This window comes from Curtobacterium sp. NPDC087082, from assembly GCF_044745045.1.
Lineage (GTDB): Bacteria > Actinomycetota > Actinomycetes > Actinomycetales > Microbacteriaceae > Curtobacterium.
Genome location: NZ_JBIUZN010000006.1, coordinates 57,672 through 171,940 on the forward strand (window position 1 = coordinate 57,672; position 114,269 = coordinate 171,940).

Below are 114,269 nucleotides of genomic sequence, written 5' to 3' on the forward strand. Positions count from 1 at the left end.
GCTCGGCAAGACCGTGGTGTTCGTCACGCACGACATCGACGAGGCCTTCAAGCTCGGCGACCAGGTCGTCATCCTCAAGAAGGGCGGCGAGATCGCCCAGCTCGGCACCCCCGCCGAGATCCTCGCCGAGCCCGCCGACGACTTCGTCGCGAACTTCATCGGCGCCGGTCGCGGCCGCCGTGCGCTCCGCGTCGAGCAGACGCCGACGGGGCCGATCGTCGTCGACGGTGAAGGACGTGCCGCCGGTGTGCTCACCGGTCCGGTGCAGGTCGTGGACGCGGCCGAGGCAGTGCCCCAGGAGCAGCGGGGCGACGCGTGAACTGGGTCCTCGGCAACACGGACACGATCAGCGACAACCTGATCGCGCACGTCTGGCTGGCGATCCCGCCGATCGTCATCAGCTTCCTGCTGTCCGTCCCGATCGGCCTGCTCGTGTCGCGCCTGCGGAAGCGCAACGGGGTGGCCCGGGGGACGGCCTCGACGATCGTCGTCGTCGCGAGCCTCTTCTACACGATCCCGGCGCTGCCCCTCTTCCTGGTGCTGCCCGCGATCATCGGCACGAGCACCCTCGACCCGGTGAACGTCGTGATCGCGATGACCATCTTCGGCGTGGCCCTGATGGCCCGGTCCGCCGCCGACGCCATCGACGCGGTCGACCAGGACGTCGTGGGGGCGTCCGAGGCGCTCGGGTACTCGCCCGCGCAGCGGTTCTTCAAGGTGGAGCTGCCGCTCGCCGGTCCGGTCCTCCTCGCGGGTATCCGGGTGGTGTCGGTGTCCACGATCAGTCTCATCACGGTCGGCGCGCTCATCGGCGTGCCGAACCTCGGGTTCCTGCTCACCGACGGCCTCAAGCGCGGCATCAGCGCCGAGATCCTCACGGGCATCGTCCTGACCATCGTGCTCGCGCTCGTGTTCGACGCGCTGCTCGTGGCCGTGGGTCGGCTCGCGATGCCGTGGACACGGGGGAGCGGCCGCAACGCCCGTGCCGTCCGACGCCGCGCCGCTGACGACGTCCGAGCGAACGAGGTCTCCGCATGAACCTCTTCGCCCAGGGCATCGCCTGGATCTTCGACCCGGCGAACAACGTCGGGTCCGACGCCGTCGGCGTCCGGCTCTGGGAGCACGTGTGGATCACGTTGCTCACGGTCGCCATCGCCGTCGCGATCGCCGTGCCGGTCGGCCTGCTGATCGGGCACACCGGCAAGGGACGCTCGATCGCGGTGGGCGTCTCCGGCGGCATCCGCGCGCTGCCGACGCTCGGCGTCCTGACGCTGCTCGCACTCTCGATCGGCCTCGGACTCGGGGCGCCGCTCATCGCACTCGTCATCCTCGCGATCCCGTCGGTGCTCGCCGGCGCGTACTCCGGCGTCGAGGCGATCGACCGCGTCGTGATCGACGCCGCCAAGGCGCAGGGAATGACCGGGTGGCAGATCCTCGGCAAGGTCGAGATCCCGCTCGCCCTGCCGCTCATCGTCGGCGGCATCCGTGCCGCCGTGCTGCAGGTCGTCGCCACCGCGACCCTCGTCGGCTACATCAACGCCGGCGGACTCGGCGGCTACGCCTTCTCCGGCATCGCCAACTCGGACTACGCGGAGGTGCTCGGCGGTTCCCTCCTGGTGATCGCCCTCGCCATCGCGTTCGAGATCGTCTTCGCCGCGCTGCAGCGGCTCGCCGTCCCCGCGGGTGTCTCCGCCGGGTCGGCGCGTCTGTCGCGTCGGAGCACCCGCAGCTCAGCACCACGAGCATCAACCCCTGTGGAAGGAACCCACCCGTGATCACAGCAACGACCCGGCGTCTCGCCGCGACGATCGCCGTCGCGTCCGCGGCCGCCATCGCCCTCGCGGGCTGCTCGTCGAGCGACCCGCTCTCCTCCGGCTCCGGCGGTGGGGACTCCAAGACCATCGTCGTCGGCTCGCAGGCGTACCCGTCGAACGAGATCATCGCCGAGCTCTACGCGCAGGAGCTCGAGCACGAGGGCTTCACCGTCACCAAGAAGCTCAACATCGGTCAGCGCAAGGCGTACTGGCCCGAGGTCGCGAAGGGGAGCATCAACGTCTTCCCGGAGTACAACGGCAACCTGCTCAACTACCTCCTGCAGGAGGACGGCAAGTCCACCACGACCGAGACGACGACGGACGGCATCAACACCGCGCTGAAGTCGGCCCTGCCGTCGGACGTCAAGGCGCTGCCGTCGGCCGACGCCTCGGACGCCGACACCTACACGGTGACCCAGGCGACGGCGGACAAGTACGGCTTGAAGTCCATCGCCGACCTCTCGAAGATCGGCGGGACGATCTCGATCGCCGCCAACCCGGAGTTCGCCACCGCCGCCTACGGTCCGAAGGGCCTCAAGGAGAAGTACGGCATCACCGGCGAGGTCAACCAGCAGAACGACTCCGGCGGCCCGCTCACGATCAAGGCGATCCAGGACGGTGACTCGCAGGTCGCGGACATCTACTCCGCCAGCGCCTCGATCAAGACCGAGAAGCTCGTCACGCTCGAGGACCCGGAGCACCTCGTGCCGGCCAACAACGTGACCCCGATCGTGTCGAAGGACCTCGACTCGAAGGCCGCGGACGCCATCGAGAAGGTGAACAAGCTCCTCACGACCGACGCGCTCATCGAGCTCAACCGTCAGAACTCGGTCGACCAGAAGTCGGCGGCCTCGGTCGCCAAGGCGTTCCTGCAGGACAACGACCTGCTGTAGCACGCAACAAGCACTGAACGACAGGTGTCGGGCAACTGCCCGGCACCTGTCGTCGTTCCGGGATCAGGTACCCGCACCGTTGTTCCGCACGGTTGTGCCGTGCAATCCCGCTGCACATCCGTGCACTGAGGGTTCTACAACTTGTCGAACCATGTGTCCGCGAGGTAACGTGTTCGTGTCCCAACGGTTGTGACAGCAGAAGTTCCCCTCCACAGGAAGCAACTGACGTGCACCAACAGCGCGCGGCGAACCGGCTCGGAAACGCCGCATGAACGACATCCTCGATCCGCTCCTCCTGTCGCGGTGGCAGTTCGGTCTGACGACGATCTACCACTTCCTCTTCGTCCCGTTGACGATCGGCATGGCCGTCGTCGTGGCCGTGTTCCAGACGGCCTGGTACCGGACGGGGCGCGCGCACTACCTCCAGCTGACCCGGTTCTTCGGGCGCATCTTCCTCATCAACTTCGCGATGGGCGTCGTGACGGGGATCGTGCAGGAGTTCCAGTTCGGCATGAACTGGTCGAACTACTCCCGGTTCGTCGGTGACGTGTTCGGCGCCCCGCTCGCGCTCGAGGGCATCCTCGCGTTCTTCTTCGAGGCGGCGTTCATCGGCATCTGGATCTTCGGGTGGGACCGCCTGCCGAAGGGCCTGCACCTCGCGAGCATCTGGTGCGTCAGCGCCGGCACGATCATGTCGGCGTACTTCATCATCGCCGCGAACGCGTTCATGCAGCACCCGGTCGGCTTCTCCATGAACGAGGCCAAGGGGCGTGCGGAGCTCACGGACATCTGGGCCGTGCTCGGCAACAAGGTCGCGCTGGCCGCCTTCCCGCACACCCTGTTCGCGTGCTTCATGGTCGCCGCCGCGGTGATCATCTCGGTCGCCGCGTACCACCTGGCGCGCAACCAGAACCTCGAGACGATGATGCCGGCGCTGAAGTTCGGCATGTGGACGATGCTGGCCGCGGGGGCGCTCACGGTGCTCACCGGCGACCAGCTCGGCCTCACGATGGTCGACACCCAGCCGATGAAGATGGCCGCTGCCGAGGCGCTGTACAACACCGCCACCGGCAAGGACGCCTCGTTCTCGATCTTCACGCTCGGCACCCCGGACGGCGTGCACGAGCTGTTCTCGATCCGTGTGCCGTACCTGCTCTCGTTCCTGTCGACGCACACGTTCAACGGCACGGTCGAGGGCATCAACGACCTGCAGGCGCAGTACTCGCAGGTCTACGGCCCCGGCGACTACAAGCCGATCATCTGGGTGACCTACTGGTCGTTCCGCTGGATGATCGCGCTCGGTGTCGGCGCGGTGCTGGTCTCGCTCGTCGGGCTCTGGCTGACCCGCAAGGGCCGGTTCCCGACCCAGCGGTGGGTCTGGCGCATCGCCACCTGGACCGTCCCGCTGCCGATGGCCGCGATGATCGTCGGCTGGATCTTCACCGAGATGGGCCGCCAGCCGTGGCTCGTGTTCGGGTTGCTCAAGACGAGTGACGGCGTCTCGCCGAACGTCACCGGGGTCGAGGTCCTCATCTCGCTCATCGTCTTCACGCTCATCTACGGCTCCCTGGCGGTGGTCGAGTTCCGGCTCATCAAGAAGGTCGCGCAAGAGGGCCCCGCCGCCCCGGCGGAGGTCGACGAGGAGACCGGCGAGGTCAAGCACGAAGTGACGGTCTACTGATGGATCTCCCCGTTCTCTGGTTCGCGATCGTCGGCGTCTTCTTCGTCGGCTACTTCGTCCTCGACGGCTTCGACTTCGGGGTCGGCATGTCCCTGCCGTTCCTCGGCAAGGACGACACCGACCGTCGGGTCCTGATCAACACGATCGGCCCGGTGTGGGACCTCAACGAGACCTGGGTCATCGTCGCGGGCGCCTGCCTGTTCGCGGCGTTCCCCGAGTGGTACGCCACGATGTTCTCCGGGTTCTACCTGGCGCTCCTGCTCATCCTCGCCGCGCTCATCGCCCGCGGCGTCTCGTTCGAGTACCGGCACCAGAACAAGCACCTCGAGTGGAAGCGCCGGTTCGACCTCATGATCATCGTCGGCAGCGCGGTGCCGTCGTTCCTCTGGGGCGTCGCGTTCGGCAACGTGGTCCGGGGCATCCCGATGGACGCCGGCCACAACTACACCGGCACGGTGTTCGACCTGCTCAACCCCTTCGCGTTGCTCACCGGCGTGGCGACGCTGCTGGTGTTCTTCACGCACGGCGTCGTCTTCGTCGCGCTGAAGACCGAGGGTGAGATCCGTGCGCGTGCGAAGCGCCTCGCGACCCGGGCGGGCGTGCTGACGATCGTCGTCGGCGCAGCGTTCCTGGTCTGGATGGCCTTCGTGCGGTCCACCCCGACGTCGATCGTCCTGTCGGTCGTCGCCGCGCTCGCCCTGGTCCTCGCGGTGCTCTGCACCGCCTGGGGCAAGGAGGGCCGGGCGTTCACGCTCATGGCGGTCACCATCGCCGCGATCGTCCTGGCGATGTTCACCGCGATCTTCCCGGACGTCATGCCCGCGACGAACGACCCGGCGAACAGCCTGAACGTCTACAACGCCTCGAGCGGCTCGTACACGCTCACGGTGATGAGCTGGGTGGCACTGATCTTCGTGCCCCTCGTGTTCGCCTACCAGGCGTGGACGTACTGGATCTTCCGCAAGCGCGTGTCCCGGGCCCACGTGACCCAGGCCGCGCACTAGGCGGCGACGGTGAAGCCGCTCGACCCGCGCCTGCTGCGGCTGTCGCGGACGGCCCGTGGCTTCATCGTCGCGGCCGCCGGCACCGGTGTCCTCCGCACGCTCGCGACCATCGCGATCGCGTGGGGGATCGCCGCGGCGGTGACCCTCGGCGTGGACGCCGTCCGTGACGGCAGCGTCCCGGACGCGTTCACCCCGGCGCTCGCGCTCCTCGGCGCGGCGTTCGTCGTCCGGGCCGTGGCCGCCTGGGCCACCGACGACCTCGCCGCACGTGCAGCGGCGAAGGTGAAGAGCGAGCTGCGCGCGACCGTCCTGGCCCGGGCGGCCGAGCGCGGACCGTCGTGGCTCGCCGAGCGCTCGAGTGCGGCCTTCGCGACCACGCTCGGCCCCGGGCTCGACGCCCTCGACGCCTACTTCGGCCGGTACCTGCCGCAGCTGGCCCTCACCGCGATCGCCACGCCGATGCTCGTCGTCGCGATCGGGCTCGGCGACCTGACCAGCGGCCTGATCGTGCTCTGCGCCCTGCCCGTGATCCCGGTGTTCATGATCCTCATCGGCCTCGCGACGCAGGCGCTCCAGCGGAAGCAGTCGGACGCGCTCGCGAAGCTCGGCGGTGCCTTCACCGAGGCGGTCGAGGGGCTGGCGACGCTCAAGGTCTTCGGCCGTGCCCGGCGCCAGGTCGGACGCATCGGCACCGTCACCGACGAGTACCGCCGTGGCACCGTCGGGGTCCTGCGGCTGTCGTTCGTGAGCGGGTTCGCGCTCGAGCTCGCCGCGAGCCTGTCCGTCGCGCTCGTCGCGGTGTCGATCGGCATCCGACTCGTCGACGGCTCGCTCGGGCTCGGCGCCGCGATGTTCGTGCTCGTCCTCGCTCCGGAGGCCTTCGCCCCGATCCGCCAGGTCGGCGCCGACTTCCACGCGGCACAGGACGGCGTCGAGGCCTCGACCGCCGTGCTCGACGTCCTCGACGACACCACGGCGCCCGCGGCGCGTCCCGGAGCCGTCCCCGCCGCGGACCACCTGGTGCTGGACCGACTCACCGTGCGCCGTCCCGACGTCGTGATCGGTCCGCTCGACCTCCGCGCCCGACCGGGCACGATCGTCGTCCTGGCCGGCCCGAGCGGCTCCGGCAAGTCCAGTCTCATCGCCGCGGTCCGCGGAGCCCTGCCCCACGACGGCACGGTGACCGTCCCGGGTCCCGACGGCAGCACGGTCGCCGAGCGCACGACCTGGGCCGACCAGCGCCCACGACTCGTCCGCGGCACGATCGCCGAGAACGTCGCGCTCAGCGCGACCCCCGACGAGCCAGCGGTCCGCACCGCCCTGGGCGAGGCGGGGCTGGGACTCGACCCGCGCCTCCAGGTCGGTTCCGGTGGCAGCGGCCTGTCCGGCGGCCAGGCGCAGCGCGTCGCGGTGGCGCGCGCCCTGTACCGCGCGCGGCGGACGGGGACGCAGCTCGTGCTGCTCGACGAGCCGACCTCCGCGCTGGACGCCGACGCCGAGGCGCACGTCGTCCGCACGCTCCGCCGCCTCGCCGACGACGGGGCCGTCGTCGTGGTCGCGAGCCACCGGCCCGCGGTCGTCGCGGCGGCGGACGTCCGCGTCGACGTGCGGCCGGACGGCGCGGTCGCGGTCGCCCGAGTCGACGGGCGACCTGGTGACGCGGTCGCGGTCACCCGGGCGGACGGGGTGCGGGCATGACCCGGGAGGCGCGAGGGGCCCACGACGCCGGTTCCGGTCCGACGCGCCAGCGGCGGGGCGGCCGTGCCGGCGGGGACGCCTCCGTCCTGCGGCTCGCGATGCCGCACGGGGCCGGTTGGGCGAAGGCGGTCACGGCCGGTGCGCTCAGTGCGGTCTGCGCCGTGGCGCTCCTCGCCGCGAGCGGGTACCTCATCACGCGTGCGGCCGAGCACCCGCCGATCCTCTACCTGACGCTCGTGATGGTGGGTGTCCGCGCGTTCGCGCTCGGCCGTGCGGCGCTCCGGTACGTGGACCGCCTCGCCGGACACGACGCCTCGTTCCGGCAGCTCGCGGTCGTGCGCACCGAGATGTACCGCCGACTGTCGTCGATCGCTCCGGCGGGACTCGGCTCCACCGGTCGCGGCGACCTCCTCACGCGGCTCGTCACGGACACCGACCGGCTGCAGGACCTGCCCATCCGCGTCGTCGGTCCGCTCGTGTCCGCCGGCGTGGCCGCGCTGCTCTCCGTCGTCGCGGTCGCGTTCGTGTCGGTGCCGGCGGCGCTCGTGCTGCTCGTCGCCCTCGCCGTGGCCGCGCTGCTCGGGTCGGTCGTCACCCTCTCGATCGCACGGCGCTCCGACGAGCAGACGGCCGCGGAACGCGGGCACGTCGCCGACCTCGTGCTCGACACTGTGCGGACGCTCGACGTCTTCGCCGCCTACGGCACGCTCGACGAACGGCTCGACCACATCGCCCGGCTCGACGCCCGGGTGACCGCGGCCGTGCGGCGCCGGGGGACGATCGAGTCACTCGTCGGGGCCCTGGTCGGCCTCGTCGGTGGTGGCGCGGTCATCGGGATCCTGGCCGTCGGCGCCCCCGCGGTCGTCACCGGCGCGCTCGACGGACCGCTCTGGGCCCTCGCCGTGTTCGTGCCGCTCGCCCTGTTCGAGGTCGTCGGCGGGGTCCCGCTCGCGGTGCTGACGCTGCGCCGGGTCCGAGCCGCGGCCGACCGGGTGGAGCGGGTCGTCCCGGCGGAGGTGCCGGCCGGCATCGTCCCGGAGCCGGACGCGGACGCCGATCCCGCTTCGCTCGTGGTCGACGGGCCCGTCGCCGTCTCGCTGCGCGACGTGACGGTGCGCTGGCCCGGTGCCGCGGCGGCCGCCGTCGACCGGGTGTCGTTGGACCTCCGACCCGGCGAGGTCGTCGTGCTCGAGGGACCGAGCGGCGCGGGCAAGTCGACGCTCGTGGACGCGCTCGTCCGGTTCGTCGACCACGAGGGCTCGTACACGCTCGACGGGGTCGAGGCGAGGGACATGCACCCCGACGCCGTCCGCGCCCGCGTCGGGTTGATCGAGCAGGACCCGTTCGTGTTCGACCAGTCCGTGCGGCAGAACCTGCTGTTCGCCCGCGACACCGCGACCGACGAGGACCTGCTCGCCGTGCTCGACCGGGTCGGGCTCGGGTCGTGGGTGCAGCGACGCGGTGGACTCGACGCGGGCGTGGGGGAGCGCGGTGCCCTCGTGTCCGGCGGGCAGGCGCACCGGCTCGCGCTCGCCCGGGCGCTCCTGCACGCGTTCCCGGTGCTCGTGCTCGACGAGCCGACGGCCGACATCGACCCCGACCTCGGCGACACCGTGCTGCGCGACCTCGTCGGGGCCGCGCGGCAGGACGGCAGGACGGTCGTCATCGTGTCGCACGTGCCGGTGGAGGCGGACCTCGTCGACCGGACGCTGCGGATGCGCGACGGGCGGCTCGCGGCGGTGTGAGCCGAGCACCTGCCGGCGGTGGGTCGACTCCGGTGCGGTGATCCGTTCCTCCAGGCTTATATCCTTGATGACCGGAGCGCGTCCGACGGACGTGATCCGTGCCTCCAGACTGAATGAGAGTTCCGTGACCACCGAGCCGTACCCCGAGGACCCGAACGCCTACGACTTCCGTCGTCTGCAGGAGAAGTGGCAGCCGCGCTGGGGGGAGCTCGGGCTCTTCACGACCGACCTCGACGACACGCGTCCGCGGAAGTACATCCTCGAGATGTTCCCGTACCCGTCCGGCGACCTGCACATGGGGCACGCCGAGAACTGGGCGCTCGGCGACTTCGTGGCGCGGTACTGGCGGCAGCAGGGCTTCAACGTGCTGCACCCGATCGGCTGGGACTCGTTCGGGCTGCCGGCCGAGAACGCGGCGATCAAGCGCGGGGTCGACCCGAAGGACTGGACCTACGCGAACATCGAGCAGCAGAAGGCGTCGTTCAAGCGCTACGCGCCGTCGTTCGACTGGACCACCGAGATCCACACCTCGGACCCCGAGTACTACAAGTGGAACCAGTGGCTGTTCCTGAAGATGTACGAGAAGGGGCTGGCCTACCGCAAGGACAGCTGGGTCAACTGGGACCCGGTGGACCAGACCGTCCTCGCGAACGAGCAGGTGCTGCCGGACGGCACCTCGGACCGCTCCGGTGCCGTCGTGGTCAAGAAGAAGCTGACGCAGTGGTACTTCAAGATCACCGAGTACGCGGACCGGCTGCTCGACGACCTCAACCAGCTCGAGGGCCGGTGGCCGGCGAAGGTCATCGCGCAGCAGCGGAACTGGATCGGCCGCTCGGTCGGCGCGGACGTCGACTTCGTGATCGAGGGCCGCGACGAGCCCGTCACGGTGTTCACCACGCGTCCGGACACGATCCACGGGGTGACGTTCCTCGTGGTGGCGCCGGATTCTGACCTGGCTGCTGCGCTGGTGGCTGACGCATCCGTGTCGGACGACGTCCTGGCTGCGTTCGACGCATACCTCGTCGCCACGCAGAAGACCTCCGAGATCGACCGGCAGAACGCGGACCGCCCGAAGACCGGTGTGCCGCTCGGCCGTTCCGCGATCCACCCGCTGACGGGGGAGCGCCTGCCGATCTGGGCCGCCGACTACGTGCTGGCCGACTACGGTCACGGCGCGGTCATGGCCGTCCCGGCGCACGACCAGCGCGACCTCGACTTCGCGCGGGCGTTCGACCTGCCGGTGAAGGTCGTCGTCGACACGAACGCCGCGGTGACCGGGGCGATCCCGGTGATCCCCGAGGGTGCCTCGCTCGAGGACCTGCCCGCGCTCGACCCGGTGTCGACGGGTGAGGCCCTGACCGGCACCGGTCGGATGATCAACTCCGGCCCGCTCGACGGCATGTCCAAGCAGCACGCGATCACCGCGGCGATCTCCCTGCTCGAGGAGCGCGGCACCGGACGTGCCGCCAAGACCTACCGTCTTCGCGACTGGCTCATCTCGCGCCAGCGCTTCTGGGGCACCCCGATCCCGATCATCCACGGTGCCGACGGCACCGAGCACCCGGTGCCGATGGACCAGCTGCCCGTCCGGCTGCCCGACACCGAGGGGCTCGACCTCAAGCCGAAGGGCACCTCGCCGCTCGGTGGCGCGACCGACTGGGTGAACGTGCCGAACCCGGTGGACGGCACCCCCGCGCTCCGCGACACCGACACGATGGACACCTTCGTCGACTCGTCGTGGTACTTCCTGCGCTTCCTGGCGGCGAACGACGACACGCAGGCGTTCGACCCCGCCGTCGCGCGCAAGTGGGCCCCGGTCGACCAGTACATCGGCGGCATCGAGCACGCGATCCTGCACCTGCTGTACGCGCGCTTCGTGACCAAGGTGCTGTTCGACCTCGGCTACCTCGACTTCACCGAGCCGTTCTCGGCGCTGCTCAACCAGGGCATGGTGCTGTCCGGCGGCTCGAAGATGTCGAAGTCGAAGGGTGGCGTCTCGCTCGGTGACGAGCTCGACGCGAACGGTGTCGACGCGATCCGCCTGGTGATGGGCTTCGCCGGGCCTCCAGAGGACGACATCAACTGGGAGGACGTCTCCCCGTCCGCCTCGGCCCGCTTCCTCGCCCGTGCCTACCGGCTGGCGCTCGACGTCACGTCGTCGCCGGACGTCGTGTGGGCGGACGGCGACCGCGCCCTGCGGCAGGTCACGCACCGGTTCCTGGCCGATGCGCCGGGGATGATGGAGTCGTTCAAGTTCAACGTCGTGATCGCGCGGCTCATGGACCTGGTGAACGTCACCCGCAAGGCGATCGACAACGGTCCGGGCGCGGCTGACCCCGCCGTCCGCGAGGCCGTCGAGACCATCGCGCTCGGCCTGAGCGTCTTCGCGCCGTACACCGGCGAGGAGATGTGGGAGAAGCTGGGCTACGAGGCCACCGTCGCCACGTACGGCTGGCGGAAGGCCGACCCGACGCTGCTCGTGCAGGAGTCGCTGACCGCGGTCGTGCAGGTCAACGGCAAGGTGCGCGACTCGTTCGAGGTGTCGAAGTCGATCGAGCCGTCGGAGCTGGAGGCGCTCGCACGGGCGTCGGCGAACGTCCAGCGGTACATCGGGGACCGCGAGATCGTGAAGGTGATCGTGCGGGCGCCGAAGCTCGTGAACATCGCGATCAAGGGGTAGCGCGCCGTTCGTCCTCCACAGGTGGGGCTGGAGGACGGTCGTCCACCGATCGTCGTTGCGGGGTCCGGCCGGGTGGTCGGGCTCCGTAGCGTGCGGGCATGTCGTCTGGTGATGGTGGAGCCACGGAACCGTCCGGCGGGGCTGGGGCGGTTTCGGCGGGTGGGTCTGCGCGGTCGTGGGGCGCTGGGCTGGCGTTGTCGCCGCGGACGGCGGTCCTGCTGGCAGGGCTCGTCGTCCTGGTCGCCGGGGTCGTGGTGGCGGTCGGGTCGTGGTCGGGTTCGTCATCGTCATCGTCATCGTCTGCGGGCGGTGCGGGCGACGGTCCGCTGTCGGTGGCGGGCGCTCCGTCGGCGGTGCCGTCCCGTTCTCCGGGTGGGGGTTCTCCGTCCTCGTCGGCGACCCCGCTCGTGGTCGTGCACGTCGTCGGGGCGGTGGCACGTCCGGGCATCGTGACGCTGCCCGGGGGCAGCCGTGTGTCCGACGCGGTCGAGCGGTCCGGGAGCGCTCGTGACGACGCGGACCTGGCTCGGCTGAACCTCGCGCGGGTGCTGGTGGACGGCGAGCGGTTGTACGTGCCGAAGGTGGGGGAGACGGACATCCCGGCAGCGCTCGACGGCTCGAGCGGGAGCGGTGGCGGCGGTGCTGGAGCCGGGTCGGATGGTGCCGGTGGTGGTGCCGGGTCTGCCGTCGATGCCGTCGTCGACCTCAACACGGCCGATCAGACCCTGCTCGAGACCCTGCCCGGGATCGGGCCGTCGCTCGCGGGCCGGATCCTCGCGTGGCGCGACGAGCACGGACGGTTCGCCGCCGTCGAGGACCTGCTCGACGTCAGCGGCATCGGTGACGTCCGGTTCGCGGAGCTCCGCGACCGCGTGCGGGTCTGATCGGGGCCGGCGGTGGCGGTCGACCTCGCTCCAAGCGTGCGGGACCTGCGAGTGGCCGGTCCCGCGACGGCCGCGTGGGTGTGTGCGGCCGTGCTGGTCGGGGTACCGGGCAGCGCAGGGTGGTTCGGGCTCGTCGGCGCGGCCGTCGCGTGTGGCGGCATCGCGTGGCTGGTGGTGGGGTGTCAGCGGCGGGCTCTGGGCGTCGTGGGACTCGTGGTGGCGTCGGCCGCGTTCTGCACCACGGTGGCGGTCGCCGTGGTGGCCGGCGACGACCGGCGGAGCCCTGCCGTCCTCGACGGTGTCCGGACGGTCGCCGTGGAGATCGTGCTCGACCGGGACCTCGCGGCGGGTGACCGGTCGGTGCTCGGGACCCTGGTGACCGCGGAGGACGTCGACGGGCTGCGCGTGCCGGTTCGGGTCGTCCCCACGGCGCGCGGCGCGGGCGGGGCTGTCGCCGCGGGGAGTCGGGTACACGGGGTGGCGACGCTCGAAGCGGACGAGCCGGGGAGCACGACGTCGTTCGTGGTGTTCCTGCGCGGTGAGGTCCGGACCGAGCCGACGACGGGACTCCTCGCGGCCACCGATCGGGCACGCCGAGCGTTCGTGTCCGCGAGCGCGACCCTGCCGGAACCCGGAGCCTCGTTGTTGCGCGGTCTGGCGATCGGCGACCGGAGCGGACTCGACCCCGCGACCGAGGCCGCGATGGAGACCTCGGCGCTCACCCACCTGACCGCCGTGTCCGGCGCGAACTGCGCGGTGATCGTGGGACTCGTGGTCGTGCTGGGGCGGGCCGTCGGCCTCCCGCGAGCGGGTCGGGCGGTGGTGGCGATCGCGCTCCTGCTGGCGTTCGTCGTGCTGGTCCGTCCGGACCCCTCGATCGTGCGGGCGACCGTGATGGCGGTGGTCGTGCTCGTGGTGCACCTCACGGGACGTCCGGTGCGTGGGGTCCCGCTGATCGCCCTCGCCGTGGTCGGGATGCTCGTCGTCGACCCCTGGTACGCCCGGTCGTTCGCGTTCACCCTGTCGGTGCTCGCGACGAGTGGGATCGTGGTCCTCGGTCCGCCGCTGACGGCGCTGTTCGCACGACGGATGTGGACGCCGGTGGCGGCAGCGCTCGCGATCCCCGTCGCGGCGCAGCTCGCCTGCTGGCCGGTCACGATCCCGTTGTCGGCCACGTTCCCGACCTACGCGGTCCCGGCGAACCTGCTGACCGAGCCGCTCGCGCCGATCGTGACGGTGGTCGGGCTCGCCGCGTGCCTGACCGCGCCGCTGTGGCCGTGGGGCGGTTCGGTGCTCGCTGCGGTGGCGTGGGCACCCGCCAGCGCGATCGGAGGCGTCGCGCACGGAGCGGCTGCGCTCCCGTACGCCGCCGCGCCCTGGCCAGCCGGCGTGCTCGGGGTGGTCGGCGCTGCCGTCGTGAGCGCCTCGGTCGTGGTGGCGGTCCTCGCGCCCCGAGCGGTCCGCTTCCGCCTGCTCCTCGCCGCGTGCACGGTCGCAGCGGTCGGGATCGTGTCCGTCGCCGTGCCCCGACTCGTCGTGCCCGCGGGGCTGCCCGGCGACTGGGCCGTCGCCGCGTGCGACGTGGGACAGGGCGACGCGGTGCTCGTCCGCGGCGGGAGCGGCACCGCACTGGTGGACGTCGGCGACGATCCGGAGCGACTCAGCGCCTGCCTGGACCTCCTCGGCGTCGACCGGGTCGACCTGCTCGTGCTGACGCACTTCGACCGGGACCACGTCGGTGCGGTCGCGTCGGTCGCGGACCGTGTGACGACCGCGCTCGTCGGGCCGACGGGTCGGGCCGAGGACGAGCGCGTCCTCCGGTCACTCGTCGACGCGGGCATCGACGTCCGCACGGCCGACGACACGACGTCGGGCACGCTCGGGCCGCTCCGGTGGCAGGTGCTGTGGCCGCGGTCGGGTGCGCGGGACGCCGGCAACGACGCGAGTCTGGTCTTCCGCACGGAACCCGGGCCGGGCTGCACGTCGTGTGTCAGCGGGCTGTTCCTCGGAGACCTGGGGGAGACCGCGCAGCGACGGCTCCGCGGTGTCCTGGCGACCCAGGCCGACACCGGGGCGCAGGCCCTGCCCGGGACCACGATCGAGGTCGTGAAGGTGGCGCACCACGGTTCGGCCGACCAGGATCCGGTGCTCTACCGCGAGACCGCGGCCGCGGTGGGGCTCATCGGCGTCGGTGCGGACAACACGTACGGCCACCCGACCCGCTCGGCGCTGGACGTGCTCGAGGCGGCGGGCACCCGCGCGTACCGGACCGACCAGCAGGGGACCGTGGTCGTCGGACGGGAAGGACCCGACGCCCTCCGGGTGTGGACGGAGCGTTCGGCGTCAGCGGTCGCCCGTAGGATCGAGGCATGGCCGCCAAGAAGCCCGTCCGCGCCGCAGCGAAGATCGACCAGGTGCCCTGGTCGGGCATCCGCCCTGCGCCGGTGGTGCTCGTCACGGGGCCCGAGACCTTCCTCGCCGAGCGAGCGAGCAGCGTCCTGCGTGACCTGCTCCTGGGCGAGGACCCCGCGCTCGAGGTGCACGACCTCGAAGCCGACCAGTACGCTCCCGGCCTCCTCGCCACGCTCGCGAGTCCGTCCCTGTTCGGCGAGCCCCGGTTGGTCCGGGTCACCAACGTCGAGAAGTGCACCGACGCGTTCATCACCGAGACGATCTCGTACCTCGGTGCCCCGGCGGACGACGTCACGCTCGTGCTGCGCCACGGCGGGGGAGTGCGCGGCAAGAAGCTGCTCGACACGATCCGCAGCGGTGTCGGCGGGGGCGTCGAGGTGCAGTGCGACGAGCTCAAGCGCGAGACCGACCGGATCGACTTCGTCACGGCGGAGTTCCGCGCTGCCCGACGGAAGATCGCGCCCTCGGCGGTGCGCACCCTCGTCGCGGCGTTCGCGGACGACCTGGCCGAGCTCGCGGCCGCGTGCCGGCAGCTCCTCGCGGACGAGGCAGCCGAGATCACGGACAAGGTCGTCGACAAGTACTACGGCGGCCGTGTCGAGACGAACGCGTTCAAGGTCGCCGACATCGCACTCGCCGGCCGTTCGGCGCCGGCGATAGTCGAGTTGCGGCACGCGCTCTCCACGGGCGAGGCTCCGGTGCCGATCGTGGCGGCGTTCGCGTCGAAGATCCGCACGATGGCGAAGGTCAGTGCCTTCCGCGGGCCGAGCGGTCAGGCCGCCTCGGCACTCGGCATGGCGCCGTGGCAGGTGCAGCGGGCGCAGCGTGACGTCGCGGGGTGGAGCGAGTCCGGGCTCGCGAACGCGATCATCAGCATCGCCGAGGCCGACACCGCGGTGAAGGGTGGCTCGCGCGATGCGCACTACGCGCTCGAGGTCATGGTCCGCACCATTGCCCGGCGCGGCGAGGCGCGCTGAGGCGAGCCGCGCCTCCCGAACTGCGCACGCGACGCGAGTCGGAGGGCACCGCACGCTCGTTGCGACGTTCTGCGTGTCGATCGACGCGCAGCATGTCGAAACGCGCGTGTCACGCCGCCAGGCGCCGCGCGCCCGGCGCCGTGCGCCGCGCCCCATGCACGCGAACAGGCCCCGCACCGAACGGTGCGGGGCCTGTTCGACCAGAAGGGTCAGTGCGTCAGAGCGACGCGACCTTCTTCGCGATGGCCGACTTGCGGTTCGCGGCCTGGTTCTTGTGGATGACGCCCTTGCTCACGGCCTTGTCGAGCTTCTTCGACGCGAGGGTCAGGGCCGCGACGGCCTTGTCCTTGTCGCCGGCGACGACGGCTTCGTTCGTGTGACGGATGACCGTCTTGAGCTCCGAACGGTAGGCCTTGTTGCGCTCCTGGGCCTTGAGGTTGGTCTTGATGCGCTTCATCTGCGACTTGATGTTCGCCATGCGTGTTGCTCCTTGATCGTCTCTACGGGTGGTCGCGACCGCTGGGTAGAGGGGCCCTTGGTCGCATCGCGTTCCACCCGTGGGCGGGGAACGCGGAAGCCAGCCACCAACATTACCAGGCCGGAGCGTCTGGACCAAAGCACCGAAACGCCGAAACCGTGCCGCAACAACCGTTCGCTACCGTGACGAGCATGCCATCGCTCGCGCCCCGCATCGAGACCGTCCCCGCCTCCGGCATCCGCCGCGTGTTCGAGCAAGCCGCCCGCATGCAGGCCGAGCAGACGGACCAGGCGACCGGGACGGACATCGCGATGCTCGTCATCGGCGAACCCGACGTGCCCGTCGCGGCGCACATCGGCGAGGCCGCCCGGCGCGCCTGGACCGAGGACCGCACCGACTACACCCCGAACGGCGGCATCGCCCCGCTGCGGGAGGCCATCCGCGACAAGCTCCGCCGCGAGAACCGGATCGAGGTCGACGTCGAGCAGATCTGGATGACGATCGGCGCGACGCAGGCGCTCTTCCAGGCGATGACCCTCGTGCTGAGCCCCGGCGACGAGGTCCTCGTGCCGGACCCCGGCTACACGACCTTCACGATGAACGCCCACATCATCGGAGCGACCCCGGTGCCGTACCGGCTCGAGCCGCAGCACGGGTTCGAGCCCGACCTGCAGGCCCTCGAGGCGAGCATCACCGAGCGGACCCGGGCCCTCGTCGTGAACTCGCCGTCGAACCCGCTCGGCTCGGTGTTCGGCGAGCAGACCCTCCGCGACCTGCTCGCCCTGGCGAAGCGGCACGACCTCTGGGTGATCAGCGACGAGGTCTACGAGTACTTCACCTACGGCACCCGCCACGTCAGCCTGGCGAGCCTCGACGAGGACGACCGTGTCTTCACCGCCTTCTCGCTGAGCAAGACCTACGCGATGACGGGCGTCCGTGTCGGGTACCTCGTCACGCCGAAGGGACTCGGCCCGACGATGCGGACGACCCAGGAGGCGATGATCAGCTGCGTCGCCGAACCCGACCAGTGGGCGGCCCTCGCGGCGATCGTGGGGGACCACTCCGCCGTGCAGGACGCCCGCGAGCACTACCGCGCCAACCTCGGCGTCGCGAAGGAGGTGCTCGACGCCGCCGGCATCCACTACCTCGACCCGCGGGGCGCCTTCTACCTGTGGATCGACATGTCCCACGCCTCGCAGGGCGACGTCGCGGAGTGGGCGCTCGGGTTCCTCCAGCGGGAGCGGGTCGCCGTGGCGCCGGGGAGCGCGTTCGGGCGGACCGGCGAGGGCTGGATCCGCGTCTGCCTCGCGGCGACGCCCGCGGACCTGCGCCGCGGACTGGGTGCGCTGCCGGCGCCGGAGCACGCCGTGGTCTGACGGGACGTGCGCGCCGCCGCCGCGCGGACGTGGGACAATCGTTCGACCGTCCGACCCACCCCGAGGAACCGTGAGCCCACAAGCATCCGCGCCGCTCGAGCCCGCCTCGACCCCGGCCGACGCGATCCGCAACTTCTGCATCATCGCGCACATCGACCACGGCAAGTCCACGCTGGCCGACCGCATGCTGCAGATCACCGGCATCGTCGAGGACCGCGCCATGCGTGCGCAGTACCTCGACCGCATGGACATCGAGCGCGAGCGCGGCATCACGATCAAGTCCCAGGCGGTGCGCATGCCGTGGGAGCTCGACGGGCAGACGTACGCCCTCAACATGATCGACACGCCCGGTCACGTGGACTTCTCGTACGAGGTGTCCCGGTCGCTCGCGGCGTGCGAGGGAGCGATCCTCCTGGTCGACGCGGCGCAGGGCATCGAGGCCCAGACGCTCGCCAACCTCTACCTGGCGCTCGAGAACGACCTCGAGATCATCCCGGTCCTCAACAAGATCGACCTGCCGGCGGCCGAGCCGGAGAAGTACGCGGCCGAGCTCGCGCAGCTCATCGGCGGCTCGCCGAACGACGTCCTGCGCGTGTCCGGCAAGACCGGCGTGGGCGTCGCCGAGCTGCTCGACCGGGTCGTCGGCTCCGTGCCGGCCCCCGTGGGCGACGTGGACGCTCCGCCCCGCGCGATGATCTTCGACTCGGTCTACGACAGCTACCGCGGCGTCGTGACCTACGTGCGGATGGTGGACGGCACGATCCACCCGCGCGAGAAGGTCCAGATGATGTCGACCAAGTCGACGCACGAGATCCTCGAGATCGGGGTGTCCGCGCCCGAGCCGAAGCCGACGAAGGGCCTCTCCGTCGGCGAGGTCGGTTACCTCATCACCGGGGTGAAGGACGTCCGCCAGTCGAAGGTCGGCGACACGGTCACGACGGCGCAGAAGCCCGCGACCGAGGCGCTGGCCGGGTACACCGACCCGAAGCCGATGGTGTTCTCGGGCCTGTACCCGATCGACGGCTCGGACTACCCGGACCTCCGTGAGGCGCTCGACAAGCTCAAGCTGTCCGACGCCGCCCTCGTGTACGAGCCGGAGACGTCGGTGGCGCTCGGCTTCGGCTTCCGCTGCGGCTTCCTCGGCCTGCTCCACCTCGAGATCATCACCGAGCGCCTCAGCCGCGAGTTCGGGCTCGACCTCATCACCACGGCCCCGAGCGTGATCTACGAGGTCACGAACGAGGACAACACCGTGACCGAGGTCACGAACCCGTCCGAGTTCCCCGGCGGTCGCATCGTCGAGGTCCGCGAGCCGATGGTCCGTGCGGCCATCCTCGCGCCGAAGGACTACGTGGGCGCGATCATGGAGCTGTGCCAGTCGCGCCGCGGATCGCTGCTCGGCATGGAGTACCTCGGCGAGGACCGCGTCGAGATCCGGTACGAGATGCCCCTCGGCGAGATCGTCTTCGACTTCTTCGACCAGCTGAAGAGCAAGACCCAGGGCTACGCATCGCTCGACTACGAGCCCACGGGGGACCAGGCGGCCGACCTCGTGAAGGTCGACATCCTGCTCCAGGGCGAGCAGGTCGACGCGTTCAGCGCGATCGTGCACCGCGACAAGGCGTACGCCTACGGCACGCTGATGACCGAGCGCCTGCGCAAGCTCATCCCGCGCCAGCAGTTCGAGGTCCCGATCCAGGCCGCCATCGGCGCCCGGATCATCGCCCGCGAGAGCATCCGGGCGATGCGCAAGGACGTCCTCGCGAAGTGCTACGGCGGTGACATCACCCGCAAGCGCAAGCTCCTCGAGAAGCAGAAGGAGGGCAAGAAGCGCATGAAGATGGTGGGTCGCGTCGAGGTCCCGCAGGAAGCCTTCATCGCGGCGCTCTCCGGCGACGTCGAAGAGAAGAAGAAGTAGCGGAGCGCGTCAGACGCGGCGGGCGCGAGCCCGCAACGCTGCCAGGCCCAGTGCCGGGAGGCTCGCAGCGGCCAGTCCTGCGAGTGCGGTCCGCAGGATGACGAGTCCGGCAGCCGTGTCGTAGTCGGCCTGCGCCGCCGCGGCGAACCCGGCCACGACCGACCCGACCACCATCGCCAGCGTGCAGAACCCGAGCACGTAGGGCAGCCGGCGTGCCGAGTGTCGGCGCACCGCGAGCACGAGCGTCACCCCGAACAGGAGCACTCCCGCTCCGGCGCTGCATGCCCCGAACGCGGCGATGGCGTTCGCGGTGTCGAACACGTCGACGTCCCCCGGCGGCGTCGTGACGTACCGGGAGGGAGCGCCGAGGCCGGCCGTCGCCCACTCGACCGCGGCCCGTGCCGTCGCCGCCAGTCCGAACGCCGCGAGCGTCAGGACGGCGAACGCGGCCGTCGTGCGGTCGACGGACCGCGCGCGAGCGAGGGGGGAGCGGGGCACGCACCCACGATAGGGGCGTGTCGGACGGGTGGCGGGCCTCCAGTTCGGGGCGCGCGGAAAGCGGACCGCCGGTTGCGCACCCGAGGACGACTCGGTTCGATCCGGGGGACGAGTCCCCAGTACAGTGGGCCGCATGAGTACCCGCGGGAGCTACCGGACCGCCCTGACGTACGGAGCCGTGGGTGCGACCCAGGCGCCGGACCTCATGACGTACCCGCCGGAGGGGTTCGCCCCGTCCGAGTCGCGCTCCCGGATCGGCCACGGCGACCAGCGCTTCGAGACCGCGGTGACCCAGGCCCTGACCTGGCAGATCCAGGAGCGCAGCGGGATCCGCGTGCACGTCGAGGAACAGCCCGACGACGACGAGGTCCGCTACAACCCGGTGACCTTCGACGAGGACGGCGTGCCGATCGCCCCGGCCTCGATCGGGACGCCCCGGGTGGAGAAGTTCGCCCCGGACGGCACGCCGCTCGTGACGGCGGGGACGAGCGCGACGCTGACGATGCACGCGTTCGGCCAGACGGTGCAGGCACCGGTCCGGGTCGTGTCGATCATCGACGAGACCGACCGCAAGGGCTTCGCGTACGGCACGCTCGAGGGGCACCCGCTCTCGGGCGAGGAGTCCTTCGTCGTCGAGCGGACCCCGGACGGCTCGGTGTGGTTGCAGATCCGGCAGTTCTCGCAGCCGTCGAGCCGGAAGTGGCAGTTCGTGGCCCCGTTGCTCCGCCGCCAGCAGCGCGTGATGGCGCAGAAGTACCTCGAGGCGCTCCGCGGCGACTAGGTCTGCTCGGCTAGGAGCCCTCGCCGACCGGTCGGAGCGGCGGCAGCGCCGCGATGGCGTCCTCGATCAGCGACGCGTCGTCGACGCAGTTCCGGGCGATCGTCACGGCACCCGTGGCGCGGAGCGCGTCGACGTCGAACACCCCGGTCGCCACCGCGAGGAACGGGATCCCGACGGCCTCGGCCGCCTCGCCGTCCCGCGGGGTGTCCCCGACGATGACGGCCCGGGTGCCCGCGAGTGCCTCGGCAGCACGCGCGGTCACCCCGCTGCGCTCGACCTCGGCGTCCCCGAAGTACGAGTGCTCCCAGTCGAAGGCGTCCACGTCGAACCCGGCGCCCTGCAGCTTCACGCGGGCGCGGTAGGGGGAGTTGCCGGTCAGCAGGCCGTTGCGCCAGCCGAGCTCGGCGAACCGTCGGACGAGGGCGATCGCGCCCGGAGCCGGGCTCCGGTGGTCGCCGGACACGTGCCGTTCCTCGGTCAGGTCGTGCAGGTGGCGGCTCACGGTGGGGATGAGCGAGTCGTCCAGGTCGTGGGCCCGGACGTGCTCGGCGATGAGCCCGGCGTCGGTGCGGCCGTGCTGGTGTCCGACGCGGAGGACGAGGTCGCGACCCACCGCCCGCTCGAGCGCGAGGTGGTAGAGGTTGCCCGGCGAGGAGGCGTTCATCACGAGGGTGCCGTCGATGTCCCACAGCACCGTGGTGGGGACGGGGTGGTGCTCCATGTCTCCATCATGACGGACAATGGAGTCCATGCCGAGTGCTCTCCCGATCGCCGATCCCGCACCAGCGGACGGGCTGCTCTCGCCTGCGGCGTCCGCGGGTGACGTCCCGTTCGGCGTCTACGTGCACGTGCCGTTCTGCCGCGTGCGGTGCGGCTACTGCGACTTCAACACCTACACGGCGTCCGAGCTCCGCGGGGTCCGGCGGGACGACTACGCCGGCCACGCCGTGCAGGAGATCCGTTTCGCGGCGGACGTCCTCGACCGCTCCGGGGTCCCGCGGCGCCCGGTGTCGACGGTGTTCTTCGGCGGGGGCACGCCGACGATGCTGCCGGCGTCCGACCTCGTGATGATCCTGCGGGCGATCGACGAGACCTGGGGCATCCTGCCCGGGGCCGAGGTCACGACCGAGGCGAACCCGGACTCCGTCGACGAGTCGTCCCTGGCGACGCTGCGCGCCGGTGGGTTCACCCGTGTGAGCTACGGCATGCAGTCCGCGGTGCCGCACGTGCTCGCGACGCTCGACCGGACGCACGACCCCGAGCGCGTGCCGCTCGTCGTGGACGCCGCGAAGCAGCAGGGGCTCGACGTCTCGCTCGACCTCATCTACTCGACGCCGGGCGAGTCCCTCGACGACTGGCGCACATCGCTGGACGCGGCCCTGGCGTGTGCGCCCGACCACGTCTCGGCGTACTCGCTCATCGTCGAGGACGGCACCGCGATGGGCCGGATGGTCGCACGCGGCGAGCTGCCGGCGCCGGACGACGACCTCGCGGCGGACATGTACGAGTTGGCCGACCAGGTCCTCGGCGACGCCGGGTACTCCTGGTACGAGGTCTCGAACTGGTCCCGCGGCGACCACCACGCGAGCCGGCACAACCTGTCCTACTGGAAGGGCCACGACTGGTGGGGCGTCGGCCCGGGCGCGCACTCCGCGGTCGCCGGCACCCGCTGGTGGAACGTGAAGCACCCGGCCGCGTACGCGAACCGGGTGCTGCAGGGCGAGTCGCCCGCGGCCGGCCGCGAGACCCTCGACGACGAGACCCGGTACGTCGAGCGCGTGCTGCTCGCGGCGCGGGTCCGCGGTGAGCTGGCGACGAGCGAGCTGGGCCAGGAGGCACGGGGCCGCGTCGCCGGCCTCATCGCACGTGGTCTCGTGGACGGGTCGGCCGCGGTGCGGGGACGGATCGAGTTGACCCTGCGGGGTCGCCTGCTCGCGGACGCGGTGGTCCGCGAGCTGCTCGACTGAGCTACTGCTTGATGAACTCGATCGAGAGCGGGTAGCGGTAGAACTGCCCGCGGTTGGCGGCGACGGCGGCCATGATCCCGAAGATGATCGTCAGGATCCCGATCACCGGCAGGAGCACCGCGCCGATCAGCACGATGGTCAAGAGGCCCGCGGCGACGTAGGCGATCGCCATCGTGATGTGGAAGTTCAGCGCCACGCGCGTGTGCTCGCGGATGAAGCCGCCGCGATCACGCAGGACGAGGTAGGCCACGAGCGGCGCGACGAAGTTGAAGAAGATCCCGCCGATGTGCGTGAGCGTGGCCCAGAGGCGCTGGTCCTCGGGCGACATCGGCTGGGGCGGCTGGTACCCGCCCGGGAACTGGGGGCCACCGGGCTGCTGTCCGTAGGTCATGGCGGAAGCGTACTGGCAGGCGTGTGGAGAAGTCCCGGTCCGTCGGTGGTCGGGCGTAGGATCAGCAGTCGACACGTCCGAGTGCCAGATCGAGTGGAAGGGGTCCGGGTGGTCAGCGAACGCAGCCTCGAGGTCCTCAAGGCCATCGTGCGGGACTACGTCGCGTCACGCGAGCCGGTCGGTTCGAAGACGATCGTCGAGCGGCACGCCTTCGGGGTCAGCGCCGCCACGATCCGGAACGACATGGCCCAGCTCGAGGACGAGCAGCTCATCGCGGCACCGCACACCTCGTCCGGTCGCGTCCCCACCGACAAGGGGTACCGCGTCTTCGTCGACCACCTCGCCGGCGCGCGGCCCCTGTCCAGCGCCCAGCGGCACGCGATCGAGACGTTCCTCGGGGCGCCGAACGACCTCGACGAGGTCCTCGGCCGCACGGTCCGGCTGCTCAGCCAGCTCACGAACCAGGTCGCCCTCGTGCAGTACCCCTCGATGGTGCGCGCGCGTGTGCAGCACATCGAGCTCGTCCGCCTCGGCGACAACCGCCTGATGGTCGTGCTCATCACCGACACCGCCCGGGTCGAGCAGCGCGTCGTCGAGACCGACGTGGCGCTCGACGAGGGCTCGCTCACCGAACTCCGCACGGTGGTGAACGGCGCCAGCGTCGGGCTGCTGCTGCAGGACGTCTCGACGGCGCTCCGCGCGGTGCCGCAGCAGATCCGCCCCGACGCCCAACCGCTCGCCGGGGTCGTCGTCGCGACCCTCATCGAGCAGGTCGCCGCCAACCGGCAGGACCGCCTGGTGATGGCCGGTGCGGCGAACCTCGCCAAGAGCGAGCAGGACTTCTCGGGCGGGCTCTTCCCCGTGCTCGAGGCGATCGAGGAACAGGTGACCCTGCTCCGCCTGTTCGGTGAGATGCAGATCGACGACGGCGTCGCGGCTCGCATCGGCGTCGAGAACGCCGAGTACGGGCTCGACGCGACGAGCATCGTCGCCGGCGGGTACCTGGCCGGCGGCGAACTCGCCCGGCTCGGCGTGCTCGGGCCGACCCGGATGGACTACGGCACGAACATGGCCGCCGTGCGCGCCGTCGCACGGTACCTGTCCAAACTCCTGGGTGAACATTGACCAGGTGCCCACGCGCCTGAGCGAGCCGGTCCCGACGGGGCGACCCGCGCCTCCAGGCCCACCGACGACCACCAGAACCGCGGCGACCGCCGCACCCGACCGACCGAACCGAACCGACTGAGGGATACGTGGCAGACCACTACGACGTCCTCGGCGTCCAGAAGGACGCCTCCGATGCCGACATCAAGAAGGCGTACCGCCGTCTGGCGCGCGAACTGCACCCGGACGTGAACCCGAGCCCCGACGCGGCCGAGCGCTTCAAGGACGTGACGCACGCGTACGACGTGCTGAGCGATCCCGAGCAGCGCCGCCGGTACGACGCCGGGCCCCAGGCCGACAGCCCCTTCGGTGGCGGAGCCGGCGGGTTCAGCGACATCTTCGACGCGTTCTTCGGTGGCGGTGGCGCCGGCGGTCGTGGCAACGGCCCGCGCAGCCGTGCCGAGCGCGGACAGGACGCCCTGCTCCGCATCGACGTCGACCTCGACGAGGTCGTCTTCGGCACCCACAAGGACGTCGAGGTCGACACCGCGGTGCTGTGCGAGACGTGCGGCGGTTCCTGCTGCGCGCCGGGCACGAGCCCGCAGACGTGCGACATCTGCGGCGGCACCGGCCACATCCAGCGCCAGGTCCGCTCGCTCCTCGGCAACGTCGTGACGAGCGCGCCCTGCGGCACCTGCCGCGGGTACGGCACCGTCATCCCGAACCCGTGCCCGACGTGCCAGGGCCAGGGACGCGTCCGCGCCCGCCGCACGGTGCCGGTCGACGTCCCCGCCGGGGTCGACTCCGGGCTCCGCCTGCAGATGCCCGGCCAGGGCGAGGTCGGTCCGGCCGGTGGCCCCTCCGGTGACCTCTACCTCGAGATCCGGGTGCGCCACCACGACGTGTTCAGCCGCGACGGGGACGACCTGCTCGCCACGCTCGAGGTCGCGATGACCGACGCCGTGCTCGGGACGACCACGACGATCGACGGGCTCGACGGCCCGGTCGAGCTCGAGGTCCGTCCGGGTGTGCAGAGCGCCGACGTCCTCGTGATCAAGGACCGCGGCATCACGAAGCTCCGGGGCAACGGTCGCGGCGACCTCCGGGTCGGTGTGCAGGTCGTGACGCCGACGAAGCTCTCGCACAAGGAACGGCAGCTCGTCGAGCAGCTCGCGAAGTCGCACAAGGCCGCGAAGCCGCAGCTCGCCCGCTTCCAGCAGGGCATGTTCGGCAAGCTCCGCGACCGGTTCTTCAACTTCTGATGGCATCGCTCTACCTCGTCGGGTCGCTCGACGGCGTCACGGTCGGCGACACCGTCCCGCTCGACGGGGCGGAGGGACGCCACGCCGTCACGGTCGCCCGGGTCCGGGTGGGGGAGACGCTGCGCCTGTCCGACGGTCGTGGCACCGTCGTGACCGGGGCCGTGACCGCGCTCGGGCGGGACACGCTCTCGTTGGCGGTGTCCACGGTCGCCGTCGACGACGCACCCACACCGACGCTCACGCTCGTGCAGGCGCTCGCGAAGGGCGGCCGCGACGAGATGGCGGTGCAGGCGGCGACCGAGATCGGTGTCGACCGGATCGTGCCGTGGTCGGCGGCCCGCAGCGTCTCCCGCTGGGACGGCGCGAAGGTCGAGAAGGGCCGCGCACGCTGGACGGCGATCGCGCACGAGGCGTCGAAGCAGGCGATCCGTTCCCGGGTGCCCGTCGTCGACGCGCCGGTGACGACCGGGCAGCTCGCGGCTCCGGCTCCCGGTGCGGCCGACGGTGCTCGCGCCGTCCTCGTGCTGGACCCGGTCGGCGACGTCCGGCTCTCCGAGTGGGAACCGCCGAGCGACGTTGCCGAGATCGTGCTCGTCGTCGGACCCGAGGGCGGCATCGACGGCTCCGAGTTCGACCGGCTGGTGGCCGCCGGCGCCGTCCGGGTCCGCCTCGGCGACACGGTCCTCCGGACGTCCACCGCCGGCCCGGCCGCGCTCGCGGTCCTCCAGACGCGGCTCGGTCGCTGGTAGCGCCCGGATCGGGAAGGCGTGGCGTCGGTACCGCGTTCTACGATGGAGCCATGAGCACCAGCACGCCCAGCATCTTCTCCCGGATCATCGCGCGCGAGATCCCGGCGACCGTCGTCGCCGAGGACGACCGCGTGATCGCCATCGAGGACATCGCGCCGAAGGCACCCGTCCACGTGCTCGTCATCCCCAAGACCGAGCAGTACCGGAACGTCACCGAGCTCGCAGCCGGTGACCCGGACCTCCTCGCCCACCTGGTCGCCACCGCGCAGCGCATCGCCGACGAGCGCGCCGGCGGCCAGTACCGACTCGTCTTCAACACCGGCGAAGCCGCCGGTCAGACCGTGTTCCACGTGCACGCGCACGTACTCGCAGGTGAACTGCAGGAAGGCACCCTTGCCGGCTAACGAACCAGCACCCACCCCGGCCGACCCGACGGACGTGTCGGCCTCGATCCAGGTCGACGGCATCGCCATGGTGCAGCTGCTCGGCCCCCAGGACCGACTGCTCAAGACCGTCGAACGCCAGTACCCGGGCGTCCGCGTGCTCGTGCGTGGCAACGAGGTCACGCTGACCGGGCCCGACCGCGACGTCGCGCGCGCGCACGCCCTCGTCGACGAGCTCGTCGGCATGGTGAAGCGCGGACAGGACATCGGGCCGTCGGACATCCCCGTCTCCGCGAAGCTCCTCGACGAGGACCGCAAGCCGTCCGACACCTTCGGCACGCCGATCGTGTCGAGCCGCGGCAAGTCCGTGCGGCCGAAGACCGACGGGCAGCGGGCCTACGTCGACGCCATCGACGAGCACACGATCACGTTCGGCATCGGCCCCGCCGGTACCGGCAAGACGTACCTGGCGATGGCGAAGGCCGTCCAGGCGCTCCAGCGGCGCGAGGTCACCCGGATCATCCTGACGCGCCCCGCGGTCGAGGCCGGCGAGCGGCTCGGCTTCCTGCCGGGCACCCTCACCGACAAGATCGACCCGTACCTGCGCCCGCTCTACGACGCGCTCAACGAGATGATGGACCCCGAGCTGGTGCCGAAGCTCCTGGCCGCCGGCACGGTCGAGGTGGCCCCGCTGGCGTACATGCGCGGACGCACGCTGAACGACTCGTTCGTGGTCCTCGACGAGGCGCAGAACACGACGCCCGAGCAGATGAAGATGTTCCTGACGCGGCTCGGTTTCGGCTCGAAGATGGTCGTCACGGGTGACATCACCCAGGTCGACCTGCCGGGCAACCTGTCCGGGCTCCGGCTCGTCACGCGCATCCTCGGCGAGGTCGACGACATCTACTTCGCCCGCCTCGGCAGCGAGGACGTCGTCCGCCACACGCTCGTCGGACGGATCGTGGACGCCTACACCGTCTACGACGAGGAACGCCTCGCCGAGCAGTCCGGGTACCGCCCGGGCGGCCGGGGCAGCGCCGCCACGCCGAACCCCGCCGGTGCGAACCGCGCCGAACGACGGGGGCGTCCGCCGCAGGACCGCCAGCGCTCCCCGTACCCCCAGAACGACTCCCGAGGAGGGAACCGGTGAGCATCGAGCTCAACAACGAGTCCGGCGTCGAGGTCGACGAGGCAGCCATCCAGCGCCTCGCCGCCTTCGCGCTCGACGCGCTCCACGTCCACGCCGATGCGGAGCTCGCGATCGTGCTCGTCGACGAGGGCGCGATGGAGCAGCTGCACGTCCGGTGGATGGACGAACCCGGGCCGACCGACGTCCTGAGCTTCCCGATGGACGAACTCCGTCCGGGCACCGAGGACGAACCGACGCCCGCCGGGCTGCTCGGCGACATCGTGCTCTGCCCGCAGGTGGCCGAGGAACAGGCGAAGACCGCCGGGCACTCGAGCACCGACGAGATGCTCCTGCTGACCTGCCACGGCATCCTGCACCTGCTCGGGTTCGACCACGCCGAGCCGGACGAGAAGGCGGAGATGTTCGGGCTGCAGGGCGAGATCCTCACGGCCTTCGCCGCCCAGCGCCGCGGGCGGTGAGCTGATGCTGCTCGTCGTCGGCCTGCTGGCGGTGGCGTTCGTGCTGGTCGTCGTCGGTGGCCTGCTCGCCGCGTCCGACGCCGCGCTCTCCGTCCTGTCCCGCGCCGACCTCGACGAGATCGCGCGGGAGAGCAAACACCGCCGCGCCATCGAGGCGGTCGGCGACGACGTCGGGGCGCACGTCAACGCGCTCAACTTCTTCCGGGTGCTCGCCGAGACCGCCGCCGCCGTGCTCGTCACGATCGCGCTCGTGATGGTCTTCGACACGTGGTGGGTCGCGCTCATCGTGGCCGCCGCGATCATGACCGCGGTGTCGTTCGTGCTCGTCGGGTCCAGCCCGCGCAGCGTCGGTCGCGCGCACGCCGAACGGCTCATCGCGACGACGGGCGGGCTCGTCCGGGCCGTGCGCATCGTGCTCGGTCCGCTCGCCGGCCTGCTCGTGGCGATCGGCGACCGCGTCACGCCCGGGCGCGGGGGCAGTGCGTCGACGGTGTCGAGCGAGGAGCAGCTGCTGTCGCTCGTCGACGAGGCCACCGAGAGCAACGTCCTCGAGCAGGACGACCGCGAGCTCATCCACTCGGTCTTCGAGTTCAGCGACACCCTCGTGCGCGAGGTGATGGTGCCGCGCACCGACATGCTCACCGTCGACGGTTCGGACACCCTCGCGAGCGGCATGGAGCAGTTCCTCGCCGCGGGCGTCTCCCGCATGCCCGTCACCGGCAAGGGCAGCGACGACGTGCTCGGGGTCCTCTACCTGCGCGACGTGGCCCGCGCCCTGTACGAGCGCCCGGGGTCCGGTACCAAGCGGGTCACGACGCTCCTCCGCCCGGCGGAGTTCGTGCCGGAGTCGAAGGCCGCCGACGACACCCTGCGCCACATGCAGGTCGCGAAGAACCACCTCGTGCTCGTCGTCGACGAGTACGGCGGCGTCGCCGGGCTCGTCACGATGGAGGACCTCATCGAGGAGCTCGTCGGCGACATCTCGGACGAGTACGACCGCGCCGTGGTCGACCGGGTCGAGGTCGAGCCGGGCGTCTGGCGGATCTCCGCCCGACTGCCGATCGACGACCTCGGCGACCTGTTCGGCATCGAGCTCGAGGACGACGACGTCGACACCGCCGGCGGGCTGCTCACCAAGGAGCTCGGCCACCTGGCGATCAGCGGCGACAGCGTCACCGTGTCCGGCGTCGTGCTCACGGCCGACCGGGTCGAGGGCAAGCGCCGCCACCTCATCACCGTGCTCGCCGAGCGCACGCCCGGACTCGCGGACGTCGAGGACGCCTTCGACGACGCAGCATCCACCACGACGGGAACCACGCACGCATGACCGACACCACGCCAGCCACCTCCGGACCGACCGAGCCGTACCGTGCCGGGTTCGTCTCGTTCGTGGGGCGCCCGAACGTCGGGAAGTCCACGCTGACGAACGCGCTCGTCGGCCAGAAGGTCGCGATCACCTCGTCGAAGCCGCAGACCACCCGCCGCGCCATCCGCGGGATCGTGCACCGACCGAACGGCCAGGTCATCATCGTCGACACCCCCGGCGTGCACCGACCGCGCACCCTGCTCGGCGAGCGGCTGAACGACCTCGTGCAGTCCACCCTCGGGGACGTCGACGTCATCGGGCTCTGCGTCCCGGCGAACGAGCCGATCGGCCCCGGCGACCGGTTCATCAACGACACGCTGGACCAGTACCCGCGTGCGAAGAAGGTCGCCATCGTCACGAAGATCGACCGGGCCGCCAAGGACAAGGTCGGGGAGCAACTGCTCGCGGTGTCGAAGCTGCGCGAGTGGGACGCCATCGTGCCGACCTCGGGCACGAGGGGACTGCAGCTCGAGGACCTGCTCGGCGTGATCACGTCGCTGCTGCCCGAGTCACCCCAGCTCTACGACGACGCCGCGGTGACCGAGGAGACCGACGAGGAGCGGATCGGCGAACTCATCCGCGAAGCCGCACTCGAGGGCGTGCGCGACGAGCTGCCGCACTCGCTCGCCGTCGTGATCGAGGACGTCGTCGAGCCCGACGAGGACGACGAACCGGACGGCCCGCTGCGCATCTTCGCGAACCTCTTCGTCGAGCGGGACAGCCAGAAGGCGATCGTCATCGGCCGCAAGGGGGAGCGCCTCAAGGACGTCGGGTCGCGGGCCCGTACCGAGATCGAGGCGCTGCTCGGCGGCCGGCACGTGTACCTCAACATCCGGGTGAAGGTCGCGAAGGAGTGGCAGCGCGACCCGAAGCAGCTCGGGCGACTGGGCTTCTGACCGCTGATATTCTGGATCGGTGCGCCGTCTCCGTCCCCTCCTCGTCCTCGTCGCCGTCGCGCTCGTCGTGGGCGTGCTCACGCAGTCGAACACCTGGCTGCAGGCGTCGAGGCTCGGCGTCCCGTACCCGGGCGGACTGGTCGGCTTCCTCGACACCCCGTCGGTCGGCGCGGCCCTCGGGTTCGCGGCCGGCGCCCTCGCGCATCGCTGGTGGCACGCGCTCGTCCTCGGCCCGGGCGCGATCCTCGTCTCCTTCGTGGGGTACTACGGCGCCTACGGGTGGTCCAGCGGGGCTTCTGGCGCGCCGAGCTGGGTGATCGTCGCCCTGCTGTCGGGTCCGGTGGCCGGCGTGCTCGGGTGGTGGTGGCGCGCGCGGCGGGTCGGCTGGCTCCTCGCCGTGCCCATCGGGTTCGTCTGCAGCGACGCGCTGTGGCTCGTCGTCGACCGCAGCCCGCACCTCGACGGCGGTCAGTTCGCCACCGTGTCGTTCTCGATGGCGGTCGTCGCGGTCGCCTGCGCGCTGCTCGTTCGGGGGACCCTCGGGCAGCGAGCGCTCTTCGTCGGCGCGATCGCCGGATCGACGCTCGCGGTGTTCCTCGCCATGTCCTTCGTCGTCTGGCCGCTCGTGGGACTGCTCGGCGGTGACGCCGTCTACCCGGTGCTGCCGGACCTCGACGGGGACGGCCGGCCGAACTGACGCGACGCGACCGTCTGCTGACGTCAACCTGGAGGCGGACGCGCACCGCGCCTCCTGGACGTACCGTGGTGTGGTGTTCCGTCCCATGCTGCGCGCGCAGGTGATCACCGACGTCGTGATCGCGGTCCTGCTCGGCGCGCTCGTGCTCGTCGTGACCGCGCGGGGACTGGACTCGCCGTTCGCGCTCCTGACGGTCCTCGGCATGACGGCCGCGCTGGCGCTCCGGCGTCTGTCGCCGGGGCTCGCGCTCGGTGTGGCGTGGGTGTTCGCCGTCCTCGAGATGGTCACCCTGCAGATGCCCGACCTGTCGAACGCGTTCATCGCCGGGGTGGTCTACTCGACGAGCCGCTACGGCAGCCGGCGCGTGCGCCTGGCGGGCCTGGTGTCGTCGATCGTCGGCCCCGTGACGGCGGCCGTCTACCTCGGTCTCGACGACTACCGGCAGCGGCAGGGCATCGTGACGGCGACGACGCCCGAGCAGGAGTCGCTCAAGGTCGCGATCGCGTACTTCGCGATCGTGCTGCTGCTGCTCCTCCTGCCGTGGCTCGCCGGTCTCGTGCTCCGCACCCGGCGGTCGGCGAGCATGAGCCGAGAGGCCCAGCTCCTCGCCGAGCGCGACGCCGCACGGGCCGATCGCGCCGTCGCCGTGGAGCAGGAACGCGTCCGGATCGCCCGGGACATGCACGACATCGTCGCGCACTCGCTGGCGGTCGTGATCGCCCAGGCGGACGGCGCCCGGTACGCGTTGAAGGCGGATCCGGCCATCGCCGACGAAGCGCTCGGGACGATCTCGAGCACCGCCCGCCGTGCCCTCGGCGACGTGCGCGAACTGCTCGGTGCGTTGCGGCACGAGCAGGGCACCGCACCGACCCCGGAGATCGACGACATCGACCGGCTGATCGGCGAGATGCGTGGCGTCGGCCTCGACGTGCGGGTCGAGCGCGAGGGCGATTCGTCGGGCCTGCCGACCACGACGCAGCTCGCCGTCTACCGGATCGTCCAGGAGAGCCTGACGAACGCGTGGAAGCACGGCGAGCCGAACACCCCGGTGCGCGCGAGCCTCACGTACCGGCCGGACACCGTCGAGATCACGGTCGTCAACCGGCGCGCCGACGACGGCACGCGCGGGCCCGGCACCGGACACGGGCTGGTCGGCATGCGCGAACGTGCCACCATGACCGGGGGGACGATGACCGCGGGACCGCGGGGCGACGACTTCGCGGTCGCGGTCCGGATGCCGTCCGTCCCCGCGAGCGGCCAGATGCCGCGCGGGCTCGTCCCGACCACACCCTCGACCCTCCAGGAGCGCACCGGCCGATGAACGACACCCCGATCCGCGTCGCGCTCGTCGACGACCAGGCCCTGTTCCGCACCGGCATCCGGATGCTCATCGACTCGCAGGCCGACCTGCAGTTCGTCGGCGAGGCCGGCGACGGTGCCGAGGGCGTGGAGCTCGTGCGGCGCGGGCGACCCGACGTCGTGCTCATGGACGTCCGCATGCCGGTGATGGACGGCATCACCGCCACCGCCCGCATCGTCGAGGACAGCGGGACCGACGGCGCCAAGGTGCTCGTGCTCACCACGTTCGACTTCGACGAGGCAGCGGCGAAGGCGATCCGAGCCGGTGCGAGCGGGTTCGTGCTGAAGGACGCCGACCCGGAGTTCCTGCTCGCGGCGATCCGCACGGTGAACGCCGGGACCGCCGTGTTCGCGGCGTCGGCGACCCGTGAGCTCCTCCGCCGCTACGAGGACACGAGCGAGCAGGCGGCCTCGGTGCCGGCCGCGTTCGCCGACCTGACGCCGCGCGAACGGGAGATCTTCGATCTGGCGGCGCGGGGCTTCAGCAACAGCGAGATCGCGCAGCACGAGTACGTGAGCGAGGCGACGGTGAAGACGCACATCTCGCGCGTCCTCACGAAGCTCGAGCTGCGGGACCGGGTGCGGCTCGTGGTGTTCGCGCACGAGCACGGTCTGGTCGCGAAGGCCGACTGACCGCGGGGCGTCCGGCTGCGCGCTGCGCGCTGACGGTCCGTCGGCGCGCTGCGCGCTGACGGTCCGTCATCCGTCAGGATGACTTCTCCCCAGGCAGTGGAGCCGAGCGGACGATCCACAGGAGCCGATGGGCCGACGCGGGGCGTGCCTCCTGGCCGTCATCGTGGAGTCATGACCACGAGCAGCAGACCGATCATCCGTCTCGACCGCGTTTCGAAGCACTACGGCGATGCCGTGCGGCGGGTGACGGCGTTGGACGATGTGAGCGTCGACATCGGTGCGGGGGAGTTCACGGCGGTGATGGGGCCGTCGGGTTCGGGCAAGTCGACGTTGATGCACGTCGCGGCGGGGCTCGACCAGGTGTCGTCGGGTCGGATCTGGATCGACGGGGTGGACGTCACGGGGTTGGGTGACAAGGAGTTGACGGAGCTGCGTCGTCGTCGGTTGGGGTTCGTGTTCCAGTCGTTCAACCTGGTGCCGACGTTGGACGTGGCGGAGAACGTCCGGTTGCCGTTCCTGTTGGGTGGGCACAAGGTGACTCGCGAGGAGTCGGCGTGGATCGACCGTCTCGTGGAGATGCTCGGGTTGGGGGATCGGTTGTCGCATCGTCCGCACCAGTTGTCGGGTGGGCAGCAGCAGCGGGTGGCGATCGCGCGGGCGTTGGCGTCGCGGCCGGCGGTGGTGGTCGCGGACGAGCCGACGGGGGCGTTGGATTCGCGGACGGGTAGTGATGTGTTGCAGATCTTGCGGGGTGCGGTGTCGGAGTGGGGGCAGAGCGTGGTGATGGTGACGCATGATCCGGTGGCTGCGGCGAATGCTGATCGGATCCTGTTCCTGGCGGACGGTCGTGTGGTGGGGGATCGTCCGGCGATGGATGCCGCGGCGATCTCGACCACGATGCTCGGCATGGAGACCGCAGCGTGAACGGCGTCCGCGCGTTCGCCCCGACCGTCCTCGTCGCGGCGCTCGGCACCACCTTCGGGTCGGCACTGGTCATCGCTCCGGGGATCGTCACCGAGGCCCTGGCGGCCTCCGGTCTCTCCGAGCTCGGCCCGGTGAAGGCGATCCTCTCGGTCGTCGGGTGGCTCTTCCTCGGCATCGCCCTCTACGTCGGTGCGATCGTCACGGCGAACACCTGCGCCACGCTCATCGCCGGGCAGACCCGCATCATCGCGCTGCAGCGGCTCGTCGGGGCGACCGGCGCCTCGTTGCGTGCACGGATCACCCGGACCGGCCTCGTCGTCGGGGTCCTCGGCGGTCTGATCGGGGCGGTCGTCGGCACGGGGCTCAGTGCGCTCTTCGTCGTCGTGCTGCGGGGCAACGGGTTCCTGCCGGACACCGCGTACACGATCGTGCCGTGGGAGCTCGTGCTCCCGGTCGTGGCGGTCGTCCTCGCGACCTGGGGTGCGTTCGCGGCCGGTTCGCGGCGGGTGCTCACCGTGACGCCGCTCGAGGCACTCTCGTCGAGCGTCGAACCGAGCCACGACGACGTCCGCTCCGGGACCGCTCGGAAGGTCTGGGCGATCGTGCTCATGGCGGCGGGCGGCCTGCTCCTGCTCGTCGGGCTGCTCGCCAGCGGGCTCTCGCCCATCGCGGTCCTGCCGGCAGCGCTCGGGGGCTTCGTCTCCTTCGCCGGGGTGGCCGTCGGTGCGACGATCGTGATGCCGCCCGTGCTGCAGCTCATCGGACGCATCGGAGCCCGTGACCCTGTCGTGCTGCTCGCCGGTCGCAACGCCATGCGCGCACCCGGCCGGTCCGCACGGGCGACCATCGGGCTCGTCATCGGCGTCACCCTGCTCGTCACGTTCGCCGTGGCGCTCGGCATCATGCAGCACGTGCTCGGTGCCCAGCTGCAGGCCATGGACCAGGGGCAGATGACGAAGGAGATGCTCAAGGGGCAGCGTGACTTCTTCGTCCAACTGAACGCCGTCGTGAGCGTCATCGTCGGGTTCTCCGCCGTGATCGCCGCGGTGGGGGTGGTGAACGCGCTCGCCCTCGGGGTGCTGCAGCGCCGGCGGGAGCTCGGGCTGCTGCGGGTGCTCGGGCTGACCGGGGCGCAGGTCCGCCGGATGATCGTCACCGAGGCCGTCCAGATGGTCGTCGCAGCCGTCGTCACCGGGCTCGTGCTCGGCACCTTCTACGGGTGGGTCGGTGGGCAGACGTTGCTCGGTTCGCTCGGTTTCGCGACGACGCCGGTGCTGCCGCCGTTGACCGTGGGGATCGTGGTCGTGGGAGCGTTGGTCCTCGCGGTGGTCGCGACGATCGCGCCGGTGCGGCGTGCGATGCGGGTGCCGCCGACGGAGGCGCTGGCGGTCGACTGACGCGCCGCTCGCGGTCGCCGAGGTCGCCGAGGTCGCACGATCGGTCGCTCGGGTCGGCCGAGGTCGCACGAAGTGTCGCTCGCGCCGCCAGCGGGCGACGGTTCGTGCGACCTCGACGCCGCGTCCGCGGCACGTCGTGCGACCTCGGCACCCCGGCCGCCGGGTGCACGTCGTGCGACCTCGGCGCCCCGCGACGGCTCGGTCTGTCACACGGACCGCCGCCGGTGCTACCGTGGACCCGATGTACTCGGCGCTCCTCCTCCTTCGCTGCCGCGACGAGGCCTGACACAACGGCCCACCTCGTCGCGGAGTCCGTCGTGGCCTGACCCACACCTGACGACGAAAGCGACGAAACGATGCAGAACACCCAGCGCCCCTCCGGGATGCCGATCCACAAGTACGTCCCGTTCCACGAGCAGATCCGTGTCGACCTCCCGGACCGCACCTGGCCGACGAAGCGCATCGACGAGGCGCCGCGGTGGTGCGCGGTCGACCTGCGCGACGGCAACCAGGCCCTGATCGACCCGATGGACTCCGAGCGCAAGCGCGCCATGTTCGACCTGCTCGTCCGGATGGGCTACAAGGAGATCGAGGTCGGGTTCCCGAGCGCCTCGCAGACCGACTTCGACTTCGTCCGCTCGCTCATCGACGAGGGCGCGATCCCCGACGACGTCACGATCCAGGTGCTGACCCAGGCGCGCGAGCACCTGATCAACCGCACGTACGAGGCGATCGACGGCGCGAAGCAGGCCATCGTGCACCTGTACAACTCGACGTCGATCGTCCAGCGCGAGGTCGTGTTCCGCACCGACGTGCAGGGCGTCGTCGACATCGCGGTGTCCGGAGCGAAGCTGTGCCGTGCGGCCGAGGCGAACCTGCAGCACGACACGAAGGTGTTCTACGAGTACTCGCCCGAGTCGTACACGGGCACCGAGCTCGAGGTCGCGGTCCAGATCTGCAACGCCGTGCTCGAGGTCTTCGAGCCGACGCCCGACCGCAAGGTGATCATCAACCTGCCGGCGACCGTCGAGATGGCGACGCCGAACGTCTACGCCGACTCGATCGAGTGGATGTCCCGCAACCTGGCCCACCGCGAGGACGTCATCCTCTCCCTGCACCCCCACAACGACCGTGGCACCGCCGTCGCGGCCGCGGAGCTCGGGTACATGGCCGGCGCCGACCGCATCGAGGGCTGCCTGTTCGGCAACGGTGAGCGCACCGGCAACGTCGACCTGGTCGCACTCGGCATGAACCTGTTCACGCAGGGGATCGACCCCGAGATCGACTTCTCGGACATCGACCAGATCAAGCGCACGGTCGAGTACTGCAACCAGCTGCCGGTGCCGGAGCGCCAGCCGTGGGCGGGCGACCTCGTCTACACGGCGTTCAGCGGCTCGCACCAGGACGCCATCAACAAGGGCTTCGAGGCCATGAAGGCCAAGGCCGCGGCCGCCGGCAAGGACATCGACGAGGTCGAGTGGGCGGTGCCGTACCTGCCCGTCGACCCGAAGGACATCGGCCGTTCGTACGAGGCCGTGATCCGCGTCAACTCCCAGTCCGGCAAGGGCGGCGTCGCCTACCTGCTCAAGACGGACCACTCGATCGACCTGCCCCGCAAGCTGCAGATCGAGTTCTCCGGGGTCGTGCAGCAGCGCACCGACGCCGAGGGCGGCGAGTTCTCGTCCGAGCGCATCTGGGACCTCTTCCGCGACGAGTACCTGCCCGCGGCCGACGAGTCCGACAAGTGGGGCCGCTACGAGATCACGAAGACGGCGACCTCGAGCGACTTCGACGGCACGACGAAGCTCTCGGTCGCCCTGCGCGTCGACGACGGCTCGATCACGTCCGACGCCGTCGGGACGGGCCCGATCGACGCGTTCCTCACGGTGATGCGGGACCAGGGCGTCGACGTGACGCTCTACGACTACTCGGAGCACACGATGAGCGCCTCGGGTGACGCGCAGGCCGCGTCCTACGTGGAGCTCGACGTCGACGGCGTCCGGCTGTGGGGCGTCGGGATCGACGCCGACATCGCCACAGCGTCGCTCAAGGCGATCGTCTCGGCGGTCAACCGCGCGGTGCGCGCGGGGGCTGCGTCCGGCGCGTCGGAGCTGGTCTCGGCGTAACGCGTTCCGTCCAGGAGGCGCGGTGCGGGTCCGACCCGCACCGCGCCTCCTGTGCGTGGTCGCGCTGGTGCGTACGTGCGTACGTGCGTACGTGCTTGCGTGCGCGCCGCGAGCGGGACGTTTCTGTCCCGCTCGGCGGTGGCGAGCGGCGCCTTCCGCCCGCTCGGCGGACGTGAGCGGCGTGTCGCGCCCGCTCGACGCCCGCGCGCTCGACGCCCGCCTGATCGCACGCCGCGAACGCTCGTGCGCCGCGAGCGGCGCGGCGCGGAGCGTCGGTGGCGCGGGGGATACTGGACCAATGCCGCTGTACCGGGACGAGTGCGTCGTGTTGCGCACCCACAAGCTCGGTGAAGCCGACCGCATCGTCACGATGCTGAGCCGCCAGCACGGCAAGATCCGGGCGGTGGCGAAGGGCGTCCGGCGGACCGCCTCGAAGTTCGGGTCCCGGCTCGAGCCGTTCATGGTCGTCGACGCCCAGTTCTACGAGGGCCGCTCGCTCGACATCGTGACGCAGGCCGAGTCGCTCGGTTCGTACGGCGCGCAGATCGTCGCCGACTACGGGGCCTACACCGCCGCCAGCGCGATGGTCGAGACCGCCGACCGCCTGAGCGAGGCGGACGCCGGACTGCAGCAGTACCTGCTCCTCGTCGGGGCGCTCCGGTCGCTGGCGCGCGGCGAGCACGTGACGAGTGCGACGCTCGACTCGTACCTGTTGCGCGCGATGAGCATCGCGGGGTGGGCGCCGTCGTTCCGCGACTGCGCGGTCACCGGCGAGCCCGGGCCGCACTCGGCGTTCGTCGTGCAGCTCGGCGGCGTGGTGGCGGACCACGCGGCGCCCCCGGGGACACCGCGGCTCGACCCGGACACCCTGCAGCTCCTGGGCTCACTGCTCGCCGGCGACTGGGGCACGGTGGACGCGTCGGACGAGCGCACGCGCTCCCGGGCGTCCGGCGTGGTGGCGGCGTACGCCCAGTGGCACCTGGAACGATCGCTCCGGTCGCTGCCGCACGTCGACCGCACCGAGCACCCGTCCCCGGTGCATCCGACACCGGGTGGTGTGCCCGCCGCGGTCGCCGCGACCCCGGCACCCACGTTGCCGGAGCCGCCGGTCCCGTCCGACAACGCGCCCGGCAACGCAACCGACCACGCGCCCGGCAACACGCCCGGCAACGCGTCCGGCAACACGCCCGACCAGCCGTCCGACCTCGGAGGAACCCCTGCATGAGCCCGCGACGCTACGCCGAGTCCGAGCCGCTCAAGCCCGTCGACTGGACGGGTGAGCAGCCCCCGGCGATCCCGCTGCAGTTCGTCCCCGAGCACGTCGCGATCGTGATGGACGGCAACGGCCGCTGGGCGAACCAGCGCGGCCTCACCAGGGTCGAGGGGCACCGTGCGGGCGAGGCGTCGCTCCTCGACGTGGTCGCCGGCGCCGTGCAGATCGGCGTCAAGCACGTCTCGGCGTACGCGTTCTCGACCGAGAACTGGAAGCGCTCACCCGACGAGGTCCGCTTCCTGATGGGCTTCAACCGCGAGGTCCTGCACCGCCGCCGCGACCAACTGAACGCGTGGGGTGTCCGGATCCGGTGGGCGGGACGTCGGCCGCGTCTCTGGCGCAGCGTGATCGACGAGCTGCAGACCGCCGAGCGCATGACCGCCGACAACGACGTCTGCACGCTGACGATGTGCGTCAACTACGGCGGTCGGAACGAGATCGTCGACGCGGTCCGGGGCATGGCCGAGGACGTCGCGGCCGGGCGCCTCAAGCCGAGCCAGGTCACCGAGAAGGCCCTCGCGAAGCGGCTGTACGTGCCGGAGCTGCCGGACGTCGACCTCTTCCTGCGGAGCTCGGGGGAGCAGCGGACGTCCAACTTCATGCTGTGGCAGTCGGCGTACGCCGAGATGGTGTTCCTCGACCGGCTGTGGCCGGACTTCCGTCGCACCGACCTGTGGGGAGCGATCGAGCAGTACGCGCGCCGCGATCGACGGTTCGGCGGGGCGGTGGACGCACCGACGGCCTGACAGGAGGCGCGGGGCGGCGCCGACCCGCGCCTCCCGTCCGACGGTGCCCGGCTCGACCGAGCGCCCGCCTCCGGCTCAGCCGAGCAGGTGCGCCGCGCCGCGGACCGCGTCGAGCGCAGCGCGGACACTCGGCACCCGGTCCGCGCCCCGTGCCACCACCACCTCGACGCGCCTCGCGAGCTCGTCGCTCGCCGGCGTGACCGAGACGCCGGGCGGCACCACGGTGGTCGTGAGCGCGAGGCGGGGGAGCAGGGCCACACCGAGGCCCGCCGCGACCAACCCGACGACCGCCGCGGCGTTGTCCGTCTCGAGGACGATGTCCGGGGTGAAGCCGGAGGCGGCGCACGACGCGAGCAGGTGCCCTCGGCAGCGCGGGCACCCGCCGATCCAGCGCGCCTCGCGGAAGGCGGCGAGGTCCGCGACCGCGTCGGCACTGTGCGCGGACCCGCTCAGCGCTGGGGCAGGCGTCACGAGGGCGAGCGGGTCGCGACCGAGCACCCGGGTCGTGAGCGTCGGGTCGGCGCCGACGTCGTCGCCCTGCAACGCGTGCGAGAACGTCAGCGCCACGTCGACCTCGCCGCGGCGGAGGAGCTCGACGGCCTCCGGCGGTTCGGCCTCGACGTACGAGGTCACCACGCCCGGGCTCGTGGCCGACATCGCGGCGAGCACCGGCGGCACGAGGGTCGACGACGCGCTCGGGAACCCGGCGATCCGCACCCGTCCGCGGGCGAGGCCGCCGACGGCGTCGAGGTCCTCCTGCGCGGCCGCGAGGGCCGCCTGCACGGCGAGGGCGTGGTCGGCGAGGACCCGTCCCGACTCGGTCAGCGTGACGCCGCGCGCTCCGCGGAGCACGAGCTCGTGGCCCGTCCGGCGTTCGGCGCGGGCGAGCAGCTGGCTCACCGCGGGCTGGCTGTACCCGAGGGCGGCGGCCGCGCGGCTGATCGAGCCGGCGTCACGGACGGCGAGCAGCACGCGGAGGAGTTGGGGATCGAGGTCGTCCACAACGTCATGTTATGGGGGATCGAAGAAGCCTGCCCTGGTGTGATGGGTGACCCCGCGCCACCGTGGAGGCATGGACTCCTTCGTCGACGGCTCCGGCTACCTCGCGGCCTGCACCACCGGACTCCCCACGCGCGGCACGCTCGCCTCCATGCGCGCCGACCTCGACGAGTGGGAGCACGCCGCGTCCACGCCGGTCGCGTACGGCGCGCTCGTCGAGGAGGGCCGCTCGCTCTTCGCGCGCATCGTCGGCGTCGACCGGGCCCGGGTCGCCACGGGGTCGCAAACCTCCGCCATGGTCGCGGTCGTCGCCGCTGCGCTGCCGGACGGCGCCGAGGTGGTCGTCCCCGACGGCGACTTCAGTTCGCTCGTGTTCCCGTTCCTCGCCCAGGCGCACCGGGGCGTCCGGGTCCGGAGCGTCCCGCTCGCCTCCCTCGCCGACGCGGTGCGGCCCGGGACGTCCCTCGTCGCCTGGTCCGCGGTGCAGTCGTCGAGCGGCGTCGTCACCGATCCGGGGCCGGTGCTCGAGGCGGCTCGGACCGTCGGCGCGCTCACGCTGTGCGACCTCACGCAGGCCGCCGGCGTGCTCCCGGTGGACGCGGCCCCGTTCGACGTGACGGTCACGCACGCGTACAAGTGGCTGTGCGCGCCGCGCGGGGTCGCATTCTCGACGTTCTCGGACGCCGCGCTCGAACGGCTCCGCCCCGTGCAGGCCGGGTGGTACGCGGGTGCCGACGTGTGGGGGTCCTGCTACGGCCCAGCGATGCGGCTCGCCGACGACGCGCGTCGGTTCGACGTCTCGCCGGCCTGGCAGGCATGGCCGGGCGCGGTGGCTGCGCTCCGGCACGTCGCCGCGCTCGATGCGACGTCGTCCTGGAGGCACGCCACGCGTCTCACGGACCGGCTCGCCGACACGCTCGGGTCACCTCGGAGCGGTCAGGCGATCACGACGTTCGCGGACGCGGACGGCGCGGCCCTCCGGGCCCTCGCGGCAGCCGGGATCACCGCGAGCGGGCGGGCCGGTCGGCTCCGGCTGGCGTTCCACCTCTGGAACGACGAGGACGACGTGACGCGCGTGGCGGACGCGCTGGGCGCGGTGGACGGCTTCAGACCGGAGGGGTGAGGCGCGTTCTCCACAGGGGGCGCGCCTCCCGTCCGCCGAGGCCCGTGGGGCCGGTACGCTTGCCCGGTACGTTTCCGAACCGGGCACCCAGCTCGGCGACCTCTGGAGCATCCCGTGGCACAGTCCTCCCGTCTCGACAGCGTCATCGCCCTGGCCAAGGGCCGTGGCTTCGTCTTCCAGTCGGGGGAGATCTACGGCGGATCGCGCTCCGCGTGGGACTACGGGCCCCTCGGCGTCGAGCTGAAGGAGAACATCAAGCGGCAGTGGTGGCAGCGGTTCGTCCGCGGCCGCGGCGACATGGTCGGCCTCGACTCGGCCGTGATCCTGCCGCGCAAGGTGTGGGAAGCGTCCGGGCACGTCGCGACGTTCACCGACCCGCTCGTCGAGTGCCTGCACTGCCACCACCGGTTCCGCGAAGACCACCTCATCGAGGCGTTCGTGGCGAAGAAGGACCGGCAGCCCGAGGGCGGCATGGCCGAGATCGCGTGCCCGAACTGCGGTACCCGCGGCCAGTGGACCGAGCCGCGCGAGTTCTCCGGCATGCTCAAGACCTACCTCGGCCCGGTCGAGTCGGAAGAGGGCCTGAACTTCCTCCGCCCCGAGACCGCGCAGGGCATCTTCGTGGACTTCGCGCAGGTCGTGACGACCAGCCGCATGAAGCCCCCGTTCGGCATCGGCCAGGTCGGCAAGGCCTTCCGCAACGAGATCACGCCCGGCAACTTCATCTTCCGGACGCGCGAGTTCGAGCAGATGGAGATCGAGTACTTCGTGCCGCCGGCCTCCGCGCAGGAGCACTACGAGCAGTGGATCGCCGACTCGGTCGCGTTCTTCACCGACCTCGGCATCGACCCGGAGAACCTGCGGCGCTTCGACGTCCCGGACGGGGAACGCGCGCACTACTCCGACGCCACCGCCGACATCGAGTACCGCTTCGGGTTCGCGGGCACCGAGTGGGGCGAGCTCATGGGCGTCGCGAACCGCACGGACTTCGACCTCAACAACCACATCGAGTCCTCCGGCAAGGACCTCCGGTACTTCGACCAGGCCGCGAACGAGAAGTACGTGCCGTACGTCATCGAGCCGTCGTTCGGTCTCACCCGCGCGCTCATGGCGTTCCTGCTCGACGCCTACCACGAGGACGAGGCGCCGAACGCGAAGGGCGGCGTCGACAAGCGCACGGTCCTGCGGCTCGACCCGCGGCTCGCTCCGGTCAAGGCCGCCGTCCTGCCGCTGTCCCGCAACGAGCAGCTGTCGCCGGTGGCGCGTGGCCTCGCGGACGACCTGCGCAAGTACTGGAACGTGGACTTCGACGACGCGGGGGCGATCGGCCGTCGCTACCGTCGCCACGACGAGATCGGCACGCCGTTCTGCATCACGGTGGACTTCGACACGCTCGAGGACAAGGCCGTGACGGTGCGCGAGCGCGACACGATGTCGCAGGAGCGGGTGGCGCTCGACCAGCTGCAGGGGTACCTCGCGGCGCGGTTGCTCGGCGCGTAGGCGCGGCGTCGCGCGGCGCGGCCGGCGCGGCCGTTCGCACAACCAAAGGCACCCCGAACCACGCTGATGCGCGGCGCGGGGTGCTTTTGGTTGTGCGCCGCGCCCGCCGCGCCCGGCAGCGCGGGAATGCGGCTGCGGCGGCCCCGGTTGCGACCAGCATGAACGACTCTGTGAAGGTCGATGTCTGGTCGGACATCGCCTGCCCCTGGTGCTACATCGGCAAGCGGAAGTTCGAGGCCGGCGTCGCCGCCTTCGCCTCGACCCCGAACGGCGCCCCGGTCGAGGTCGAGTACCACTCCTTCGAGCTCAGCCCCGACACCCCCGTGGACTTCGAGGGCACCGAGGCCGAGTTCCTCTCCGGCCACAAGGGCATGCCCGTCGAGCAGGCGCAGCAGATGCTCGACCAGGTCTCCGGCATCGCCGCGAGCGTGGGCCTCGACTACGACTTCGAGTCGATGCACCACACCAACACGGTGAAGGCGCACCAGGTCATCCACCTGGCGAAGGAGCAGGGCAAGCAGCTCGAGATGGTCGAGCGCCTCTTCGCCGCCTACTTCGAGCGTGGTGAGCACGTCGGTCAGGACGAGTCGCTGGCGTCCCTCGCGGCCGAGGTCGGCCTCGACCCGGACGAGGTCCGCGCCACGCTCCGCGACGACTCGCAGCTCGCGGCCGTCCGCGCCGACCAGGCGCAGGCGCAGTCGTACGGCATCAACGGCGTCCCGTTCTTCGTCATCGACGGCAAGTACGGCGTCTCCGGCGCGCAGGACCCGGCTGCGTTCGAGCAGGTGCTGACGCAGGTCGTCGCCCTCCGTGGGACGACCCCGTCGGACGTCGCCGAGGCCGAGCAGCGGTCCGCCGAGGACGCGGCAGCAGACGCGGAGGCGACCCGATGACGGACGTCCGTGTCGACGGCTCGGCCGAGCCGCGCCTCCAGTCCGACGGCCAGGAGGCGCGACCCGCCCTGCTCACGCTCGTCACGCCCGGCGGTGCGCCGGTCTGCGAGGGCGACTCGTGCTTCGTGCCCGGCGCCGAGGGCGTCTGGACCGAGGTCCCCGACTGAGCGGGTGCTAGCGGACGGGCTCCTCGTCGGTGATGTCGGCGACCGTTGCGCCGTACGCCGCGACCAGGTCGTCGGCGTCGACGAAGGCGCTCGCGCCGTGCCGACCGGCGCCGAGGGCGACCCGGCGTCCGAGGATCCGTTCGTCGGCGTAGACCGGCAGGCCGCCCGTCGCGCCGATGGGCGTGATGGTGCCGCGTTCGTAGCCCGAGGCCTCGAGCGCGGTGGCGGCGTCGGGCATCGAGAGCTTGTTGACGCCGACGACGGTGCGGAGCTTCTTCCAGGCGATGGCACGGCCACCGGGTACGAGGGCGAGCAGGAAGCCGCCGTCGTGCCGCTTCACGACGAGGGTCTTCACGATGTCGCCGGGCTCGATGCCGAGCAGTGCGGCTGCCCCGTGCAGGGAGTCCGCGGCGGGTCGTTCGACCACGTCGACCCGGAGCCCTCGGGCCCGTGCGTCGGCGTCGAACCTGGTGATGGCGTCGGTCGTCATGTGGAGAACGCTACCTGCGCGCACCGACGTGGGAGGATGGGAGACGTATGACGATCACTGACGCACCCGGGACGGCGACCCGTCCGGCGAAGCCCCTGCGCATCGGCCCCATCGAGGTCGACGTGCCGGTCGTGCTCGCGCCGATGGCGGGCATCACGAACATGGCCTACCGCCGGCTCTGCCGCGAGTACGGCGCCGGCTTGTACGTGTGCGAGATGATCACCTCGCGCGCGCTCGTCGAACGCACTCCCGTGTCGATGCAGCTCATCCAGCACCACGAGTCCGAGACCCCGCGGTCGATCCAGCTGTACGGCGTCGAGCCGAACACGGTGGCCGAGGCGGCGATGATCCTCGTGGGCGAGGACCGCGCCGACCACATCGACCTCAACTTCGGGTGCCCCGTGCCGAAGGTCACGCGCAAGGGCGGGGGAGCGGCCCTGCCCTGGAAGCTCGACCTCTTCAAGGAACTCGTCACGAAGACGGTCCGTGCCGCCGGGGACGTCCCCGTCACCGTGAAGATGCGCAAGGGCATCGACGGCGACCACCTCACGTACCTCGACGCCGCCCGCATCGCGCGGGACGCCGGCGTCGCGGCGGTCTCCCTGCACGCCCGCACCGCCAACGAGCACTACTCGGGCCACGCGGACTGGTCGGCGATCGCGACGCTGAAGGAGACCATCACCGACATCCCGGTGCTCGGCAACGGCGACATCTGGTCCGCTGCCGACGCGCTCCGCATGGTCGACGAGACCGGGGCGGACGGCGTCGTCGTCGGGCGCGGGTGCCTCGGTCGGCCGTGGCTGTTCGGCGACCTCGCGGCGGCGTTCCGCGGCGAGGGGTTGCGGTACATGCCGTCCCTCGGCGAGGTGGCGGTGGCGTTCAAGCGGCACGCCGAACTGCTCGTCGAGTTCTTCGGCAGCGAGGAGCACGGCTGCCGCGACGTCCGGAAGCACGTCGCCTGGTACTTCAAGGGGTACCCGATCGGCGGCGACGTCCGGTCCGGGCTCGCGATGGCGTCCAGCCTGCAGGAGATCGACGACCTGCTCGGGCAGCTCGACCACGACGCTCCGTACCCTGGCGCCGACGCCGAGGGGCCCCGAGGTCGTGCGGGCCACCCGAAGCGCACCGCCCTGCCCGACCGCTGGCTCGAGTCGCGCGACGTCGACAGCGAGTTCCGCAAGGTCCTCGCCGCCGCCGAGCTGCACCACAGCGGCGGATGAGCGCCACGAGTTCGTACGGGCCGGCCGACGCCGAACGCTGGCTGCCCGAGACCCACGGCAACCGTCGGTCGGACTTCGCCCGTGACCGCGCCCGGCTCCTGCACTCGAGCGCGCTGCGACGGCTCGCCGCGAAGACCCAGGTGCTCAGTCCGACGACCGGGCTCGACTTCGCCCGGAACCGCCTGACGCACTCGCTCGAGGTCGCCCAGGTCGGCCGCGAGCTCGCCGACTCGCTCGGCCTCGACCCCGACGTCGTGGACACCGCCTGCCTCGCGCACGACATCGGACACCCGCCGTTCGGCCACAACGGCGAGACGGCCGTGAACGCGTGGGCGGCGGGCATCGGCGGGTTCGAGGGGAACGCGCAGACGCTGCGGCTCCTCACCCGGCTCGAGCCGAAGGTGTACGGCGCCGAGCCCGAGGACCACCGTCCGTACGGGCTGAACCTCACGCGGGCATCGCTCGACGCCAGCTGCAAGTACCCGTGGCCGGCGGCCCAGGGCGTGTCCGAGGCGTCGTCCGGCCGCACCAAGTTCGGCTTCTACGACGATGACCACGACGCGTTCGAGTGGCTCCGTGCCGGGGCTCCCCGTCGGCAGCGCTGCATCGAGGCACAGGTCATGGACCTCTCGGACGACATCGCGTACTCGGTGCACGACTTCGAGGACGCCGTCGTAGCGGGCTTCATCGACGTCGCTGCCCTGGGCGACCGCGTCGGCGAGAACGACATCGTGTCCGCCATGCACGCCTGGGTCGGCTCGGACCTCAGCCGCGACGAGCTGCTCGAGGCGTTCGACCGGCTCCGCTCGCTGCCGCTGTGGATGACCTCCTACGACGGGTCGCGTCGGGACCTGGCGCGGCTGAAGAACCTCACCTCGCAGCTGATCGGTCGGTTCGCGCGGACGGCGACCGCGGCGACGCGGGAGTCCTACGCCTCGGGCTCCCTCGTGCGCTTCGCGGCGTCGGTCGTGACCCCGCCCGAGATCATCGGCGAGATCGCGGTGCTGAAGGGCATCGTCGCGGCGTTCGTCATGACGCAGGGCGATCGGCAGCCCGTGTACGAGGACCAGCGGCGGATCCTGACCGAGCTCCTCGACGCCCTCGCGGCGAGCGGCAGCGCCGACCTCGAGCCGGGCTTCGCAGCGGACTGGCGTGCTGCGTCCGACGACGCCGGGCGGTTGCGGGCCGTGGTCGACCAGGTGGCGAGCCTGACCGACCAGGGTGCGCTGGCGTGGCACAAGCGGCTCGTGGTCGGGGACCGCGAGACGGTGCACATCCCGGTCTGACGGTCGGGCCCGGGTCACGTGCGCTGCGCCCTGGCCGCGACCCGCGGCGGGGCGGCGCCGGCGGGGCGGGGCCGAGCCGCGCCTCCTGGCCGTTGTCCACAGGTCTCGTGACGGTCGGCCGACGTCGGTCGCACGAACTAGGATCGAGGGGTGGCTGGGAGGATCGCGCGGAACGACATCGACGAGGTCCGCTCGCGTGTCAACATCGCCGACGTCGTCGGCGACTACGTGACCCTGAAGTCCGCCGGGGTGGGGTCGTTGAAGGGCCTCTGCCCCTTCCACGACGAACGCTCCCCGTCGTTCCACGTCCGTCCCCAGGTCGGGCGGTACCACTGCTTCGGCTGCGGCGAGGACGGCGACGTCTTCGACTTCGTCATCAAGCAGGACCACACGACCTTCCAGGAAGCCGTCGAGCGGATGGCCGCGAAGATCGGCTTCACGCTCCACTACGAAGAGGGCGACGGCCCCCGCACCGACTACAACGCCCGCGCGCGGCTCATCGCCGCGAACGAGGCGGCGCAGCAGTTCTACACCGCGCAGCTCACGACGGCGGCGGCCGAGCCGGCCCGGCAGTTCCTCGGTGAGCGCGGGTTCGACCCCGCGGCGGCTCAGCACTTCGGCGTCGGCTTCGCCCCGAAGTCGTACGACGCACTGCGGGACCACCTGCGCGGTCGTGGGTTCTCGCTCGAGGAGATCGTCTCCGCCGGACTCGTCAGCCAGGGCGACCGGTCGCCGTACGACCGGTTCCGCGGGCGCCTCATGTGGCCGATCCGCGACGTCACCGGGGCGACGATCGGCTTCGGTGCGCGGCGGCTGCTCGAGGACGACAAGGGCCCCAAGTACCTCAACACGCCCGAGACCCCGATCTACCACAAGAGCCAGGTGCTCTACGGGCTCGACCTCGCCCGGCGGGACATCTCGAAGCAGAAGCAGGTCGTGATCGTCGAGGGGTACACGGACGTCATGGCGTGCCACCTCGCCGGCATCACCACCGCGGTCGCCACCTGTGGCACGTCGTTCGGCGTCGACCACATCAAGGTGCTCCGGCCGATGCTCGGCGACTCGGCCAGCCGCGACCTCTCGCAGCTCGGCAACATCGTCTTCACGTTCGACCCGGACGAGGCCGGGCAGCGCGCTGCCTCGCGAGCGTTCGCGGAAGAGAGCCGCTTCGCCTCGCAGACCTACGTCGCGGTCGCGCCGGGCGGGCTCGACCCGTGCGACCTCCGGCTGGCGCGGGGTGACGCCGCGGTCACCCGCCTCATCGAGACGAAGCGCCCGATGTTCGAGTTCATCATCCGTCGCCGGCTCGCCGCGCACGACATCGAGACGGCCGAGGGGCGCGTCGCCGGCCTCCGCGACGCCGCACCGGTCGTCGCGGGCATCCGCGACCGGACCCTCGCGACGGCGTACACGCGCGAGACCGCCAAGTGGCTCGGCCTCGACATCCCCGAGGTGCGTCGCGCGGTCGAGAACGCCCGCCAGCGCGCGGGTGCGTCGACGACCGACCACCGCTCAGGAGGCGCGGCTCCAGCCACGCACGCCGGCTCCGGCGGCGAGGCGGTCGCCGTTCCGGATGAGCCCGTGGCCGGGCTCCGACTCCTGCCGAGCGACCCGATCACCCGCATGGAGCGCGACGCCGTGATGGCGATGGTGCAGCAGCCCGGGCACGTCGGGGCGCCGCTCCTCGGGTTGGCGGCGGCCGCGACCTTCTCGGCGCCGATGCTGTCCGTCGTGCGGGACGCCGTCGTGGCGAACGTCGACGCGATCGGCGCGGGGGACTGGCTCGAACGGTTGCTGCAGGACGTGCCCGGGCCGTTCCGCGGCCTCGTGCAGGAGCTCGCGCTCGCACCGATCCCCGCCCGCACCGACGAGGACCTGGCCATCTACGCGCGGAGCATCGTCGTCGCGCTGGTGGAGCGGGACCTGCTCGCGCGGAAGGCATCGCTGCTCGGGCAGTTGCAGCGGGCGGACCCGAACGAGCAGGCCGATCGGCGGGCGGAGATCCAGCGGCAGCTCGTGGACATCGACGCGCAGCGGATGCGGTTGCGCGCGGACGCCGAGGCGGCGGCGAACTCGTAGGCGGGTCGCGGCGCCCACCTGGCTGCCGTGCGGTCGGGCGCCCGTGGTCGCCCGTGGTCGCCCGCGCGGGGTCGCTCGCCCCGGGTTTGTTCGCCGAGGTCGCCCGCCGAGGTCGCACGACACGCCGCGTGCGTGTCGCCAAGGTCGCGCGAACGGCCGGTCGGTAGCGCTCGGAGCGGCACTTCGTGCGACCTCGGGCCAGGGCCAGCCACGCGCACGGGGTGGACCCGCGTGCGGTGGACGTGACCGGAGCGTCATCGGGGGATGCGGTGCGGACTGGCGCCGCGCCTCCAGGGTGCCGAGGTCGCACGACGCGCCGCGTGCGTGTCGCCGAGGTCGCACGAACGGCCGGCCGGGCGGCTCGGAGGGCGGCACTTCGCGCGACCTCGGCGCTGCCTGCCGGGCGCCCTGGCGGCCCCCCGGGATGCCGAGCGGGCGGGACGCGCCGCGTGCGTCTCGGCGAGCGGGCGGAACATGCCGCATGCTGCGCGTGAGGGGTGCGTACATCGCCCGCTCGCGACCCGGCGAACCCGGCGAGCCCGGCGAACCCGGCGAACCCGGGGAAGCGCCGCCGGCTACCTCGAGCGGGCGGAATGCGCCGGATGCCGGGCGCGAGCGGTGCGGACATCGCCCGCTCGCGCGCCGGGGCGCCGGGCCGCCCGGGCCGCCCGGGCCGGCAGAGCCCCGCGTTGCAGCGCGCAACAATCCTGCGCGACGCGCCGGCCGGACACGCACGGATGATGCATCACGCGACGCGACCGTGCATTACAGCGGTGTAAACAAATCTCCCTCGGTCCGTGCAGTTCCGTGACAGGGTGATAGCAATGAGCGTTCCTGGCCGGGCACACAGTCGATCCACCTCCGGCCCAGGACCCTTGCATTCATCACCAAGAGAGGCATCGGACATGGCATCCGTGACCAAGTGGGGCAAGCGCGGCATCGCGCTCGGCGCCGGAGTGGCAGCGACGGCGCTGGTGCTCAGCGGCTGCGCGAGCAGCAGCGTGAGCGACACCGCCCTGAACGGCATCAGCATCGGGACGACCGACAAGATCACGTCGCTCGACCCGGCGGGCTCGTACGACAACGGCTCGTTCGCCGTGCAGAACCAGGTCTTCCCGTTCCTGATGAACACGCCGGTGGGCAGCCCCGACGTCAAGCCGGACATCGCGACCAAGGGCGAGTTCACGAACGACACCACGTACACGGTGACGCTCAAGAAGGGCCTGAAGTTCGCGAACGGGAACGACCTCACGTCGAGCGACGTGAAGTTCTCGTTCGAACGCGAGCTGAAGATCAACAACGAGAACGGGCCGCAGTCCCTGCTCGCCAACCTCAAGAGCATCGACACGCCGGACGACACGACGGTCGTGTTCAACCTCGACCACGCCGACCAGACCTGGCCGCAGGTGCTCTCCAGCCCCGCCGGCCCGATCGTCGACGAGCAGGTCTTCTCGGCCGACAAGCTCACGCCGGCTGCGGACATCGTCAAGGGCAAGGCGTTCGCCGGGCAGTACTCGATCAGCTCCTACAAGGAGAACGACACGATCCAGTACAAGGCGAACAAGAACTACGACGGCCTCCTGGGCAAGCCGAAGACCGACGAGGTCACGGCGAGCTACTACACCAAGGAGACCGACCTCAAGCTCGCCGTCCAGAAAGGTGACGTCGACGTCGCCTACCGCTCGCTGACGCCGACCGACATCGCCGACCTCCGCAAGGACGACAAGGTGAAGGTCACCGACGGCCCCGGCGGTGAGATCCGCTACCTGGTCTTCAACTTCAACACGCAGCCGTTCGGCGCGAAGCAGTCGGACGCCGACGAGACGAAGGCCCTGGCCGTGCGCCAGGCCGTGGCGGACGTCGTCGACCGCGAGAAGCTCGCCAAGGACGTCTACAACGACACCTACTCGCCGCTCTACTCGATGGTGCCGGACGGCCTCACCGGTGCCGCGAAGCCCTTCGAGGAGCTCTACGGCGACGGCGACGGCGGCGCGGACGTCGACAAGGCGAAGGAGACCCTGTCGAAGGCGGGCGTCACCGGCAAGGTGCAGCTCGACATCCAGTACGCACCGGACCACTACGGTTCGACGTCGGACGACGAGTACGCCGAGCTCAAGACCCAGCTCGAGAACTCCGGCCTGTTCACCGTGAACATCCAGTCGACGGTCTACACGACCTACGCACAGGAGCGCACGAAGGACGCCTACCCGGTGTACCAGCTCGGCTGGTTCCCGGACTTCTCGGACGCCGACAACTACCTGTCGCCGTTCTTCACGAAGGACAACTTCGTGCAGAACCACTACGACGACCCGACGATCCAGCAGCTCATCTCCGAGGAGCAGCAGGAGTCCGACAAGGACAAGCGCGCGGACCTCATCGAGCAGGCGCAGGAGCGTGAGGCGACGCAGATCTCGACGCTGCCGCTGCTGCAGGGCAAGTCGGTCGCCGTCGCGGCCAAGGACGTCAAGGGCCTGACCCTCGACTCCTCGTACAAGTTCCGGTACGCGACCCTCTCCAAGTAAGACCGGTTCCGGCCCACGGGGGCGTTCCCACGAGGAGCGCCCCCGTGACCGCGTCCCCAACGGCACCGAAAGGCACCCGTCCCCGTGACCCTCAGCACCCCAGAGGCGAGCTCGGAACTGGCCACCGACCCCACCAAGCCCGAGGCACAGCGCAGTGCCAAGAGCAGCGGCGGCGGACTCGGCCGGTACGTCCTCGTCCGGTTCCTCCTCATCTTCCCGACCGTCTTCATCCTGGTGACGCTCGTGTTCTTCCTGATGCGCGTCATCGGGAACCCGATCACCGCATCGGTCGGCGGCCGACTCACGCCGTCCCAGCTGCAGGAACGCCTGCACGCCGCGGGCTACGACCGCCCGGTCTTCGTCCAGTACATCGAGTACCTCGGCAACATCGTCCGCGGCGACTTCGGCACGACGGCCACCGACAACCGGCCGATCACCGAGATCATCGTCACGTACGGCGGCGCGACCGCCGAGCTCGTCTTCTACGCGCTCATCGTCGCGCTGCTGCTCGGCATCCCGCTCGGCATGCTCGCCGCGTACATGCGCGACAAGTGGCCGGACGTCCTGTTCCGCGCGCTCGCGATCCTCACCTACGCGACCCCGGTGTTCTTCGGCGGCCTGCTGCTCAAGCTCGTCTTCTCGGTGTGGCTCGGCTGGCTCCCGCTCGGCGACCGCGCGTCCACGCGGGTGTCGCTCGTCCTCGACAACATCCAGGGCGCGACGGGCATCTACCTCATCGACGCCCTGCGCACCGGCAACGCCCAGATCATCGGGGACGTGCTGGCGCACGCCGTCCTGCCGGCACTGACCCTGGGGCTCCTCACCGCCGGCATCTTCCTGCGCCTGGTGCGCGCGAACATGATCGGGACGCTCGGTTCCGAGTACGTCGACGCGGCCCGCTCGCGCGGCGTTCGGGAGGCGCGGCTCGTCCGCACGCACGCGTTCCGTCCCGCCCTCGTGCCGATCATCACGGTGATGGGACTCCAGATCGCCATGCTCCTGGGCGGTTCCGTCCTCACCGAGACCACCTTCGGGTGGCGCGGGCTCGGCTTCGAGCTCAACCAGTACCTGTCGGCCCGCGACTTCGTCGCGGTCCAGGGCATCGTCGCGATGCTCGCGGTGATCGTCGCGGTGACGAACTTCATCGTGGACGTCGTCGCGGCCCTCATCGACCCGAGAGTGAGGTTCTAGAGATGGCTGACACCTCCCTCGTCGACCGCCACGAGCCGCTCTGGAAGCGGCTGCCCGTCGTGCTGCAGCTCCGTCGGAGCACGGGCTGGCAGCGCGCCATGCTCATCACCGGCGTGGTCATCTGCGCGCTGTACCTCCTCGTCGCGATCGCCGCGCCGCTCATCGCCCCGTACGGCTTCGGCCAGCTGCAGGGCGCCGACGGGCAGAGCTTCCCGCGCACCGGTGCACCGAGCGCCACGCACATCTGGGGAACCACCGTCGGCGGCTTCGACGTCTTCAGCCGCGTCGTCTACGGCGCCCGGACCGCGGTGCTCGTGGTCATCGTGGCCGTCGTCGTGTCGATCATCATCGGCGTCCTGCTCGGCATGGTCTCCGGCTACATCGGCGGCTGGCTCGACCGGATCCTCGTCGTCGTGGCGGACGCGATCTACGCGTTCCCCTCGCTGCTCCTCGCCATCGTGGTGTCGATCGTCATCTCCGGCGGCAACTCGAGCTACTCGGGCGGCATCATCGCCGCGGCGATCTCGATCACGGTCGTGTACGTCCCGCAGTACTTCCGGGTCGTCCGCGCCGAGGCCGTGCGGCTCAAGAACGAGGCGTTCGTCGAGTCCGCGCGGGTGATGGGCACGAACCCGTGGCGCATCATGACCCGGCACGTGCTGCGGAACTCGACGCGCTCCCTCCCGCTGATCCTCACGCTGAACGCGAGCGACGCGATCCTGACGCTCGCGGGCCTCGGCTTCCTGGGCTTCGGCATCGGCCCGACCAGCGGCGCGGAGTGGGGCTACGACCTCAGCCGTGCGCTGTCCGACGTCGCGAGCGGCGTCTGGTGGACCGGCGTCTTCCCGGGTGTCGCGATCGTGGTGCTCGTCCTCGGCGTGACGTTCATCGGCGAGAGCCTCAACGACATCTCCGACCCGCGTCTGCGTGCGCGACGCCGGCTCAAGCAGCTGGTGTCCCGCAAGCAGACGGCCAGCACGGAAGGGGCGACCGCATGACGGACGCGACCAACCAGTCCCGCGCCTCCACGCGCCTCCTGGCCGGCGACACCACGACGGAACCGGTCGTCGTCGTCGACGACCTGACCGTCACCTTCGCGACCGACGGCGGTGCCGTCGACGCGGTCAAGGGCGTCAGCATCGACGTCCGCCCCGGCGAGGTCCTCGCCCTCGTCGGCGAGTCCGGCTCGGGCAAGTCCGTCACGGCGCGGAGCATCCTGCGCCTCATGCCGGAGACGGCGACGCTCGGTGGTGCGGTGTTCCTCGACGGCACGGACGTCGTGACCGTCGGCGCGCAGAAGCTCCGGAGCCTGCGCGGCACCGCGGGCGCGATGGTGTTCCAGGAGCCCTCCACTGCGCTGAACCCGGTCTTCACGGTCGGGTGGCAGATCGCCGAGGGGCTCCGGGCCCACGGCGGCGTCTCCGCGAAGGAGGCCCGCGCGAAGGCGATCGACTACCTCCGCCGCGTCGGCATCCCCGATCCCGAGACCCGGGTCGACCACTACCCGCACCAGTTCTCCGGCGGTCAGAAGCAGCGCGTCGTCATCGCGAGCGCGCTCGCCCTCGAACCGTCGGTGATCATCGCCGACGAGCCGACCACCGCCCTCGACGTGACGGTCCAGGCGGAGATCCTCGACCTGCTCCGCCGGTGCCGCGACGAGTTCGGCGCGGCGATCGTCATCATCACGCACAACATGGGCGTCGTCGCCGACCTGGCGGACCGCGTCGCCGTGATGTACCAGGGCGAGGTCGTCGAAGAGGCCCCGGTCGCCGAGCTGTTCGCGGCGCCGCAGGCCGACTACACGAAGCGCCTGCTCGCCGCCGTGCCCCGGCTCGAGGCCTCCACCGGGGTCGCCCGCCGTGCCGCGATCAGTGACGACGTCGAGCCGCTCGTCCGCGCACGCGGGCTCGAGATCGAGTACCCGGGCCGGCTCGGGTCGCACGCGTTCAAGGCGGTCAAGGGCGTCGACCTCGACATCCGTCCCGGCGAGGTCCTCGGCCTCGTGGGGGAGTCCGGCTCCGGCAAGACGACCATCGGCCGCGCGATCGCCGGCCTGACGAAGATCACCGGCGGCTCGCTCGAGGTGCTCGGCACCGAGATGCTCGGGTACCGCGAACGCGACTTCAAGCGGCACCGCAAGGACATCGGGTTCGTCTTCCAGGACCCGGCGACCTCGTTCAACCCGCTGCTCACGATCTCGGAGTGCGTCGCCGAACCGCTCGTCGTGCACGGCGAGGTGTCGAGCCCGCGTGCCGCCCGGAAGCGTGTCGGCGAACTGCTCGAGGCCGTGCAGCTCCCGGCGGCCTACGGCGACCGGTACCCGCACGAGCTGTCCGGCGGCCAGCGGCAGCGCGCGTCGCTCGCACGGTCGCTCGCGCTCCGGCCGAAGCTCCTCATCGCCGACGAGCCGACGAGTGCGCTCGACGTGTCCGTCCAGGCGCGCGTGCTCGAGCTGTTCCTCGAGCTGCAGCAGGACCTCGGGTTCGCGTCGCTGTTCATCAGCCACGACCTCGCCGTGGTCGGCGCGCTCTCCGACCGGATCGCCGTGCTCTACCGCGGCGACCTGGTCGAGACGGGCACCACGGCCGAGGTCCTCGGCTCGCCGCAGCACCCGTACACGCAGCGTCTCCTGGCGTCACTCCCGGTGCCGGATCCGGCGGAACAGGCGGAGCGACGGCGTACGCTTGTGGAACTGGAGAACGCCGGGTCCTGACCCGACGCGACCATCTCGGGAGGCGCGGCTGACGTCGACGACGCACGCCGCGCCTCCTGGGCGGTCACCTCCACCGCAACACGCACGACGGTCGGTGCAGCCCGGTCCGTCGCGAACCGCCGCCAGGGGGCGGCGTGGAAGGGGACCCATGATCGCGGTCAACGGACCGGCGGTCGTCGCGGACGACGTGTCGATCGAGTACCGGAGCGGACGGGGGACGGATGCGATCCGGGCCGTCGACGGCGTGAGCCTCACGGTCCGTCAGGGGGAGATCCTGGCCGTGCTCGGCGAGTCCGGGTCCGGCAAGTCGACGTTCGCCGCGGCGATCGCCGGCCAGCTCGGCACCACCGGCGAGGGCGACGGCGCCCACCGTCGGCACATCGTCGGGGGCGAACTCACGGTCCTCGGGCAGAAGACGCGTGGGCTCCGACCGACGTCCCGCAAGCTCGAGCGGCTGAGTGGCCGCATCGGCTACCTGCCGCAGGACGGCGCGGACCGGCTCAGCCCGGACCTCACCGTCGGCGAGGCGATCGCGGAACCGATCTACGCACGTGACCGCCGGTTCGACCGCAAGGAAGCCGGCCTCATCGTCGCCCGCCTGGTCGACGCCGTGCACCTGCCGCTCGGGGTGATGCGGCTCAACACGTGGGAGCTCTCGAGCGGGCAGCGGCAGCGCGTCGCCCTCGCGAAGGCGCTCGTGCTCGAGCCCCAGCTGCTCGTCGCCGACGAACCCGCCCGCGGCGTGGACGTGCTCGTGCGGCAGTCGGTGCTCGAGGCGCTGGCGACCCTGCAGCGGAACCGGCAGTTCTCGGCGGTCGTGGTGTCGAGCGACCTGCGCGAGGCCCGGGCACTGGCCGACCGGGTGGCGATCATGGCCGAGAGCCGGCTCGTCGGCCTCGGCACCTTCGACGAGGTCCTCGACAACCCCGTCGACCCCTACGTCAAGACGCTCGCGTCGACGGCGGCCCGTCCGGTGAAGCGTCGGCAGCCGGCGTCGGCCGCGCCCCGTCGGTCCTCGGCGCCGCGTCGGCCGGTCGCCGCCGGCACCGGTCCGCGCGCGGAGCGGCAGGAGAACGCATGAGTACGGGTGCGTCCTCGGGTACGTCTTCGTCGTCGGGCGCGCGCGGGCACCGGGCAGTGGTGACCGACGCGGGTGTCGAACTGCCGGTCGCCCCGCCGACCGCCGGACCGATCGCGATCCTGCCCGCCGGGGACGGCACCGCCCTCCACGAGGACGCCGTCGCCGCAGCCGGTGGGACCGTCGCGCCGCTCGGGGCGGACACCGCCGGACTCGTGTGGCTCGACCCTCGCGATCCCGCGGGACTCGCCGACGCGCTCGACGGCGCACCGTCCATCGGCTGGGTCCAGCTACCGTTCGCCGGCGTCGACGCCTTCGCGTCGCTGATCGCCGAGCACGGCGACCGGGTGCTGTTCACCTCGGCCAAGGGCGCGTACGCCGAGCCCGTCGCCGAGCACGCCCTCGCACTGACGCTCGGGACGCTGCGGGTGCTGCAGAAGCGTGCCCGTGCGCGGTCGTGGGCGACCGAGCCCGAGGGTGTCTCGCTCTACGGCCGGAACGTGGTCGTCATCGGCGCGGGTGGCATCGCGCTGGAGTACATCCGCCTGCTCGCGCCGTTCGAGGTCTCGGTCACCGTGGTGCGCCGGTCGTCCTCGCCGGTGCCCGGGGCGGACCGGACCGTCACGACCGACCAGCTCGACGACGTCCTGCCCGATGCCGACGTGGTCATGATCGCCGCGGCGATGACCTCGGGGACCGCGAAGCTGTTCGGGCCCGCGCAGTTCGCGATCATGAAGCCGTCGGCACGGCTCGTGAACATCGCCCGCGGGGGACTGGTCGACACCGCCGCGCTCGTGGACGCCCTGCGCAGCGGTGCGATCGCGGCGGCCGGACTCGACGTCACCGACCCGGAGCCGTTGCCGGACGGACACCCGCTCTGGGACGAGCCGGGCGCGATCATCACGCCGCACCAGGCCGACACGCCGGAGATGGTGGCGCCGCTGCTGGCCGAGCGCGTGCGGGTGAACACCGTGGCGTTCCTCGGCGGGGCCGGCGAGGGCTTCGTCGGCGTGGTCGACCCGGTCGCGGGGTACTGAGCGCGGCACGCCCGGGATGCGTGGCGGATGCGCGGGGTCGCTCCCGGGTGCTGCTATGCTGTTACCCGTTGTTCGCACGACATTCGCCAGCGGACAGTGATCCTCGATAGCTCAATTGGCAGAGCAGCCGGCTGTTAACCGGCAGGTTGTTGGTTCGAGTCCAACTCGGGGAGCAGCACGGCCCTCACCTTCGGGTGGGGGCCTTTTGCGTGGCGTCGGAGCTCGCAGCGGACGCATGGCCGGAAGCTGTTAGCGTTCACAGGTGATCACCGTGCGCCGAGCCCTCGCCGCGGGCGTCGTCGCGGCCGCGGCGATCGGCCTCGTGGGGTGCACGACCGGCGCGGAGTCCGAGCCGGGCGACTCGCTCGACACCACCGCCACCTCGGGCGTCGCGGTGTCCGGCACGGCACCGATCGTCTTCGCGTTCGTCTGCGACGTGGGGACGTCGGACCGCTCCGAGACGTACACGACCTACTCCGCCGTGTGGGACGACGAGCGCACCGACTGCCGGGCGCAGCGGATCACCGGCACCGAGATGTCGACGCAGCAGCGCTCCGCGGTCGACGCCGCCGAGGGGGACGCCACGCTTGAGGAACTCGCGACCACCTGCGCGGTGCGGGGGACCGGGCCGTGGGCGGCCTCCGTCGACTCGTCGGCCGAGGCGCACGTCGCGGCCGGTCTGCTCGAGTACTGCCCGGGGCATCCGGAGACCGAGCACCTGCGGGACGCGATCGCTGCCTGGCGGGGGTGAGCCGCGCCTCCTGGGCCCTCGCCGTGCGTCCCCGCTGACCGGGCCCTCGCCTTGCGTCCCCGCTGACCGGGCCCGAGCCGACTAGGTCCGCCGCCGTCAGCCCTCGGGGTGGTCGCGCCCGGGCAGCCAGGACTTGCCCGGGCCGCCCCAGCTGTTCTTCCTGATGGCCTTCGCGACCTGCTTGCCGTACGGGTGCACGAGCCGGTCCGCGTAGAGGTACCCGTCGAGGTGGTCGTACTCGTGCTGGAAGATGCGGGCGAGCCAGCCGTGGGCCTCGACCTCGAACGGCGTGCCGTGCTCGTCGACGGCACGGAGCAGCGCGCCCTCGGAGCGGCGGAGCGGGAACCGTTCGCCCGGGACCGAGAGGCAGCCCTCGGACTCCTCGTCCTCGTCGAGCTCCTCCACAGCCTCGGGAACGGCGGGGGTCGTCCACAGGACGGGGTTCACCGCGACGCCGCGGTGCAGGACCTCGTCATCATCGGTCCATGAGTACACGAACAGCCGCTTGCCGACGCCGACCTGCGGGCCGGCCAGTCCGACCCCGGGTGCGAGGTCCATCGTCTCGAACATGTCGGCGACCAGCGATCGCAGGTCGTCGTCGAAGTCGGTGACCTCGGCTGCACGCTCGTGCAGGACGGGTTCGCCGGTGATGCGGATCGGGAGAACGGCCATTCACCCAGGTTATCCGGCGGGGAACGGTAGCCTCGACGCGTGACGACGGACCTCCAGCTGCCCGACGCGGTGAACCTCACGCCGTTCCAGGCGCTCATGATCCCCGTCGCGCTCATCGGGGCCGTGTTCCTCTCACTGGGGGCGCAGTTCCAGAGCCGCGGGGTGCAGCGGGTGGAAGCGCGGCTCGGTCGGCAGTCGAAGGGCCTCAGCGTCCGACACGTCGTCGGGCTGGTCTCGAGCGGCTACTGGGTGCTCGGCACGCTCATGCTCGGCATCGCCGTGGTCCTGCAGCTGGTGAGCATCACGTACGCGCCGCTCATCGTCGTGCAACCGCTCGGCGCCGTGGCCCTCGTGATCACGACCTGGTTCTCGTCGCGGTCCTCCGGGGTGCCGCTCGGCCGTCGGGCACGGCGAGCGGTCTGGACGTGCATCGTCGGCGTCGGCATCTTCGTCGGCATCGCGGCCTTCGTCGGGCACGAGAGCGCGATCACGAGCCGACAGCTCGTCACCGTGCTCGTGATCCTGGCCGTGGTGCTGGTGCTCGTGCTGGTGTCGTTCCGCCTCGTCGCGAAGCACAAGAACGCGCTGTACTACATCGTCGGCGCCGGCGTCCTCTACGGGTTCGTCGCGACGCTGGCCAAGGTCGTGCTCAACCGGTTCGTGAACGGCACGTTCGACTGGCTGACGGTGCTCGCGATCGTCGGGGTGGTCGTCGCCGCCTCGCTGGGCGGGTACTTCGTGCAGAACGCGTACTCGAGCGGGTCGGCCGACCTCGTGATCGCCGGGCTGACGGTCATCGACCCGATCGTCGCCGTCGGCATCGGGGTGATCGTCCTCGGCGAGGCCGCCGGCGCCCCGGTCTTCGCCGTCTTCGGCTTCGTCGTCGCCGCCGCGATCGCGATCACCGGGGTGTTCCTCCTCGCCAAGCACCACCCGCAGACCCGCTCCTGAGCCGTCGTCCCGTGGGGTGACGGAGTCCACCGCGAGGCGGACGCGCTGCCCGAGCGGCGTGCGGTAGCGTCGTCGAACGACCAGCAATCGCCCACGAGAGGACGACGCCAGCCGTGTCAGACGACGCCACCACCGCCACCGCCGGACCGACGGGTGCGACGGGCGGTCGACGACCGCTGCGCGTCCTCATCGCAGCGGACACCTTCGCACCCGACGTCAACGGAGCCGCGACCTTCGCCGAGCAGCTCGCCGTCGGCCTGGCCGAGCGCGGGCACGAGGTCCAGATCGTCGCCCCGGCGGCGAGCCGCCACTACGGCACCTTCGACGAGGAGCTCCACGGTGTGACCCTCGTCGTGCACCGCCTGAAGTCCTACAAGTGGCCGCTGCACGCGTGGCTGCGCTTCGTGTGGCCGTGGAGCGTGAAGAAGTGGACCGCCCCGATCCTCGACGCGTTCCAGCCCGACGTCCTGCACATCCAGTCGCACGTCGTCGTCGGGCGGGGCATGGTGCCCGAGGCGCACGCGCGCGGCATCCGGGTGATCGCCACGAACCACTTCATGCCCGAGAACCTCCTCGAGTACACGCCGTTCGGCAAGCGCACGGTGCCGATCGCCGTGAAGATCGCCTGGAACGACGCCGCCAAGACCTACCGGCTCGCCGACGCGATCACGACCCCGACGAACCTCGCCGCCGACTACCTGCGCCGGGCCATCGCCGGGCAGCGGGTCCTGGCGATCTCGTGTGGGATCGACGCCACCCGGTACGTCGCACGCGAGGGGCGGCCTGCCAACAACGACATCGTCTTCGTCGGTCGGGTCGCACCCGAGAAGAACCTCGACGTCCTCGTGAAGGCCCTCGCGCTGCTGCCGTCCGAGCTCGGAGCCACGCTGACGATCGTCGGCGACGGCGAGATGATCCCCAAGCTCCGGCAACAGGCGAAGGAGCTCGGGCTCGAGGACCGCGTCCGGTTCCTCGGCTTCGTCTCGGACGAGGTCAAGCAGCAGGCGCTCACCAACTCGACCGTGTTCGCGATGCCCTCCACCGCCGAGCTGCAGAGCATCGCCTCGCTCGAGGGCATGGCCTCCGGCCTCCCCGTCGTCGCGGCGGACTCGATGGCGCTCCCGCACCTCATCGACGGCAACGGGTACCTGTTCACCCCCGGTGACGAGCACGACCTCGCGGCGAAGCTCACGGCGGTGCTGACCGCGTCGGACGAGGACTACGTCACGATGCGCGACCGCAGCCTGGCGATGATCGAGGCACACGACATCAACCGCACGCTCTCGACGTTCGAGTCGCTGTATCGTGGGGAACCGGTGGCCTGACGGTCCCCGGCACGGGGCGGTAGCCAAGCTGGTCAAGGCAGTCGGCTCATAACCGAACGATTCGCGGGTTCAAGTCCCGCCCGCCCTACATGTCAAAAGCCGACGCGGGTTCGAGCAACAGCAAGCGACCGCACCCGCCCCGCGTGCACCTCCCGAGGAAGCGCGACACGCAGCAGCAACAGGACGACCACAGCCCGACGCCCAACGTGACGTTCGAGGTGACCCGTGGTGGCACCGGCGTGCGCGTGAACGCCTTCCGGATCGGCTTCATGGGTGCGCTCGGCGTGCTCGTCGCCGTCGTCGCGGGGGCGATCGTCAACGAGCTCTCCACCGTGCTCGTCTACGTCGGCGTCGCGCTGTTCCTGGCGCTCGGCATCGACCCGCTGGTGTCCTTCCTCGAACGGTTCGTGCCGCGCTGGGTGGCGATCACCGTCGTGGTCGTCGGGGTCCTCGCCGCGTTCGCCGGGGTGGTGTTCGCGGTCGTGCCGATCCTCGTGCAGCAGGCGACGAACCTCATCCAGAACTTCCCCGACATCGTGCAGGACATCTCGAGGCAGGAGTGGGTGCAGAACCTCTCGGACCAGCTGTCGGGTTCGTTCGACATCGACCACGCGCTGCAGTCCGTGCAGTCCTTCGTCGAGAACCCCGGCAACCTGCTGAGCCTCGGCGGCGGGATCCTCGCGGTCGGCAGCGGGATCCTGACCGGTCTCACGGGCGCCGTCATCGTCATCATCCTGATGCTCTACTTCCTCGCGTCGATGCGCGGCATGAAGTCGATGACCTACCGCTTCGTCCCGGCGTCGCGTCGCGAGAACTTCATCGACGTCAGCGAGCAGATCACCCAGGCGGTCGGCCGCTACGTCGTCGGGCAGATCTCCCAGGCGCTCATCAACGGCATCCTCAGCCTGGTGTTCCTGCTCATCATCGGTGCTCCGCTGCCCGTGCTGCTGGCCTCGTTCGCGTTCCTCGGGTCGCTCATCCCGCTCGTGGGCACGCTCGCGTCGGCCATCGTCATCTCGCTGCTGTGCCTGTTCGCTTCGCCCGCGACGGCCCTCGCCGCCGCGATCTACTACCTCGTGTACATGCAGGTCGAGGCGTACGTGATCTCGCCGCGGATCATGTCGCGTGCCGTGCAGGTCCCCGGCGCCCTCGTCGTGATCGCAGCGGTCGCGGGCGGGACCATCGGTGGGGTGCTCGGCGCACTCGTGGCCCTGCCGGTCGCCGCGTCGGTGATCATCATCGTCCAGAAGGTCATCTACCCCCGCCAAGAGCAGTCGTGACCGCCTTCGACGAGCACGTCGCCGACCGTGATCGCTGGGCGACCAGCCCTCGGGGTCCGCTCGCGCTCGTGAACGCCCAGCGTGTCGACCACGCCCAGCCCGTGTGGCCGGTCCCGGGGCAGTGGGCACCGGCACCCGGCGGCCTGACGGTCACCGCCGACGCGGGTGACGGGGTGGTCGTCGACGGCGACCCGGTGGACGGCACCGTGCTCGTCGCCGGCGACGAGGCGGTCGTCCCGTCGGTGGTCGCCTTCCCGGACGGCCTCGCCGGCACCGTCTCCCGCGGCACGCTCCGCGTGTGGGACCCGGCGTCCGACGCGATCGCCCGCTTCGCACGCATCGCCCGGTTCGACCACTCCGCCGCGTGGGTCACGTCCGGCAGGTACACGCCGGGTGTCCCAGGAGGCGCGGCGAGCGTCGTCGACGCAGCCGGCGCTCCGCTCGAGGTCGCCGGACACGTCGAGACCACCCTGGGCGGATCGGCGGTCCGGTTGGTGGCGGTCCGCTCCGCGGCCTTCCGAGGCGCCGAACGGCTGCAGCTCATCGTGCAGGACGCCACGAGCGCCCTGCCCGAGGACGATCCCGGCAGCACCTACTCGATGGGCCGGTTCCTGTACCTCGACGACCCCGGTGTCGCTGCCGACGTCGAGCTGGACTGGAACCTCCTCGTCCTGCCGCCGTGCGCGTTCTCGTACCAGTTCGCCTGCCCGATCCCGCCCGCCGAGAACCGGATCCCGGTGCCGCTCACCGCGGGGGAGCGGCACCCGCTCGACGCGTCGGGGCACGTCTTCCACTGACTCTGTCGCGGTGCCTGGTGTTCCCAGCGCGCAGCCTGCATAATGGGCGTGTCCGCAAGGACATCACAATCGGATATCGATGGTTCCGAAACGAGAACCTCCAGTTCAGGTCGATGGGGAAGTCGCACCTGACGAATCGGAGGAATCGTGAACGGAACGACCACCGGGGTGCTCTACGTGCACTCCGCACCACGCGCGCTCTGCCCGCACGTCGAATGGGCGGCAGGTCGCGCCATGAGCCGTGCCGTGAACTTCTCGTGGCTCGACCAGCCCGCCCAGGACGGCGCGCGCCGGACCGAGTTCACCTGGACCGGTTCCGTCGGCACGGGTGCGGCGATCGCCTCGGCCCTGCGCGGCTGGGAGCACCTCCGGTACGAGGTCACTGAGGAGCCCACCTCCGAGTCGGACGGCGGCCGCTGGATGCACACGCCCGACCTCGGGGTGTTCTACGCGCAGACCGACGTCACCGGCAACATGGTCGTCCCCGAGGACCGCGTCCGCTACGCGATGGAGGTGGCGGGGAGCAACGCCCTCGAACTCCACCGCGAGCTCCGACTCGCCCTGGGTCAGGCGTGGGACGACGAACTCGAACCGTTCCGTCACGCCGCCGAGGGCAACCCGGTCGTCTGGCTGCACCGCGTCGGCTGAGTCGCGCCTGATCCTCCGTCACGGACGCCGCCCCTCGGGGCGGCGTCCGTGCGTCCGGCCGCGGGTCGCGCCCTCCGACGTGACGTAGCCGCTGCCGGGGCGCCGCCCGGCGCCGCTTCGCGAAAGCGACGGTCTGCCGCCCCGTTGCGGCGGCAGACCGTCGCTTCTGCGGCAGCGACGTGGGGGCGAGCCGCCAGACTGTCGCTTTCGTGGCGGCGGACCGGACCGGGGACGGACGGAGGCCCGCCCCGACGACGCGGGACGGGCCTCCAGGACCGACGGACGGACCCGACGGACACGACGGACGGACCCGACGGGCCCGACGGACCGGACTCAGACGCTCCGGAACGCGACCACGGCGTTGTGCCCACCGAACCCGAACGAGTTGCTCACCGCGAGCAGGTCGCCCTGCGGGAGCTCGCGCGGCGCCGTGGCGACGTCCATCACGATCTCCGGGTCCTGCTGGGTGAGGTTGATCGTCGGCGGCGCGACGCGGTTGTGCAGCGCGAGGGCCGTGAACGCGGCTTCGATCGCACCGGCACCACCGAGGAGGTGCCCCGTCGACGCCTTCGTGGCGGACACCACGACGTTGTCGAGGTGGTCGCCGAACACCCGGCGCATGGCGTGGTACTCGGCGACGTCGCCCACCGGGGTCGAGGTGGCGTGCGCGTTGACGTGCACGACGTCCTCGCGCGCGGCACCGGCGTGCTCGAGCGCCTGCAGGACGGCACGGGCGGCAGCGCTGCCCTCGGGGTCCGGCGCGGTGATGTGGAACGCGTCCGAGGTGATGCCGGCGCCGGCGACCTCGGCGTAGATCGTCGCGCCGCGGGCCTCGGCGTGCTCCTTGGTCTCGAGGATGAGCGCCGCAGCGCCGTCCGCGAGCACGAAGCCGTCGCGCGTGACGTCGTACGGACGCGATGCGGTCTGGGGGGAGTCGTTGCGGCGGGAGAGCGCCTGCATCGACGCGAACGCCGCGAGGGGCAGCGGGTGCAGGGCGGCCTCGGCGCCGCCGGTGATGACGATGTCGGCCTCGCCGGTGGCGACGTGGCGGTAGGCCTCGGCGAGGGACTCGGTCGAGGACGCGCACGCCGAGAGGTAGGTGCGGGCGCCGCCGCGGGCGCCGAACTCCATCTCGATGGCGGCGGCCGGGCCGTTCGCCATGAGCATCGGGACCGTCATCGGCAGGACGCGACGGGGGCCCTTCTCGCGCAGGGTGTCCCACGCGTCGAGCAGGGTGTTGACGCCGCCGATGCCGGTGGCCCAGTCGACGATGAGGCGCTCGGGGACGACGGTCTCGGCGTCGATGCCGGCGTCGGCCCAGGCCTCGCGCGCGGCGACGAGCGACAGCTGCGACGAGGGGTCGAGGCGCTTCGACTCGGGGCGGGTGAGCTGATCGGTGAGGAACCGGCGCGCCTGGCCGGCGAACTCGACGGGGAGCTCGAGCTCGGCGTAGCGCGGGTCCTCGATGCGGGTGATGCCGGACGTGCCGGCGAGCAGCGCGTCCCACGTGTCCGGGGCGGTCGCGGCGAGGGGCGTGATCGCACCGATCCCGGTGACGACGACGGTCTTGTTGGTCATGGAACGACGTGTTCTTTCGTGAGGACGTCCGACCGCTCGTGGCGGTGCCGGACGGAGCCGGGGCGGGCCGACGAACGCCGGACCGGTGCGGCCCGACGAACGCCGGACCTGTGTGGACCGACGAGGGTCGGTCCGGTGGACGAGATGAGCGCCGCGGCCCGCGGTCGGTCCGCCGGGGCCGCGGCGCTCAGGAAGCTCGCGTCAGGCCTGGGCCTTGACGATGTAGTCGACGGCGTCGCCGACGGTCTTGAGGTTCTTGACCTCTTCGTCGGGGATCTTGACGTCGAACTTCTCTTCGGCGTTGACGACGATGGTCATCATCGAGATCGAGTCGATGTCGAGGTCGTCGGTGAACGACTTGTCGGCCGCGACGGTGTCGGTCGCGATGCCGGTCTCGTCGTTGATCAGCTCGGCCAGGCCGGCGAGGACTTCTTCGTTGGACAGGGCCATGGGGATTCTCCTTGAGGGGGTGTCGTTTGACCGTGGACCAGCCTAGGGCACGCAGCGGTCGCGTGCCCGGAGGCTCGTCGGAGGGTGGCCGCGCGGGTGCGTGGCCGGGATGGGCTAGGGGAGGACGACGACCTGGGCGCCGAAGACGAGGCCGGCGCCGAAGCCGATCTGCAGGGCGAGGCCGCCGGAGAGCTCGGGGTTCTCCTCGAGCAGGCGGTGCGTGGCGAGCGGGATGCTCGCCGCGGAGGTGTTGCCGGTGGTGGTGATGTCGCGCGCGATCACGACGGACTCGGGCAGGCCGAGCTGCTTCGCGAACTCGTCGATGATGCGGATGTTCGCCTGGTGCGGCACGAACGCGGCGAGGTCGGACGGCTGGATGCCGGCGGACTCGAGCGCCTCACGGGCGACCTTGACCATCTCCCAGACGGCCCAGCGGAACACGGTCTGACCGGCCTGCCGTATCGTCGGCCGCGCGGCCCCCGCTTCCCACTCGTTGTAGGTCGATGTCATGCCGATCGCGTCCCACTTCGACCCGTCGGAGCCCCAGATCGTCGGGGCGATCCCGGGGAAGTCGCTCGGGCCGACGATCGCCGCTCCGGCACCGTCGCCGAGCAGGAACGAGATCGAGCGGTCGGTCGGGTCGACGATGTCGCTGAGCTTCTCGGCACCGACGACCAGCACGTGGTCGGCGATGCCGGACTTCACGAACGAGTCCGCCTGGGCGATGCCGTACGCGTACCCGGCGCACGCGGCGCTGATGTCGTAGGCCGCGGCGGGGGCGGCACCGATGCGCTCGGCGAGCAGCGACGCCATCGACGGCGTGGCGACGGTGTGGGTCACGGTGCTCACGAGCACGACGCCGATCTGGTCCGGCGTCAGGCCAGCCTTGGCGATCGCGTCGAGCGCGGCGGCCTCGGCGAGGTCGACCGCCTCGACGTCCTTGCCGGCGCGCATGCGGGTGATGATCCCGGTGCGCTGGCGGATCCACTCGTCGGAGGAGTCGATCGGCCCGACGAGGTCGTCGTTCGGCACGGCGTTCTCACCGCGGGCGGCGCCGAAGGCCAGGATGCGGGTGAACTCGTGGCCGCGACGCTGCTGCAGCAGCGGACGGGAGGCGCGGGTCGGCTCCGTCCCCTCGGTCGCGGTGGTCGGGATGGGGGCGTCGGTCATGCGGTTGCGTCTGCTTCCTGGCCCGCGCTCTGCAGCAGGTCGATCGCTGCGGGCAGGTCGTCGGGGGTCTTGATCGCGACGGTCGGCGTCCCGCGCAGACCGCGCTTCGCCAGGCCGACGAGGGCACCGGCGGGTGCGAGTTCGATGATGCCCGTGACACCGGCGGCCGCGAAGGACTCCATCACGGCGTCCCAGTGCACGGGGCTCTGGATCTGCTGGACCATGAGGTCGACGAAGCGACGACCGTCGTCGACACGGGAACCGTCGGCGTTCGTCCAGATCGGCAGCGACGGGTCCTGCACGGTCGCGGCGGCGGCGACCGGGGCGACACGCTCGACGGCGGACGCCATGTACCGGGTGTGGAACGCACCGGCCACGGCGAGGGGGATCACGCGGGCCTTCGCGGGCGGGTCGGCGGCGAGGGCGGCGATCGCGTCGGCGGGACCGGCGACGACGGTCTGACCGCCGCCGTTGTGGTTCGCGGGGACGAGGCCGTTCGCCTCGAGCGCAGCGGCGACGGCATCGGCGTCCCCACCGAGGACGGCGGCCATCGACGTGGGCTCGAGCGCGGCGGCGTCCGCCATCGCCCGGCCGCGTTCGGCGACGAGGGCGACGGCGTCGGTCGGCTCGAGGATCCCGGCGACCCCGGCGGCGGTGAACTCGCCGACCGAGTGGCCGGCGACCCCGCCCACGAGGGCACGGCGGCGGTCGGCGAGCAGGGCGTCGGCCGTGATGAGACCGGCGGCGACGATGAGCGGCTGCGCGAGCGCCGTGTCCTTGATGGTCTCGGCGTCGGACTCGGTGCCGTGGGCGGCGAGGTCGACGCCGATGGCCTCGGACCACGCCCCCACGCGGTCACGGACGGTGGCGTCCTCGAGCCAGGGGGCGAGGAAGCCGGGGGTCTGGGAGCCCTGTCCGGGCGCGACGACGACGATCACCGGACAATCCTGCCCGTCGGCCCGCGCCGCACCCGTGTGGGCTTCCCACAGCGATGACCGCTCGACATTGTGCATTTCCTAGCGACGATGCGGCATACGACGTCGCTCACCGGCGGTGCGGGATGCGACGCCGCCCGGCGGTCGACTCGGACATGGCACCGAGGATGAGCGCCGACTGCACGATGAGGGCGTCCCGCGCGTGCGTGGCGTCCCACCCGATGATGTCCGCCACGCGGCGGAGCCGGTAGCGCACCGTGTTCGGGTGCACGAACAGCTCGCGCGCCGTGGCCTCGAGCGACCGGCCGGTGTCGAGGTAGCACCAGAGCGTCTGCAGGAGCTCCGTCGACTGATCCTTGAGCGGCACGTAGATGCGCTGCACGAGGGCGGAGCGGGCGAGCGGGTCACCGGCGAGGGCCCGCTCCGGGAGCAGGTCGTCGGCCAGGGCCGGACGAGGAGCACCGCGCCAGGCCCGCGCGACCGCGAAGCCGGCGAGGGCGCCCTTGGCGCTGGTGGACGCGTCGACCACGCCGGGCACCTCGTTGCCGAGCACGAGGTGTCCCTCGCCGAACGAGGGCTCGAGCGCCTGGGCGATGGCGGTGAAGGAGACCGGCTCCTCGCCCTCGGGGACGTCGTCGCGCGGCGTGGCACGGCCGATCACCACGACGAGGCGGGAGCCCTGCACGCCGATGAGCACGTCGGCGTCCATGTGCCGCGCGGTGCGACGGATCTGGTCGACCTCGAGCTGCTTCGGCGCGTTGCCGACCAGGACCGCGACCTCGCCGTGACCGTGCCAGCCGAGGGCCGCGATGCGCGACGGGAGTTCGTCGTCGTACTCGCCCGACAGGATGGAGTCGACCACGAGGGCCTCGAGCCGGGCGTCCCACAGCCCACGGGCCTCGGCCGCGCGGGCGTAGACGTCGGCGGCCGCGAAGGCGATGTCCCGCGAGTACTTGAGGATCGCCTCCTGCAGCATCTCGTCGTCCTTGGCGCGTTCCTCGACCACGGTGACGACCACGCGGATGAGCTGGAGCGTCTGCTGCAGGCTCACCGAGCGCAGGAGTTCCCGCGGCGCTGAGCCGAAGACGTCCGCCGCGGCGATCCACGGGGTCGACGCGGTGCCCTCGAGCCAGCTGATGAACGAGGTGATGCCCGCCTGGGCCACGAGCCCCACGGCGGAGCGTCGGCCCGGAGGCATCTCGCTGTACCAGGGGAGGGTGTCCTCGAGCCGCTTGATGGTGGCGGTGGAGAGTTCCCCGGACACCTGACGGAGCCAGGAGAGCGCCCGCTCGCGCGCGCTCTCCTGGCTCTCGGAGTCCGGTCGGACCGACGTCACCGGCAGATCAGCTCTCGCCGCCCGCGCTGCCCGTGGTGCCGGCGGTCACGTCGTGCAGGCGGTACTTGTCGATCGCCTGCTGGACGAGCGCGCCGTCGACCTTGCCCTGCTTCGCGAGCTGCTGCAGCGTCCGCACGACGACCGAGGGGCCGTCGATGTGGAAGAAGCGGCGCGCTGCCGGACGGGTGTCCGAGAAGCCGAAGCCGTCGGCGCCGAGGGTGGCGTAGTCGGTCGGGACGAACGGGCGGATCTGCTCCTGTACGGCGTGCATGAAGTCGCTCACCGCGACGACCGGGCCCTCGGTGCCGAGCAGCCGCTCGGTCACGTACGGGGTGCGCGGTGCCTCGTTCGGGTTGAGGAAGGCGTGCTGCTCCGCGGCGAGACCGTCGCGGTACAGCTCGCCCCAGCTCGTGACGCTCCAGACGTCGGCCGACACGCCCCAGTCCTCGGCGAGGAGCTGCTGCGCCTCGAGGATCCACGGGACGGCGACACCCGACGCGAGCAGCTGGGCCTTCGGGCCGTCGTGCTCGCTGCGGTTGAGCAGGTACATGCCCTTGACGATGCCGTCGACGTCGATGCCCTCGGGCTCGGCCGGCTGGACGATCGGCTCGTTGTAGACCGTCAGGTAGTACATGACGTTCGGGTCGGCGTGCTTGGCGCTGCCGTCCTCGTTCGTGCCGTACATCCGGTCGAGCCCGGCCTGGACGATGTGCCCGATCTCGTAGCCGTACGCGGGGTCGTAGGACACCACGGCCGGGTTCGTCGTCGCGAGGAGCAGCGAGTGGCCGTCGGCGTGCTGCAGGCCTTCGCCCGTGAGCGTCGTGCGACCGGCGGTGGCGCCGATCATGAACCCACGGGTCATCTGGTCGCCGGCGGCCCAGATGGCGTCGCCGGTGCGCTGGAACCCGAACATCGAGTAGAAGACGTAGACCGGGATGAGCGGCTCGCCCTGCGTCGAGTACGAGGTGCCGACCGCGGTGAACGCCGCGAGGGCGCCCGCCTCGTTGATGCCGACGTGGATGATCTGTCCCTGCGGGCTCTCCTTGTAGGCGAGGAGGAGCTCACGGTCGACCGACGTGTAGTGCTGGCCGTTCGGGTTGTAGATCTTCGCCGTCGGGAAGTACGCGTCCATGCCGAACGTGCGTGCCTCGTCGGGGATGATCGGCACCACGCGGTCGCCGAAGTCGGGGGAGCGGAGCAGGTCCTTCAGCAGTCGGGCGAACGCCATGGTGGTGGCGATCTCCTGCTTGCCGGAGCCCTTCTTGACGACCTGGTACTTCGAGTCCTCGGGGAGGGTGATCGACGTGTACTTGGTGCGACGCTCCGGCACGTACCCGCCGAGCTCACGCCGGCGCTCGTGCATGTACTGGATCGCCTCGTCGTCGTTCCCGGGGTGGTAGTACGGCGGCGTGTAGGGGTTCTCCTCGAGCTGTGCGTCCGTGATCGGGATGCGCATCTCGTCGCGGAACTGCTTGAGGTTGTCGAGCGTGAGCTTCTTCATCTGGTGCGTCGCGTTGCGCCCCTCGAAGCTCGGGCCGAGGCCGTAGCCCTTGACCGTCTTCGCGAGGATGACGGTCGGCTGGCCCTTGTGCTCGGTCGCGGCCTTGAACGCGGCGTAGACCTTGCGGTAGTCGTGCCCACCGCGCTTGAGGTTCCAGATCTGGTCGTCCGTGTAGTCCTTGACCAGCTCGAGCGCCTTCGGGTCGCGCCCGAAGAAGTTCTCGCGGACGTACGCGCCGTTCTCGGCCTTGTACGTCTGGTAGTCGCCGTCCGGCGTCTGGTTCATCAGGTTGAGGAGCGCGCCCTCGGTGTCGCGGGCGAGCAGGTCGTCCCACTCGCGGCCCCAGACGACCTTGATGACGTTCCAGCCCGCACCGCGGAAGAACGCCTCGAGCTCCTGGATGATCTTGCCGTTGCCGCGGACCGGACCGTCGAGACGCTGCAGGTTGCAGTTGATCACGAAGTTCAGGTTGTCGAGGCCGTCGTTCGCGGCGACCTGGAGCTGTCCACGCGACTCGACCTCGTCCATCTCGCCGTCGCCGAGGAACGCCCAGACCTGCTGGTCGGAGGCGTCCTTGATGCCGCGGTTGGAGAGGTACTTCGCCTGCTGCGCCTGGTAGATCGCGTTGATCGGGCCGATGCCCATCGACACGGTCGGGAACTGCCAGAAGTGCGGCATGAGGCGCGGGTGCGGGTAGGACGAGAGTCCGCCGCCGGCGTGGGACTTCTCCTGCCGGAAGCCGTCGAGCTGGTCCTCGCCGAGGCGCCCTTCCATGTAGGCGCGGGCGTACATGCCGGGGGACGCGTGCCCCTGGAAGAACACCTGGTCGCCGCCGGACGGGTGGTCCTGCGCGCGGAAGAAGTGGTTGTAGCCGACCTCGTACATGGCGGCGCTCGACGCGTAGGTCGAGATGTGGCCGCCGACCGCGATCCCGGGGCGCTGCGCGCGGTGCACGGTGATCGCGGCGTTCCACCGGATCCACCGGCGGTAGCGGCGCTCGAGCTCCTCGTCGCCCGGGAACTCGGGCTCGTTCTCCGGCGCGATGGTGTTCACGTAGTCCGTGGTCGGGACCATCGGCACACCGAGGTGCAGTTCCTTGGACCGCTTGAGCAGGCTCAGCATGATCTCGCGGCCACGCTGGTGGCCGTGGGTCTGCACCAGCCCGTCGAGGGACTCACGCCATTCGGCGGTCTCCTCCGGGTCCTGGTCGCTGCTGCCGTGGCTGTACGGGTCCTGGTCGTTCACCGTCACCCTTGACCTCGTTCGTTCTCGTGGTGGTGGACATGGCGGGCCACCGGTTGGTCGGGTCACGACCGGATGGGGCCCCGACCACTCTAGGCCCCCGCACCGACCGAGAGGCTGATGGTGACGTGTGGGTGGACAGGTGCTTGCATTCGGGTGACGTCGGCGTACGATTGCCGATCGTGCACACGCGACCCGTGCGTGCGCGAGGACACCGGGCACACCCCACGCCCGAGGAAGAAGCAACGCACTGATGGCACTGGAGATCGGCTCGCTCGCGCCGGACTTCGAACTCCCGAACCAGTTCGGGGAGCACGTCCGCCTCAGCGACTTCCGTGGCGTCCGCCCGGTCGCGCTGGTCTTCTTCCCGCTCGCGTTCTCGTCGACCTGCACGAACGAGCTCTGCGCCCTCCAGGACAACATCGCGATGTTCCAGGACCAGCGCGTCGAGCTCGTCGGCATCTCGGTCGACTCGAAGGCGACGCTCCGATCGTTCGCCGAATCGAACGGCTACGACTTCGAGCTCCTCGCGGACTTCTGGCCGCACGGCGCCGTCTCGAAGGAGTACGGCGTCTTCCTCGAGCACAAGGGCTTCGCCACCCGCGCGACCTTCGTCATCGACGTGCAGGGTCGCATCAAGGCCTCGATCATCTCCGAGCCGGGCGTCGCCCGTGACGTGACGGAGTACAAGGCCGCGCTCGACCGCCTGGCGGCCTGCGCCGCACCAGTCCCCGTCGGCTAGCGTTCCGAACACCTCCTGAGGCGACGCGCGACGCGTCGCGGATCGGAGGCACGGTGCACGCCGTCGACGACCGCCCACCCGCGCGGGTGGTCACCGCCGAGCCGTACGCGCCGTTCCCGGTCACCGCCGACGCCGACCGGTTCGGCCTGCAGCGCACCGTCGTCCCGACGGACGTCGGCCCGGTCGTCGTGCACCACCGACCCGGTCCCGCCGCGCTGCTCCTGCTGCATGGGGTCGCCGGGTCGTGGACCACGTGGACCCCGCTCCTGTCGGCGGCGCACGGCATCGACGACCGCGGTCTTGTGCTCGTCGACCTGCCGGGCTGGGGCGCGTCACCGGCACCGGTCGAGCCGCTCGGGGTCGACCAGGCGGCGTCGGTGCTGACCACGGTGCTCGACGCCCTCGCGGTCCCGGACGTCGACGTCGTCGGCCACTCGATGGGCGCCTTCGTCGGCATGCACCTGGCCGTCGTGGCACCCGGACGCGTGCGCTCCGTCGCGCTCGTCTCCGGCACGACCGTGGCGACCGCCGGAGCGTCCCGGCACCCCGTGCGCGGGCTCCTGACGCTCCCCGCGTTCACGCTGCTGCGCGCGGGCCTCGCGATCACCGGGGAGACGGCACGGCCGCTCCTGCGCGGACTCCGGGCGATCGGCCTCCTGCCCGTCCTCGCCGCTCCCGTCTTCTCGCACGTGCGCCGGCTCGACCCGAGCGTGCTCGAGGCGTTCGTCGACGAGCTCCGTCCGGCCGGCTTCACCGGAGCCGCTCGTGCCGCGGCCGCCTACGACCTGGACCGCTGGCGCGGCGTGACGTGCGCGGTCACGGCGATCGCCGGGCGGGACGACGTGTTCGCCCGGGTGTCCGACCTCGCGGCGCTCCGGGGCCTCCTGCCCGACGTCCGGACGGTGCTGCTCGACGACTGCGGGCACTTCGCCCACGTCGAGCACCCGACCGCGGTGGCGCGCACGCTCGACCTCGTCGGGTCCGCACGTCCGTCGTAGGCTCCGGGGGTGCACCCGCCCATCGACCCCCACGACCACGGCTGGCTCGACCGCCCCGACGGCGCCCGGATCCACTGGGAGGAGTCCGGCAACCCGACCGGCCGCCCGGCGCTGTACCTGCACGGCGGCCCGGGATCCGGTCTCGGCGCCGGGGGCTACCGGCAGCGGTTCGACCCCGAGGTGTACCGGATCATCGGGCTCGACCAGCGCGGGTGCGGGCGGAGCACCCCGAGCGCGTCACCGAGGTCGTGCTCGTCGCGGTGACCACCGGTTCCCGTCGCGAGGTCGACTGGATCACCGAGGGGGTCGGGACGGTGTTCCCGGAGGCCTGGTCACGGTTCACCGCCGACGTCCCGGCAGGCGTGCGGCCGGTCGAGCACCACGCCCGACTGCTGCGTTCGTCCGACCCCGCCGTCCGGGACGCCGCAGCCGACAGCTGGGACACGTGGGAGTCGACCCACGTCTCGCTCGACCCGGCGTGGCGCCCGGGGCAGCTGCACACCGATCCCCGGGACCGGCGCAACTTCGCCACGCTGGTCACCCACTACTGGGCGAACGACTGCTTCCTCGGTCCGGACGAGGTCCTCCGGCGCGCCGGCGAGCTCGCCGGGATCCCCGGCGTGCTCGTGCACGGGCGGCGTGACGTCAGCGGGCCGGTCATCACGCCGTGGCTGCTGCACCGGGCGTGGCCGGGCAGCCGCCTCGAGGTCGTCGAGGACGAGGGACACGGCGGACCCACCGAGGTCGCGATCGCGCAGCGCGCCATCGACGGGTTCGCCGACGGGTCAGGCGTGCACGGGGAACGTCGCCGCGACGCGTGACCGCACCTCGGTGAGCACGGCCTGCCGCATCACCGGGGAGAACAGCGAGTGGTCGCCGTCCGGCACCCGCACGAGTTCCACCCTGCCGGTCCGGCCCCGGGTGCCCCACCGCCGGAGGGCACGCGGACCACCGAGCCGCTCGAACAGCTCGACGTCCACGGGCGACGCGATGAGCACGACGTCGGTGCCGTGCTCGACGAGCGGACGGACGTGTCCGACGACCCCGCCGACCCGGTCGCGACGGGCGACCCGGTCGCGCACCCACTCGGGTACGACGGCGTTCCACCAGCGCCGGAGCACGAGACGCAGCGGCGACGGTTCGTCGATCGCGCGGAGGGCATCGGCGTACGCGCCCACCGCGGCCGGCTGGCGGCGGTAGTCGTTCGGGCTGATCTCGAGGACCATGCGCGGTGCGGCGTCCGCAGAGCGCCCCGCGAGCCACGCACCGGCGCACATGCCGACGAGCACGAGCCGTCGGGAGTCCACGGCGAGGGCGTCGACCACCGCCTGCTGGTCGTCGATCCACTCCTGCGCGAACATCGCGGACCGCTCGTCCTCGTGGACCGCGGAGCTCTCACCGGTGCCGCTGCGGTCGACCCGGACCACCCGGGCACCGTCGCGGGCGAGGGTCCGCGCGAGGGCGACCTGGTAGTCGGACGCGCCGACGTGGTGCTCGGCGGCGCCGTTGTGCAGCACGACGACCGGGGCGTCCTCGTGCTGGCCGGAGGTGACGGTCTCGATGGCGAAGAGCCGTTCCGGGCCCATCCGGACGATGCGCTCCGACGTGCGGGCGTCCACGTCGAGGACCTCGTCGAGTGTCGGCGGCAGGACCGGCAGGGCCACCGTCGGCGCCCACGCGTCCGTCCACGCCACGACGGTGTCGACGGCGGAGCCCGGGATCCGGGCGACCATGCTCGTGCCGTCCAGGAGCTCGGCGCTCCCGGTGACCTCGGTCGTCGACACGTCGCCGAGCGCTGCGGGGGCGCTGCTGCCCGGGCGCACGAGGGCGACGGTCGGGCCGGTGCGCGCCCGGTAGGTGAGCGCGCCGAGGGCTGCAGCTTCGGTGGGGTCGACGTCCATGCCGACGAGGCTCTCGACGCCGTCGACCACGCGGTCGGCGCCGATCGTGATCGTCGCCAGTGCTCGCTGCTTCCGGAGCCAGGCTCGGCCGGAGGCGGGCGCGTCCCAGAGGACCAGGCCGTCCGTGTCGGACGCCGCGGCGGCGGCGATCGGCGCGGCGGAGGCCAGACCGACGTACGCGATCCGCTCGACCCCGGCACCACGCAGCACCGCTGCGGCGCGACGTGCCGACCGGACCTGCGCGTCGGGATCGCCGTCGGGTGCGGAGTCCCCACGTCCGGACGGGTCGTACCGCACCGAGGCCACGCCACGCGCCTCCAGTCGGTCCGCCAGCAGGCGGAGGGTCCGGTACGCGATGACGCCCTCCTGCCCGAGCGGCGGACAGATCACGACGCCGGCGCGCGCCGCGACGGGGAGCTGCACGGCGACGCGGAGGGCCGGGCGACCCGTCCAGCCGTGGTGGGTGCTCACAGGGCCAGGGCCGCGCGGACCGGAGCCGGCCACGCGTCGGGGTCGGTGCCGTGGGCGGCGAAGAGGGCGATCGTGATGCGCTCCAGGCCGAACGCGACGCAGGCGCTGTGCGCGACCTCGCCGTCGGCCGTACGGATGCCGAACGACGTGCCGAAGTGGTCCTCGTGCAGGTTCGCCGAGCCGATCGCGGTCGCCGGGTGCTCCGGGCCGTAGACGGGCGTGACGAACTCGAACTTGAGCGCCTGCTCGACCTGGTTCCGGGCGAGCATCTGCCCGACCCGTCCGAAGAACGGGTCGTTCGCGGGGACGACGTCGATCTCGAGGCCGAACGACTCGAGCAGCGCGCGCATCACCGGGATGCGGTCGTCACGGTGGTGCTGGGCCGAGCCGGGCGTGCCGATGTGCACGAACTCGTGCATGTGGAACGCCTGCAGCCGCATCGGGTCGAGCGAGGGCTCGCGCCGGAACGAGTCGCCGACGATGTCGAAGGTGCGGCCGCCCTGCGGGACGCGGCCACCGACGAGCCCGTAGACCGGGTGGCAGACCGCCGGGGTCAGCATCAGGTCGGCCGGCTCGAGGAAGCCCTCCCACCGCTCCCCGCGCTCGCGGGCGGCGAGCAGGGCACGGTGCGTGCGGTCGTCACCGGTGAAGCCGGAGATCGACGCGGCGAGGTCCGGGAAGGACGCGATGTAGTCGGTGCGCTCGAACGCCGCGAGCGGCTCCACGGGCGGGAAGCGCAGGACCTCGGCGTCGAGGTCCTGCTGGCTGGCCACGGCCGCGGTGTCGACCGCCGTGTACACGCGCTCGAACACGCCCGTGCGGCCGTAGAGCCCCGGCGACCCGAGGTCGATGAGCACGCCGTCGGCGAGCAGCCGTGCACGCAGCGCAGCGCGGGCGGCGTCGAGGTCGGACGCGGGTGCGGACGGCGTCGTGGTCGTCGGTTCGGTGATGGTCACAGGATGGCTCCGGTCATGAGTGCCAGTGCGGCGTCGTTCTGCAGGAGACGGTCGTTGCTCACCATCACGGCGGCACCGTGCGCGTCTCGGAGGTGCCGGGCGATGCTGAGCTCCCCGGTGGCGGCGAACCCGGCGATGCCGACGATCCGCAGCGCCTGGGTGACGAGGTCGGTGACCCGCTCGGAGGAGCCGATCTTCAGCGCGTTCGCGGCCAGCGCGTACGCAGTCGACTCGAGCACCTCGGGGTCGTCGGCCACCTGGTCGAACCGGGCCGCGGCGTGCCGGACGGCGTCGGCCATGGTCTGCAGGTCGACCAGGAGCTCGGCGAGCCGAAGTGCTCCAGGAGGGGTCTGCCCGACGGCGGCACGCGCCTGCTTGCGGACGGCCCGACGGGCACGGTCCGCAGCATCCGCCGCGATCCCGAGCCACACCGACGCCCAGAGCACGTGCGACACGGGGAGGACGGTGCGGGCGGAGATCGTCGCGTAGTCGTCGCGGAGGACGCGGTCCTCGTGCGTCTCGGTGTCGAGCACCCAGCCGTTGCTGCACGTGCCGCGGAGCCCGAGCGTGTCCCAGGTCGAGGTCTGCGTGAGCGTGGTCTCCGCCGGCAGCGCGATGACGAGCCGCTGGTCGGACGCCGGCGCGTCGAGGTCGCGCCGGGCGGTGACGAGGATCGCGTCGGCCTCGGTCGCGTACGAGATGACCGGGGCGTCCTTGCGGAGCCGGATGCGACCGGCCTGGTCGGGCTCGATCGCGCAGGTGCTCCGACGGGCATCGCCGCCGATGCCGCGCTCGGTGGTCGACGACGCGACGAGGGCGCCGTCCCGCACGGCCTCGATCATCGCGGTGACGCCGAGGGCCACGCCGCCGTGCCGCCAGAGCGCCATGGCCTGGCCGTGGTGCATCGCGAACACCATCGCCGTCGCGGCGCACGCACGTCCGAGTTCGGTCGCGATGACGGAGAGCTCGGCGAGAGTCGCCCCCTCACCGCCGTGCTCCACCGGGACCGCCGCGGCGAGGAGACCGTGCTCCTTCATCGCGGCGATCGCCTCGCGCGGGGGACGGGCGTCACGATCGACCTCGTCGGCGTACCGGGCGGCGATGTCGACCACGAGGGCGGTGCGCTCGGCGAACCGGTCGACGGCGGAGACGGTCGTCCCGGCGCTCGCCGGACGCTCCTCGGTGATCACGCCGCCGTCTCCGCTGCCGTGGCGATGGACTCGATGGTGGCGAAGGTCGACCGGTGCAGCGCGGCGTCGGGGAACTCCACGTCGAGTTCGTTCTCGACCGCGAGCATCACGTTCACGGTGGCGTGCGAGGTCAGCCCGAGGGCGTAGAGGTCGGCGATCGACGCCACGTCCATGGCGTCGACGACGAGCCGTCCGTGGTCGGCGAGGGCTCGCCGGACGGCCAGTTCGGTCGTCGGGGCGACGAGTGCGACGGCGGTCGTTGCGGAGGTCGGGTCCTGGTGCATGCTGGCAACGATAAGGAGGACGGCGGCCCGGAAAGCCGCCGTGCGGGTGCGTGAAACCGCACGCGCCGCGCCGGACCTGAGTGCCCTGACAGGGAGCGACCCAGGGGGCTGCGTCAGCGCTCGGAGAGGGCGACGGCGGTGGCGATCGCCAGTCCCCGTTCGTGGGACAACGAGACCGCGATCGACGTGCAGCCGATCGCCTCGGCGAGCTCCGCCGCACGACCGGTCAGCTCGACGACGGGGGCGCCGACGGTGTCGAGCACGACGGCGACGTCGGTCAGCGGGACGGCGTCCGAACGCTCCGGCCGGAGCAGTTTCAGCACCGCCTCCTTGCCGGCGAAGCGGGCGGCGAGGCGCTCCGGGTCGTCCCCGGCGTCGGCGCGCTCCTGCCGGGTGAAGACCCGGGCGAGGTAGCGCTCGCCGTGCGCGGTGATCCCGGCGATCACGTCCTCGACCGCGGCGAGGTCGGTGCCGGTCCGAATCGTGGCCATGGGCCGAGCGTACGCGGGCTCGGGGAGCACTGCATTCCCCGGACGGCATGGGCGTCACCGGGCGTTCGTATGATCGACGGCAGAGACCACCGAGGGGGAACCGATGGCATCACCGTGGACGGGCATCATCGAGGACGCGCGGCACTACCCGTCGCCGCACAACTCGCAACCGATCGTCGTGCGCGTCGAGGACGACCGCACCGCGACCGTGTTCTACGACCTGCGCAGGGGGTTGCCGGCCGAGTCGTTCGGCATCCCGTTCGGCCACGTCTGCGCCGGGGTGTTCCTGGCCGGGCTCGACGTGGTCGCCCGGGCGCACGGGTTCACCGTGCAGGAACGGCTGGACCACGCCGAGATGGACTTCGGGCGGCTGGACGCCGGCGTCGGTTCCGGCGCGGCCGACGACCACCTGCACCGACTGGGCACGGTCGCGTTGCGTCCGCGCGCCGCCACGGCGGACGACCGGGAGGCGCTGGCCCGCTTCCTCGCACGGCGCACCTCGCGCAGGCCCTACGACGCGACCCTGGTGGACGAGTCCGCGATCCGGGCTGCGGCCGCCATCGCGTCGGCGGCCGGTCACCGCTTCCGCACCACCGCCGACCGGGCCACCGTCGACGAGATCGTCCGGGTCAACCAGGAGACCCTGTTCGACGACCTGCAGCACGACGCCGTGCACGACGAGATCCTGCACTGGCTGCGGTTCTCGAAGCGGCAGGCGGCGGAGTCCGGTGACGGGCTGTCGGCGGAGACGATGCTCATGCCCGGACCGGTGCTGCGGTTCGCGATGGAGCACCGCGGGCTCTGGGAGGCACCCGGCGTCGGCGGGGTCTTCAAGCGCGTGTACCTGTCGACGATGCGCGGCGTCCGGCAGCTCGGGTGGCTCGAGGGACCGTTCTCGTCGCCGGCGGACTACGTCGAGGCCGGACGCACCTTCATGCGGATCTGGCTCGAGCTCACGGCACGGGGCGTCGCCCTGCACCCGTTCGGCACCGTGATCACGAACCCGCGGTCGCACGCCGCGTTCGTCGAGCGCGCCGGCGTCGACGAGTCCGACGGTCGGATGGCGTGGATGCTCTTCCGCTTCGGCCACAGCGCCCCGCCACCGCTGGCGCACCGCCGACCCGCGGCGGCGATGACGATCGGGGGTGCCCGGTGAAGCGCGCGGCGGTGTTCTCGGTGGTCTGGGTCGTCGAGACGGTCGTGGCGCTGTTCATGCCGCGCGTCGGCACGCACAAGCTCCTGCTCACGCCGGGCATCGAGCCGCTCCGCTGGACCCTCGGACGCTGGCGTGCGTGGCGGACGGCCGAGCGGGCTGCGAAGCGGGTGCCCGCCTACGGGGCGTTCCTGGCGGAGGCGGGCCGTGCCTCCCGTCTGGACACACGCGGCGGCATCGCCGCAGCGATCTCGGGGCTGCCCGAGATGGACAAGGAGTCGTACGTCAAGCGGTGGAGCATTCCCGAGCGCTGCGTCGACGGTCGGCTGCCCCGGCGCGGGGTCGTCGTCGACGAGTCGAGCGGGTCGAGCGGCACGCCGACGAGCTGGGTGCGCGGCCCCGACGAACGGCAGGCGACCCGGCAGCTGCTGCAGCTCGGGTTCTCGCGGACCGCGAAGGACCTTCCGAAGCAGCCGTTCGTGCTCAACGCGTTCTCGCTCGGCGCCTGGGCCACCGGCATGAACGTGACGGCGTCGCTCACCGAGTCGTCGATGATCAAGTCGATCGGGCCGGACCGCGACAAGATCGTGCAGACGATGCGCGAGTTCGGCACCGACTTCACGTACATCATCTGCAGCTACCCGCCGTTCCTGAAGGCACTGTTCGAGGACGACCGGCTCGACTGGAGCGAGTACACGATCGTCGCGGCGTTCGGCGGCGAGGGCATCAGCGAGAACATGCGCGCGCACATCGAGCAGTACGCGCAGGCCGTGCTCGGGTCGTACGGGGCGAGCGACCTCGAGATCAACCTCGGGATCGAGACTCCGTTCAGCGTGCAGCTGCGTCGGGCGATCGCGGCGTCGCCGGAGCTCTCCGCCGCGCTGACGAAGCAGGCCGAGTACGGCGTGCTGCCGATGGTGTTCCAGTTCAACCCGTTCGGCTACCTCATCGAGACGAACGAGCTCGGGGAGCTCGTCGTGACGATCACCCGGTCCGAGAACATCAGCCCCCGCATCCGGTACAACATCCACGACCGCGGGCACGTGGTGCGGATGCGCTCGCTGCGCCGGACCCTGCGCGAGCACGGGTTCGACGAACTCGCCGACGCCGCCGAGCTCGACCTGCCGCTGCTGTTCCACTACGGCCGGTCCGACCTGTCCGTCGACTACAACGGGGCGGTCGTCGCGCCGGACGTCGTGCGCGACGTGGTCTACGGCGACCCGGCGCTGCTCGGGGCCGTCGAGAACCACCGGCTGATCAGCTACGAGGACGACCGAGGTGACCGGCAGCTGCACATCGCGTTCCAGCTCGCGTCCGGCGCATCGGGCTTCGACGCCGACGGTGCTCGAGGCGCGGTGGTCGCCGAACTGCGGCGGTTGAACAAGGACTTCTCGAACGCGATCCGGACGGCGCCGCCGGGCACGCTGCCGACCGTGGCGTTCTACCCGTACCGCACCGGACCCTTCCGCGAGGACGGCCGCAAGCTCAAGAACGAGTACGTGTGGCAGCTGCCAGCCGGTTCGGTGGACGAGTGGGACCTCGACCTGTCGTGGACCGCCCCGAAGGAGGCCTGACGTGCCGCGGGACCGTCGGGCGTGGCTGGAGCGGCTGCAGGACGGCCGCTTCGTCGACCCGGTGCCGCTCCGTGTGGCGAGCCTCGTCGCGGTGGCGGTCGGGACCGCCGCGTGCGTCGCGTTCCACACCGAACCGACGATCAGCGCGATCGCGGCCTCCGTCATCATCACGGGCGTGGTGGTGGTCGTGCCGAACCTGTGGTTCCCGTACGCCGACCGCGCGACGGTGCGGCGGGTGCACGAGGTCGGTGGGCGCCCCGTCCGGCTCTGGTTGCCGGTGCGACGATGGGCATCCGGACAGCGCGCCGTCGGCGTGCCGGCGTCATTGCCGGTGGTGTGGACGGTCGACGACGCGGGCCTGCACGGGTGGGCGCCCGAGGAACCGGAGCCGGTGTCGACCGTGCGGTGGTCGGATGTGACGTCGATCGACGTGGGCGAGTACCGGCCTCCGTGGTACCCGACGTTCACGATGTCGTGCCTTCGCCTCGAGACCGTCCACGGGCCGGTCCGACTGCGTGCTCGGTACGGCCTCGGGAGCGTCGGCGGCGGCTCGGACCGGCACGACCGCGAGCTGGTTCGCGCGCTCCGGGCCGTGCACCCTCCGGAGCCGCGACCGGTCCCGCGGGGGAGCGCGCTCGGTCTGCCGGGCGACTGAGGGCGCGGGGCGGCGTCGCCTGACGCGGCGTCGCCGGGCGTGTCGCGGTGCGGGTCAGCGGTACTGCGGCGGCCAGTCGAAGGGTGGCGGCAGGTGCGGGACCTCGCCGATCGTCGTGACGTCGAGCACGACCTCGCGGCGGTTCGTCAGCGCGATGGAGCGCGGGTCGCCGATGAACCTGCGGCCGTCGACCCACACCGTCAGCTCGCCACGGAGCCCGCCCACGTGTGCGGGGCCGAGCGAGACGCCCCACTCGTCGAAGAACTGCCCGAGCGTGAAGGGCTGCCGGGTGGGGGACTCGACGTGCAGGATGCCCGAGGTGTCGTGCGTGTGCAGCTGCGCGGCGAACCGTCGGGTGTCCGAGTGCCCGACGTTCGCCGGCACCGTCACGGGGACGTCGCCGTCGAGGATCGTCAGGTGGGTGTGGACGTGCTCGGCGAGTCGCTCGCCCCAGACGTTGCGCAGTCCGGCGTCGTCGGCACGCTCGGCGAGGGCCGTCGGCGCGGGCCACGGGGGAGCGGACCGCGAGGTGCCGTTCGCCGGTGCCGTCCCGCCCGCGATGAGCGCCAGGACCGTGAGGGCCGCGAGCGCTGCGCCGACGGCCGCCGGCTTCACCACCGGTCGTGCACGGCGGCGCGGAACCACTCGTCGTACAGCTCGCGGACGGTCTCGTCGAGGCCCGGCACCTCGGGCAGCGAGCCCGCACCGGCGTTCGACCGGGCCTGCTCCGGGTTGCGTGCGCCCGGGATCGCCGCGGTCACGCCGTCCTGGGCGATGATCCACGCGAGCGCCGCCTGCGGGACCGAGACACCATCGGGCAGCGATGCCGCGAAGGCCTGGGCAGCGCGCACCCCGTCCTCGAAGTCGACGCCGCTGAAGGTTTCGCCCTGGTCGAACGCCTCGCCGTGGCGGTTGTAGTTGCGGTGGTCGCCCTCGGCGAAGGACGTGTCCGCCGTGTACTTGCCGGACAGCAACCCCGATGCCAGCGGGACGCGCGCGAGGATGCCGACCCGCGCCTCCTGGGCCGCCGGCAGCACGCGGTCGAGCGGCTTGAGACGGAACGCGTTGAGGATGATCTGGACGGTGGCGACGCCGGGGCGGGCGATCGCGGTGAGGGCCTGGTCGGCGGTCTCGACGCTGACGCCGTAGGCGGCGACCGAGCCGTCGGCGACGAGCTCGTCGAGGGCGTCGTACACGGCGTCGTCGGCGACGACCTCGGTCGGCGGGCAGTGCAGCTGGACGAGGTCGAGGGTGTCCTGCCGCAGGTTCCGGCGCGAGCGGTCGACCCACTCGCGGAAGTTCGCGGCGACGTAGTTGGACGGGACCTGGTCGGCGCGACGGCCCATCTTCGTGGTGATCGTCAGCGGGACGTCGGGGTTGGCCGCCCGCCACGCGCCGATCAACTGTTCGCTCCGGCCGTCGCCGTAGACGTCGGCGGTGTCGAACAGCGTGACGCCGGACCCGACGGACGCGTCCATCACGGCGTTCGCGTCGGCGTCGGAGACCGGGCCCCAGTCACCGCCGAACTGCCAGGTGCCGAGGCCGACGACGGACACGGGGCGGCCGGTACGGCCGAGGGTGCGACTCTGCATGACGGCGAGCGTACCCAGGACGGTGCCGGGCGGGATCAGGTGGGGGTAGCGACGCCGCGGCCGAGCAGTCGTTTGGCGGCCCGGGCGCGGGGGATCACCCAGAGTGCGCTCCACAGGCCGAGGCCGATCCAGAGCAGGATCAGCATCGTCGTGATGACCGGTCCGTGCTGGTCCCGCATCGACCAGGTCATGAGGATCCAGATCGTCGAGAGCACGATCTTGCCCCAGCCGGCGACCTCGCGCTCGGCCTGGGCCTGCACGAGGGGGATCCACTCGGCGGCCGGCACGGTCGGGGGCACCTCGCCGTCGAGCACCCAGTTGCGGACGACGACGCTCCGGTCGTACCCGCCCTCGGCGCGCCAGGAGCGGAGCTGCAGGACGACGGCGATGGCGATGCCCACCGCTGCCGCCGGGACGCCGAGGCCGACGAGGAGCGCCGGGGTCGGTTCCGTCCACGACGACGCCACGAGGACGACGAGCACGACGGCGAAGGCGGCACCGGTCGCACCGGTACCCAGCAGCCGCAGGCGGCCGGCCTCGTCGAGGACTCCGACTCCGTTCACGCAGACGACGCTACCCGGCGCCGATCGGGATCTCCCGGGGCGGTCCCTGTGCATCGACCCGTGGCGTCGGCGGGGCGCTGGCGGCGGCGCGCTGGCGGCGTCAAACCACGGATCCGACATCGAACCGGGACCAGGCGGTTGTTCGATGTCGGATTCGTGGTTCGACGGGGAGCGCGGTGCCCGGGGACGCGGGTCACGCGGGACTCGCCCGGGGCCTCAGCCCTGTGCGAGCAACCAGCACATGCCGGCCGCGGCGAACGCCATCGCCCAGCTCACCAGGCTGCCGATGAGGAAGTACTCGGCCTGGTACCCGGTCGTCTCGCGGCGGATCTCCGGGAAACGGACGATGCCCTTGGCCGCGATCAGCGCAGCGACCACGGGGAACGCCCCGACCAGCGAGAACCCGGCGAGCAGCAGGCGCTCGATCGGGCCGATCATGCGGCCGCCCTGCAGCAGGACCGTGCCCTCGCTACCGTCGCCGTCCGCAGCGGTACGGGCGTCGCCACGGGGTCGTCGGGCGAACAGCCGCCACGCCGGCCCGCCCTCGACCGACTGGCTGACGGTGTCGGGGGAGAGCCCGGGCGGGAGGGCCTGGGCGACGACGACGTTGGCCGAGTCGACCAGGAACAGCGCCGCTCCGACGCCGCCGACGATCGCGGCGAGCGGGACGGCGGCGACGAAGGCCGGCGCGGAACCACGCTGCCACTCGACGACGAACCCCGAGGGATCGACGGACGGGACCGTCAGCAGCAGTGCGGCGAGCGCGACCGCGAGCAGGACCGACGGCCACGAGCCCGAGCGGCGCCACCAGACCCGTGGCGGCGTGGTCGACGGCCGGGCGTCGGTCGGCCGCACCGGCGTCGTCGTGGCGATCCACAGGGCGGCGAGCACGATCGCGCTGGCCACCGCCCCGACGGGGAGGCCGAGGCCCGGCACGGCGACGACGGCCACCCCGATCCACAGCAGCAGGACCACGATCGCGGTCAGGACGCGGCGTGGTGCGGCGTCGGTGCCGGTCCGGGTGCGCACGACGTCGGCCGTCCCGATCAGGGCGAGGAGGACCCCGGCGAGCATCAGCGGCCCCCGTCCCCGAGGACCCGCAGGCCCTCGACCAGTGCGGCGACGCCCGACCTCTGCACGGACTGGGACACTGCCGACGGGGTGATGCCCTCCTCAGCAGCGATCTGCGCCTGGGTCCGGCCCTGGACCAACCCGAGGGCGATCCGCCGTGCACGCGGGGTCAGGCGCGCGACGACGTGGTCGCGGCTCAGGAAGTAGGCGTTCACGAGTCGCTCCGTCGGTCCGTGGCGGTCCTCGGCGTCGTGGTACCAGGCCCGGAGGAACGCGGTCCGGCCGTCCTCGCGCCGGTGGGTCTCGTTGATGGCGTCGCGTGCGGACCACCACCCGGGGCCGTCCTGCAGGGGACCGACCGCACCCGCGCCGATCGTCCGCACCGTGCCGCGCCCGATCCCGAACCGGATCTGCACGGTCGGCGGGAGGGCGAGGATCGCGGCCGTGGTCGCGACGAGCGCGTCGGTCAGCGTGGCGTAGATCACCTGGAACTCGTCGCCGACGGTGGCGCGCAGCGGATCGACCGCCTCGACCGCTGGAGTACCGTCGAAGGCGCGCTCGACGTCGCGCTGGGCCGCTGCGCGGTCGTCGAGGGTGCGGGAGTCGACGAGGTCGACGATCACCGCGATCACAGGGTCGGAGTGCACGTGTTAAGGATACGACTTCACATCGCCGAAAGTAAGCCTGTGGCTGAACATCGGGCGGGGTGTCCGACGCCGTAGACTCGACGTGAGGGCCTTTAGCTCAGCTGGTAGAGCGCCACGTTTACACCGTGGATGTCAGTCCCGTCGCTCGCGCTCCGCTGGTCGCCGAAAGACCAGGTCAGGACGGTGATCGTCCCGTTCCCTCTGACTGGTCCGAGCGTTGCTCCGTGTCCGTGTCGGTTTGGTGTCGGTGCGGAAATGGCAACGGCTAGGCGGCAGCGACCGGTTCCACCGTGACCGAAGCCGCACCGATGTACGAGAGGCCCGGCACGACGGCGGCGCACATCTGCTCGAAGTGCGGCCGATCCACTGCCGCGATGAAGCGGAACACCGACTCGAGGACGACCACCGCCTCGTGCACGTCCACGGGCCGAGAGATGTCCGCTTCTTCGCTGTGCGACGACTGGTGAAGGAACCGCACCAGACGCTGGCGGAGTGGCTGCTCGATCTGGTGTTCGTCGAACGCCGTCCGCATGCTCCCTTCGAAGTCGCCCATGAGCACTGGCAACCGAAAGGCCAGGAACGACTCCAAGAGCCGCCTCGCGGCGTTCGGTAGGAGCGCAGCAGCTTCAAGCTCAGCCTCGAACTGCGTACCGGAGTTCCGCTCGAGGACGGCACTGCCGACTCGCCAGAACAGGTAGTGGTACTGGGAGCGCAGCTTCTTGCGGAGCTGAGGGTCGCTCCAGCTCCGCAGCACAGGCACACGACGGGGAACGTCCTCAGCGTCGCGACTCACCCTCGAGCGCAGCTCGTGCAATGAGTACGAGTTGTCCCGGCGGAGCCGCGAGTGCAGCCGGTCCAGTTGGTTCACCCACATCCGGAAGAGCTCGAAGCTGTGCGTGAGCAGGATCAACTGGTGGCGGATGCCCGCTCCGACGAAGGTGTTCCAGAGGTGCCCGGAGACGCCGACCATGATCTCCTGGTCCAGACTCGACACCGGATCGTCAATGACGACGGTCAGGTCGGCGCCACGCATCGTCTCGTCGCGGAGGCTGCACAGGAAGTGGAGCAGCGAGATCGCCGTCCGCTCGCCCTCGCTGAGACCGACGGCCGGGCGCCCGTCCCGTTCGATGGCGTAACGCCCATCGACGGCGGTGAAGCGGAGCTCGTCGCGACCGAGGAGGACGGCAACGTCTCGGGTGAGCTCGCTTGCAAGTGGTCCCGCGTCGAGCCCGGCAGAATTCAGGCGCCCACGTTCGCGGGTCAACTGCTCGCGCTCGGCGCCGTGGTCTGCCGCTTGTTGCTCGGCGCCGAGCGCTCGCTCCGACAGCGACACGTACTCCGAGCGGATCAACTCGACCCGAGCGCGCTCGACACGGTCGGCGGCGTCCGCGCGGATCGACTCGAACGCCGCCGAACGCTCGTTGTGGTCCCGCAGCACGAGGTTGATCGCGGCCACGTCGTCCGATTGGCCGTCGACAACACCGGGATCGAACGTGACCACGTCGAACATCGCGGAGCGCTTGGTCTCGATCGCACGGCGAACCGCGTCGAGGGCCTCGCTTCGAGACGTGGTGGCCTCTCGCACCCCGGCGAGCAGCTCACCGTACGACTCCCGGAGCGGCGGGTACAGGAGATTTGCTGCCGGCGCGCGGGAGATCATGCCCTGCTGAGCCGCGATGACCGCTGCGACGCGGCCGTCCAGCATGTCGAGCGTGCGCTCCAGCTGCCGGAACCGGCCGTCGAAGTGCGCGGCCAGAGCACCTCGGCGTTCGTCGGTCACCACACCGCCACAGAACAGGCACCGATCGCGTTGCTCGTGCCTCGACACGCCTTCACTCACCCAGGTGCTGTCCTCGGGATGCGCGGCCAGGTCGTCGAGGACCACGTTCGACACCGAGGTGGCAAGCGCGTCACCCACCTCGGCGACGAGCGGAACGACACTTTCACCGGTGATGGTGAGGAGGGAGACTGGCTCCATCTTCTGCGGACGAACAGTGCCGAGATGCGTCGAGATGACCTCGTCGAGGGGTTCGTCGAACCTGGTCGGCAAGGCATCCAGCAAGGTCTTCACCTGGCGACGGTTGTAGGCCCGGCCGTACCGTGCGCTCACGTGCTGCAGCTCGCTGTGGATCGTCGTCGCGGTCGCAGTTGCGAGACGGTCCGCAGCGTTTCTCGCGCGGCCGGCGTCCTCAACCGCGAGACGCTCCTCGCTCTCGATGATCTCGAGGCGTTCGGCGATCTGCGCGAGCCGTGTCTCGCGACCAACGCTCTTCTGGCCGAGGACGAGAAGCGGTGCTGCCTCGCTGCGATCGGTGCCGAAGCTCAGGTTGTTCTCGACGTAGTCCTGGTTGAACACGCGGACGCGTGTCCAGAAGGGGTCCTCGCTCGACGTGACTTGGCGAAGCCTGTCGCCGTCTTCGACTGAGACGTGCACGGTCGAGGCCGATGATGCCGCGGTCGCCTCGCCGAACGCGCGTGCGACTGACGACTTGCCGGTGCCGTTGCCGCCATAGACGACGTTGATCCGTTCGAAGTTGGAGGAATCGCTGCCGGGCTGCCAACGCCGGAAAAGACCGATGCCGTCGATACGGACGATGCGCTTGATCACGGGACCCCCGGCCCTTCGAGTGTGGACCCGGTCGGGTCGAACGAGCGCCGCAGCGCCGAGGGCAAGTATCGCGCAGGCGAGAGTCGGCCACCGTCGTCGGCGACGGCGAGTCAAGTCGCTCGTCGTCACGATGTCAGCTCATCGCCAAGTAGGATCGGCCTTGAGGGCTCTTAGCTCAGTTGGTAGAGCACTTCGCTTACACCGAAGTGGTCGGCGGTTCGAGCCCGCCAGAGCCCACCGGACCCTGGCAATGGTTCCGGCTCGAGCACGGGTCAGCTCCGCCGACTCGGCTCGTGATCAGCCGACGTAGAACACGTGGGGCGCACGGGCCTGCACCGAGAGCTGTCCGCCGGGACCGTTGCCCCCTACGATGACTTTGAACGGCTGCCCCGAGCCGTGATTTCGTCCAGCGCATGCGCACTCACACAGCCATGCGTTTTCGGGGAGTCCCGTCTTCCAGCACGCTTCCACGCACTTCTCGACACCGCCATGCTGAATCACCGTTACCCGGCCGTATCGTGCGGCGAGACCGTGGATGACAGCGTTCGTGTGCGGCCGCGAGACCGACCATGATCGGGAGCTGGGGGAGTAGTCGACCTGACCACGCCGTGAAGCGTTGAACATGTCTCCGAGGATGGTGTAGCCGCGTCCGTTGCCCTCGAACGGCATGTTCTGGATCTCCGTGCGCCGACCAGGACGAATCGTCACCGTGAGATCACCCATGCTCGGAGCCTAGAGGCTCTCGAGCGGTGCGCGCCGGAGGTCTGGAGCGGGATTGGGGCAAGGCGCACTTGTACGCGTCACCTTCTTGATGGCCTCCGGTCGGCGAGTTGACTTGCTCGACACCCGAACTCGGGGTCGCTTCGAAGGCCGACATGAGGGATCGTCGGTCGGATGGGGAGCACGGCAGCCACCGAGTCTGGATCGTTGAGCCACCACGCGGTGTTGCCGTGAGCGCCGACCAGCCAGGGACGATCGCGGTCACTCTGCACGGGAGCCGCGTGATGATCGACCGCGTCGTCTTCGTCGAGCTGTTCGAGAACTCTGTCGTGAGTGCACGCGTTCCGTATCGCCACGCCCTCGAACGGTCAACGATCAGCTTTTCTGATCTCGTCGATCTGGCGCGCACCGCACAGGTGCCGTACGCACTCTGCTTCGCGCCGCGCGAGCTGGTTCGGGCGCAGGTCGAAACGAAGACGCAGAAGCTGCTGCAAGGGTTGAGCAAAGACACCTTCGCCGTCAACTCGCGTACGACGATCGAGCTCAGCGACGTCGAGCTCATCGTCAAGGATCTTGTGCGGAAGCAGATGATGCTGCGCACTCACGACGAGTCGCTCGCCGAGAACAAGATCGTTGGAGTCCTCCGGAAGCCTCGGGCGACGATCGAGGAGGACGTCGCCGTGCTGCTCACAGCTCTCGACTTGGATGTGGCCGTACTCCGCTCGGCTCGATCGAAGGGCGCCGCCCTGTCGTTGCTCATCGAGACGCTGGAGTCGCACCAGATCCTCGTCTCGCGCAGCGTCCGCGGCTTCATGCCGCAGCTCATCGAGGTCAAGTTCAGTGGGCTGACCATCAAGGACAAGAAGGTCCCGTACATCTTCCTCTCGCGGGGGAGTCACGGCGACGACGAGGAGCCGGAGGGGCGTCAGCTCTTCACGCTTACCCTTCTCACCGTCTTGGTCGCTCGCGGCATCTTCGCCCCGGTGACCTACGACGGCCGGAACCTTGCGTCGAACCCGGGCCGCGAGTACGACATCGTTGGCGAGGTCCTAATGCCGGCGGCGCAGATGCGAACGGTTCCGTCCGACGACCTCGGGAAAATCAGGAGCACCGCCGACTCGTTCAAGGTGACTCCGAGCGCGCTGGTCGTGCGCCTCCAGCGGCTCGGACTCATCAGTTGTGTCGGTGCTCAGCAACACCTCGAGGAACTTCGCCTCGAGTTCGCCAACCGGCCGAAGTCGCAGGGCCGCCAACCGAAACCCGTGAACGGGGTCCGGACGTACAACGGCCGGGAGCTGTCCGTTCGCATGCTCGGCGCGCTGGATGCCGGCAAGATCACCGAAGGTGAGTTCTGCCGAGCGGTCTGCGCGAACAAGATCCGACCGCGAGAGATCCGGGACTTCCGGGAGGCGCTCGGATGATGGGGACGTTCTACCTCCTCGACAACAACGCGTTGACTCGGCTGACGCCGGAGCAACGCTCCTCGGCGTTCGTGCACGAACAGTGTCGGCTACCGTCCGAAGTGCTCCACGAAGCACGATTCCTTCCGGACGTCGATTCGCTGCGCGCGCTCGAATACTCGACCGATGAGGGCGTCCTCCTGCACCTCGCTGCCGTCCTTCAATGTGTTCCAGCCGACGACACGACCCTCATCGACCTCTACGCAAATCTCGGGAATGCCGACCCGATGTTGCTCGCGTGCGCGCTCGACGCGATGGCCGAGGCTGAGCTGGGTCTGTTCGGTGCGGAGTGGGTGGTCGTGTCGAACGACCGCGCCGTGGTGACGCTGGCTGGTGACCTAGGCGTGCCGACACTCTCGAGCGACGAGTTCTCGTTGGTGCTCATCGAGGAGGGCTGAGACGGAGCGGCCGGGCCGGGCCCCGTTCGGTTCCGCTGCCTCCGCCTCATGACAAGTCTCGCTCCTCGGAGCGCTCGCGTCGAGCTCGCATCATCCGGGCGATGGCGGCCATGTCGCCGTCGTCGTTCATCCAGTGGGAGTAGCGGTTGACGGTCTGCTGTGTCGTGCTGTGACCGAGCCATACAGAGATGGTCTTGACGTTGATTCCGTCGCTCATCCACGCCGTCGCGGCGGTGTGGCGAAGGTCGTGGACACGATGGTTCCCTGCCGTCGTCTTCCAGCGAAGGTCGCGGGTGAAGTTCGGTCCGCTCAGTTCGGAGCCGCCGGTCGACCGGAACAGGAACGCGTCGGGCGACTTGCCATCAGCATGGCGCATCGCGATTTCCTCTGCGTTGCCCATGAGAGGGACCTTCCGGCTTCGCCGTCCTTTCGTCTGCTTTTCGGGGTACCCGTCGCTCTTCGAGCGCTCGACCATGACTGCGGGGAAGGGGTTCGTGACGATGTTGCGGACACGGAGCGCCTTCATCTCTCCCCAGCGCAAGCCGGTCTCCCGAAGAAACTCGACAACGTCGGCGTAGTTCGGGTTCAGGGCTCGCTGAGCCACGAGCATCGACCTGAACTCCGACTCGGTGAAGGGCCGGACGGTGTTCGTTTCCGTTCCGTCCCCGCGACCGAGCGGCGCATCCAGGACTGGGTTGTGCGAGATGTACGCCTCCCGCACCGCGTACGCGAAGACCCCACCGAGCGACTCCCGAATTCGCTTCGCGGTGCTGTGCCGCTTGGTGCGCACGAGGTTGGCGACGTACCTTCGCAGCTGCCGGCCGTCGATGGAACCGATGGGAAGCCGCTTCATCTGGTCTGAGACGTGGAGGCGGAGGTTTGTCTCATCGGTGTCGTAGGTCTGCTGCGAGACGAGTCCGCGCCGCTCGGTCAGGAACTCCTTGATGAGTTCTGCGAGCGTCATCTCGGCGTTGCGAGGGTCGGACCAGGTTCCGGATGCGAGAGTCGTCTTCTGGCCGAGCTCCCAAGCGTCGGCGTCCTTCTTCCGGTCGAACGTCGCCATCGAGACCTGCTTGCCGCGGTGGTAGACGCGGGCGCGCCAACGTCCGTTGTCCGCCTTCTTGACGCTCATCAGGCTGCCTCCGCCTCGTCGCTCAGCATGTTGAGCCATGCATCGACGTCGGACGTCCGAAACCTGAGGGCTCGACCGATGCGGACGCCCCTCGGGCCGCGTCCCTGGCTTCGCAGCGAGTAGAGCGTGCTCTTCGAGGTCTGCGTGTAGTGGCTGAGCTCGTCCATCGTGAGCATTGGCTCCAGCTGGGGGTTCGCGCTCGCGTCGGTCATGGATTGTGTATGCGCGGACGCATTCGGTACGCCGCACGTCGCGCAGCGGGTCTGGGTTTCGGTCATGGGAGGCCTATGCGTCGCTCACGGGACCAGCACCCGGAAACCGGGTTTTGCCTGGTCAGGCGGTAACTCGGGACGATCGTCGCCAGTCCAGTCGGTCACGATCGCACGCGAGACCGGGGAGTGGGGCGCCCGTTCCTTGAACATCTGGCACCCTTTGAGCGTGGCAACGATCATGACGAAGACAAAGGCAGCCGCGACCATCCGGGAGCACCTCGCCCAGAGCGGCGTCGATGTGACGAAGCTCCACACGGTCACGAACACCGCTCAGCTCGTCATTCTCGAAGACGACCTCGTCGTTTCTGCAGCGTTGCTTCGGCCGCGCGGCGTGACCGCCGACCAGGTCACGCCGGTCCTCGAGCGAGCTGAGATGCGAGCGGTTCGGGTGTACGTGGTGTCTGGCTGGAACGAGGATGCAACTGCGGCTCTTGACGCGGTAGGCATCGAGCGATTCAGCATTGGGTCAAACGGTGTTGTCACAGCGGACAACGTGGTGGCGGAGATCTCGGCTGCCTCGGGAGCGCTGCTGGACGAGGCTAGGGCGCTGAGCGTTGTCAACGACATCGCGGCCGCCGCACACCGGCTCCAGGCTGCGGCGGAGCAGCTTGTCGATCTGGCTTTGCGAGTCCGTATCGCGCAACAGCGCGGAGCTGTCACGTCGACGGAATGGTTGGACGTCGTGGACATTCGGAGACGAGTAGACGACGCGCGGAACTTGCTGGCTCCTGCTCTTGATCGTGCGAAGGTGGCGGTGCCCTTCGGCCGTGTTCCAGCGAGTCGGATCGCTCGTTGGCTTCCGGTCAGATCTGCGAACGAGACGCTGGCGGAAGTCATGGCAATCGGTCGCCGAGAGATCGACGCGTCGCAGAGGGCGCTCGGGCTGGCGTAGCGTCGCCAGCCCTGGCGTCAGGGCTCGTCGGGCAGCTCCGTCAGGGTGCGTCGAATGAGCTCGTGGGAGAGCACTCCGACATCCGTTCCGGCGTGCAAGGCCTTGAGTGCTCCGATGAGCTCCTCCCGCGCGATGTTCGCAACCTCCCCGCTGTCCCAAACTTCGGCCGCGCGCACCCGCCATCGGGTGCGTCGGATGACCTCGAACGCGGTCTCGTCCGACGCCGGGTCCTGCGCGGCGAGAAGAACGAGTCGTTCGAGTTCACGTGAGGTCTGGAGCAGCGCCCATCGTGCGCGCAGTTGAGATGCGATATCCATGCTCGTCTCTATGCGCGGAGTTCCTCGACCTGCTCCTCCGAGCCGTGCGAATTGGGCCTCAGAATGACACGCCGGGGCCAGCGCCAGCTCGCCAATTTCGCCCAGAACAGGGCCGAATTTTCGCTCGACGCCTCACCCATGTCGGAGACGGCGGAACCGTTGCGTCTTGTGAGGAAAGACCAACGGGCCAGACGACGTGGCACGCGGCGATGCGATCCTACGAGGCTCCCGCTGGTCCGTTGCGCCCGTGTCAGGCTCCGGTAGAGGAGCGGCGCGACGACGATGTCGTGGAGGCCTGAGGTCACCTCTCAGACCGTTCATGCGCGGCTCCTGTCGTCGACACGTCATCGCTTCGCCTTCGCCGAGCCCGCTGTCGTACACACCACGGGTCACGGCGGACGCACCGCGAGTGTCCTCGTCTCGTCAATTCACGTCGGGCCGACATCAGGGTGCTGCCGAAGACGGCCCCGCATGCTCGCCGCCCAGGTCGTGATCTCCCGGCAAGGCGTCGTGCGCCTGCCACGCGCGTCACATCTTGGTGATGTCCTTCTGGACACTGTGCCGACGTGAGCGCACCGACGTGGCGCTGCCGTTTGCGGTTCGCCGACCGTTCCTCCTGGACGATTCGACATCATCACACCGCTCGCTACGACGCTGTCGGCCAACACGCGATCTTGGCTGACGATCTCGCGCCGGTCCTACTGCCTTGGCACGACCAGGCTCCACCCATTGATGGTCATTAGCGGCGCTACCGCGCACATAAGGAGAACCGGGACCGCGGATACTCCGACCCTCCCTAACGTTGACGGTCGAGGGGTGACACGTCTGGCAGTGACGCCGACTGGCCCAGCCCTCGTGTCCGCTCAACGAGGAGAGGCCCAATGCAGTCCACCCGCACCGTCGCGCGAGCACGACGCGCAGCTTTCGCCAGCTTCCTCGGCGGCACCCTGGAGTACTACGACTTCTTCGTGTACACGACCGCGGCATCGCTGATCTTCGGCCGGGTGTTCTTCCCTGCGGGGGATCCGACCGCCGCGCTGATCCAGTCCTTCGCGGTGCTCGGAGTCGGATACGTGTTCCGGCCGATCGGCGCCTTCATCTTCGGGCACCTCGGCGACCGCGTCGGCCGGAAGAACACGCTCGTGGCGACGCTGACGATCATGGGCGCCTCGACGTTCCTCATCGGCGTCCTCCCCACGTTCCAGACGGCCGGCTACCTCGCGCCGATTCTGCTCGTCGTGCTCCGGATCCTGCAGGGCTTGTCCGCCGGTGGCGAGACCGCCGGCGCTTCCACGTTGACGGTCGAGGAGTCGCCGGAGGGTCGCCGGGCGTTCTACGCGAGTTTCACGTCTTCGGGCATCAGCGCCGGGATCGTCCTGGCATCGCTCGTCTTCCTTCCCGTCGCCGCGCTGCCGGAAGCCGCCCGCGACAGCTGGGGATGGCGAGTCCCGTTCCTGCTTTCCGTCGTCGTCCTGATCGTCGCGTACCTCGTGCGCCGCCGCCTCGAGGAACCTGAGGTGTTCGTCGACGAGAAGGACGCCCATCGGCGCGCCCGTCTGCCGATCGTCGAGCTGTTCCGGTCGAATCCGAAGGCGTTCCTGGTCGTCGTACTGATGTCGCTGGTGATCGTCATCAACACGTTCATGCAGTCGTTCGGCCTCGCGTACGCGACCCAGATCAGCACGCTGTCACCGGCGGACATGCTCTGGACCAGCGTCGCGGGCAACGTGCTCGCTGTCGTCTGGGGACAGCCCGTTCATCGTCGCGGCCCCGGGGACATCGCGGAACTCGAATCAGGACACTCCGACGACTGGGGTCCACGAGCGCTTCTTGCCTGTCTACGGAAGCTTTGTGGCGGCGGGCCCACGGAAGCCGAGCGGGTGGTCGTTGAAGACGCCTGGGCCACAAACGATGAGTTTCGCGTCATCTACTCCTGGACCGGTGGCCGACGAGTCGGCATCATCCGGAATAGAGAGACCACCATCGACCGGATGGACGTCTACGCAACCGGAGACATTGCGACACCCGAAGAGTTCGGCCAGGAGGTAGCGGACTTCAACATCGGAGAGCCCCTGGGGGCGTACGGCGACATCCTCGATGTTGATGCCGACGGTCTCGGGTGGTGGGGCCACATCCCCCTTTGCCGCCGCTCGTGACCGCCCGTTGAGTGGTCCAGCGTGCGTATCCACGTCGCTGGTGCTGCGCGTCCGCGAGCGATAGACAAGGAGCTACGGCCGCCGAAGGAGTTGTCGATGCTGGTTCAGGTTTGTGGTCTTCCTGGTGCAGGGAAGTCGACGCTGTCTGCTGCTATCGCGGAGCTGATGCCCTCGCTGACGCTCCGCGTCGACGCGATCGAGGGCGCGATGTGGAAGTACCAAATCCCACGCGAGCAGTCCGGTATCGCTGCGTACTCGATCATGCATGCCATCGCGGTACCGAACCTCCGTCGCGGTCAGGTGGTCATCGCGGACGCGGTGAGCGGCGTTGAACCTGCTCGGGCTGGGTGGGTGTCCACGGCTGATGCCGCCGGGGTGCCGCTGCGCGTGATCGAGGTCGTGTGTGCCGACGTCGACGAACACCGCCGCCGCGTGGAACAGCGTGCGAACGACCTGCCCGGGTTCACGTTGCCGACGTGGGACGAGGTACAGCGCACCGCCGACGAGTACGAGCCCCGCACGGACGATCGGCTCATCACCGACAGCACCCGCCCTCTCGAAGAGACGGTTCGCCAGGCACTCGACTACCTCGAACTCCACGCCCGGTAGGCGATCGGCTACCGGACGGCGGAGGTGGGGGGCGCGGTCCTACGGAATGGTCAGGTGTGCGAGTGGCCGTGGCTGTTCTCCTCGGGTGCGTCGCTCATCATGCGGAGCATCGACCAGGAACCGCTGCGGATGAACACGACCAGCAGGAACGCGGCGATCAGGAGGAACACGATGTTGAGCCAGGTGGTGTAGTTCCAGCTGATTGTGGTCGCGACGATGCTCAGGTGCCGGTTCGTGGGAATCAGGCCCAGCGGAGTGAACAGCAGCTCGACGGCCCACCCGGCGAGGACCATGGCGCCGTAGAAGATGCCGGTGATCCGGAGGGCGGCCTTCCAGCCGTAGTACTTCCGGTAGATGACGATGATCGGGATGATGATCAGGTCGGCGAAGATGAAGCTGATCACGCCGCCGAAGCTGATCCCACCGTTCCAGAGCACTGCAGCCAGGGGCACGTTACCGACGGAGCAGACGAAGCTCACCATCGCCAGGATCGGTCCGATGATTGGGTCGATGATGAACGCGAGCGTGGGGTGCCCTTCGAGGAAGATCGCTTGCAGCCAGGCTTTCGGCACCCACGCGTCGAATGCGCCGGCGATGAGCAGACCGATGATGACGTCGCGGATGACGGATGCCCAGTCCATGACGAAGTACTGCGACACACTTGTCAGCCCCGGCTTCGAGAACAGTCGCCGCCAAAACCCCTGGTTGCCCTGCACGGACATGTCCATCGCCGCGTGGCCCTCCATCGATCCGGCAAGGCCCTTGTCGGCTTGCTCGCGGGCGGCGTCGAGGATCTTGCCACGCATCCAGAGTCGGAAACCGAGGGCGATGAGGATGATCATGATTGGGCCGCCGATGAACTCCGCGAGGGTGAACTGCCAGCCCATCACGAACGCCAGGATCAGGCCGAGTTCGACGACGAGGTTCGTCGATGCGACCTCGAACGCCATCGCGGATGACAGGCTCGCGCCTTTCCGGAACAGGGCTCGTGCGAGTGCGACTGCGGCGTAGGAGCAGGACGATGACAGGGCGCCGAGTCCGGTCGCGACGCTGATCGCGCGAGGCGAGTCGTCGTGCATGAGCTTCATGATCCGGTCCGTGCGGACGACGGCTTGGATGATACCGGACAGGGTGAAGCCGAGGATGAGGGGCCAGAGGATCTCCCACCCCATGGAGCCAGCGGCTGCGAGGGCGTCGCCGAGCGCGTTGAGGATGAACATGTACACCTACTTCGTTGCGGTGCGGGAAGAGTGTCCCGCAGCGTCGTGAGAATGAGGGAGACCGGACCGGGTCGGACCGGACCGGTTGCGCGCCGAGGAGGCGGTCAAGCCTGCCTCGGCGCGCGCCGGGTCACTTGGATGCGAGCATGTCCTGCATCTGGGTGATCTGCTCGGTCTGGCTCTGCACGATCGACTTCGCGAGTGCGACCGCGTCTGCGTTCTTGCCCTTGGTGACTTCGGTTTTCGCCATGTCGACGGCGCTGGTGTGGTGCTGGATCATCTGCTCGAGGTAGAGCTGCCCGGCGTCCCGCGGGGACGCGTTCTGGAGGTCCTGCATGTCGGAGTCGGACATCATCCCCGACATCGCAGAGTGGTTCATCCCAGACATGCTCGGCATCTGGGTCGGTTTGTTCCACGCCTTCAGCCAGCCGGTCATTTCCATGATCTCGGGGACCTGTTCGGCCTTGATCTGCTTCGCCAGCGTCCCGACGTCGGCCTGCACGCCGGAGCCCTTCGCGAGGAGCATGTCGCTCATCTCGATGGCCTGCTGGTGGTGGGGCAGCATCTGCTGCGTGAACTTGACGTCCTGATCGTTGTGCGACGCCGCGGAGGTGGATTTCGACGACGAGGATTCCGACGACGACGTCTCTGGGCTGCTGGTGTTGTTGGTGGAGCAGCCCGCGAGAGTGAGCCCGATGGCCAGGGCTGCGGCGGCCGCGAGAGCGCGCATGGTGGTGGTCTGCATGGTGGATTCCGTTTCCGTGGATGCGTCAGATGGGTGCGGGCAGGCGACTGCCTGCCCGGGTTCTGGGCATGCGGGTGCTCCCGGAGGGTGGGAGGACCCGCCGGGGTGGAATCAGACTCGGATGATCTGCAATGCCGATAGTGACGGCGGCCGCGGCGCCGCGACACGGCGTGCCACGTGGGCTGCGAGGGCGAGCAGCCGCGCGAGGAGATGCAGCACCCCGCCACTCCGGGCGCGGAGCAGCACCCACGCGAACAGGGCGATCGTCAGCATGCACGCCATCCCCATCAGCGAGCACATCAGCGCACACAAGCCACCATCGCAGCCGGCATCGCTCAGGACGTTCTTCACCGCAACCGCGGGAACCACGTCTTGAGCATGACCGGTGGCCGCGGTGTGACTGGTGGCAGCGGCCGGGTGGTGCTCCATCGCGGCGGTGGGAGCTGTCATCGGATGCTCAGGGTCGGCGGTGTGCCCGGCCATGGTGTGCATCAGGACCGTGAACCCGACCAGCAGCAGCAACGCCATCGTCGCCGTGACCTGCAACAGCAGTCGGCGACGCGGAGACGTGGTGATGATCATCTGGTTTCAGTGGGTCGGAGAGCGTCAGCCGTGCGAGGCGACAGGTGACCGTCATGATACCCCCAAGGGGTACCCGCCGTCCGAGGATCGTGGAGGGCAGCAGCCAGCACAGGTATCGAGGTGCGGAAGATTGTCGGTGCAGGCATGGGGTGGTGGGTGCATACTTGTGGGGTCTTCGGACCCGGCAGTGGGGCTTGCCGGACCCAACCTCGACAATCGTCGACAACAGTCCCTATCTCAGCTGGTCGCGCTTTTGCGCGCCTGAGGTAGGGATATGTCATGGTCGAGTCGAACACTGCCGGTGTTGTCGTCGTCGGTGTGCAGCCAGGGCAGGCGCACGACGTCGTCGGTGTCGCGGCTGCCGTCGCTGAACGCTTCAGCGCCCGCCTGGTGTGTGTGGTCATCGATCCGGCGCTGCTGTCGACGGGGTTCCGTGCGGATGGGTCGGAGATCATCGAACCGATTGACCCGGACACGGCGGACAGCGACCCGCAGCAGCTCCCCGACGAAGACGTGCGGGTCATTCAGGAGCTCGCTGCAGCGCGATTAGTGGACGTGGAAGTTGCCTTCCGGGTCGGGGATCCGGGTCGCGCACTCGCTGCGGTGGCTGAGGAACGTGATGCGGTGATGATCGTCGTCGGATCGCAGACCGGCCGACGCCGGGTGACGGAACTGCTCAATGGGTCTGTCGCCGCGCACTTGACCCATCAGCAGCACCGGCCGGTGTTGGTCGTCCCGCATGACCCGGTTGGTGCCACCGTGGTCCGGCCGTCGGATGCCCCGTGACGGGCACGCTGATGCTTCTGCGGCATGGGGAGAGCACCGCGAACGAAGCCGGCACTTTCACCGGGCTCCTCGACGTCCCGCTCACGCCTCACGGTGAAGAGCAAGCGGCAGCGGCGGGGCAGCTTCTTCGGTCGAAGCACATCACGCCGGACGTCGTGGTCACCTCCACATTGCGCCGAGCCGTCCGCACCGCCGAACTGGTCTGCGACGCCCTCGGGACACAGATGCCCACAGAAGCGGTGTGGCAGTTCAACGAACGCAACTACGGTGCTCTGACCGGGATGACGAAGACCGACGCCCGTCGGATGCTCGGTGACGACAAGTACTTGCGGCTCCGCAGGTCCCGTACCGGCGCGCCGCCACCGATGTCGCTGCAGCTGTGGGAGGAACTGCGGTCAAGTTCCGCGCTGCGCGGCCTGCCCGACGGCGCTCTCCGACGCACCGAGGCCCTCTCGGACGTCATCGAGCGGGTCCGCCCCGTCCTGCACGACCGGCTCCTGCCGATGCTGCGGGCAGGGCGGAGCGTCCTCGTCGTCGCGCACGGGAACTCGCTCCGTGCGTTGTGCGCATGCATTGGCGACCTCACCGGCCCGGAGCTCGAGCAGCTGAACCTGCCGACCGGGCAACCCGTGCAGTACCACCTCGCCCCGACGGGTGCTCTCGTCCCGCGGGGTGGGGCGTTCCTGGATCCGACAGCAGCACAGCACGCCGCGGCGTTGGTCGCGGCAGAAGGCGGAACATGACCACCCGAACGGACACCCCGATGCCCGACGACCAGCTCCCCTCCGACCCGGACGTCGACGTCTCCGACCCCGCAGCGACCATGCGGCCGGTGCATCTGCGGTGGCGGTACGTCGGCCTCGTCGCAGTCGGTGGGGCCGCTGGTACTGCCCTCCGTGACGTCATCAGCATCGTGCTTCCTGCCGATGGCGGGGTGAGTTGGTCGATCTTCTGGATCAACATCACCGGCGCGTTGGCCCTCGGTGTGCTGTTGGAAGCGCTCGCGCACCGCGGGCCCGATGCCGGCCGCCGGAGGGTGCTGCGGCTGCTCCTCGGGACCGGGGTCCTCGGCGGGTTCACCACCTACAGCACCCTCGCCGAGTCCACCGCCGCCCTGTTCCTCGACGGGCACGGACTCGCCGGCACCGGGTACGCGCTCCTGACCGTCCTGTCCGGCGCGATCGCGACCGCCTGCGGTCTCGTCGTCGCCGGCTGGTTCCGACCCCGAACGGAGGACGCATGAACGCCGCGCTCATCCTCGCCGTCGCCGTCGCCGGCGGTGCCGGCGCTGCCGGCCGGTTCCTCCTCGACGGGGTGATCAACACCGGCCGGGAGTTCCGGCTCCCCGTCGGCACGTTGACGATCAACGTAACCGGGTCGCTGCTGCTGGGGATCATCGTCGGTGCCGCCACCCACCTCGGTGCGGTGCCGGTCGCGGTCCTCGGCACCGGGGTGATGGGCGGCTACACCACGTTCAGCACCGCCAGCTTCGAAACCGTCCGCCTCGCCCGCAGCGGCCGGATCACCGCCGCCGCGATCAACGTTCTCGGGATGCTCGTCGTCTCCGTCGCCGCCGCGACCGCCGGCATTCTCCTCGGCGGCACCCTGTGACCACCCCGCCCACTGACCACACACCCGCTCCAGAACCGGAGGCGCTGATGCTGTTCGACGTCACGATCGAGATTCCCCGCGGCAGCGGCAACAAGTACGAAGTCGACCACACCACCGGCCGGATCCGGCTCGACCGGGCGGTGTTCACCAGCATGGTGTTCCCCCAGGACTACGGCTCCATCGACAACACCCTCGGCGAGGACGGCGACCCCCTCGACGCCCTCGTGCTCCTACCCCGTCCCACGTTCCCTGGCGTCGTCATCACGGTCCGGCCGGTCGGGATGCTGCGCATGGTCGACGAGAACGGCGGCGACGACAAGATCCTCACCGTCCCCGCTGGCGACGACCGCTTCGCGCAGCTGCAGGACATCACCGATGTGCCGGAGCCCACGCTGGCGGAGATCGAGCACTTCTTCGCCCACTACAAGGAGATCGAGCACGGTAAGCACGTCACCACCAACGGGTGGGCCGACCGTGCTGCTGCCGAAGCCGTCATCCGCACCGCACAGGAAGCCCACACCCGACACCCGTGACCCACGGGTCCACAGACTGCCGCGGGGAGGCACTGGCGCTGAGTGATCGCCAGGAGGTCGTCCCTCCGCCTCCCCGCGGCTTCCCCGCAACCACCCGCCAGCTCGACGCATGACCCGAACCGAAGGAGCGTCACCATGAACGACTACATCAGCGGCATCCACCACCACGGAGCACATCAGGGCGAGTACGTCACCCACCACGACCACCCCGTCACCATCGACGCCGTCCACGGCGCCCGCATCCTCGACTCCCGCGGCCACCCGACCGTTCGCGTCTCCCTCGAGCTCGACGACGGCCGCACCGTCACCGGGGACGCCCCCGCGGGCGCATCCACCGGCGCCCACGAAGCCGTCGAGCTCCGCGACGGCGGTTCCAAGTTCGGCGGCCGCGACGTTACTCAGGCGCTCCACCTGATCAACACCGACATCTCAGGGCTCCTCACTGGCCGGTCATGGTCTTCGATCGGGCGGATCGACGCCGCCCTCGCCGAACTCGACGGCACCACCGGGTACCGCCGGCTCGGCGCGAACAGCGTCGTCGCCACCTCGATCGCCGCATCCCGGGCCCTCGCCCACGCCGCGGACCTCCCGCTCTGGCAGTGGATCGCCGAGATCACCGGCTCGACGCCGCGCCTACCGGTCCCGCACTTCAACGTCCTCAACGGCGGCGCGCACGCAGCGAACGCCCTGGACTTCCAGGAGTTCATGATCGCCCCCGTCGATGCCGACTCGATGGCCGACGCCGTCCGCATCGGCGCGGACGTCTACCACGCGCTCGCGGCCCTGGTGCGGGACCGGTTCGGCAGCCTCGGCCTCGGCGACGAGGGTGGCTTCGCACCGTCAATTGCCGCCCCCGAGGAAGCGCTCGACCTGCTCGTCGCCGCGATCCGTGCCGCCGGCTACGAGCCGGGCGTCGATCAGGTGGCGATCGCCCTCGACCCGGCCGCGAACGAGTTCTCCCAGGGCGCCGGCTCCTATCGGATGCTTGACGACAGCCTCGACCGGGACGGGCTGGTCGACTACTACCGGCACCTGGTCGACGCGTATCCGATCCGGAGCGTCGAAGACGGGTTCGCGGAAGACGACCATGAGGGGTTCCGCCGCATGCAGGCAGCGCTCGGAGACCGGATCCAGATCGTCGGCGACGACCTCTACGTCACCGACCCGCAACGGATCCGCGACGGCGGCGAACAGCAGCTGACGAACGCGGCACTGATCAAGCCGAACCAGATCGGCACCGTCTCCCAGACCCTCGGCGCGATCGCCACCGCCACCAGCGTCGGGATGGCCAGCATGGTGTCGCACCGTTCCGGGGAGACCACGGACACGTTCATCGCGGACCTCGTTGTCGGGACCGGCACCGGGCAGATCAAGTCCGGCGCACCCGCCCGCGGGGAACGCGTCGCGAAGTACAACCGGCTCATCGAAATCGCCGAACAGCACCCGGAGCTGCCCTACGGACTGATCTGACCACCGGCGCTCGAGCTGCGGGCGGTGTCTAGGAACGCCGTCACAGCGGGCCCCGGGCGGCCCGTCCAGATTGCGCGCAGCGGCCGGATCAGTGGCGGGCCGAGTAGCGGCACTCGGACGAGGGCACCGTCGGCGAGGTCGGTGTCGACGGTGCGGAGACTCATCACCGCCGGCGCGATGCCGGCCCGCGCGTTGGCGCGGATGATGCCGGTCGTCTCCAGCACGGCCGCTGGGGCGACCAGGCGGAGCCCAGCACGGTCGAGCCACGCTTCGACCGTGGCGCGGGTGCCGGACCCTTCCTCGCGGAGCAGCAGTGGCGTCTCCGCGAGGTCATCCGCGGTGATGCCTGAAGCGCTTGCCCACGGGTGGTGCGGGGCGACGACGACCACGAGTTCGTCCTCGTCGACCACCAGCGAGGACAGGTCAGGTGGCGCAGCAGGTGTCTCCGTGAATCCGACGTCGGCAGCGCCGGAACGGACGAGGTCGGTCACGTCGGCGGAGTTCCCCGCGATCAAGCGCACCGACGCATCCGGCGCGGCAGCACGGTGGGTGAGCAACCACCCGGGGAGCAGGAGTTCGGCGATCGTCTGCGACGCTGCAACGACGAGGGATCCCGCGGGTTCTCGAAGCGCGGCGACGCCTGCTTCGAGCCGCCGGGATGCCTCCAGCACCGGGACGGCCAGACCGAGCACCACTCGGCCGGCGTCGGTCAGCGCGGTCCCTGATGCCGTCCGGTGCGCCAGCGGCTGACCGATTGCCTGTTCCGCGGCACGCAAGCGTGCCGACACCGCCTGCTGTGTCACCCCCAACACGTCGGCCGCGCGGGTCAACGAACCGGTCTCCGCGACGCGGACGAGGACCTCGAGGGTGTCGAGGTCCAGAGTCCGGTCCGTCAGCCGCCGCAGTGCCACAAGCAGCCATTGTGCCCTGCCAACGAGTTCGCCGTTCCCGAACCATGGGGCACACGCGCACGATGGGTGCATGTCCGCTCACCTCGCCCACGCACCCACGACGTCCGAGCATGGTGTGCGCGACCGGCGGTTGTTCCGAGAGTTGGAACGGCCGGGCCTGATCGTGTCGAACCTGACTCCGAACTGGTTCGCGTCGATCATGGGCACCGGGATCGTCGCCGTCGCGGCAGCGTCGCTGCCGCTGCAGTTCCCGGGGCTCCGGACTGCGGCGACGGTCGTCTGGGCGATCGCGGCGGTCCTGCTCGTCGCCCTCACCATCGCGACGGTCCTGCACTGGATCCGCTACCGGAGCACAGCGGCAAAGCACCACCTGCACCCGGTGATCTCGCACTTCTACGGGGCACCGCCGATGGCGTTCCTCACCGTCGGCGCCGGAACGATCCTCCTCGGCAAGGACTGGATCGGCCTCCCCGCCGCTGTCACCATCGACTGGGTCCTCTGGACCGTCGGCACCGTCGGCGGACTGCTCACTGCGGTCCTCGTGCCGTACCTGGCGTTCACCCGCCACGAGAACGGACCCGACTCCGCGTTCGGCGGTTGGCTGATGCCGATCGTCCCGCCGATGGTGTCGGCCTCCACCGGCGCACTCCTGCTGCCGTACGCGCCCGCCGGGCAAGCACGCGAGACCCTCCTGTGGTCCTGCTACGGCTTCTTCGGCCTCAGCCTCATCACGTCCCTGGTCGTGATCACGTTGATCTGGAACCGGCTCGCGCAGCACAAGGTCGGTGCCGCAGGCATGGTCCCGACTTTGTGGATCGTGCTCGGACCGGTCGGGCAGTCGATCACCGCAGTGAACCTCCTCGCCTCGAACGCCCCCACCGTCGTCGACGCCTCCACCGCCCACGCACTGCTGGTCGTGGCGTTGGTGTACGGGTTCGCGATGCTCGGCTTCGCGCTGCTGTGGACCGTCATCGCCCTTGCCATCACCATCCGGACCGCCCGCGAGCACCTGCCGTTCAGCCTGACGTGGTGGTCGTTCACGTTCCCCGTCGGGACCTGCGTCACCGGCCTGAACGGCCTGGCCCTGCACTCCGGACTCACTGTCGTCGCCGTGCTCGCGGTCGTCTACTACGCCGGCCTCGTCGCCGCATGGATCACCGTCGCCGTCCGCACGTTCCACGGCTCCGTCATCCGCGGCACACTCCTCGCACCACCACAGCCGGCGTGAGCACGCCGGACGAATTCGCGGATGAGGTCGCGGACGTTCGATCGCTGAACGCCCTCGCGGAGACATGGCGCACCGCACCCGACGGTGCGCGGCGCTTCGTCCCGAGTTTCGACCCACGATCCGGCGGCACGTCCAGCCGAGTGCTGGTCCTCATGCAGTCACCCGGCCCCCAGACGATCGCCGCAGCGCACGCGGCGGTCTGCAGCGAGGACAACCCGGGGCCGACCGCGGCCGCGTATCGCGCAGCCCGCATCGAGTCCGGACTCGCACGCAAGGAGTACCTTCGCTGGAACCTCATCCCGTGGGAGCTCCCCGGGCGCATACGACCTGCGGACATCGACGAGGGACGACATGCCCTGAGCGTTCTCCTCAAGGCGCTCCCCTCCGTCGAAGCGATTGTCACGTACGGGAGCATCGCTCTCGACGGAGTCATGCGGTACCTCACCTTGGACGAGCACGCCCGACTCGTCCCCGTCATCGCGGCACCACACCCCTCGCCCGCCAACGGCCGCCACCGCTCGGAACAACACCGACGTTCCGTTCAGGCACTCCGACTCGCCGCACGGATGCGTCGAATGTAGCGAGGCTTCAGCTGCCTCCACTGGCAAGGCACGAGTGACCGATAGCCGGTCGTCGACCGGCCGGCTGCGGACCGCCGCTCGATCGAGGGTTCGAGTGTCGCATATAGATGGTCCGCTTTGATTCTCTCAAGGCTGCCCCATACGAACGCTTCTGGCCGGCGGGCGCAGCGCGTCTGCTCGGCATTCAGAGGCCGAGGTCGTAGCGGCGCAGCGACGGACTCCAGGCGCCCGCGGACTCCTTTGATCGCGGGGCTCCCGTCGTGGCTGGTTCAATCTGTGCGGAGGAGAAGCCGATTGCTGTGTCGTCGAGGTCAGGCCTGTCGGCGCGGTCACTCCGAGTGGTTCGTTGTCGTGCTGAGGCGCCTTTTCGTCGCCCGACGGTCGCCAACCGAGGCCTGGTCGACTGAGGTGACGCGTCACGGGCTCGAGGCGACGTGCCACACCCCGTCGTTGGTCTCAACGAGTCCCGGCACGGGCGCGGGGTCCGCGGTTCGGCAGTTGTCGCACGAGACGCCGGCGCAATCTGGGGCGCCCACAGTCGTGGGTGACACTTCCGATGCTTGAAGCGTGCTGTCGTACGGGCCTGTCACGAAGGAAGATGGTGGATGAGGTCGTAGTGGACGTCGGTGCGGAAGTGGATTCGGCTGCGGAGCTGGTTGGCGAGGTCAGTTTCGTGGTAGCCGCGCATGAGAGTGGCTACGGTGATGGTGTCGTCGGTGATGCCGCCGGCGGAGAAGTTCGACGTCGCGAAGATGGTCTCGTCCTCGGGGACAGCGACGGTGAACTTCGGTCGCGCCCTCCCATCCCTTGGTGGGACGGCGGGCGTGAATCCCAGCGCGGCCATGTCGGGCATGTTGCGGGTGAACGCCACCCGTGTTCGTCCGGTTCCGACGTCGTCTTTCCGGCCGAGATACGAAAGGCCAGGGAACGGGGTCATCGCCGCCCAGGCGCCGGAGACGAGTGCGCCGGCGTCGATGAGGAGGCGCGCTTGTTCTTTGACGGTACCGGGGTGGTGCCAGCTGGTGGCGGTACCACCGGGCCCGTTGTAGGTCATCGCCCAGTCGGCGAGGGCGAACATGTCGACCGCTTCCCATCCGATGTCGACGTGCCGAACGGTGTCGCCGAGAACGCTGAGCGCGTCACCGACCCGTCCAACGCTCATCCCCGTGTGGGCCGCGATCTGATCGATACGGCCGCTGGCAACAGGGAGGGTGCGTGCGACGGCGAACACCGCGTACCGGTCACTTCGGAGCTCTTGGAACGCAGGCTCTCCGGCGATCTGCCGGCCGTCCTCCCATACCTGGGAGCCGTCAACGAGCAGCACGTTCGGTGCGGACCGCGCTACTTCGACGAAGGTGCGGCGGTTGACGTACGCCGGTGTCGGCACGAGCAGCAGTTCTGGCTCGTCGTCGAGACTCAGGCCGGGTTGGCGGCGGGGGGATGCGGCTGGTGCGACGCGGGCGCGGCGGCCGTCGGCGAGGCGGATTGTGTCGTGGGTCTCGATCGTGGCGGGCAGGCCCGCGCGTTCGAGGGCGACGAGTTCGCGCGTGATGTCGACCGGCCACGTGGACCAATCCCGCAAGTCGAGGATGTCGGTACGTTGCCGGGCTTGAGACCACCATTCGTCGCTGGCGCTGTGCATCAGATTCCCTTCGAGATCGGATCTGCCGTGCCGGCGACTGTCTCGGATGGAGACCGGCGGGGCTACCTGCGATATGTGCGGAGGTAGCGAGGTCATCGACAACATGCCTCGAGTGACCCCTCGAGGCGAGTCAGCATTCACAACCACGGAGGTCACATCAGATGGCACCCCGGTTCGCGACTTGCGGCGCTCCCAAAGCCCGTCCTGTCCGCGCATAGGAACGGCGCCGCCGATGTCCGGCCGGCTTCAAGAGAGGAACGACCATGATGATTTCCGCCGGAACCGTTGTCGCTGCGAGCAAGGACCATGGGGGAACGAGCAGGACGTTCGTACCCGGAGGGTGTCGTGGCGTCGTCACCAAGGGTGGCGGTTGGCCTCTCCAGGTGCGTTGGGAAGGTCTCGCGTGCGCACAGCCCGCATACCGTGACGAGATCATCTGACGAAGGCCGAGCTCGTGGCGGTCGGCTGACATCGCTCGGCCGACCCCCACCCTCACGCGGCCTGCGACCGGTTCAGCGCGGCGCCGAGGCGTCGCCCGTTGGCGTTGTCGGCTTCGATCGACGCGGAGAAGTCGGCGACCCAGTTCTCGCCGTCCTCGCGGGGCATCCGCATCTCGTTCCCGACGTAGAACGTCGAGTCCGGCAGCGGAACGATGTTGATGATGTAGTAGAGGGACTGTCGAGGGCATCCGATTTCATCAGCGAGCCACCCCAGGCCCACTGTCGCTCGCGATGCCTGTCGGCGCCTTGGGAACGGGCGTCGTCGGCGGCTGCGCTGCTCCTCGGCAAAGGTGCGTGCGTCTTCGATGGGCATCTGGATGGATCGCCCGATCCGTCGCGCGGATGCAGGCAGCGCGCCCTCTGCACTCAGGGCCCACACCCGGCGCAGTGACACGTTCAACTGAGCGGCGAGCCACTCGAGCCCGACTGTCTCGACATCCGGCGGGAACGGTTCGGTGTTCTGTCCGAAGAAGCGCTGCTTGTCCGCACGCCGTTCTGCGATGAGCACGTCGGCGTCAGCGCGAGGGATCCAGAACTTTCCGTCGACCTTGGATGCAGACTCGGGGAGCATGCCCTTGGCGCTCCAGGCGTAAACGGTGCCGAGGGTGACGTCAGCCGCCGCAGCGAGCTCTCGGAGTGACATGGCGCCGTTGCCGGCGGGCTGATTGGTGGGGGACATGTGTTCGCTTCCTCGTGGTGGACGGACAGGCTGTTTGCTGTCCACCCACCTCTATGCGGCGAAAATGTCGGAGTGACCGAGACGGGCTGAGTTGACCTGTGTTTCGGTCCAGTCCAGCGACGGCGAGGCCGGTGTGTCATAGCCGCCGTCCTCAGGGAGGAACCGGGCTGATGGCCCTTGTCGTCGGGGCTCCTGACATGCACCCAGGGTGCCCGGATCGTCGTTCCTGGCGGATAGTGCTTGCCCGTGATGAGCCCTGGAAGTGTCAGAAAAGTCGGTCTGAACTGGGGAAACCTCTCGTGGCTTCCGTGCATGACCGTTGCGGGGAGGTACAGCTATAGACCTTTTAGGGGGTATATAGGTGTGGGGATCTAGGGCCGATCTACTTCTTCTTCTTCTTCTTTGTATCCTCTATACATAAGTCTTCAAGTCAAAGGGCCCTCTACCCCTTCCGATCGGCTTGCCACCGGCGATCTGCGGTGACTTGACGATCCCGTCCACCCGTCGAGCACCGGCAAGTCACCGCTTGCTCGATGACGGCCGGATCGCGCCGGCCCTCGAGAAAGTCGCGTCAACGCCGCGGTTCGCCGCATAGAAGCGTTCGTGATGAACTCAGCCCCCGCCGCGCATTCGGACCTTCGACGCACGGACGCACCGCGTGCGGATGATCAGCACCAGCCCGAATGCTGTCGTCGTTCCGTCCGTACGCACGCATGTCGTGCAATCCGCGCATACATCTCTCGTGAACGGATCAGGATCGACCGGAGCGCCACGCGCGATCACTCCGGCAGCTGTGGACCTCGCATGAGCGGCTACCCCGAGGCCAAGCAGCACCTCGCGGCGGAGACGCTCTCCGTGCTGCAAGCGGGCGGCGGTACGTGGCGAGCCATCTCGTGGGGGCGCCTGCGTTCGACTGTCGATGCGCATTCGTCGTCGCCGACCACCGGCGAGCCGATGCTCATCGAGTACCGCAGTGGGCCCGAGGACGACGCGGAGGTCCGCGTTCGTGCGCAGGTCCTCACGCTTGGTCCCGGCGTCGGGTTGATAGTCGAGCTCGTCACCCCGCAGGAAGGCGCTAGGGAGTACGCGCGCGTTGCGAAGCGAGATGCGCCCGACGAGGTCCGCCGCGTCCACATCCGCGCTGGTTGGACCGCGGTGGTGCGGGCAGGCGAGATCTTCTCACCCGCTGAGGCGACCGCTCTCCTCGGCTGGGCAATGCCGGAAGACGGCCGCCTGCTCGATGCGCTGTGGTCGCTGCAACAACCGCTCGACTACCTCGCCGACATTCGCGCAGGACGGCGTCGGCCGCCGTCGTGACCATCGAGCCGTCGGCCCACACCCTCGTCCACATCAGCGGAGACTGGATGCTGTTCGATGACCCGCGAGCCGCGCTGGCTCAACTGCTCCCGGGCGCCTCGAATCGCGCCGAGCTGATGATTGCCGTCGCACAGAGAGCACAGCACGCCGAACTGGAACACTGGGAGCGCGTGCATCGCCGTCAGGGCACCGCGTCGATGACGGTTGAGGAGCTGGCCATCTACACGGCACCGAAGGGCGAGCGATTCGAATCCGACCTCCCGGAGCAGTGGGTCGGAAAACCGGCCCTCTACCTCACCGTCATGCAGCTGCACGGTGCGCCGTTACCGCTGGGTTCGGTAGAGCGGGTGGGGCCGAGCGACGGGCAGATGCTTCTGATGTTGGAGCGCGCTGGCATTCTCGACGTGATGTGAGCGCGCGAAGAAGCCCTCAACGCGAACTCGCATCGAGGGCCTCTGGGGAACCCGGTGGTCAGCTCAGAACGGAGAAGCAGAGCCCGAGGTCGGCCTGGCGGAGAACTCTCGCGGCCCGCTCTCCCCACGCCAGGAACATCGACCCCGCGCCAGGCGACCCCTGTGGCCGGCCCGTCCGGCCGTTGATGAACTTGATGCGGCCAGCGGTGAAGCAGACGACGTCGGCCGAAGCCATCGCCTTGTGCGCCCACTTGGTGTCCGTGCGTGCGAAGACGAGTGCGATGCCATCGCCGTGTGCAGCCAGCTTCTCGAGCCATGCGTCCGTGTCGTCGTAAGGCGGGTTTACCCAGCACATGCCGTGCCACGGGGAGGTCAGCCCGTCATCGTTGATGGTGAAGCAGTTCACGGCCGGAACGTTCGAGAGCGCGGAACCGGGGGAGCAGGGGTCCAGGTCGAAATCGACGCCCAGAGCGTCGAACACGGCGGCCGGGGTGTACCACTCGATGTTCGGGTTGTTCGGGCCCGACTCGTGGGTGAAACCGCGGCCTCGACGAGAAGGGGCGGTCTGGCCGTTCGACGTCTGAGCGCTGCGGGCCTTGATGGTGTGGGTGTTTGCGTTGGTCATGCACGCCCTATGCATGACCCGACGCCGCGGGGGCCTTGTTCGAGGAAAGCCCAGGTCAAGTCGGGTATCGTCGAGCACCCGGCGCAGCTGACTCGTCGCGCGGACCCTCGCCGCCTACAGTGCCGACGCCGCGAGTCCTGGTGTGTGCGGTGGAGCTTCCGCGTGTCGGTGTGATGTTGGTGAAGACGCGGAGGCGGTGGCAACTAACCGCAAAGAACCGGACTTTGAACAGCTGCGATGGTTGCGGTTACTTGCCTACCGGTCTGGCAGCGTCCAGGGATAAGGACATTTACACCGTGGATGTCGTCGGTTCGATCCCGGCAGGGCCCACCGTTCCCGGCGTGGTGCGCGTCGCACGCGGACCCGCGATCTTCGCCGTCTGCTCGGCGACGAGTCCGCGCATCCGAGTGGCCTGGTCGTCGTCGAGGTCGTTCCAGGCGGTGTCGATCCGGTCGGCGACGTCGTCGTACACCCGTTGCACCTCGACGCGGGCGCGGTCGACGTCCAGGCCGGACTGATCGGCGAGCTTCGACCAGTGGTCGAGTGTCAGCTCCTGCGTGTACTGCGCGCCACCGATGCGCATCGCGAGCTGCTCGTCGTACCCGGGCCAGAGGCGCGTGGGCAGGGCGTCGTAGAGCGGCGCGAGTTCCACCCCCGCCGGTCGGAGCAGGACCGAGTAGTTCTTCGCGTGCGCGTCAGCGTTGCCGATCGCGGCGTTGAACGCGGCCTGCCGGAGGAAGTCGTGCGCGGCCGTGCCCGACGCATCGTGCTGCAGCAGGAGCTGGAGGATCGGCTTCGCTCCGATGCGGTACTTGTCGGCACCGGACCTGCCGAGTGCCTGTGCGAGGTCCTCCATGTGGAGTCGCGCGGCGAAGCCGGACGGTTGCAGTGCCCGGTCGAAGCGCTCAACGAGGTACGCCTGCTCGCCGACCACGTCGAGCACGTCGGCTCGCGGGGCGACGATGCCGATGTCCGCTGCCAGGCGCTCGGCCGCGACCTCTGCCTGCTCGGCTCCCCGGTTGGCGGAGAACGCCGGCTTGATGATGTGCGTCGACGGGACCGACGCGTTCGGCCAGAACCAGGTACCGGCGACGTTCGCGAGCGCGAACTTCGGCTGCGTACCGGCGAGAGAGAACCGGGCCGGGTCGCTCCGCTCCCACCAGCGATCCGGATCGTCGTGCAGGCTGCTGATCCGGAACGCGATCGCGTCGTCGTCGGCCAGCAGCAGCGCGGTGGCCGCCGGCTGCGGCAACTCCGGTGCGGGGAGGAGCACCAGCCCGCCGGCGACGTCGCCGCCGACCTCTTCGAGGAGGTCGAACGTGCTCGTCGAGCGGGCTCCGGTGACGCGGCGCATCCAGTCGCGGGCTTCGGGTCGATCGGGCAGGAGGTTGTCGAGGAACCGGCCCGGTGCCCGGTCGGAGATCCTGCCGTCCCGGGGCAGGGACAGCGACACGGGTGTGTCCGGGGCGGCATCGTCGTAGCGGAGCGTGATCCGGCCGCTCCCGTCGACGGCGAACTCGCCGACGTACTGCCCTTCGAGCCAGGCGTGGAGCACCCGGTTCACGCGGAGTCCCGGACGGCTCCGGTGGGCAACGCCAGGGGGCGCACGTCGAGCGCGTTCACGACCCGGAGGACGGTGAGCATGGTGTCGACCGGTCGTCCGGCCTCGACGGCGGCGACGTCACCGGGTGTCGTGCCGGCACGGTCGGCCAGTTGTGCGCGGCTGAGGCCGTGGATCGCCCGTTCGTCGGCGACGACCCGCGCCAGGCGCTCGGGCGAGTTGAGGTACCGCCGCTGTGGTCGAGCGAGACGCTCGGCGACGACGTCGTCCTGGTGTTCCAGTGCCGCCCGGACCAGGAGTTCTCCGAGCGTGAAGCCCGTCGGGAGGTCCGCTCCGCGGAACCACGCACGGATGAGCGC

108 protein-coding genes, 3 tRNA genes and 3 pseudogenes (2 of these 114 cut by a window edge) are annotated in these 114,269 nt (G+C 70.5%); 77 read left to right on the top strand and 37 right to left on the bottom strand.

The window, feature by feature from the left end:
• The 12 genes and pseudogenes from ACIPEP_RS16095 to holA form a co-directional block, all read left to right on the top strand.
• Positions 1-319 carry the final stretch of an ABC transporter ATP-binding protein gene (locus ACIPEP_RS16095; RefSeq protein WP_070418671.1) on the top strand. The gene continues 551 nt to the left of window position 1, outside the view, so 319 of the gene's 870 nt are visible here — the last part of the coding sequence; its start codon lies beyond the left edge, outside the window; its stop codon occupies positions 317-319.
• Positions 316-1,038, top strand: coding sequence for an ABC transporter permease (locus ACIPEP_RS16100; RefSeq protein ID WP_070418672.1), 723 nt, complete (start codon positions 316-318; stop codon positions 1,036-1,038). The genes ACIPEP_RS16095 and ACIPEP_RS16100 overlap by 4 nt, the downstream gene beginning before the upstream one ends.
• Positions 1,035-1,775: an ABC transporter permease gene (locus ACIPEP_RS16105; protein WP_070418673.1), complete on the top strand. Its 741-nt coding sequence runs from the start codon at positions 1,035-1,037 to the stop codon at positions 1,773-1,775. Before ACIPEP_RS16100 ends, ACIPEP_RS16105 begins: the two co-directional genes overlap by 4 nt.
• Complete coding sequence (locus ACIPEP_RS16110) at positions 1,772-2,707, top strand: ABC transporter substrate-binding protein (protein ID WP_070418674.1); 936 nt, start codon at positions 1,772-1,774, stop codon at positions 2,705-2,707. Before ACIPEP_RS16105 ends, ACIPEP_RS16110 begins: the two co-directional genes overlap by 4 nt.
• A 268-nt stretch (positions 2,708-2,975) precedes the next feature.
• The gene (locus ACIPEP_RS16115) at positions 2,976-4,388 is read left to right on the top strand and encodes a cytochrome ubiquinol oxidase subunit I (protein ID WP_070418675.1); all 1,413 of its coding nucleotides are present in this window, start codon (positions 2,976-2,978) and stop codon (positions 4,386-4,388) included.
• Complete coding sequence (gene cydB, locus ACIPEP_RS16120) at positions 4,388-5,392, top strand: cytochrome d ubiquinol oxidase subunit II (protein ID WP_070418676.1); 1,005 nt, start codon at positions 4,388-4,390, stop codon at positions 5,390-5,392. The genes ACIPEP_RS16115 and cydB overlap by 1 nt, the downstream gene beginning before the upstream one ends.
• Before the next feature lie 9 nt (positions 5,393-5,401).
• On the top strand, positions 5,402-7,090 hold the full coding sequence (gene cydD / locus ACIPEP_RS16125) for a thiol reductant ABC exporter subunit CydD (RefSeq protein WP_402717818.1): 1,689 nt from the start codon (positions 5,402-5,404) through the stop codon (positions 7,088-7,090).
• Positions 7,087-8,835, top strand: coding sequence for a thiol reductant ABC exporter subunit CydC (gene cydC, locus ACIPEP_RS16130; RefSeq protein WP_402717819.1), 1,749 nt, complete (start codon positions 7,087-7,089; stop codon positions 8,833-8,835). Before cydD ends, cydC begins: the two co-directional genes overlap by 4 nt.
• Positions 8,836-8,902: 67 nt before the next feature.
• Positions 8,903-11,515 (top strand): leucine--tRNA ligase, encoded by a 2,613-nt coding sequence (gene leuS / locus ACIPEP_RS16135; RefSeq protein ID WP_402717820.1) that lies wholly within the window; start codon positions 8,903-8,905, stop codon positions 11,513-11,515.
• Positions 11,516-11,928: 413 nt separating this feature from the next.
• Positions 11,929-12,399, top strand: coding sequence for a helix-hairpin-helix domain-containing protein (locus ACIPEP_RS16140; RefSeq protein ID WP_402717821.1), 471 nt, complete (start codon positions 11,929-11,931; stop codon positions 12,397-12,399).
• Positions 12,400-13,101: 702 nt separating this feature from the next.
• Positions 13,102-14,379 (top strand): annotated as a pseudogene (locus tag ACIPEP_RS16145) (ComEC/Rec2 family competence protein); the annotation flags it as partial.
• A 389-nt stretch (positions 14,380-14,768) separates the two neighbouring features.
• Positions 14,769-15,788: a DNA polymerase III subunit delta gene (holA, locus tag ACIPEP_RS16150; protein ID WP_071294815.1), complete on the top strand. Its 1,020-nt coding sequence runs from the start codon at positions 14,769-14,771 to the stop codon at positions 15,786-15,788.
• A 217-nt stretch (positions 15,789-16,005) separates the two neighbouring features.
• Here the strand turns inward: holA and rpsT are convergent, their stop codons facing one another.
• On the bottom strand, positions 16,006-16,266 hold the full coding sequence (rpsT, locus tag ACIPEP_RS16155; RefSeq protein ID WP_070418682.1) for a 30S ribosomal protein S20: 261 nt from the start codon (positions 16,264-16,266) through the stop codon (positions 16,006-16,008).
• Between the two features lie 191 nt (positions 16,267-16,457).
• Between rpsT and ACIPEP_RS16160 the strand changes: the two genes are divergently transcribed.
• Both ACIPEP_RS16160 and lepA read left to right on the top strand, forming a co-directional pair.
• The gene (locus tag ACIPEP_RS16160) at positions 16,458-17,642 is read left to right on the top strand and encodes a pyridoxal phosphate-dependent aminotransferase (RefSeq protein ID WP_071294874.1); all 1,185 of its coding nucleotides are present in this window, start codon (positions 16,458-16,460) and stop codon (positions 17,640-17,642) included.
• 70 nt (positions 17,643-17,712) lie between these two features.
• On the top strand, positions 17,713-19,560 hold the full coding sequence (gene lepA, locus ACIPEP_RS16165) for a translation elongation factor 4 (protein ID WP_070418683.1): 1,848 nt from the start codon (positions 17,713-17,715) through the stop codon (positions 19,558-19,560).
• A gap of 9 nt (positions 19,561-19,569) precedes the next feature.
• Here lepA and ACIPEP_RS16170 read toward each other — a convergent pair whose 3' ends face one another.
• Positions 19,570-20,058, bottom strand: a complete 489-nt coding sequence (locus ACIPEP_RS16170; RefSeq protein WP_071294817.1) for a hypothetical protein — start codon at positions 20,056-20,058, stop codon at positions 19,570-19,572.
• A 133-nt stretch (positions 20,059-20,191) separates the two neighbouring features.
• On the opposite strand from ACIPEP_RS16170, the gene ACIPEP_RS16175 reads away from it, so the two are divergent.
• Positions 20,192-20,839, top strand: a complete 648-nt coding sequence (locus tag ACIPEP_RS16175; protein ID WP_070418685.1) for a DUF1990 family protein — start codon at positions 20,192-20,194, stop codon at positions 20,837-20,839.
• Between the two features lie 10 nt (positions 20,840-20,849).
• On the opposite strand, the gene ACIPEP_RS16180 is transcribed toward ACIPEP_RS16175, so the two are convergent.
• Positions 20,850-21,560 carry an HAD family hydrolase gene (locus ACIPEP_RS16180; protein WP_402717822.1) on the bottom strand — a complete coding sequence of 237 codons (711 nt, stop codon included), beginning with the start codon at positions 21,558-21,560 and terminating at the stop codon, positions 20,850-20,852.
• A 28-nt stretch (positions 21,561-21,588) separates the two neighbouring features.
• Between ACIPEP_RS16180 and hemW the strand changes: the two genes are divergently transcribed.
• Positions 21,589-22,806: a radical SAM family heme chaperone HemW gene (gene hemW / locus ACIPEP_RS16185; RefSeq protein WP_402717823.1), complete on the top strand. Its 1,218-nt coding sequence runs from the start codon at positions 21,589-21,591 to the stop codon at positions 22,804-22,806.
• 1 nt (position 22,807) lies between these two features.
• Here hemW and ACIPEP_RS16190 read toward each other — a convergent pair whose 3' ends face one another.
• Complete coding sequence (locus ACIPEP_RS16190) at positions 22,808-23,197, bottom strand: DUF4870 domain-containing protein (protein ID WP_070418687.1); 390 nt, start codon at positions 23,195-23,197, stop codon at positions 22,808-22,810.
• A gap of 108 nt (positions 23,198-23,305) precedes the next feature.
• Between ACIPEP_RS16190 and hrcA the strand changes: the two genes are divergently transcribed.
• From hrcA to ACIPEP_RS16270, 16 genes and pseudogenes are all read left to right on the top strand, one after another.
• Complete coding sequence (gene hrcA / locus ACIPEP_RS16195; protein WP_071301979.1) at positions 23,306-24,322, top strand: heat-inducible transcriptional repressor HrcA; 1,017 nt, start codon at positions 23,306-23,308, stop codon at positions 24,320-24,322.
• 128 nt (positions 24,323-24,450) lie between these two features.
• Positions 24,451-25,563: a molecular chaperone DnaJ gene (gene dnaJ / locus ACIPEP_RS16200; protein WP_071301882.1), complete on the top strand. Its 1,113-nt coding sequence runs from the start codon at positions 24,451-24,453 to the stop codon at positions 25,561-25,563.
• The gene (locus tag ACIPEP_RS16205) at positions 25,563-26,312 is read left to right on the top strand and encodes a 16S rRNA (uracil(1498)-N(3))-methyltransferase (RefSeq protein WP_071301883.1); all 750 of its coding nucleotides are present in this window, start codon (positions 25,563-25,565) and stop codon (positions 26,310-26,312) included. The genes dnaJ and ACIPEP_RS16205 overlap by 1 nt, the downstream gene beginning before the upstream one ends.
• 50 nt (positions 26,313-26,362) lie before the next feature.
• On the top strand, positions 26,363-26,716 hold the full coding sequence (locus ACIPEP_RS16210) for a histidine triad nucleotide-binding protein (protein ID WP_070418691.1): 354 nt from the start codon (positions 26,363-26,365) through the stop codon (positions 26,714-26,716).
• On the top strand, positions 26,706-27,845 hold the full coding sequence (locus tag ACIPEP_RS16215) for a PhoH family protein (protein ID WP_402717824.1): 1,140 nt from the start codon (positions 26,706-26,708) through the stop codon (positions 27,843-27,845). Before ACIPEP_RS16210 ends, ACIPEP_RS16215 begins: the two co-directional genes overlap by 11 nt.
• Positions 27,842-28,303, top strand: a complete 462-nt coding sequence (gene ybeY, locus ACIPEP_RS16220) for an rRNA maturation RNase YbeY (RefSeq protein WP_079235757.1) — start codon at positions 27,842-27,844, stop codon at positions 28,301-28,303. Before ACIPEP_RS16215 ends, ybeY begins: the two co-directional genes overlap by 4 nt.
• A 4-nt stretch (positions 28,304-28,307) precedes the next feature.
• Complete coding sequence (locus tag ACIPEP_RS16225; RefSeq protein WP_070418694.1) at positions 28,308-29,630, top strand: hemolysin family protein; 1,323 nt, start codon at positions 28,308-28,310, stop codon at positions 29,628-29,630.
• Complete coding sequence (era, locus tag ACIPEP_RS16230; RefSeq protein WP_402717825.1) at positions 29,627-30,565, top strand: GTPase Era; 939 nt, start codon at positions 29,627-29,629, stop codon at positions 30,563-30,565. Before ACIPEP_RS16225 ends, era begins: the two co-directional genes overlap by 4 nt.
• A gap of 19 nt (positions 30,566-30,584) precedes the next feature.
• Positions 30,585-31,262 (top strand): DUF6518 family protein, encoded by a 678-nt coding sequence (locus tag ACIPEP_RS16235; RefSeq protein ID WP_402717826.1) that lies wholly within the window; start codon positions 30,585-30,587, stop codon positions 31,260-31,262.
• 73 nt (positions 31,263-31,335) lie between these two features.
• Positions 31,336-32,583: a sensor histidine kinase gene (locus tag ACIPEP_RS16240; protein ID WP_139201858.1), complete on the top strand. Its 1,248-nt coding sequence runs from the start codon at positions 31,336-31,338 to the stop codon at positions 32,581-32,583.
• Positions 32,580-33,254, top strand: a complete 675-nt coding sequence (locus tag ACIPEP_RS16245) for a response regulator (protein WP_402717827.1) — start codon at positions 32,580-32,582, stop codon at positions 33,252-33,254. Before ACIPEP_RS16240 ends, ACIPEP_RS16245 begins: the two co-directional genes overlap by 4 nt.
• Positions 33,255-33,425: 171 nt before the next feature.
• A complete protein-coding gene (locus tag ACIPEP_RS16250; RefSeq protein WP_402717828.1) occupies positions 33,426-34,178 on the top strand; it encodes an ABC transporter ATP-binding protein in 753 nt (250 codons plus the stop codon).
• A complete protein-coding gene (locus tag ACIPEP_RS16255) occupies positions 34,175-35,575 on the top strand; it encodes an FtsX-like permease family protein (protein WP_402717829.1) in 1,401 nt (466 codons plus the stop codon). Before ACIPEP_RS16250 ends, ACIPEP_RS16255 begins: the two co-directional genes overlap by 4 nt.
• Before the next feature lie 356 nt (positions 35,576-35,931).
• Entirely contained in the window at positions 35,932-37,701 is a 1,770-nt protein-coding gene (leuA, locus tag ACIPEP_RS16260; RefSeq protein ID WP_402717830.1) for a 2-isopropylmalate synthase, read from the top strand.
• Between the two features lie 298 nt (positions 37,702-37,999).
• A pseudogene (recO, locus tag ACIPEP_RS16265) lies at positions 38,000-38,722 on the top strand (DNA repair protein RecO); the annotation flags it as partial.
• Between the two features lie 200 nt (positions 38,723-38,922).
• Positions 38,923-39,720, top strand: coding sequence for an isoprenyl transferase (locus ACIPEP_RS16270; protein WP_402717831.1), 798 nt, complete (start codon positions 38,923-38,925; stop codon positions 39,718-39,720).
• 75 nt (positions 39,721-39,795) lie between these two features.
• On the opposite strand, the gene ACIPEP_RS16275 is transcribed toward ACIPEP_RS16270, so the two are convergent.
• Entirely contained in the window at positions 39,796-40,722 is a 927-nt protein-coding gene (locus ACIPEP_RS16275) for a LysR family transcriptional regulator (RefSeq protein WP_402717832.1), read from the bottom strand.
• Between the two features lie 70 nt (positions 40,723-40,792).
• On the opposite strand from ACIPEP_RS16275, the gene ACIPEP_RS16280 reads away from it, so the two are divergent.
• The 4 genes from ACIPEP_RS16280 to ACIPEP_RS16295 all read left to right on the top strand — a co-directional run bounded on the left by ACIPEP_RS16280 (position 40,793) and on the right by ACIPEP_RS16295 (position 44,402).
• The gene (locus tag ACIPEP_RS16280) at positions 40,793-41,842 is read left to right on the top strand and encodes an aminotransferase class V-fold PLP-dependent enzyme (RefSeq protein ID WP_402717833.1); all 1,050 of its coding nucleotides are present in this window, start codon (positions 40,793-40,795) and stop codon (positions 41,840-41,842) included.
• Positions 41,843-41,956: 114 nt separating this feature from the next.
• Entirely contained in the window at positions 41,957-43,342 is a 1,386-nt protein-coding gene (locus tag ACIPEP_RS16285; RefSeq protein WP_071294830.1) for a glycine--tRNA ligase, read from the top strand.
• A gap of 158 nt (positions 43,343-43,500) precedes the next feature.
• Positions 43,501-44,235, top strand: coding sequence for a DsbA family protein (locus ACIPEP_RS16290; protein WP_070418705.1), 735 nt, complete (start codon positions 43,501-43,503; stop codon positions 44,233-44,235).
• Entirely contained in the window at positions 44,232-44,402 is a 171-nt protein-coding gene (locus ACIPEP_RS16295) for a hypothetical protein (protein WP_175473623.1), read from the top strand. Before ACIPEP_RS16290 ends, ACIPEP_RS16295 begins: the two co-directional genes overlap by 4 nt.
• Before the next feature lie 7 nt (positions 44,403-44,409).
• On the opposite strand, the gene ACIPEP_RS16300 is transcribed toward ACIPEP_RS16295, so the two are convergent.
• A complete protein-coding gene (locus ACIPEP_RS16300) occupies positions 44,410-44,892 on the bottom strand; it encodes an aminoacyl-tRNA deacylase (protein WP_402717834.1) in 483 nt (160 codons plus the stop codon).
• 47 nt (positions 44,893-44,939) lie between these two features.
• Here ACIPEP_RS16300 and dusB point away from each other — a divergent pair, with 47 nt between their 5' ends.
• The 12 genes and pseudogenes from dusB (at position 44,940) to ACIPEP_RS16360 (ending at position 58,769) form a co-directional block, all read left to right on the top strand.
• A complete protein-coding gene (dusB, locus tag ACIPEP_RS16305) occupies positions 44,940-46,112 on the top strand; it encodes a tRNA dihydrouridine synthase DusB (RefSeq protein ID WP_402717835.1) in 1,173 nt (390 codons plus the stop codon).
• Positions 46,109-47,398 (top strand): deoxyguanosinetriphosphate triphosphohydrolase, encoded by a 1,290-nt coding sequence (locus ACIPEP_RS16310; protein WP_071294833.1) that lies wholly within the window; start codon positions 46,109-46,111, stop codon positions 47,396-47,398. Before dusB ends, ACIPEP_RS16310 begins: the two co-directional genes overlap by 4 nt.
• A 150-nt stretch (positions 47,399-47,548) precedes the next feature.
• Positions 47,549-49,477, top strand: a complete 1,929-nt coding sequence (dnaG, locus tag ACIPEP_RS16315) for a DNA primase (RefSeq protein ID WP_229085307.1) — start codon at positions 47,549-47,551, stop codon at positions 49,475-49,477.
• A gap of 905 nt (positions 49,478-50,382) precedes the next feature.
• Positions 50,383-51,999: an ABC transporter substrate-binding protein gene (locus tag ACIPEP_RS16320; protein WP_092387565.1), complete on the top strand. Its 1,617-nt coding sequence runs from the start codon at positions 50,383-50,385 to the stop codon at positions 51,997-51,999.
• A 243-nt stretch (positions 52,000-52,242) separates the two neighbouring features.
• Positions 52,243-52,341, top strand: a pseudogene (locus ACIPEP_RS16325) (hypothetical protein); the annotation flags it as partial.
• 183 nt (positions 52,342-52,524) lie between these two features.
• Positions 52,525-53,190: an ABC transporter permease gene (locus ACIPEP_RS16330; RefSeq protein ID WP_374115159.1), complete on the top strand. Its 666-nt coding sequence runs from the start codon at positions 52,525-52,527 to the stop codon at positions 53,188-53,190.
• A 2-nt stretch (positions 53,191-53,192) separates the two neighbouring features.
• Positions 53,193-54,188 carry an ABC transporter permease gene (locus ACIPEP_RS16335; protein WP_070418711.1) on the top strand — a complete coding sequence of 332 codons (996 nt, stop codon included), beginning with the start codon at positions 53,193-53,195 and terminating at the stop codon, positions 54,186-54,188.
• Positions 54,185-55,903: an ABC transporter ATP-binding protein gene (locus ACIPEP_RS16340; protein WP_402717836.1), complete on the top strand. Its 1,719-nt coding sequence runs from the start codon at positions 54,185-54,187 to the stop codon at positions 55,901-55,903. The genes ACIPEP_RS16335 and ACIPEP_RS16340 overlap by 4 nt, the downstream gene beginning before the upstream one ends.
• A gap of 148 nt (positions 55,904-56,051) precedes the next feature.
• Entirely contained in the window at positions 56,052-56,984 is a 933-nt protein-coding gene (locus ACIPEP_RS16345) for an ATP-binding cassette domain-containing protein (RefSeq protein ID WP_070418712.1), read from the top strand.
• The gene (locus ACIPEP_RS16350; RefSeq protein WP_402717837.1) at positions 56,981-58,018 is read left to right on the top strand and encodes a D-isomer specific 2-hydroxyacid dehydrogenase family protein; all 1,038 of its coding nucleotides are present in this window, start codon (positions 56,981-56,983) and stop codon (positions 58,016-58,018) included. The genes ACIPEP_RS16345 and ACIPEP_RS16350 overlap by 4 nt, the downstream gene beginning before the upstream one ends.
• A gap of 100 nt (positions 58,019-58,118) precedes the next feature.
• Positions 58,119-58,191 (top strand) — tRNA-Asn (locus ACIPEP_RS16355).
• Between the two features lie 89 nt (positions 58,192-58,280).
• Positions 58,281-58,769, top strand: coding sequence for a hypothetical protein (locus ACIPEP_RS16360; RefSeq protein ID WP_070418713.1), 489 nt, complete (start codon positions 58,281-58,283; stop codon positions 58,767-58,769).
• 96 nt (positions 58,770-58,865) lie between these two features.
• Here the strand turns inward: ACIPEP_RS16360 and def are convergent, their stop codons facing one another.
• Entirely contained in the window at positions 58,866-59,441 is a 576-nt protein-coding gene (gene def, locus ACIPEP_RS16365; protein ID WP_071294837.1) for a peptide deformylase, read from the bottom strand.
• 39 nt (positions 59,442-59,480) lie between these two features.
• Between def and ACIPEP_RS16370 the strand changes: the two genes are divergently transcribed.
• From ACIPEP_RS16370 to ACIPEP_RS16395, 6 genes are all read left to right on the top strand, one after another.
• Positions 59,481-60,392, top strand: coding sequence for a DMT family transporter (locus ACIPEP_RS16370; protein ID WP_175473624.1), 912 nt, complete (start codon positions 59,481-59,483; stop codon positions 60,390-60,392).
• Between the two features lie 113 nt (positions 60,393-60,505).
• Entirely contained in the window at positions 60,506-61,717 is a 1,212-nt protein-coding gene (locus ACIPEP_RS16375) for a glycosyltransferase (RefSeq protein WP_071301896.1), read from the top strand.
• Positions 61,718-61,730: 13 nt separating this feature from the next.
• Positions 61,731-61,805 (top strand) — tRNA-Ile (locus tag ACIPEP_RS16380).
• 55 nt (positions 61,806-61,860) lie between these two features.
• Complete coding sequence (locus ACIPEP_RS16385) at positions 61,861-62,997, top strand: AI-2E family transporter (RefSeq protein WP_229085312.1); 1,137 nt, start codon at positions 61,861-61,863, stop codon at positions 62,995-62,997.
• Positions 62,994-63,794 (top strand): DUF1684 domain-containing protein, encoded by an 801-nt coding sequence (locus ACIPEP_RS16390; RefSeq protein WP_402717838.1) that lies wholly within the window; start codon positions 62,994-62,996, stop codon positions 63,792-63,794. Before ACIPEP_RS16385 ends, ACIPEP_RS16390 begins: the two co-directional genes overlap by 4 nt.
• 168 nt (positions 63,795-63,962) lie before the next feature.
• Positions 63,963-64,442, top strand: a complete 480-nt coding sequence (locus tag ACIPEP_RS16395) for a DUF3145 domain-containing protein (RefSeq protein ID WP_083295326.1) — start codon at positions 63,963-63,965, stop codon at positions 64,440-64,442.
• A 333-nt stretch (positions 64,443-64,775) separates the two neighbouring features.
• Here ACIPEP_RS16395 and ACIPEP_RS16400 read toward each other — a convergent pair whose 3' ends face one another.
• From ACIPEP_RS16400 to aceE, 6 genes are all read right to left on the bottom strand, one after another.
• Positions 64,776-66,020: a beta-ketoacyl synthase gene (locus ACIPEP_RS16400; RefSeq protein ID WP_070418717.1), complete on the bottom strand. Its 1,245-nt coding sequence runs from the start codon at positions 66,018-66,020 to the stop codon at positions 64,776-64,778.
• A gap of 201 nt (positions 66,021-66,221) precedes the next feature.
• Positions 66,222-66,470 (bottom strand): acyl carrier protein, encoded by a 249-nt coding sequence (locus ACIPEP_RS16405; protein ID WP_022903951.1) that lies wholly within the window; start codon positions 66,468-66,470, stop codon positions 66,222-66,224.
• A 114-nt stretch (positions 66,471-66,584) separates the two neighbouring features.
• Positions 66,585-67,640 carry a beta-ketoacyl-ACP synthase III gene (locus tag ACIPEP_RS16410; protein ID WP_070418718.1) on the bottom strand — a complete coding sequence of 352 codons (1,056 nt, stop codon included), beginning with the start codon at positions 67,638-67,640 and terminating at the stop codon, positions 66,585-66,587.
• A complete protein-coding gene (locus ACIPEP_RS16415; protein WP_402717839.1) occupies positions 67,637-68,578 on the bottom strand; it encodes an ACP S-malonyltransferase in 942 nt (313 codons plus the stop codon). Before ACIPEP_RS16415 ends, ACIPEP_RS16410 begins: the two co-directional genes overlap by 4 nt.
• Positions 68,579-68,684: 106 nt before the next feature.
• Positions 68,685-69,911 carry a CdaR family transcriptional regulator gene (locus tag ACIPEP_RS16420; protein WP_070418720.1) on the bottom strand — a complete coding sequence of 409 codons (1,227 nt, stop codon included), beginning with the start codon at positions 69,909-69,911 and terminating at the stop codon, positions 68,685-68,687.
• 7 nt (positions 69,912-69,918) lie between these two features.
• A complete protein-coding gene (aceE, locus tag ACIPEP_RS16425; protein ID WP_402717840.1) occupies positions 69,919-72,663 on the bottom strand; it encodes a pyruvate dehydrogenase (acetyl-transferring), homodimeric type in 2,745 nt (914 codons plus the stop codon).
• A 244-nt stretch (positions 72,664-72,907) separates the two neighbouring features.
• On the opposite strand from aceE, the gene ACIPEP_RS16430 reads away from it, so the two are divergent.
• Genes ACIPEP_RS16430 through ACIPEP_RS16445 form a run of 4 tightly spaced genes read left to right on the top strand, consistent with a single transcriptional unit; the run spans position 72,908 to position 75,215 of the window.
• Positions 72,908-73,396 (top strand): peroxiredoxin, encoded by a 489-nt coding sequence (locus tag ACIPEP_RS16430; protein ID WP_070418722.1) that lies wholly within the window; start codon positions 72,908-72,910, stop codon positions 73,394-73,396.
• A 53-nt stretch (positions 73,397-73,449) separates the two neighbouring features.
• Positions 73,450-74,394, top strand: a complete 945-nt coding sequence (locus ACIPEP_RS16435; RefSeq protein WP_402717841.1) for an alpha/beta fold hydrolase — start codon at positions 73,450-73,452, stop codon at positions 74,392-74,394.
• Between the two features lie 9 nt (positions 74,395-74,403).
• Positions 74,404-74,658, top strand: coding sequence for a hypothetical protein (locus ACIPEP_RS16440; protein WP_402717842.1), 255 nt, complete (start codon positions 74,404-74,406; stop codon positions 74,656-74,658).
• Positions 74,607-75,215, top strand: a complete 609-nt coding sequence (locus ACIPEP_RS16445; protein WP_402717843.1) for a hypothetical protein — start codon at positions 74,607-74,609, stop codon at positions 75,213-75,215. The genes ACIPEP_RS16440 and ACIPEP_RS16445 overlap by 52 nt, the downstream gene beginning before the upstream one ends.
• Here the strand turns inward: ACIPEP_RS16445 and ACIPEP_RS16450 are convergent.
• The 5 genes from ACIPEP_RS16450 to ACIPEP_RS16470 all read right to left on the bottom strand — a co-directional run bounded on the left by ACIPEP_RS16450 (position 75,180) and on the right by ACIPEP_RS16470 (position 79,687).
• Entirely contained in the window at positions 75,180-76,766 is a 1,587-nt protein-coding gene (locus tag ACIPEP_RS16450; RefSeq protein ID WP_402717844.1) for an alpha/beta hydrolase, read from the bottom strand. The two genes, ACIPEP_RS16445 and ACIPEP_RS16450, sit on opposite strands and share 36 nt — an antisense overlap.
• A complete protein-coding gene (locus tag ACIPEP_RS16455) occupies positions 76,763-77,722 on the bottom strand; it encodes an amino acid--[acyl-carrier-protein] ligase (RefSeq protein WP_402717845.1) in 960 nt (319 codons plus the stop codon). Before ACIPEP_RS16455 ends, ACIPEP_RS16450 begins: the two co-directional genes overlap by 4 nt.
• Positions 77,719-78,912: an acyl-CoA dehydrogenase family protein gene (locus ACIPEP_RS16460; protein WP_139201860.1), complete on the bottom strand. Its 1,194-nt coding sequence runs from the start codon at positions 78,910-78,912 to the stop codon at positions 77,719-77,721. The genes ACIPEP_RS16455 and ACIPEP_RS16460 overlap by 4 nt, the downstream gene beginning before the upstream one ends.
• On the bottom strand, positions 78,909-79,196 hold the full coding sequence (locus ACIPEP_RS16465) for an acyl carrier protein (protein WP_402717846.1): 288 nt from the start codon (positions 79,194-79,196) through the stop codon (positions 78,909-78,911). The genes ACIPEP_RS16460 and ACIPEP_RS16465 overlap by 4 nt, the downstream gene beginning before the upstream one ends.
• Before the next feature lie 113 nt (positions 79,197-79,309).
• On the bottom strand, positions 79,310-79,687 hold the full coding sequence (locus ACIPEP_RS16470; RefSeq protein ID WP_070418726.1) for a holo-ACP synthase: 378 nt from the start codon (positions 79,685-79,687) through the stop codon (positions 79,310-79,312).
• Between the two features lie 103 nt (positions 79,688-79,790).
• On the opposite strand from ACIPEP_RS16470, the gene ACIPEP_RS16475 reads away from it, so the two are divergent.
• The 3 genes from ACIPEP_RS16475 to ACIPEP_RS16485 are packed head-to-tail and all read left to right on the top strand — an operon-like array spanning position 79,791 to position 83,069.
• Positions 79,791-80,843, top strand: coding sequence for a hypothetical protein (locus tag ACIPEP_RS16475; RefSeq protein WP_402717847.1), 1,053 nt, complete (start codon positions 79,791-79,793; stop codon positions 80,841-80,843).
• A complete protein-coding gene (locus ACIPEP_RS16480; protein ID WP_402717848.1) occupies positions 80,840-82,414 on the top strand; it encodes a phenylacetate--CoA ligase family protein in 1,575 nt (524 codons plus the stop codon). The genes ACIPEP_RS16475 and ACIPEP_RS16480 overlap by 4 nt, the downstream gene beginning before the upstream one ends.
• Position 82,415: 1 nt before the next feature.
• A complete protein-coding gene (locus tag ACIPEP_RS16485) occupies positions 82,416-83,069 on the top strand; it encodes a hypothetical protein (protein WP_402717849.1) in 654 nt (217 codons plus the stop codon).
• 54 nt (positions 83,070-83,123) lie between these two features.
• Here the strand turns inward: ACIPEP_RS16485 and ACIPEP_RS16490 are convergent, their stop codons facing one another.
• The 6 genes from ACIPEP_RS16490 to ACIPEP_RS16515 all read right to left on the bottom strand — a co-directional run bounded on the left by ACIPEP_RS16490 (position 83,124) and on the right by ACIPEP_RS16515 (position 89,550).
• A complete protein-coding gene (locus tag ACIPEP_RS16490) occupies positions 83,124-83,684 on the bottom strand; it encodes a hypothetical protein (protein ID WP_261646839.1) in 561 nt (186 codons plus the stop codon).
• The gene (locus ACIPEP_RS16495) at positions 83,681-84,661 is read right to left on the bottom strand and encodes an aldo/keto reductase (RefSeq protein ID WP_402717850.1); all 981 of its coding nucleotides are present in this window, start codon (positions 84,659-84,661) and stop codon (positions 83,681-83,683) included. The genes ACIPEP_RS16490 and ACIPEP_RS16495 overlap by 4 nt, the downstream gene beginning before the upstream one ends.
• Before the next feature lie 35 nt (positions 84,662-84,696).
• Complete coding sequence (locus ACIPEP_RS16500) at positions 84,697-85,224, bottom strand: hypothetical protein (RefSeq protein WP_402717851.1); 528 nt, start codon at positions 85,222-85,224, stop codon at positions 84,697-84,699.
• A gap of 216 nt (positions 85,225-85,440) precedes the next feature.
• Complete coding sequence (locus ACIPEP_RS16505; RefSeq protein ID WP_402717852.1) at positions 85,441-86,298, bottom strand: hypothetical protein; 858 nt, start codon at positions 86,296-86,298, stop codon at positions 85,441-85,443.
• Positions 86,298-86,942, bottom strand: a complete 645-nt coding sequence (locus tag ACIPEP_RS16510; RefSeq protein ID WP_402717853.1) for a SatD family protein — start codon at positions 86,940-86,942, stop codon at positions 86,298-86,300. Before ACIPEP_RS16510 ends, ACIPEP_RS16505 begins: the two co-directional genes overlap by 1 nt.
• Positions 86,943-87,207: 265 nt before the next feature.
• Positions 87,208-89,550 (bottom strand): AAA family ATPase, encoded by a 2,343-nt coding sequence (locus ACIPEP_RS16515; protein ID WP_281264286.1) that lies wholly within the window; start codon positions 89,548-89,550, stop codon positions 87,208-87,210.
• Positions 89,551-89,714: 164 nt separating this feature from the next.
• Here ACIPEP_RS16515 and ACIPEP_RS16520 point away from each other — a divergent pair.
• Positions 89,715-89,787 (top strand) — tRNA-Val (locus ACIPEP_RS16520).
• Positions 89,788-89,847: 60 nt separating this feature from the next.
• Here the strand turns inward: ACIPEP_RS16520 and ACIPEP_RS16525 are convergent.
• On the bottom strand, positions 89,848-90,273 hold the full coding sequence (locus ACIPEP_RS16525) for a hypothetical protein (RefSeq protein WP_281264287.1): 426 nt from the start codon (positions 90,271-90,273) through the stop codon (positions 89,848-89,850).
• Between the two features lie 227 nt (positions 90,274-90,500).
• Here ACIPEP_RS16525 and ACIPEP_RS16530 point away from each other — a divergent pair, with 227 nt between their 5' ends.
• Both ACIPEP_RS16530 and ACIPEP_RS16535 read left to right on the top strand, forming a co-directional pair.
• Positions 90,501-91,691: a hypothetical protein gene (locus tag ACIPEP_RS16530; RefSeq protein ID WP_281264288.1), complete on the top strand. Its 1,191-nt coding sequence runs from the start codon at positions 90,501-90,503 to the stop codon at positions 91,689-91,691.
• Positions 91,688-92,128 (top strand): hypothetical protein, encoded by a 441-nt coding sequence (locus tag ACIPEP_RS16535; RefSeq protein ID WP_186317532.1) that lies wholly within the window; start codon positions 91,688-91,690, stop codon positions 92,126-92,128. Before ACIPEP_RS16530 ends, ACIPEP_RS16535 begins: the two co-directional genes overlap by 4 nt.
• 46 nt (positions 92,129-92,174) lie before the next feature.
• Here ACIPEP_RS16535 and ACIPEP_RS16540 read toward each other — a convergent pair whose 3' ends face one another.
• Positions 92,175-93,260 carry a tyrosine-type recombinase/integrase gene (locus ACIPEP_RS16540; RefSeq protein ID WP_186317531.1) on the bottom strand — a complete coding sequence of 362 codons (1,086 nt, stop codon included), beginning with the start codon at positions 93,258-93,260 and terminating at the stop codon, positions 92,175-92,177.
• On the bottom strand, positions 93,260-93,472 hold the full coding sequence (locus ACIPEP_RS16545; protein WP_186317530.1) for an AlpA family transcriptional regulator: 213 nt from the start codon (positions 93,470-93,472) through the stop codon (positions 93,260-93,262). Before ACIPEP_RS16545 ends, ACIPEP_RS16540 begins: the two co-directional genes overlap by 1 nt.
• Before the next feature lie 226 nt (positions 93,473-93,698).
• Between ACIPEP_RS16545 and ACIPEP_RS16550 the strand changes: the two genes are divergently transcribed.
• On the top strand, positions 93,699-94,424 hold the full coding sequence (locus tag ACIPEP_RS16550; protein ID WP_144759176.1) for a hypothetical protein: 726 nt from the start codon (positions 93,699-93,701) through the stop codon (positions 94,422-94,424).
• Between the two features lie 17 nt (positions 94,425-94,441).
• Here ACIPEP_RS16550 and ACIPEP_RS16555 read toward each other — a convergent pair whose 3' ends face one another.
• On the bottom strand, positions 94,442-94,741 hold the full coding sequence (locus ACIPEP_RS16555; protein WP_281264289.1) for a hypothetical protein: 300 nt from the start codon (positions 94,739-94,741) through the stop codon (positions 94,442-94,444).
• An 881-nt stretch (positions 94,742-95,622) separates the two neighbouring features.
• On the opposite strand from ACIPEP_RS16555, the gene ACIPEP_RS16560 reads away from it, so the two are divergent.
• Both ACIPEP_RS16560 and ACIPEP_RS16565 read left to right on the top strand, forming a co-directional pair.
• Positions 95,623-96,897 (top strand): MFS transporter, encoded by a 1,275-nt coding sequence (locus ACIPEP_RS16560; RefSeq protein ID WP_281264290.1) that lies wholly within the window; start codon positions 95,623-95,625, stop codon positions 96,895-96,897.
• Positions 96,898-96,918: 21 nt separating this feature from the next.
• The gene (locus tag ACIPEP_RS16565; protein ID WP_187290482.1) at positions 96,919-97,506 is read left to right on the top strand and encodes an ATP-binding protein; all 588 of its coding nucleotides are present in this window, start codon (positions 96,919-96,921) and stop codon (positions 97,504-97,506) included.
• 50 nt (positions 97,507-97,556) lie between these two features.
• Here ACIPEP_RS16565 and ACIPEP_RS16570 read toward each other — a convergent pair whose 3' ends face one another.
• From ACIPEP_RS16570 to ACIPEP_RS16580, 3 genes are all read right to left on the bottom strand, one after another.
• Positions 97,557-98,726 (bottom strand): permease, encoded by a 1,170-nt coding sequence (locus ACIPEP_RS16570; protein WP_281264291.1) that lies wholly within the window; start codon positions 98,724-98,726, stop codon positions 97,557-97,559.
• A 130-nt stretch (positions 98,727-98,856) separates the two neighbouring features.
• A complete protein-coding gene (locus ACIPEP_RS16575) occupies positions 98,857-99,471 on the bottom strand; it encodes a DUF305 domain-containing protein (RefSeq protein ID WP_281264292.1) in 615 nt (204 codons plus the stop codon).
• 111 nt (positions 99,472-99,582) lie between these two features.
• A complete protein-coding gene (locus ACIPEP_RS16580) occupies positions 99,583-100,053 on the bottom strand; it encodes a hypothetical protein (protein WP_281264293.1) in 471 nt (156 codons plus the stop codon).
• Between the two features lie 279 nt (positions 100,054-100,332).
• Here ACIPEP_RS16580 and ACIPEP_RS16585 point away from each other — a divergent pair, with 279 nt between their 5' ends.
• From ACIPEP_RS16585 to eno, 6 genes are all read left to right on the top strand, one after another.
• Positions 100,333-100,839 carry a universal stress protein gene (locus ACIPEP_RS16585; RefSeq protein WP_281264294.1) on the top strand — a complete coding sequence of 169 codons (507 nt, stop codon included), beginning with the start codon at positions 100,333-100,335 and terminating at the stop codon, positions 100,837-100,839.
• An 11-nt stretch (positions 100,840-100,850) separates the two neighbouring features.
• Positions 100,851-101,582, top strand: a complete 732-nt coding sequence (locus tag ACIPEP_RS16590; protein ID WP_281264295.1) for a 2,3-diphosphoglycerate-dependent phosphoglycerate mutase — start codon at positions 100,851-100,853, stop codon at positions 101,580-101,582.
• A complete protein-coding gene (locus tag ACIPEP_RS16595) occupies positions 101,579-102,082 on the top strand; it encodes a CrcB family protein (RefSeq protein ID WP_031261894.1) in 504 nt (167 codons plus the stop codon). The genes ACIPEP_RS16590 and ACIPEP_RS16595 overlap by 4 nt, the downstream gene beginning before the upstream one ends.
• Positions 102,079-102,450, top strand: a complete 372-nt coding sequence (locus ACIPEP_RS16600) for a CrcB family protein (protein ID WP_022906549.1) — start codon at positions 102,079-102,081, stop codon at positions 102,448-102,450. Before ACIPEP_RS16595 ends, ACIPEP_RS16600 begins: the two co-directional genes overlap by 4 nt.
• Before the next feature lie 47 nt (positions 102,451-102,497).
• Entirely contained in the window at positions 102,498-102,983 is a 486-nt protein-coding gene (locus tag ACIPEP_RS16605; RefSeq protein WP_144759151.1) for an inorganic diphosphatase, read from the top strand.
• Between the two features lie 135 nt (positions 102,984-103,118).
• A complete protein-coding gene (gene eno, locus ACIPEP_RS16610) occupies positions 103,119-104,453 on the top strand; it encodes a phosphopyruvate hydratase (RefSeq protein WP_022906550.1) in 1,335 nt (444 codons plus the stop codon).
• Here the strand turns inward: eno and ACIPEP_RS16615 are convergent.
• Positions 104,438-105,364, bottom strand: a complete 927-nt coding sequence (locus ACIPEP_RS16615) for a LysR family transcriptional regulator (RefSeq protein ID WP_281264296.1) — start codon at positions 105,362-105,364, stop codon at positions 104,438-104,440. The genes eno and ACIPEP_RS16615 overlap by 16 nt on opposite strands.
• 70 nt (positions 105,365-105,434) lie before the next feature.
• On the opposite strand from ACIPEP_RS16615, the gene ACIPEP_RS16620 reads away from it, so the two are divergent.
• Complete coding sequence (locus ACIPEP_RS16620) at positions 105,435-106,592, top strand: TDT family transporter (protein ID WP_281264297.1); 1,158 nt, start codon at positions 105,435-105,437, stop codon at positions 106,590-106,592.
• The gene (locus ACIPEP_RS16625) at positions 106,589-107,173 is read left to right on the top strand and encodes a uracil-DNA glycosylase family protein (RefSeq protein ID WP_022906553.1); all 585 of its coding nucleotides are present in this window, start codon (positions 106,589-106,591) and stop codon (positions 107,171-107,173) included. The genes ACIPEP_RS16620 and ACIPEP_RS16625 overlap by 4 nt, the downstream gene beginning before the upstream one ends.
• 586 nt (positions 107,174-107,759) lie before the next feature.
• On the opposite strand, the gene ACIPEP_RS16630 is transcribed toward ACIPEP_RS16625, so the two are convergent.
• Together ACIPEP_RS16630 and ACIPEP_RS16635 are read right to left on the bottom strand one after the other, a co-directional pair.
• Positions 107,760-108,815 (bottom strand): hypothetical protein, encoded by a 1,056-nt coding sequence (locus tag ACIPEP_RS16630; protein ID WP_281264298.1) that lies wholly within the window; start codon positions 108,813-108,815, stop codon positions 107,760-107,762.
• Between the two features lie 492 nt (positions 108,816-109,307).
• Positions 109,308-109,994 carry a hypothetical protein gene (locus tag ACIPEP_RS16635; protein ID WP_289469968.1) on the bottom strand — a complete coding sequence of 229 codons (687 nt, stop codon included), beginning with the start codon at positions 109,992-109,994 and terminating at the stop codon, positions 109,308-109,310.
• A gap of 804 nt (positions 109,995-110,798) precedes the next feature.
• Here ACIPEP_RS16635 and ACIPEP_RS16640 point away from each other — a divergent pair.
• On the top strand, positions 110,799-111,311 hold the full coding sequence (locus ACIPEP_RS16640; RefSeq protein ID WP_144759133.1) for a hypothetical protein: 513 nt from the start codon (positions 110,799-110,801) through the stop codon (positions 111,309-111,311).
• Complete coding sequence (locus tag ACIPEP_RS16645; protein WP_144759130.1) at positions 111,308-111,724, top strand: hypothetical protein; 417 nt, start codon at positions 111,308-111,310, stop codon at positions 111,722-111,724. The genes ACIPEP_RS16640 and ACIPEP_RS16645 overlap by 4 nt, the downstream gene beginning before the upstream one ends.
• Positions 111,725-111,782: 58 nt before the next feature.
• Here the strand turns inward: ACIPEP_RS16645 and ACIPEP_RS16650 are convergent, their stop codons facing one another.
• The 3 genes from ACIPEP_RS16650 to ACIPEP_RS16660 all read right to left on the bottom strand — a co-directional run.
• The gene (locus tag ACIPEP_RS16650; RefSeq protein WP_186317528.1) at positions 111,783-112,349 is read right to left on the bottom strand and encodes a DNA N-6-adenine-methyltransferase; all 567 of its coding nucleotides are present in this window, start codon (positions 112,347-112,349) and stop codon (positions 111,783-111,785) included.
• Positions 112,350-112,638: 289 nt separating this feature from the next.
• Entirely contained in the window at positions 112,639-113,913 is a 1,275-nt protein-coding gene (locus tag ACIPEP_RS16655) for a HipA domain-containing protein (protein ID WP_402717854.1), read from the bottom strand.
• On the bottom strand, positions 113,910-114,269 hold the 3' portion of the coding sequence (locus ACIPEP_RS16660; RefSeq protein WP_402717855.1) for a helix-turn-helix transcriptional regulator. 285 nt of this gene lie beyond the right edge of the window; only the last 360 of its 645 coding nucleotides appear in the window; its start codon lies off the right edge, out of view — the gene reads right to left on this strand; its stop codon occupies positions 113,910-113,912. The genes ACIPEP_RS16655 and ACIPEP_RS16660 overlap by 4 nt, the downstream gene beginning before the upstream one ends.

Excerpts from the sequence above, each read along its gene's own strand:
- ACIPEP_RS16560 (WP_281264290.1), top strand. The coding sequence starts at position 95,623 with ATGCAGTCCACCCGCACCGTCGCGCGAGCACGACGCGCAGCTTTCGCC.
- ACIPEP_RS16175 (WP_070418685.1), top strand. The coding sequence starts at position 20,192 with ATGAGTACCCGCGGGAGCTACCGGACCGCCCTGACGTACGGAGCCGTG.
- dusB (WP_402717835.1), top strand. The coding sequence starts at position 44,940 with ATGACGATCACTGACGCACCCGGGACGGCGACCCGTCCGGCGAAGCCC.
- era (WP_402717825.1), top strand. The coding sequence starts at position 29,627 with ATGACCGACACCACGCCAGCCACCTCCGGACCGACCGAGCCGTACCGT.
- ACIPEP_RS16320 (WP_092387565.1), top strand. The coding sequence starts at position 50,383 with ATGGCATCCGTGACCAAGTGGGGCAAGCGCGGCATCGCGCTCGGCGCC.
- ACIPEP_RS16505 (WP_402717852.1), bottom strand. The coding sequence starts at position 86,298 with ATGCTCGCCGGGGTCCTCCTCGCCCTGATCGGGACGGCCGACGTCGTG.
- ACIPEP_RS16410 (WP_070418718.1), bottom strand. The coding sequence starts at position 67,640 with ATGACCGACGCCCCCATCCCGACCACCGCGACCGAGGGGACGGAGCCG.
- ACIPEP_RS16630 (WP_281264298.1), bottom strand. The coding sequence starts at position 108,815 with ATGCACAGCGCCAGCGACGAATGGTGGTCTCAAGCCCGGCAACGTACC.
- ACIPEP_RS16465 (WP_402717846.1), bottom strand. The coding sequence starts at position 79,196 with ATGCACCAGGACCCGACCTCCGCAACGACCGCCGTCGCACTCGTCGCC.
- ACIPEP_RS16350 (WP_402717837.1), top strand. The coding sequence starts at position 56,981 with ATGAGTACGGGTGCGTCCTCGGGTACGTCTTCGTCGTCGGGCGCGCGC.
- ACIPEP_RS16270 (WP_402717831.1), top strand. The coding sequence starts at position 38,923 with ATGAGCCCGCGACGCTACGCCGAGTCCGAGCCGCTCAAGCCCGTCGAC.
- ACIPEP_RS16245 (WP_402717827.1), top strand. The coding sequence starts at position 32,580 with ATGAACGACACCCCGATCCGCGTCGCGCTCGTCGACGACCAGGCCCTG.
- ACIPEP_RS16115 (WP_070418675.1), top strand. The coding sequence starts at position 2,976 with ATGAACGACATCCTCGATCCGCTCCTCCTGTCGCGGTGGCAGTTCGGT.
- ACIPEP_RS16635 (WP_289469968.1), bottom strand. The coding sequence starts at position 109,994 with ATGTCCCCCACCAATCAGCCCGCCGGCAACGGCGCCATGTCACTCCGA.
- cydC (WP_402717819.1), top strand. The coding sequence starts at position 7,087 with ATGACCCGGGAGGCGCGAGGGGCCCACGACGCCGGTTCCGGTCCGACG.
- ACIPEP_RS16545 (WP_186317530.1), bottom strand. The coding sequence starts at position 93,472 with ATGACCGACGCGAGCGCGAACCCCCAGCTGGAGCCAATGCTCACGATG.
- ACIPEP_RS16595 (WP_031261894.1), top strand. The coding sequence starts at position 101,579 with ATGACCACCCGAACGGACACCCCGATGCCCGACGACCAGCTCCCCTCC.
- ACIPEP_RS16600 (WP_022906549.1), top strand. The coding sequence starts at position 102,079 with ATGAACGCCGCGCTCATCCTCGCCGTCGCCGTCGCCGGCGGTGCCGGC.
- ACIPEP_RS16620 (WP_281264297.1), top strand. The coding sequence starts at position 105,435 with ATGTCCGCTCACCTCGCCCACGCACCCACGACGTCCGAGCATGGTGTG.
- ACIPEP_RS16535 (WP_186317532.1), top strand. The coding sequence starts at position 91,688 with ATGATGGGGACGTTCTACCTCCTCGACAACAACGCGTTGACTCGGCTG.
- ACIPEP_RS16290 (WP_070418705.1), top strand. The coding sequence starts at position 43,501 with ATGAACGACTCTGTGAAGGTCGATGTCTGGTCGGACATCGCCTGCCCC.
- ACIPEP_RS16340 (WP_402717836.1), top strand. The coding sequence starts at position 54,185 with ATGACGGACGCGACCAACCAGTCCCGCGCCTCCACGCGCCTCCTGGCC.
- ACIPEP_RS16105 (WP_070418673.1), top strand. The coding sequence starts at position 1,035 with ATGAACCTCTTCGCCCAGGGCATCGCCTGGATCTTCGACCCGGCGAAC.
- ACIPEP_RS16570 (WP_281264291.1), bottom strand. The coding sequence starts at position 98,726 with ATGTTCATCCTCAACGCGCTCGGCGACGCCCTCGCAGCCGCTGGCTCC.
- ACIPEP_RS16640 (WP_144759133.1), top strand. The coding sequence starts at position 110,799 with ATGAGCGGCTACCCCGAGGCCAAGCAGCACCTCGCGGCGGAGACGCTC.
- leuA (WP_402717830.1), top strand. The coding sequence starts at position 35,932 with ATGCAGAACACCCAGCGCCCCTCCGGGATGCCGATCCACAAGTACGTC.
- ACIPEP_RS16605 (WP_144759151.1), top strand. The coding sequence starts at position 102,498 with ATGCTGTTCGACGTCACGATCGAGATTCCCCGCGGCAGCGGCAACAAG.
- ACIPEP_RS16335 (WP_070418711.1), top strand. The coding sequence starts at position 53,193 with ATGGCTGACACCTCCCTCGTCGACCGCCACGAGCCGCTCTGGAAGCGG.
- ACIPEP_RS16280 (WP_402717833.1), top strand. The coding sequence starts at position 40,793 with ATGGACTCCTTCGTCGACGGCTCCGGCTACCTCGCGGCCTGCACCACC.
- ACIPEP_RS16575 (WP_281264292.1), bottom strand. The coding sequence starts at position 99,471 with ATGCAGACCACCACCATGCGCGCTCTCGCGGCCGCCGCAGCCCTGGCC.
- hemW (WP_402717823.1), top strand. The coding sequence starts at position 21,589 with ATGCCGAGTGCTCTCCCGATCGCCGATCCCGCACCAGCGGACGGGCTG.
- ACIPEP_RS16250 (WP_402717828.1), top strand. The coding sequence starts at position 33,426 with ATGACCACGAGCAGCAGACCGATCATCCGTCTCGACCGCGTTTCGAAG.
- eno (WP_022906550.1), top strand. The coding sequence starts at position 103,119 with ATGAACGACTACATCAGCGGCATCCACCACCACGGAGCACATCAGGGC.
- ACIPEP_RS16470 (WP_070418726.1), bottom strand. The coding sequence starts at position 79,687 with ATGGCCACGATTCGGACCGGCACCGACCTCGCCGCGGTCGAGGACGTG.
- ACIPEP_RS16300 (WP_402717834.1), bottom strand. The coding sequence starts at position 44,892 with ATGACGACCGACGCCATCACCAGGTTCGACGCCGACGCACGGGCCCGA.
- ACIPEP_RS16295 (WP_175473623.1), top strand. The coding sequence starts at position 44,232 with ATGACGGACGTCCGTGTCGACGGCTCGGCCGAGCCGCGCCTCCAGTCC.
- ACIPEP_RS16330 (WP_374115159.1), top strand. The coding sequence starts at position 52,525 with ATGCTCGCCGCGTACATGCGCGACAAGTGGCCGGACGTCCTGTTCCGC.
- ACIPEP_RS16475 (WP_402717847.1), top strand. The coding sequence starts at position 79,791 with ATGGCATCACCGTGGACGGGCATCATCGAGGACGCGCGGCACTACCCG.
- ACIPEP_RS16580 (WP_281264293.1), bottom strand. The coding sequence starts at position 100,053 with ATGATCATCACCACGTCTCCGCGTCGCCGACTGCTGTTGCAGGTCACG.
- cydB (WP_070418676.1), top strand. The coding sequence starts at position 4,388 with ATGGATCTCCCCGTTCTCTGGTTCGCGATCGTCGGCGTCTTCTTCGTC.
- ACIPEP_RS16650 (WP_186317528.1), bottom strand. The coding sequence starts at position 112,349 with ATGACCAACGCAAACACCCACACCATCAAGGCCCGCAGCGCTCAGACG.
- ACIPEP_RS16205 (WP_071301883.1), top strand. The coding sequence starts at position 25,563 with ATGGCATCGCTCTACCTCGTCGGGTCGCTCGACGGCGTCACGGTCGGC.
- rpsT (WP_070418682.1), bottom strand. The coding sequence starts at position 16,266 with ATGGCGAACATCAAGTCGCAGATGAAGCGCATCAAGACCAACCTCAAG.
- ACIPEP_RS16590 (WP_281264295.1), top strand. The coding sequence starts at position 100,851 with ATGCTTCTGCGGCATGGGGAGAGCACCGCGAACGAAGCCGGCACTTTC.
- ACIPEP_RS16225 (WP_070418694.1), top strand. The coding sequence starts at position 28,308 with ATGCTGCTCGTCGTCGGCCTGCTGGCGGTGGCGTTCGTGCTGGTCGTC.
- ACIPEP_RS16190 (WP_070418687.1), bottom strand. The coding sequence starts at position 23,197 with ATGACCTACGGACAGCAGCCCGGTGGCCCCCAGTTCCCGGGCGGGTAC.
- ACIPEP_RS16495 (WP_402717850.1), bottom strand. The coding sequence starts at position 84,661 with ATGCAGAGTCGCACCCTCGGCCGTACCGGCCGCCCCGTGTCCGTCGTC.
- ACIPEP_RS16430 (WP_070418722.1), top strand. The coding sequence starts at position 72,908 with ATGGCACTGGAGATCGGCTCGCTCGCGCCGGACTTCGAACTCCCGAAC.
- ACIPEP_RS16525 (WP_281264287.1), bottom strand. The coding sequence starts at position 90,273 with ATGGGTGATCTCACGGTGACGATTCGTCCTGGTCGGCGCACGGAGATC.
- ACIPEP_RS16345 (WP_070418712.1), top strand. The coding sequence starts at position 56,052 with ATGATCGCGGTCAACGGACCGGCGGTCGTCGCGGACGACGTGTCGATC.
- ACIPEP_RS16400 (WP_070418717.1), bottom strand. The coding sequence starts at position 66,020 with ATGACCAACAAGACCGTCGTCGTCACCGGGATCGGTGCGATCACGCCC.
- ACIPEP_RS16540 (WP_186317531.1), bottom strand. The coding sequence starts at position 93,260 with ATGAGCGTCAAGAAGGCGGACAACGGACGTTGGCGCGCCCGCGTCTAC.
- ACIPEP_RS16585 (WP_281264294.1), top strand. The coding sequence starts at position 100,333 with ATGGTCGAGTCGAACACTGCCGGTGTTGTCGTCGTCGGTGTGCAGCCA.
- ACIPEP_RS16310 (WP_071294833.1), top strand. The coding sequence starts at position 46,109 with ATGAGCGCCACGAGTTCGTACGGGCCGGCCGACGCCGAACGCTGGCTG.
- ACIPEP_RS16210 (WP_070418691.1), top strand. The coding sequence starts at position 26,363 with ATGAGCACCAGCACGCCCAGCATCTTCTCCCGGATCATCGCGCGCGAG.
- ACIPEP_RS16180 (WP_402717822.1), bottom strand. The coding sequence starts at position 21,560 with ATGGAGCACCACCCCGTCCCCACCACGGTGCTGTGGGACATCGACGGC.
- ACIPEP_RS16555 (WP_281264289.1), bottom strand. The coding sequence starts at position 94,741 with ATGGATATCGCATCTCAACTGCGCGCACGATGGGCGCTGCTCCAGACC.
- ACIPEP_RS16160 (WP_071294874.1), top strand. The coding sequence starts at position 16,458 with ATGCCATCGCTCGCGCCCCGCATCGAGACCGTCCCCGCCTCCGGCATC.
- def (WP_071294837.1), bottom strand. The coding sequence starts at position 59,441 with ATGGCCGTTCTCCCGATCCGCATCACCGGCGAACCCGTCCTGCACGAG.
- holA (WP_071294815.1), top strand. The coding sequence starts at position 14,769 with ATGGCCGCCAAGAAGCCCGTCCGCGCCGCAGCGAAGATCGACCAGGTG.
- leuS (WP_402717820.1), top strand. The coding sequence starts at position 8,903 with ATGACCGGAGCGCGTCCGACGGACGTGATCCGTGCCTCCAGACTGAAT.
- ACIPEP_RS16405 (WP_022903951.1), bottom strand. The coding sequence starts at position 66,470 with ATGGCCCTGTCCAACGAAGAAGTCCTCGCCGGCCTGGCCGAGCTGATC.